The 115343-nt window shown below is 60.1% G+C and carries 107 protein-coding genes and 3 tRNA genes (2 of these 110 cut by a window edge); 61 read left to right on the forward strand and 49 right to left on the reverse strand.

Annotated elements, in window-relative coordinates; genetic code table 11:
* A protein-coding gene (locus MB02_RS01460) for a hypothetical protein (RefSeq protein ID WP_067531539.1) crosses the window boundary here: on the forward strand, positions 1–652 show its 3' portion. It extends 164 nt beyond the left edge of the window; 652 of the gene's 816 nt are visible here — the last part of the coding sequence; its start codon lies off the left edge, out of view; it ends in the stop codon at positions 650–652.
* A 27-nt stretch (positions 653–679) separates the two neighbouring features.
* On the opposite strand, the gene MB02_RS01465 is transcribed toward MB02_RS01460, so the two are convergent.
* The 4 genes from MB02_RS01465 to MB02_RS01480 form a co-directional block, all read right to left on the reverse strand.
* On the reverse strand, positions 680–1315 hold the full coding sequence (locus MB02_RS01465; RefSeq protein ID WP_067531541.1) for a class I SAM-dependent methyltransferase: 636 nt from the start codon (positions 1313–1315) through the stop codon (positions 680–682).
* Between the two features lie 126 nt (positions 1316–1441).
* The gene (gene arsC / locus MB02_RS01470) at positions 1442–1786 is read right to left on the reverse strand and encodes an arsenate reductase (glutaredoxin) (RefSeq protein WP_067531543.1); all 345 of its coding nucleotides are present in this window, start codon (positions 1784–1786) and stop codon (positions 1442–1444) included.
* A 68-nt stretch (positions 1787–1854) separates the two neighbouring features.
* Complete coding sequence (locus tag MB02_RS01475) at positions 1855–2409, reverse strand: (2Fe-2S)-binding protein (RefSeq protein ID WP_067531545.1); 555 nt, start codon at positions 2407–2409, stop codon at positions 1855–1857.
* A gap of 73 nt (positions 2410–2482) precedes the next feature.
* The gene (locus MB02_RS01480) at positions 2483–2992 is read right to left on the reverse strand and encodes a low molecular weight protein-tyrosine-phosphatase (RefSeq protein WP_235829383.1); all 510 of its coding nucleotides are present in this window, start codon (positions 2990–2992) and stop codon (positions 2483–2485) included.
* Between the two features lie 34 nt (positions 2993–3026).
* Between MB02_RS01480 and MB02_RS01485 the strand changes: the two genes are divergently transcribed.
* Both MB02_RS01485 and MB02_RS01490 read left to right on the forward strand, forming a co-directional pair.
* The gene (locus MB02_RS01485) at positions 3027–3725 is read left to right on the forward strand and encodes a Crp/Fnr family transcriptional regulator (protein ID WP_067531547.1); all 699 of its coding nucleotides are present in this window, start codon (positions 3027–3029) and stop codon (positions 3723–3725) included.
* A gap of 152 nt (positions 3726–3877) precedes the next feature.
* Complete coding sequence (locus MB02_RS01490; protein WP_235829384.1) at positions 3878–5131, forward strand: sulfotransferase family protein; 1254 nt, start codon at positions 3878–3880, stop codon at positions 5129–5131.
* Here MB02_RS01490 and cobA read toward each other — a convergent pair.
* From cobA to MB02_RS01560, 14 genes are all read right to left on the reverse strand, one after another.
* Positions 5128–5913, reverse strand: coding sequence for a uroporphyrinogen-III C-methyltransferase (cobA, locus tag MB02_RS01495; RefSeq protein ID WP_067531551.1), 786 nt, complete (start codon positions 5911–5913; stop codon positions 5128–5130). The two genes, MB02_RS01490 and cobA, sit on opposite strands and share 4 nt — an antisense overlap.
* Positions 5910–8483, reverse strand: a complete 2574-nt coding sequence (locus MB02_RS01500; RefSeq protein ID WP_067531553.1) for a nitrate reductase — start codon at positions 8481–8483, stop codon at positions 5910–5912. Before MB02_RS01500 ends, cobA begins: the two co-directional genes overlap by 4 nt.
* Before the next feature lie 5 nt (positions 8484–8488).
* Positions 8489–8851 carry a nitrite reductase small subunit NirD gene (nirD, locus tag MB02_RS01505; RefSeq protein WP_067531555.1) on the reverse strand — a complete coding sequence of 121 codons (363 nt, stop codon included), beginning with the start codon at positions 8849–8851 and terminating at the stop codon, positions 8489–8491.
* The gene (gene nirB / locus MB02_RS01510; protein ID WP_082825893.1) at positions 8848–11370 is read right to left on the reverse strand and encodes a nitrite reductase large subunit NirB; all 2523 of its coding nucleotides are present in this window, start codon (positions 11368–11370) and stop codon (positions 8848–8850) included. The genes nirD and nirB overlap by 4 nt, the downstream gene beginning before the upstream one ends.
* 242 nt (positions 11371–11612) lie before the next feature.
* Positions 11613–12056: a cyanase gene (cynS, locus tag MB02_RS01515; RefSeq protein WP_206598556.1), complete on the reverse strand. Its 444-nt coding sequence runs from the start codon at positions 12054–12056 to the stop codon at positions 11613–11615.
* The gene (locus MB02_RS01520) at positions 12053–13861 is read right to left on the reverse strand and encodes a bifunctional protein-serine/threonine kinase/phosphatase (protein WP_235829408.1); all 1809 of its coding nucleotides are present in this window, start codon (positions 13859–13861) and stop codon (positions 12053–12055) included. Before MB02_RS01520 ends, cynS begins: the two co-directional genes overlap by 4 nt.
* 32 nt (positions 13862–13893) lie before the next feature.
* Positions 13894–14724, reverse strand: a complete 831-nt coding sequence (locus MB02_RS01525; RefSeq protein ID WP_067531557.1) for a formate/nitrite transporter family protein — start codon at positions 14722–14724, stop codon at positions 13894–13896.
* Between the two features lie 21 nt (positions 14725–14745).
* Entirely contained in the window at positions 14746–15978 is a 1233-nt protein-coding gene (locus tag MB02_RS01530; protein ID WP_067531559.1) for an alginate export family protein, read from the reverse strand.
* A 60-nt stretch (positions 15979–16038) separates the two neighbouring features.
* Complete coding sequence (locus tag MB02_RS01535) at positions 16039–17724, reverse strand: ABC transporter ATP-binding protein (protein WP_067531560.1); 1686 nt, start codon at positions 17722–17724, stop codon at positions 16039–16041.
* 12 nt (positions 17725–17736) lie between these two features.
* Positions 17737–18798, reverse strand: coding sequence for an ABC transporter permease (locus tag MB02_RS01540; RefSeq protein ID WP_082825894.1), 1062 nt, complete (start codon positions 18796–18798; stop codon positions 17737–17739).
* A gap of 45 nt (positions 18799–18843) precedes the next feature.
* Entirely contained in the window at positions 18844–20271 is a 1428-nt protein-coding gene (locus MB02_RS01545; protein WP_067532253.1) for a CmpA/NrtA family ABC transporter substrate-binding protein, read from the reverse strand.
* Positions 20272–20490: 219 nt separating this feature from the next.
* On the reverse strand, positions 20491–21699 hold the full coding sequence (locus tag MB02_RS01550; protein WP_067531562.1) for an ABC transporter substrate-binding protein: 1209 nt from the start codon (positions 21697–21699) through the stop codon (positions 20491–20493).
* Entirely contained in the window at positions 21696–22277 is a 582-nt protein-coding gene (locus MB02_RS01555) for an ANTAR domain-containing response regulator (protein WP_067531564.1), read from the reverse strand. The genes MB02_RS01550 and MB02_RS01555 overlap by 4 nt, the downstream gene beginning before the upstream one ends.
* 80 nt (positions 22278–22357) lie before the next feature.
* On the reverse strand, positions 22358–23338 hold the full coding sequence (locus MB02_RS01560) for an NAD(P)H-dependent flavin oxidoreductase (protein ID WP_067532256.1): 981 nt from the start codon (positions 23336–23338) through the stop codon (positions 22358–22360).
* Positions 23339–23574: 236 nt separating this feature from the next.
* Between MB02_RS01560 and MB02_RS01565 the strand changes: the two genes are divergently transcribed.
* Genes MB02_RS01565 through MB02_RS01575 form a run of 3 tightly spaced genes read left to right on the forward strand, consistent with a single transcriptional unit; the run spans position 23575 to position 25493 of the window.
* Positions 23575–24069 (forward strand): hypothetical protein, encoded by a 495-nt coding sequence (locus tag MB02_RS01565; RefSeq protein WP_067531566.1) that lies wholly within the window; start codon positions 23575–23577, stop codon positions 24067–24069.
* A gap of 14 nt (positions 24070–24083) precedes the next feature.
* Complete coding sequence (locus MB02_RS01570; protein ID WP_067531569.1) at positions 24084–24389, forward strand: I78 family peptidase inhibitor; 306 nt, start codon at positions 24084–24086, stop codon at positions 24387–24389.
* A 57-nt stretch (positions 24390–24446) separates the two neighbouring features.
* A complete protein-coding gene (locus MB02_RS01575) occupies positions 24447–25493 on the forward strand; it encodes an enoyl-CoA hydratase/isomerase family protein (protein WP_067531571.1) in 1047 nt (348 codons plus the stop codon).
* A gap of 52 nt (positions 25494–25545) precedes the next feature.
* Here the strand turns inward: MB02_RS01575 and MB02_RS01580 are convergent, their stop codons facing one another.
* The 3 genes from MB02_RS01580 to MB02_RS01590 all read right to left on the reverse strand — a co-directional run bounded on the left by MB02_RS01580 (position 25546) and on the right by MB02_RS01590 (position 30256).
* Positions 25546–26652, reverse strand: a complete 1107-nt coding sequence (locus MB02_RS01580) for an NADH:flavin oxidoreductase/NADH oxidase (RefSeq protein ID WP_067532259.1) — start codon at positions 26650–26652, stop codon at positions 25546–25548.
* Between the two features lie 280 nt (positions 26653–26932).
* Positions 26933–27907: a DUF6607 family protein gene (locus MB02_RS01585; RefSeq protein ID WP_067531573.1), complete on the reverse strand. Its 975-nt coding sequence runs from the start codon at positions 27905–27907 to the stop codon at positions 26933–26935.
* Positions 27908–27925: 18 nt separating this feature from the next.
* Complete coding sequence (locus tag MB02_RS01590) at positions 27926–30256, reverse strand: TonB-dependent hemoglobin/transferrin/lactoferrin family receptor (protein ID WP_235829385.1); 2331 nt, start codon at positions 30254–30256, stop codon at positions 27926–27928.
* 258 nt (positions 30257–30514) lie between these two features.
* Here MB02_RS01590 and MB02_RS01595 point away from each other — a divergent pair, with 258 nt between their 5' ends.
* Both MB02_RS01595 and MB02_RS01600 read left to right on the forward strand, forming a co-directional pair.
* On the forward strand, positions 30515–32824 hold the full coding sequence (locus MB02_RS01595; RefSeq protein WP_067531576.1) for a TonB-dependent receptor: 2310 nt from the start codon (positions 30515–30517) through the stop codon (positions 32822–32824).
* Positions 32825–33179: 355 nt separating this feature from the next.
* Complete coding sequence (locus MB02_RS01600) at positions 33180–35399, forward strand: EAL domain-containing protein (RefSeq protein ID WP_170304600.1); 2220 nt, start codon at positions 33180–33182, stop codon at positions 35397–35399.
* On the opposite strand, the gene MB02_RS01605 is transcribed toward MB02_RS01600, so the two are convergent.
* Complete coding sequence (locus tag MB02_RS01605; RefSeq protein WP_082825895.1) at positions 35347–36093, reverse strand: helix-turn-helix domain-containing protein; 747 nt, start codon at positions 36091–36093, stop codon at positions 35347–35349. The genes MB02_RS01600 and MB02_RS01605 overlap by 53 nt on opposite strands.
* Before the next feature lie 119 nt (positions 36094–36212).
* Here MB02_RS01605 and MB02_RS01610 point away from each other — a divergent pair, with 119 nt between their 5' ends.
* Positions 36213–37283: a Rieske 2Fe-2S domain-containing protein gene (locus tag MB02_RS01610; protein ID WP_067531583.1), complete on the forward strand. Its 1071-nt coding sequence runs from the start codon at positions 36213–36215 to the stop codon at positions 37281–37283.
* Between the two features lie 47 nt (positions 37284–37330).
* Positions 37331–38101: an SDR family NAD(P)-dependent oxidoreductase gene (locus MB02_RS01615; RefSeq protein WP_067531585.1), complete on the forward strand. Its 771-nt coding sequence runs from the start codon at positions 37331–37333 to the stop codon at positions 38099–38101.
* Positions 38102–38206: 105 nt separating this feature from the next.
* Here the strand turns inward: MB02_RS01615 and trxC are convergent, their stop codons facing one another.
* The 3 genes from trxC to MB02_RS01630 form a co-directional block, all read right to left on the reverse strand.
* Positions 38207–38653, reverse strand: coding sequence for a thioredoxin TrxC (gene trxC, locus MB02_RS01620; RefSeq protein ID WP_067531588.1), 447 nt, complete (start codon positions 38651–38653; stop codon positions 38207–38209).
* A 66-nt stretch (positions 38654–38719) separates the two neighbouring features.
* Positions 38720–39931: a mechanosensitive ion channel family protein gene (locus tag MB02_RS01625; RefSeq protein WP_407919323.1), complete on the reverse strand. Its 1212-nt coding sequence runs from the start codon at positions 39929–39931 to the stop codon at positions 38720–38722.
* Positions 39932–40300: 369 nt separating this feature from the next.
* Positions 40301–42037, reverse strand: coding sequence for an N-acyl-D-amino-acid deacylase family protein (locus tag MB02_RS01630; RefSeq protein ID WP_067532276.1), 1737 nt, complete (start codon positions 42035–42037; stop codon positions 40301–40303).
* Between the two features lie 147 nt (positions 42038–42184).
* On the opposite strand from MB02_RS01630, the gene MB02_RS01635 reads away from it, so the two are divergent.
* Complete coding sequence (locus tag MB02_RS01635) at positions 42185–42964, forward strand: helix-turn-helix domain-containing protein (RefSeq protein ID WP_067531590.1); 780 nt, start codon at positions 42185–42187, stop codon at positions 42962–42964.
* A 43-nt stretch (positions 42965–43007) separates the two neighbouring features.
* Here the strand turns inward: MB02_RS01635 and MB02_RS01640 are convergent, their stop codons facing one another.
* A complete protein-coding gene (locus tag MB02_RS01640; RefSeq protein ID WP_067531593.1) occupies positions 43008–43358 on the reverse strand; it encodes a winged helix-turn-helix transcriptional regulator in 351 nt (116 codons plus the stop codon).
* Positions 43359–43471: 113 nt separating this feature from the next.
* Between MB02_RS01640 and MB02_RS01645 the strand changes: the two genes are divergently transcribed.
* Together MB02_RS01645 and MB02_RS01650 are read left to right on the forward strand one after the other, a co-directional pair.
* A complete protein-coding gene (locus MB02_RS01645) occupies positions 43472–44377 on the forward strand; it encodes an NAD-dependent epimerase/dehydratase family protein (RefSeq protein WP_067531595.1) in 906 nt (301 codons plus the stop codon).
* A 23-nt stretch (positions 44378–44400) separates the two neighbouring features.
* Positions 44401–45156 carry an SDR family NAD(P)-dependent oxidoreductase gene (locus MB02_RS01650; protein ID WP_067531600.1) on the forward strand — a complete coding sequence of 252 codons (756 nt, stop codon included), beginning with the start codon at positions 44401–44403 and terminating at the stop codon, positions 45154–45156.
* Between the two features lie 111 nt (positions 45157–45267).
* Here MB02_RS01650 and MB02_RS01655 read toward each other — a convergent pair whose 3' ends face one another.
* Complete coding sequence (locus MB02_RS01655) at positions 45268–47280, reverse strand: TonB-dependent receptor (RefSeq protein WP_067531602.1); 2013 nt, start codon at positions 47278–47280, stop codon at positions 45268–45270.
* Positions 47281–47379: 99 nt separating this feature from the next.
* Positions 47380–47739, reverse strand: a complete 360-nt coding sequence (locus MB02_RS01660; protein ID WP_235829386.1) for a hypothetical protein — start codon at positions 47737–47739, stop codon at positions 47380–47382.
* 141 nt (positions 47740–47880) lie between these two features.
* On the opposite strand from MB02_RS01660, the gene MB02_RS01665 reads away from it, so the two are divergent.
* The 4 genes from MB02_RS01665 to MB02_RS01680 all read left to right on the forward strand — a co-directional run bounded on the left by MB02_RS01665 (position 47881) and on the right by MB02_RS01680 (position 51473).
* The gene (locus tag MB02_RS01665; protein WP_067532281.1) at positions 47881–48321 is read left to right on the forward strand and encodes a DUF983 domain-containing protein; all 441 of its coding nucleotides are present in this window, start codon (positions 47881–47883) and stop codon (positions 48319–48321) included.
* A 6-nt stretch (positions 48322–48327) separates the two neighbouring features.
* The gene (locus tag MB02_RS01670; RefSeq protein ID WP_235829387.1) at positions 48328–49695 is read left to right on the forward strand and encodes an aminotransferase-like domain-containing protein; all 1368 of its coding nucleotides are present in this window, start codon (positions 48328–48330) and stop codon (positions 49693–49695) included.
* A gap of 90 nt (positions 49696–49785) precedes the next feature.
* Positions 49786–50343, forward strand: a complete 558-nt coding sequence (locus tag MB02_RS01675) for a pseudouridine synthase (protein ID WP_067531604.1) — start codon at positions 49786–49788, stop codon at positions 50341–50343.
* Positions 50344–50588: 245 nt separating this feature from the next.
* Positions 50589–51473, forward strand: a complete 885-nt coding sequence (locus tag MB02_RS01680; protein WP_067531606.1) for a hypothetical protein — start codon at positions 50589–50591, stop codon at positions 51471–51473.
* Between the two features lie 74 nt (positions 51474–51547).
* Here MB02_RS01680 and MB02_RS01685 read toward each other — a convergent pair whose 3' ends face one another.
* Positions 51548–52621 carry a calcium:proton antiporter gene (locus MB02_RS01685; protein WP_067531608.1) on the reverse strand — a complete coding sequence of 358 codons (1074 nt, stop codon included), beginning with the start codon at positions 52619–52621 and terminating at the stop codon, positions 51548–51550.
* Positions 52622–52766: 145 nt separating this feature from the next.
* Here MB02_RS01685 and trhO point away from each other — a divergent pair, with 145 nt between their 5' ends.
* Together trhO and MB02_RS01695 are read left to right on the forward strand one after the other, a co-directional pair.
* Positions 52767–53744, forward strand: coding sequence for an oxygen-dependent tRNA uridine(34) hydroxylase TrhO (trhO, locus tag MB02_RS01690; protein ID WP_067532287.1), 978 nt, complete (start codon positions 52767–52769; stop codon positions 53742–53744).
* Positions 53728–54384, forward strand: coding sequence for a glutathione S-transferase (locus MB02_RS01695; protein WP_067531610.1), 657 nt, complete (start codon positions 53728–53730; stop codon positions 54382–54384). The genes trhO and MB02_RS01695 overlap by 17 nt, the downstream gene beginning before the upstream one ends.
* Positions 54385–54534: 150 nt before the next feature.
* Here MB02_RS01695 and MB02_RS01700 read toward each other — a convergent pair.
* Positions 54535–54610 (reverse strand) — tRNA-Thr (locus MB02_RS01700).
* A gap of 185 nt (positions 54611–54795) precedes the next feature.
* On the opposite strand from MB02_RS01700, the gene MB02_RS01705 reads away from it, so the two are divergent.
* Genes MB02_RS01705 through MB02_RS01715 form a run of 3 tightly spaced genes read left to right on the forward strand, consistent with a single transcriptional unit; the run spans position 54796 to position 58774 of the window.
* Positions 54796–56280, forward strand: coding sequence for a thymidine phosphorylase family protein (locus tag MB02_RS01705; protein WP_067532290.1), 1485 nt, complete (start codon positions 54796–54798; stop codon positions 56278–56280).
* The gene (locus MB02_RS01710) at positions 56280–57167 is read left to right on the forward strand and encodes a ribose-phosphate diphosphokinase (RefSeq protein WP_067531614.1); all 888 of its coding nucleotides are present in this window, start codon (positions 56280–56282) and stop codon (positions 57165–57167) included. The genes MB02_RS01705 and MB02_RS01710 overlap by 1 nt, the downstream gene beginning before the upstream one ends.
* On the forward strand, positions 57164–58774 hold the full coding sequence (locus MB02_RS01715; RefSeq protein WP_067531616.1) for an MBL fold metallo-hydrolase: 1611 nt from the start codon (positions 57164–57166) through the stop codon (positions 58772–58774). Before MB02_RS01710 ends, MB02_RS01715 begins: the two co-directional genes overlap by 4 nt.
* A 72-nt stretch (positions 58775–58846) precedes the next feature.
* On the opposite strand, the gene MB02_RS01720 is transcribed toward MB02_RS01715, so the two are convergent.
* Positions 58847–59446, reverse strand: a complete 600-nt coding sequence (locus MB02_RS01720) for a murein L,D-transpeptidase catalytic domain family protein (protein WP_067531618.1) — start codon at positions 59444–59446, stop codon at positions 58847–58849.
* Positions 59447–59525: 79 nt separating this feature from the next.
* Between MB02_RS01720 and MB02_RS01725 the strand changes: the two genes are divergently transcribed.
* The gene (locus tag MB02_RS01725; RefSeq protein ID WP_067531620.1) at positions 59526–60683 is read left to right on the forward strand and encodes a L,D-transpeptidase family protein; all 1158 of its coding nucleotides are present in this window, start codon (positions 59526–59528) and stop codon (positions 60681–60683) included.
* A gap of 56 nt (positions 60684–60739) precedes the next feature.
* A complete protein-coding gene (locus MB02_RS01730) occupies positions 60740–61669 on the forward strand; it encodes a 1-phosphofructokinase family hexose kinase (RefSeq protein WP_067531622.1) in 930 nt (309 codons plus the stop codon).
* Between the two features lie 119 nt (positions 61670–61788).
* On the opposite strand, the gene MB02_RS01735 is transcribed toward MB02_RS01730, so the two are convergent.
* Positions 61789–61862, reverse strand: a tRNA-Cys gene (locus tag MB02_RS01735).
* Positions 61863–61988: 126 nt separating this feature from the next.
* Positions 61989–63188, reverse strand: coding sequence for an LL-diaminopimelate aminotransferase (locus MB02_RS01740; protein ID WP_067531624.1), 1200 nt, complete (start codon positions 63186–63188; stop codon positions 61989–61991).
* 162 nt (positions 63189–63350) lie between these two features.
* Between MB02_RS01740 and MB02_RS01745 the strand changes: the two genes are divergently transcribed.
* From MB02_RS01745 to MB02_RS01770, 6 genes are all read left to right on the forward strand, one after another.
* Positions 63351–65228, forward strand: a complete 1878-nt coding sequence (locus MB02_RS01745; RefSeq protein WP_067531626.1) for a PHA/PHB synthase family protein — start codon at positions 63351–63353, stop codon at positions 65226–65228.
* 118 nt (positions 65229–65346) lie between these two features.
* Positions 65347–66192: a phasin family protein gene (locus MB02_RS01750; protein ID WP_067531628.1), complete on the forward strand. Its 846-nt coding sequence runs from the start codon at positions 65347–65349 to the stop codon at positions 66190–66192.
* Between the two features lie 156 nt (positions 66193–66348).
* Positions 66349–66726, forward strand: a complete 378-nt coding sequence (gene clpS, locus MB02_RS01755) for an ATP-dependent Clp protease adapter ClpS (RefSeq protein ID WP_235829388.1) — start codon at positions 66349–66351, stop codon at positions 66724–66726.
* A 169-nt stretch (positions 66727–66895) separates the two neighbouring features.
* Positions 66896–68122 (forward strand): LptF/LptG family permease, encoded by a 1227-nt coding sequence (locus tag MB02_RS01760; protein WP_067531630.1) that lies wholly within the window; start codon positions 66896–66898, stop codon positions 68120–68122.
* Entirely contained in the window at positions 68112–69209 is a 1098-nt protein-coding gene (gene lptG, locus MB02_RS01765; protein WP_067531632.1) for an LPS export ABC transporter permease LptG, read from the forward strand. The genes MB02_RS01760 and lptG overlap by 11 nt, the downstream gene beginning before the upstream one ends.
* A gap of 67 nt (positions 69210–69276) precedes the next feature.
* The gene (locus tag MB02_RS01770; RefSeq protein WP_067531634.1) at positions 69277–69504 is read left to right on the forward strand and encodes a hypothetical protein; all 228 of its coding nucleotides are present in this window, start codon (positions 69277–69279) and stop codon (positions 69502–69504) included.
* An 83-nt stretch (positions 69505–69587) separates the two neighbouring features.
* On the opposite strand, the gene MB02_RS01775 is transcribed toward MB02_RS01770, so the two are convergent.
* Positions 69588–70679 (reverse strand): fatty acid desaturase family protein, encoded by a 1092-nt coding sequence (locus tag MB02_RS01775; RefSeq protein WP_067531637.1) that lies wholly within the window; start codon positions 70677–70679, stop codon positions 69588–69590.
* A gap of 189 nt (positions 70680–70868) precedes the next feature.
* Between MB02_RS01775 and MB02_RS01780 the strand changes: the two genes are divergently transcribed.
* Positions 70869–72026 (forward strand): hypothetical protein, encoded by a 1158-nt coding sequence (locus MB02_RS01780; RefSeq protein ID WP_067532296.1) that lies wholly within the window; start codon positions 70869–70871, stop codon positions 72024–72026.
* Positions 72027–72388: 362 nt separating this feature from the next.
* The gene (locus MB02_RS01785; protein ID WP_067531639.1) at positions 72389–73195 is read left to right on the forward strand and encodes a response regulator; all 807 of its coding nucleotides are present in this window, start codon (positions 72389–72391) and stop codon (positions 73193–73195) included.
* Positions 73196–73253: 58 nt separating this feature from the next.
* Here MB02_RS01785 and MB02_RS01790 read toward each other — a convergent pair whose 3' ends face one another.
* A complete protein-coding gene (locus tag MB02_RS01790; RefSeq protein ID WP_067531641.1) occupies positions 73254–74918 on the reverse strand; it encodes a CHASE domain-containing protein in 1665 nt (554 codons plus the stop codon).
* Positions 74919–75153: 235 nt separating this feature from the next.
* On the opposite strand from MB02_RS01790, the gene MB02_RS01795 reads away from it, so the two are divergent.
* From MB02_RS01795 to MB02_RS01805, 3 genes are all read left to right on the forward strand, one after another.
* Positions 75154–75336 carry a NepR family anti-sigma factor gene (locus MB02_RS01795; RefSeq protein ID WP_067531643.1) on the forward strand — a complete coding sequence of 61 codons (183 nt, stop codon included), beginning with the start codon at positions 75154–75156 and terminating at the stop codon, positions 75334–75336.
* Positions 75333–75926 (forward strand): sigma-70 family RNA polymerase sigma factor, encoded by a 594-nt coding sequence (locus tag MB02_RS01800; protein WP_067531645.1) that lies wholly within the window; start codon positions 75333–75335, stop codon positions 75924–75926. Before MB02_RS01795 ends, MB02_RS01800 begins: the two co-directional genes overlap by 4 nt.
* Before the next feature lie 137 nt (positions 75927–76063).
* Complete coding sequence (locus MB02_RS01805; RefSeq protein ID WP_082825899.1) at positions 76064–77242, forward strand: AI-2E family transporter; 1179 nt, start codon at positions 76064–76066, stop codon at positions 77240–77242.
* Positions 77243–77336: 94 nt separating this feature from the next.
* Here MB02_RS01805 and MB02_RS01810 read toward each other — a convergent pair whose 3' ends face one another.
* Positions 77337–77948: a superoxide dismutase gene (locus MB02_RS01810; protein WP_067531649.1), complete on the reverse strand. Its 612-nt coding sequence runs from the start codon at positions 77946–77948 to the stop codon at positions 77337–77339.
* Between the two features lie 176 nt (positions 77949–78124).
* On the opposite strand from MB02_RS01810, the gene glmM reads away from it, so the two are divergent.
* From glmM to thiD, 3 genes are read left to right on the forward strand one after another with little or no spacing between them, the layout of a single operon-like run.
* Positions 78125–79462 (forward strand): phosphoglucosamine mutase, encoded by a 1338-nt coding sequence (gene glmM / locus MB02_RS01815; protein ID WP_067531651.1) that lies wholly within the window; start codon positions 78125–78127, stop codon positions 79460–79462.
* Positions 79462–79686 carry a DUF1272 domain-containing protein gene (locus MB02_RS17325; protein WP_082825900.1) on the forward strand — a complete coding sequence of 75 codons (225 nt, stop codon included), beginning with the start codon at positions 79462–79464 and terminating at the stop codon, positions 79684–79686. The genes glmM and MB02_RS17325 overlap by 1 nt, the downstream gene beginning before the upstream one ends.
* Positions 79683–80432 carry a bifunctional hydroxymethylpyrimidine kinase/phosphomethylpyrimidine kinase gene (gene thiD / locus MB02_RS01820; protein ID WP_067531653.1) on the forward strand — a complete coding sequence of 250 codons (750 nt, stop codon included), beginning with the start codon at positions 79683–79685 and terminating at the stop codon, positions 80430–80432. The genes MB02_RS17325 and thiD overlap by 4 nt, the downstream gene beginning before the upstream one ends.
* Position 80433: 1 nt before the next feature.
* Here the strand turns inward: thiD and MB02_RS01825 are convergent, their stop codons facing one another.
* Positions 80434–81315 (reverse strand): LOG family protein, encoded by an 882-nt coding sequence (locus MB02_RS01825; protein WP_067531655.1) that lies wholly within the window; start codon positions 81313–81315, stop codon positions 80434–80436.
* A gap of 140 nt (positions 81316–81455) precedes the next feature.
* Positions 81456–81529, reverse strand: a tRNA-Gln gene (locus MB02_RS01830).
* A 188-nt stretch (positions 81530–81717) separates the two neighbouring features.
* Between MB02_RS01830 and MB02_RS01835 the strand changes: the two genes are divergently transcribed.
* Together MB02_RS01835 and MB02_RS01840 are read left to right on the forward strand one after the other, a co-directional pair.
* Positions 81718–82923, forward strand: a complete 1206-nt coding sequence (locus MB02_RS01835; RefSeq protein WP_067531657.1) for a Ppx/GppA phosphatase family protein — start codon at positions 81718–81720, stop codon at positions 82921–82923.
* Complete coding sequence (locus tag MB02_RS01840) at positions 82920–83585, forward strand: RlmE family RNA methyltransferase (RefSeq protein WP_067531659.1); 666 nt, start codon at positions 82920–82922, stop codon at positions 83583–83585. The genes MB02_RS01835 and MB02_RS01840 overlap by 4 nt, the downstream gene beginning before the upstream one ends.
* A gap of 97 nt (positions 83586–83682) precedes the next feature.
* On the opposite strand, the gene MB02_RS01845 is transcribed toward MB02_RS01840, so the two are convergent.
* A complete protein-coding gene (locus MB02_RS01845) occupies positions 83683–84312 on the reverse strand; it encodes a c-type cytochrome (RefSeq protein WP_067531662.1) in 630 nt (209 codons plus the stop codon).
* Positions 84313–84417: 105 nt separating this feature from the next.
* Here MB02_RS01845 and MB02_RS01850 point away from each other — a divergent pair, with 105 nt between their 5' ends.
* The 7 genes from MB02_RS01850 to MB02_RS01880 are packed head-to-tail and all read left to right on the forward strand — an operon-like array spanning position 84418 to position 91558.
* On the forward strand, positions 84418–85311 hold the full coding sequence (locus MB02_RS01850; protein ID WP_067531664.1) for a prephenate dehydratase: 894 nt from the start codon (positions 84418–84420) through the stop codon (positions 85309–85311).
* Positions 85312–85368: 57 nt separating this feature from the next.
* Positions 85369–86016, forward strand: a complete 648-nt coding sequence (locus MB02_RS01855) for a hypothetical protein (RefSeq protein WP_067532298.1) — start codon at positions 85369–85371, stop codon at positions 86014–86016.
* Entirely contained in the window at positions 86013–87293 is a 1281-nt protein-coding gene (locus MB02_RS01860) for a DUF4350 domain-containing protein (protein WP_067531666.1), read from the forward strand. The genes MB02_RS01855 and MB02_RS01860 overlap by 4 nt, the downstream gene beginning before the upstream one ends.
* A complete protein-coding gene (locus MB02_RS01865; protein ID WP_235829389.1) occupies positions 87290–88252 on the forward strand; it encodes an AAA family ATPase in 963 nt (320 codons plus the stop codon). The genes MB02_RS01860 and MB02_RS01865 overlap by 4 nt, the downstream gene beginning before the upstream one ends.
* Before the next feature lie 5 nt (positions 88253–88257).
* A complete protein-coding gene (locus MB02_RS01870) occupies positions 88258–89577 on the forward strand; it encodes a DUF58 domain-containing protein (protein WP_067531668.1) in 1320 nt (439 codons plus the stop codon).
* Entirely contained in the window at positions 89574–90641 is a 1068-nt protein-coding gene (locus MB02_RS01875) for a stage II sporulation protein M (RefSeq protein WP_082825901.1), read from the forward strand. Before MB02_RS01870 ends, MB02_RS01875 begins: the two co-directional genes overlap by 4 nt.
* 2 nt (positions 90642–90643) lie before the next feature.
* The gene (locus MB02_RS01880; protein ID WP_067531670.1) at positions 90644–91558 is read left to right on the forward strand and encodes an RDD family protein; all 915 of its coding nucleotides are present in this window, start codon (positions 90644–90646) and stop codon (positions 91556–91558) included.
* A gap of 76 nt (positions 91559–91634) precedes the next feature.
* Here the strand turns inward: MB02_RS01880 and MB02_RS01885 are convergent, their stop codons facing one another.
* Positions 91635–91976, reverse strand: a complete 342-nt coding sequence (locus MB02_RS01885) for a winged helix-turn-helix transcriptional regulator (RefSeq protein ID WP_067531672.1) — start codon at positions 91974–91976, stop codon at positions 91635–91637.
* Positions 91977–92102: 126 nt separating this feature from the next.
* On the opposite strand from MB02_RS01885, the gene MB02_RS01890 reads away from it, so the two are divergent.
* Positions 92103–92426, forward strand: a complete 324-nt coding sequence (locus MB02_RS01890; RefSeq protein WP_067531674.1) for a nuclear transport factor 2 family protein — start codon at positions 92103–92105, stop codon at positions 92424–92426.
* A 17-nt stretch (positions 92427–92443) separates the two neighbouring features.
* Here MB02_RS01890 and MB02_RS01895 read toward each other — a convergent pair whose 3' ends face one another.
* Positions 92444–93019 carry an NAD(P)H-dependent oxidoreductase gene (locus MB02_RS01895; RefSeq protein ID WP_067531676.1) on the reverse strand — a complete coding sequence of 192 codons (576 nt, stop codon included), beginning with the start codon at positions 93017–93019 and terminating at the stop codon, positions 92444–92446.
* A 47-nt stretch (positions 93020–93066) separates the two neighbouring features.
* On the reverse strand, positions 93067–94074 hold the full coding sequence (locus MB02_RS01900) for a zinc transporter ZntB (RefSeq protein ID WP_067531678.1): 1008 nt from the start codon (positions 94072–94074) through the stop codon (positions 93067–93069).
* A 73-nt stretch (positions 94075–94147) separates the two neighbouring features.
* Here MB02_RS01900 and ispG point away from each other — a divergent pair, with 73 nt between their 5' ends.
* The 5 genes from ispG to MB02_RS01925 all read left to right on the forward strand — a co-directional run bounded on the left by ispG (position 94148) and on the right by MB02_RS01925 (position 98395).
* Positions 94148–95284: a flavodoxin-dependent (E)-4-hydroxy-3-methylbut-2-enyl-diphosphate synthase gene (gene ispG / locus MB02_RS01905; RefSeq protein ID WP_067531680.1), complete on the forward strand. Its 1137-nt coding sequence runs from the start codon at positions 94148–94150 to the stop codon at positions 95282–95284.
* A gap of 9 nt (positions 95285–95293) precedes the next feature.
* Positions 95294–96187, forward strand: a complete 894-nt coding sequence (locus MB02_RS01910) for an EamA family transporter (protein ID WP_067531682.1) — start codon at positions 95294–95296, stop codon at positions 96185–96187.
* Positions 96184–96681 (forward strand): GNAT family N-acetyltransferase, encoded by a 498-nt coding sequence (locus MB02_RS01915; RefSeq protein ID WP_067531684.1) that lies wholly within the window; start codon positions 96184–96186, stop codon positions 96679–96681. Before MB02_RS01910 ends, MB02_RS01915 begins: the two co-directional genes overlap by 4 nt.
* 80 nt (positions 96682–96761) lie before the next feature.
* The gene (locus MB02_RS01920) at positions 96762–97718 is read left to right on the forward strand and encodes a hypothetical protein (RefSeq protein WP_067531686.1); all 957 of its coding nucleotides are present in this window, start codon (positions 96762–96764) and stop codon (positions 97716–97718) included.
* Positions 97719–97771: 53 nt separating this feature from the next.
* Entirely contained in the window at positions 97772–98395 is a 624-nt protein-coding gene (locus tag MB02_RS01925; protein WP_067531687.1) for a murein L,D-transpeptidase catalytic domain-containing protein, read from the forward strand.
* A gap of 51 nt (positions 98396–98446) precedes the next feature.
* On the opposite strand, the gene MB02_RS01930 is transcribed toward MB02_RS01925, so the two are convergent.
* A complete protein-coding gene (locus tag MB02_RS01930; protein ID WP_067532308.1) occupies positions 98447–99808 on the reverse strand; it encodes a L,D-transpeptidase family protein in 1362 nt (453 codons plus the stop codon).
* 148 nt (positions 99809–99956) lie between these two features.
* Here MB02_RS01930 and MB02_RS01935 point away from each other — a divergent pair, with 148 nt between their 5' ends.
* Positions 99957–100868, forward strand: coding sequence for a DMT family transporter (locus tag MB02_RS01935; RefSeq protein ID WP_235829390.1), 912 nt, complete (start codon positions 99957–99959; stop codon positions 100866–100868).
* Here MB02_RS01935 and MB02_RS17575 read toward each other — a convergent pair.
* Positions 100865–101026 (reverse strand): hypothetical protein, encoded by a 162-nt coding sequence (locus MB02_RS17575; protein ID WP_156495379.1) that lies wholly within the window; start codon positions 101024–101026, stop codon positions 100865–100867. The two genes, MB02_RS01935 and MB02_RS17575, sit on opposite strands and share 4 nt — an antisense overlap.
* A gap of 237 nt (positions 101027–101263) precedes the next feature.
* Between MB02_RS17575 and acnA the strand changes: the two genes are divergently transcribed.
* Positions 101264–103939, forward strand: coding sequence for an aconitate hydratase AcnA (gene acnA, locus MB02_RS01945; RefSeq protein ID WP_067531693.1), 2676 nt, complete (start codon positions 101264–101266; stop codon positions 103937–103939).
* 194 nt (positions 103940–104133) lie between these two features.
* Complete coding sequence (locus tag MB02_RS17580; RefSeq protein WP_067531695.1) at positions 104134–104733, forward strand: hypothetical protein; 600 nt, start codon at positions 104134–104136, stop codon at positions 104731–104733.
* A 572-nt stretch (positions 104734–105305) separates the two neighbouring features.
* On the opposite strand, the gene ruvB is transcribed toward MB02_RS17580, so the two are convergent.
* Positions 105306–106325, reverse strand: coding sequence for a Holliday junction branch migration DNA helicase RuvB (gene ruvB, locus MB02_RS01955; protein WP_067531697.1), 1020 nt, complete (start codon positions 106323–106325; stop codon positions 105306–105308).
* Positions 106326–106388: 63 nt separating this feature from the next.
* Positions 106389–107006 (reverse strand): Holliday junction branch migration protein RuvA, encoded by a 618-nt coding sequence (gene ruvA / locus MB02_RS01960; protein ID WP_067531698.1) that lies wholly within the window; start codon positions 107004–107006, stop codon positions 106389–106391.
* An 80-nt stretch (positions 107007–107086) separates the two neighbouring features.
* Between ruvA and aroC the strand changes: the two genes are divergently transcribed.
* The 3 genes from aroC to ahpF all read left to right on the forward strand — a co-directional run bounded on the left by aroC (position 107087) and on the right by ahpF (position 110623).
* Positions 107087–108157 (forward strand): chorismate synthase, encoded by a 1071-nt coding sequence (aroC, locus tag MB02_RS01965; protein ID WP_067531700.1) that lies wholly within the window; start codon positions 107087–107089, stop codon positions 108155–108157.
* A 196-nt stretch (positions 108158–108353) separates the two neighbouring features.
* Positions 108354–108920 (forward strand): alkyl hydroperoxide reductase subunit C, encoded by a 567-nt coding sequence (gene ahpC / locus MB02_RS01970; protein WP_067531702.1) that lies wholly within the window; start codon positions 108354–108356, stop codon positions 108918–108920.
* A gap of 110 nt (positions 108921–109030) precedes the next feature.
* Complete coding sequence (gene ahpF / locus MB02_RS01975) at positions 109031–110623, forward strand: alkyl hydroperoxide reductase subunit F (RefSeq protein ID WP_067531704.1); 1593 nt, start codon at positions 109031–109033, stop codon at positions 110621–110623.
* A 251-nt stretch (positions 110624–110874) separates the two neighbouring features.
* On the opposite strand, the gene MB02_RS01980 is transcribed toward ahpF, so the two are convergent.
* Genes MB02_RS01980 through MB02_RS01990 form a run of 3 tightly spaced genes read right to left on the reverse strand, consistent with a single transcriptional unit; the run spans position 110875 to position 113319 of the window.
* Positions 110875–111453 (reverse strand): Smr/MutS family protein, encoded by a 579-nt coding sequence (locus MB02_RS01980; RefSeq protein ID WP_067531706.1) that lies wholly within the window; start codon positions 111451–111453, stop codon positions 110875–110877.
* Positions 111450–112634 carry a murein transglycosylase A gene (mltA, locus tag MB02_RS01985; protein WP_067532310.1) on the reverse strand — a complete coding sequence of 395 codons (1185 nt, stop codon included), beginning with the start codon at positions 112632–112634 and terminating at the stop codon, positions 111450–111452. Before mltA ends, MB02_RS01980 begins: the two co-directional genes overlap by 4 nt.
* Before the next feature lie 22 nt (positions 112635–112656).
* Positions 112657–113319 (reverse strand): Tim44/TimA family putative adaptor protein, encoded by a 663-nt coding sequence (locus MB02_RS01990; protein ID WP_156495381.1) that lies wholly within the window; start codon positions 113317–113319, stop codon positions 112657–112659.
* A 290-nt stretch (positions 113320–113609) separates the two neighbouring features.
* Here MB02_RS01990 and secB point away from each other — a divergent pair, with 290 nt between their 5' ends.
* Entirely contained in the window at positions 113610–114134 is a 525-nt protein-coding gene (secB, locus tag MB02_RS01995) for a protein-export chaperone SecB (RefSeq protein ID WP_067531709.1), read from the forward strand.
* Positions 114135–114159: 25 nt separating this feature from the next.
* A protein-coding gene (murJ, locus tag MB02_RS02000) for a murein biosynthesis integral membrane protein MurJ (RefSeq protein ID WP_067531711.1) crosses the window boundary here: on the forward strand, positions 114160–115343 show its 5' portion. 409 nt of this gene lie beyond the right edge of the window; the window shows 1184 of its 1593 coding nt (coding positions 1–1184); the start codon lies at positions 114160–114162; the stop codon falls past the right edge of the window.

Consider the following 115343-nt stretch of genomic DNA (forward strand, 5'->3'; position numbering starts at 1 on the left):
AGCAATCGCCTTCATGACCCAGTTCTATACCGACAACGCATTGTGGATCATCCTGCTGGCAGTGGTCCAGACAGTCGGTGTACTGACCCTCCTTGGCCTGTTGCGGGGCCATGCCAAGCCCACTGTCGGTGATGCGCTGAAAGCCGGGATCGTGGGCATCCTGCCCTATCTCGGGGCACAGATCCTGTTTTCGCTCGGTGTCGCCGCCATTCTCGGCCTGCTGATCGGCGTCGCTATGGCCACCGGCCTGAAATTGTTGATCGCAGTTGCTGCGATCGCGACTTTCATTCTGCTGGTCTATGCCCTCATCAAGATATCGCTGGTTCCGGCCGTGATCGCAATCGAACGCGTGACGAACCCCGTCACCGTGCTGCTCCGTTCATGGTCCCTGACCAAGGGCAACAGTTTCCGACTGCTTCTGTTCTATGCGCTGCTGCTGATCGTATTCATCGTGATAACGGCAGTGATTGGCGCAATTTCGGGCCTGCTGCTTGCTCTCGTCGGGACAGGCGCTGCTTCGACCATTGGCGAAGCCATCGTCTCAGGCCTGCTTGGCGCAATCGTCACTGTCTATTTCGTGGCGATCCTGGCCTCGATACACCGCCAGTTGGCCGGGCCTTCGGCCGAGATGATCGGCCGGACATTCGAATAGCTTAAGGCGCAGTTGGGAGGGAGGCTTTCAGCCTTCCTCGTCCTTCCAGCCCCAGAACAGCTGGCAAGGCAGAATGTTGAACAGCTCGAAACCCTTGTCGATCCGCTGAAAATGCCGGGCCATGAAATCCCGTGCCTTGGCGGAGAACTGATAAACCAGAAAAGCACCACCCGGCCTCAGAACCCGGTGCGTCGCGGCGGCAATGGCCGGGCCCACACCATCGGGCAGGGTAGAGAACGGCAAACCGGACAGAACATAGTCCGCATGGTCGTGCCCGTGTGCGCGGACGATTTCCTCCACATCAGCCGCAGAACCATTCACGGCAGAAAACCGGCTGTCGCCAATCGTGCGCTTCAGATAGTCGATATAGAGCGGGTTCGTGTCGATCACGATCAGTTGCGCGTCCCGCCGCATCCGCTCCAGAACCGGGCGGCAGAAAGTGCCGACACCGGGGCCATATTCCACAAACAGCTTGCATTCGTCCCAGTTCACCGGAGCGAGCATCTTCGCAATCGTGAACCGCGAGGACGGGATGATCGAACCGACCATCACCGGATGCTGAATGAAGCCTTCGAAAAAAACACCCCACGGGCCGAGCGCGCGGAACAGCGAATCTTTCCAACCCGCGCGGCGGCGTTCGCGCGAAAGCTCGGAACCGGTCATGCGTGAGGCAACCTCTCTTGCGGCGGCCCCTTGCCGACCGGGACCCGATATACTGCCCCGCGTTGGCAAATTCGTGCAGGCATTGCAACCCGGACTGCGGTGTTCACCACACCAATCATCGGCAAATCAGAGGATTTCCCGGACCTTTTCCGGCGGACGGCAGAGCCTGACCCCTTTTTCCGTTTCGACCAGCGGCCGTTCTATCAGCTTGGGTTCTTCCGCCATGGCCGCGACCACAGTCGCATCATCGGCTTCGGTAAGCCCACGTTCCTTCGCGTCGGTGCCGCTGAGACGAAGGCCTTCACGCGCAGGCATGCCTGCATCGCTGTAAAGCTGGGCGAGCTTGTCCGCGTTCGGCGGGTTCTTGAGGTATTGCACCACAGTCAGCTCCACGTCCGGCTGTTCCTCCAGCAAGGCCAAGGTCTGACGCGACTTGCTGCAATTCGGATTGTGCCAGATGGTAGCTTTCATCAGTGGATCCTCTTTCTTTCAATGGGGAGCGGCCTAGCGCCGGAGCAGCGCCAAGCCAAGGGCGAGGATCAGTTATCTTCGTCCGGTTGCGGTGCCTGCATGGCCGGCACTGCCTTTGCCGCGTCCTGCTCGCTGATGCCCGGTGCCGGGGCCGCGCTGATCGTTTCCTGACGCCGGGCGACCCGGCCGGCCCGTTCGATCGCCCGCACCAGTCGGGGATAGACCCCGCAACGGCAAAAGTTGGGAATGGCCGCCTTGATTTCCGCATCATTCGGGGCCGGATTACCCTGCAACAGCGCAGCCGCGCTCATCACGATACCGGGAGTGCAAAAGCCGCACTGAATCGCCTGTTCGGCCACCATCGCCTGCTGAACGGGGTGCGACCGATCACGCGACAACCCCTCGATGGTGGTGATAAAACGCCCTTCCGCCTCGGCAATGGTAATCAGGCAGGAGCGCAGGGCCTGGCCATCGACAAGCACCATACAGGCACCGCAATCGCCCACCCCGCAGCCATATTTCGTGCCGGTAAGATTGGCCGCATCGCGCAGCGCCCACAACAAAGGCGTGTCCGGGTCCATCGCGAACTGGACCGGCCGGCCATTGACGGTCATGCGCGACATTGCAGTTCCACGATCCTTCGACCCTCGTCAGACGCCGCGGGCTTCGCATGTGCCGGGGCAGACGTGCAACAGTTCACTGCGAAAACCGCCGGGTCAATGCTTCGGCTGCTTCCACGACGTCTCGCCAAGTTGTTTCAAAGCCTGCCTCATCGCCGAAGTAAGGATCGGCCACGGCCTGCCCTTCCCGCCCCGGCACCATGTCCAGCAGCAAGGAAATGTGCGCTTCGCTGTCTTCGGGTGCGCGCTCGCGAATATCGGCCAGATTGGCATGGTCGAGCGCGAAGATATGCGTAAAGCGGTGAAAATCCTCATCAGCCAACTGACGTGCCCGATAGGCGGCGATATCCGTACCATAGCGGGCGGCAGTGGCCATGGCCCGGCTGTCTGGCGATTTGCCGACATGCCAGTCGCCCGTGCCAGCGGAGTCCACGGCCACAGCCAAACCCGCGTTTGCCGCAGCCATGCGGAAGGCGGCCTCAGCCAATGGTGAGCGGCAGATATTGCCAAGACACACGAACAAGATTGCGGGTTTTTCAGGAGTGGCCATAGTCGTTTGATAAACTGCAATTTCAGCGATTGCCATTGCTGCATCGCGCCTCTGCTGATAACCGGTAGAAATGGGTTTTTGCGAAACTTGTCTTGTACGTAACCGGGCGATCTGCGCCGCGCTTGATTCCACGGAAATCGAGGCGCTTAACGCGATCGGCCGACGCCGCAAGCTGGACCCCGGACAGTCTCTCCTCTGGGAAGGAGAAGAATCGGTTCTCGTCGCAAATGTGATCGATGGCGTGCTCAAGCTGTCCACCGGGACTGCCGACGGACGCGAACAGATCGTCGGCGTGGTCTATCCGTCGGATTTCATCGGTCGTCCATTCGGCCAGCAAACGGCACACAGCGTGACCGCGCTGACCGATGCGACGGTGTGCGTCTTCTCTCGCACCGATTTCGATACGTTCGCGCGTGAACACCCCGCGCTCGAACACAAGCTTCTGCAGCGCACGTTGTCGGAGCTTGATCGCACGCGCAAATGGATGCTTCTGCTCGGCCGCAAAAGCGCCAGCGAACGTATCGCCGCATTTCTGCTGGATATATCGGAACGGATGGTTGAGCCTGGTTGTGAAGGCTCGCTTGGCGAAGCCCATCAGCAATTCGACCTTCCCTTTTCACGCCAGCAGGTCGCAGATGTGCTGGGCCTGACAATCGAAACGGTCAGCCGCCAATTTACCAAGCTCAAGAATGACGGGTTGATCGATCTGCCCTCACGGCGAACTGTCACGATTCTCGACCGCGAAGCATTGGAAGATCGCGCGGGCTAAGGCCCGACCAACCAGCAGACGACCTGTCCCAATCCGGGGAAAGTACGCCGCAGGGGGTGGCTCCTCGGCCAAAATTTGTCTCTATTGGCGGCATGTTGTCTCATCCAATGCCACCGGGACGGTCGTGGCTGGTCGGATTAGCCAATCGCGTCTTGTCGTCGCTTTGGTCCTCAGGTGCGATGCCGCACCCGGAACTCGACCCTGATCGTATCGCCGAAAAGACTTCCATTGAAACCGGACTGGACCATTTCGGTGATCCGTGGTTCCATCGCCCACTCGACAAATTGGCCCATGCATTGCGCGAAGAGGCCCATCTCAACCCGTTGGGACAGTTCGTGGCAGAGGGCCAGATCCGCAAAGTCCTGCGCGACCGGCTATGGGCTCAGCAATGGTTCTCCCGGCATCCGGAAATTCTCGAGCGGCCCCTTCCGCACCCCGTGATTGTCGTGGGAGCCATGCGTTCGGGAACGACCCGGCTCCACCGTTTGCTCGCGGCCGACAATCGTTTTGCCCACTTGCGCTTCTTCGAAACGGTCAGCCCGGTTCCCAAACCGGACGTGCCGGCCAGCAACAGCGACCGCCGCCGGATTGCCATGGCCCGGCACCTCCTGCGGGCGGTCCGCATCGCGAGCCCCCGCACGCAGGCAATTCATCCGACCGGCCCCATGCAACCGGAGGAAGAACTGGGCCTGCTCGTTTCTTCCGCATGGGGCATGAAGCACGAGGCACAATGGTCCATCCCTGGCTATGGCCGCTGGTCGGAACAGGAAGACCCCCGGCCAGCCTATGAATATATGGCCAGATTGCTCAAGCTGGTGAGTTGGGTTCGCGGGGATTCGAGCCTCAAACCCTGGATTCTCAAAACGCCGCAACACATGCTCGACCTCGATGCCCTGATGCAGGTTTTTCCCGATGCCCGGCTGATCTTCATTCATCGCGACCCCGTACGCGTAGTGGGCAGCGCCTGTTCGCTGGTATGGAATCAAACCAACATTCACACCGATCATGCAGACCCGCACCGCATCGGGCGCGAATGGCTGCGCAAGACCAGTTTGCAGGTCAAACGCATGCAGGATGCCCGCATGAGCATTCCGGAACGCCAGATGATCGATGTCCACTATGCCGATATGGATCACGACTGGCGCCATGTGATGGGCCGCATATACCGGTTCCTGAACATGGACATAAAGCCCGCCTTGCCCGCCATGCGCCGCTATCTCGAAACCGCCAGTGCAGAGGTGGCCGGGCCCCATCGTTACACTCTTGAATCGTTCGGGATCGAGCGTGAGGATGTGATCGACGAACTCTCGGACTATATTCAGGCCTTCGAAATTCCCATGCCTCACCAGCGAACCGCCCAGATTTATGCGGCAAGCACGAAACAGGCAGCTGCCATCCCAGCCTAGTTGCCACGCGCTGCGATGCTTTCCTGTGTGGTCAACGTCCCTGAGAATTCTCGCGAGACCTCGATTGCCTCGCCAACCAAAATCAGGGCCGGTCCATCCCCCAGCGCAGTGCGCGCCGCAATCGGCAGCAGATCCAGCCGCGTATAGAACAAGCGTTGGGTTGCAAGGCTGGCATTTTCGACCAACGCCACCGGCGTATCACCGGGCAGTCCAGCGGCGATCAATCCCACCGAAACCTCCCCTGCCGCAGCCTTGCCCATGTAGACGGCAAGCGTAGCCTGCGGATCGGCCAGCTTTTCCCAATTCAGGTCAAGCGTCTCTCCCGCACGGGCGTGCGCTGTCACGAAAGTGAGCCTGCGGGCGAGCCCACGCAAAGTCAGGGAAGCCCCGATGCCTGCCGCAGCCGCGCTTGCCGCCGTAACGCCCGGGCATATGCGGACCGGAACACCCGCCGCACGGCAAACCTCCATTTCTTCAGCCGCACGGCCGAATATCGAAGGGTCCCCACCCTTGAGCCGCACGACCCGATCACCGGCCCGCGCCGCTTCGACGATCAGTTTGCCAATCGTCTTCTGATCCCTGGAATGCCGGCCAGAACGCTTGCCGACTGGCACCAGCCGGATATGTCGCGGCACCAGGTCCAGCACACCCGCGCCAACCAATGCATCGTAAAACACCAGGGTAGCGGTCTGGATCAGCCTTTCCGCCTTGCGGGTCAACAGATCGGGATCGCCTGGTCCTGCCCCGACCAGCCATACCGAACCGGGTTCGAATTCAGTCATTCAGCGGCCTCCTTCGCACTGGTCAGTGTATTCTCGATCAGACGCGCGATGATCGGGCGACAGGACCCGCAATTGGCCCCGGCGGCAGTCGCTGCACCCACCGCCCCTACGCTGTCGGCACCGGCAGAAACGGCAGCCAGAACCTGCTGCTCCCCCACGTCGTTACAAACGCAGACGATAGCCCCCCGATCCGCTTGCGGTGCTGCCGGGCGTCCTGCGAGCAATTCGACGGAATTTGCGTCCGACTGCGAAAATTGCCGTACGATCCAGTCGCGCGGCGGCAGCTCACCGGAGCGGGTCAGATACAGGGCACCCATCAGACTGCCCTCCCCATCACACACAACGATGCGGCGCATTCCCCGCACTAGGTCTGCCACCTCGCTGCGATGTCCGGCGGGAACCAGAGCATCGAGATCTATCGCACCTTCTCCAGCCAGTTCGGTGAGCCAGCCACCTTCCACTTTCGCCCGTGTCCAATATGCGACATCGGGTGCGGCAGGCTCCCGCGTGAGCAGGAACGCCCGCCAGTCCGGCGACACGGGGGCAACCCTGGCCGGTGTGTCCTTGAAAGCAGGCTGACCGGACACCGGGTCAGTCAAAGGCTGCGCCAGTCTGCCAGTCCGGCCATTGCTGCCCATCGCATCGGTCCAATGCATCGGAACGAAGATCTCTCCGGGGCGCTGGCCGTCGGTTATGGCGACACGGTAGATTGCCTCTCCCCAGGCCGTCGTCACTCGGGCGAGCGCACCGTCCTTCAGCCCGAATTGAGCGGCGTCGTTCCCGTGAATTTCAAGCAAGGGCTCCCGCCGGTGTGTCGATAGCTTCGCACTCAGACCAGTCCGGGTCATCGTATGCCATTGGTCGCGATAGCGGCCAGTGTTGAGCCGCAGGGGCAAGCCGGGGTCTCGCACTTTCCGCGCAGGCGGCGTGACAGACACCAGTCGTGCCTTGCCATCGGGTGTGGGAAAGCCATCGCCCAGCGGATACGCGCCGCCCCACCGAAATGGTTGCATCGTCTCATAATCGTGGGCTGTGCACGCCCCCCACGATGTCAGATCCAGCATTTTCCCCCGATCAGCGGCCAGTTGTGTCATCGCAGCATATTCGCGAAAAACATCCGCCGGAGTGCGCCAGCCGAAGGCTTCCCCCCAACCCATCCGTCCCGCGACATCACACACTATCTCCCAGTCAGCCCGAGCCTGCCCCGGTTCGGCAAAGAGCGGGCGCTGACGACTGATCCGCCGTTCGGAATTGGTCACCGTCCCGTCTTTTTCGCCCCATGCGAGAGCAGGCAGGCGCACATGGGCAAAGCGGGCCGTATCGGTGTCCGCCGCCACATCGGAGACCACGACAGTCGGGCAACGGGCCAGCGCCTCGCGCACAATGCCGGCGTCGGGCATGGATGCCGCCGGATTGGTGGCCATGATCCAAAGAAACCGAATCCTTCCGTCATGGACGGCGCGAAACATATCGACCGCCTTCAGGCCCGGCCCTTGGCACATATTGGGCGCATTCCAGAATGCCTCGGCATCAGCCAGTTCATCTGGTTCAAAACCAAGATGACAGGCCAGCATGCTGGCCAGCCCGCCCACCTCGCGCCCGCCCATGGCATTGGGTTGCCCGGTCATGCTGAACGGCCCCGCTCCCGGACGGTTGATCCGCCCCATCGCGAGATGCAAATTGATAATGGCATTGCCCTTGTCAGTGCCGCCGATTGACTGGTTTGCCCCCTGGCTGAACAGCGTGACTGTGTGCGGATGGGCCGCGACCAGATCCGCAAACGCCGCGAACTGATCCTCTGGAATGCCGGACTCATCCGGGAGGTCGGCCCAGAAACCGTCCGGCACCAGGCATCGTTCCGCAAGGAACCCCTCATCCACCAGCCCACGGCGCAGCATCTCGGCCAGCAACGCATTGAACAGCGCCACATCGCCATCCGGAGCCACTGCGATATGAAGATCGGCCCGCTCCGCCGTTTCCGTTCGGCGGGGGTCGATCACGACCAGCTTCGTGCCCCTGCGTTTGCGGGCCTGCTCGATCCTCTGCCATGTCACCGGGTGACACCATGCGGTGTTGGAGCCGACCAGAACGATCAGGTCCGCCGTATCGATATCCTCATATGAACATGGCACCACGTCTTCACCGAATGCGCGAATGTGAGCAGCTACGGCGCTTGCCATGCAGAGACGGGAATTGGTGTCGATATTGCCGCTGCCAATATAGCCCTTCATCAGCTTGTTCGCGGCGTAATAATCCTCCGTCAGTAACTGGCCCGACACGTAGAAGGCGACACTGTCCGGCCCATGCTCGGCAATGCAGGCCCGCATTCGCCCGGCGACCAGATCGAGCGCATCGTCCCAATCCGCCTGCTCGCTCCCAATCATGGGATGAAGCAGGCGCCCTTCCAGACTGACCGTCTGGCCAAGATGCGTGCCCTTGGAACAGAGCCTTCCTTCATTGGCCGGATGGTCCCGATCGCCCGCAATCTTTACCGATCGCGCGCCGGTAACGGTTGCGTTCACGCCGCAGCCCACACCGCAATAGGGACAGGTAGTGCGGACCGCCTGCATCGCTGTCAGGCAGCCTTGTCTGCCAGGACCGAGGCAGCCGATGGGACCACCGCTTCGCGCAACAGGAATATCCGTCCGCCATCCACTTTCAACGGGATGGTCGGCACACAGCCCTGATCATCGCCGATCGCTTCGCCGGTCCGGAGAGAGATATTCCAGTTGTGCAACGGACAGGTGACGACGTTGCCATGCACGATACCCTGGCTGAGCGGCCCCTGCTTATGCGGGCACTTGTTCACCAGCGCATGACATTCGCCGGTCATCGTGCGGAATACCGCGATTTCTTCTCCACCATCGACGGGGAGAGTGCGGGCCGTACCCGGTTCGATCTGGGTAACAGGCCCGATATCCAGCCACTTGCCGATCATATTACGTTCTCCAGGTGAAGCGGGCGGACTTCCGCAATGTGCTGATGCAGGTCGGCGCGCTCACCACCGGCACGTTGGGCCCACGGGTCCACCTGCGAATGTTTCTGCGAAATGTGGAAACGGGCAGCCAGTTCGCGCACTTCCTCGGGATTGCCGAGCAGACGGCCCTTGATCCACTCAAGGCCTTTGCGCTCAACCCACGGAGCCGTGCGTTCGAGATAGTGGGCATCCTCCCGATAGAGCTGGATAAACGCCGCACACATTTCCAGGGCCTGTTCTTCCGTCTCGACCTTGCACAGCAGGTCGGTCGCGCGGACATGAATCCCCCCATTGCCGCCGATATGCAGCTCGTAGCCGGAATCGACACAAACCACGCCAAAGTCCTTGATAGTGGCTTCGGCACAATTGCGCGGGCAGCCGCTGACCGCGATCTTGAACTTGTGTGGCATCCAGCTGCCCCAGGTCATCCGTTCGATCGTGACCCCGAGGCCGGTCGAATCCTGCGTGCCGAAACGGCACCATTCGGACCCGACGCAGGTCTTTACGGTACGCAGCGCCTTGCCATAGGCATGGCCGGAAACCATTCCCGCCGCGTTGAGATCCGCCCAGATGGCAGGCAGGTCTTCCTTGTGGATGCCAAACAGGTCGATGCGCTGGCCACCAGTAACTTTTACCGTGCGGGCTCCATACTTTTCAGCCGCATCGGCAATCGCCCGCAGTTCGTTTGGCGTAGTGAGCCCGCCCCACATGCGCGGAACGACGGAATAAGTCCCATCCTTCTGGATATTGGCGTGCAGGCGCTCGTTGACGAAGCGGCTCTTCTGGTCATCCACGTACTCACCAGGCCAGGCACAGAGCAGATAGTAGTTGAGCGCAGGCCGGCACGACGCGCATCCTTCCGGTGTCGTCCAATGCAGTTCCTGCATTGTTTCCGGAATTGATTTCAGCCCCTTTTCCAGGATCAGGCGGCGAACATCATCATGCGTAAAGCTGGTACATTTGCAGAGGGTCTTCGGGCCGGATTCGACCTCCCCACCAAGCCTGATCGCCAACAGACTCTCGACCAGTCCGGTACAGGACCCGCAACTGGCAGAGGCCTTGCAAGTGGATCGAACGGCATCGAGGCTGTGTGCCCCGCCGTCGATGCAGGCGACGACCTGACCTTTGGATACACCGTTGCAGCCGCAGATTTCTGCATCGTCCGAAAGAGCGGCAACGGCGGCATTAGGGTCCGCGAGAGCACCCCCGGATGCGAAAGCCTGACCGAAGATCAGCGCCTCCCGGATATCGGAGATATCGTCCCCCTTCCGCAACAGATCGAAATACCAGTTGCCGTCGGCCGTATCGCCATACAACACCGCCCCGATGACCTTGTTTTCCTGCACCACCACACGTTTGTAGATACCGCGTGCGGCATCGCGCATGACGATATCCTCAGCGCCATCGCTGCCGGAGAAGTCCCCTGCCGAAAACAGGTCGATGCCGGAAACCTTCAGCTTGGTGGACGTGACCGACCCCTCGTAGCCATTGGGGCTGCCCGTCAGGCCATCGGCCAACGAACGGCACATGTCCCACAACGGCGCGACAAGGCCGTAGCAGCTACCACGATGCTGAACGCATTCACCCACTGCCAGGATCGCCGGATCGGACGTGACCATATGATCGTCGACCACGACCCCGCGTTCCACTGCGAGCCCGCTCGCCTTTGCAAGGGTAACCGACGGCCTGATCCCGACCGCCATCACCACGATGTCGGCGGGAATTTCGCGACCGTCCTTCAACCGCACGCCAGCGATGCATTTTCCTTCGGGGCCCTGTTTTTCCAGCAGGCATTCTGTGTCCGCCCCTGTCAGGATCGTCTGGCCGCGCCGTTCGAGTTCGGCCTTGAGCAACCAGCCCGCTGCCTCGTCCAGTTGCCGTTCCATCAGGGTCGGCATCAGGTGAATGACGGTGACGTTCATGCCCCTGAGCGAAAGGCCGTGCGCCGCCTCCAGCCCAAGCAGCCCGCCACCGATCACAACCGCATCGCCACCCTGTTCAGCAGCAGCCAGCATCTTGTCCACATCATCCAGATCGCGGAATGTCACGACACCGGGCAAGTCCTTGCCAGGAACCGGAATGATGAAGGGATCGGACCCGGTCGCGATCAGCAGCCGATCATAAGGCTCTACCCGCCCCAAAGCCGAAACGACCGTCTTGTTAGCCCGGTCGATATAAGTGACCGGATCGCCGGAGATCAGCGATATGCCGTTGCTGTCGTACCATTCCTGGGTGTTGATGACGATTTCATCGAAGCTTTTCTCCCCAGCCAGAACCGGGGAAAGCATGATCCGGTTGTAGTTCACCCGGGGTTCCGCGCCGAATATGGTGATCTCGAAGCGCTCGGGATCGCGCGCCAGTATCTCTTCGACCGCACGGCAACCAGCCATGCCATTGCCGATTACGACCAGTTTCTCTGGCAATCCCTCGCCTGTGCGCTTGGCTCCTTCAAAGCTCGCAGGTGCGTTCACTTTACCCATTCCTCCTCGGGCAGATCCGGCCCGGAAAGCGCACGCAAAAAAGCCGCCAAGTCCATTCCCGAAGGAGAGACTGGCGGCACCATTGCCACGCTATGTTGCTGTTTGAGCGGATGCGCTGTTTCGACCTACCCTGGCCGGCGCGATTCCGTTCACTTGTTTAATAACCGATTCCGTGGCCGCGCGGCAAGGCAATTTTTGCGGTGCAGCAAAACGAGCTGCACCGCCCTGCCGCGCGGCAGAGCTTACCAGCTCTTGTAAGGCAGAAACTTGCCGGACATCGTAACCTGAATGCGATCCCCTTTTTCATTGGGGATCTTCTCCACCGTCATGTCGAAATCAATTGCACTCATGATGCCGTCGCCGCCCTTTTCCTGGATCAGTTCCTTCAAGGTCTCGCCATAGACGCCCACGATTTCGTAAAAGCGATAAATGCATGGGTCGGTCGGGACGGCCTGTTCGAACATCTTCTTCGGAAATTCCGCCAGAACCACGGCTGCCTCTTGCGGCAGGCCAAGCCCACTGGCGATCTTGTCGGCAGATTCACGCGGCAGGCTGTTCATTCCGAGGCAGGCAGACGTCACGAAAACCTCACCAAGCCCCGCCATATCGGCGATCTCCGCCCAGGTAGTGCCTCCGGCCCGCTTCTTTTCCATGATCATCTCTGTCACGTCGGCTTTGGTCATCATGGGATAATCTCCTGTTCTGGGGTGGGAGAGGGCCCGGCCACATCCGGCCGGGTAAGAAGTGAGGCCAAGAGAGCCGCGGCAAGTATGCCGCTGACGATTTTCCAGGCGCGGACCGAACCGCGCTGAAACAATGGCATGAGGCCAGCCGGAGCAAGGCTCGCATTGGGCTTGGTCAGATCGACTACAAATTCGGACAATTCGCCATAACGCCGCGCGGGATCGAGATTCACCGCCTTGCGGATCGCTGCATCCATCCAGTCGGGCACGTCAGGGTTGTAATGCATGACGGGCGTGTAAGTCAGCTTTCGCTGCGCCGCGCGGGTGCCGGCTGCGGCAACGCGTGGGCCGTAAGGCAAATGGCCGGTCAGCATCTGGTATGCCACCACTCCCAGGGAATAGAGATCGCTTTGCCGGGTGGCGGGATAGCCAAGGTACAGTTCCGGCGCAGAATATTGAATGGTTCCGGCGAAGGCTGCCTCCAGCGGTCGCTGTGCCAGTTCATCCAGCCCGGCGACCTGCACCGAACCGAAATCTATGATGATTGCCCGGCCATCTCTGTCCAGCAGGACATTGTGCGGCCTGATGTCCCGATGGACCATTTCGCGCCTGTGCAGGGCCTGAAGCCCGCTCGCCAATTGCTTCACTACCTCACGCACAGTCGCAAGGTCCGGCATGGGGTGATCCAGCATCCAGGCATGGAGACTCTGACCCGCCACATATTGGCTCACGGAAAAGGCGAACCGGCGCGCGCGATAGTGCGTGGCGGCACGGAGCAGGTTCGGATGATCCAGCCGCCGCAGGATCCACTCCTCCAGCAACAGCGAGGAAAGCGCCGCAGGATCCTCAGCCAGTTCAGTCGACAGGATTTTGAGAGCGACTTCCGCTCCGCTTGCATCATCACAGGCGAGATAGACGTGGCTGCGGCTACCGGAGTGAATTTGCCGGAGGATCGTATAACCTTCGAAACCCTGCCCTTCAGCCAAGACGGAGGCCGGCGGCAGCGAGGTTTCCGCCCCGACCAGATCTTCTATCCCGCCATCGGGCAGGCTCTCTATCCGCACGAGCTGGACAGTCAGATTATCACCGCTGCCTCCCGCCTGCGCCGTCGCGGCAATGATCCTGGCCGCCACGTCCAACGTGGCCGCCGCTTCGATGATGTCGACGATCATTCTTGCCGACAGGTATTCGTGAACTCCGTCGGTCGAGAGCATGAACAGATCGCCGGGCACTAGAGGCACCTGGCGGTAATCGATCTCGACGGCCCGGTTCACCCCCATCGCCCTGCCGAGATAACTTTCGCCCCCGCCGAGATCGACACGATGAAGTTCCGTCAACGGCTCCACCGACTGGCCGGAAATCCGGGCGACCTGCGCATCTCCGATATGGAACACATGCGCGCTGCGCGATTTCAGAATCAGCGCGGAAAACGTGCAGACCAGCCCCCGCTCGCGTTCGCTGTCGCTTGGCACGGGCCCCAGAACGCGACGGTTCTGGGCATGCATCCAGCTGTTAGTGGCGGCAATCACCCGTTCGGCCGACGTCCGCACAGACCAGGCGGGCGAGGTGCAATAGTAATCGCTGAGGAAAGTCTTGACCGCCGTTTCAGCCGCCGTCGCGCCCAAGGCGCTGGTGCTGATCCCGTCGGCCAGGCACAGGACAATCCCCTTTGCCGCCAGGTCGGCCCCCTCCGGTTGGAGAGCGCCGTGAAAATCCTGGTTCTCGAGCTTCGCGCCCGCGCTCGAATAGTGTCCGAGCGTTATGGCAAGCCGGTTTTTCACACCAGCATGTGATGCGGGAGGAAGCACGTCCGTCAAGCCACTTCCTCCCGCCTGCGGCATTAAGCCGCAACCTTGAGGCCAGCGGCCTGCCGCTTCGGCGAAGTCCGGATGTGAGTGCTGTAAAGCATCAGGCCCGTGAACGTGACGCCACCGACAAGATTGCCGAGTACGGTCGGGACTTCATTCCACCAGAAATAATCCCCCAGCGTAAAGGCTCCGCCCATCATCAAGGCGGTCGGGAACAGGAACATGTTCACTATCGAGTGTTCAAACGTCATGTAGAAGAACAGCATGATCGGCATCCACATGGCGATCACCTTGCCCGAAACGCTGGTCGAAACCTGCGCCCCGACTACTCCGGTCGAAACCATCCAGTTGCACAGCATGCCGCGTACGAAAATCGTCAGCCAGCCGGCTGCGCCGTACTGCTCATAACCCAACGTCCGCGCGACACCGATTCCCGCGAGTTTCTGCCCTACCTCGCTCGGATCGGTGGAGAAGCCATAAGTAAAATAGACCGCCATCATCACTGCGGTGGTCAGGGCCCCGGCAAAATTGCCGACGAATACCAGTCCCCAATTCCGCAAGACGCCGTTCCACGTACAGCCGGGCCGCTTGTCCCAGACGGCTAGCGGGGCCAGCACGAATACGCCGGTGAGCAGGTCATAGCCGAGCAGGTAAAGGATGCAGAATCCGACGGGGAAGAGCACAGCCCCAGCCAGTGGCTGCCCGGTCTGGACATTGATGGTCACGGCAAAGGCTGCGGCAAGCGCCAGGGTTGCGCCCGCCATATATGCGCGGATCAAGGTATCCTTGGTCGACATGAGAATCTTGGATTCCCCAGCATCGACCAGCTTGGTCACGAATTCACTAGGTGCGAGATAGGACATGGGTACCCCCTTTCGTCTTCATCAGAAGCTGTAAGCGGCCTGGAGCCAGAACTTGTCGGTATCGACGGAAAAGCCATCGGCATCGTACTTCGCGTACTTGGCGAGCATGCCGACCGGGCCGAGCTTGAAGCCCAGCGAGGCGTCCCACTCGCTGCCGTAATCCAGCCCGCTCTTGTCGCTGTCGAATTCGTGGTAGGTCACACTGGCCTTGAGACCGGGAATGACCTGCATCGTGGGAAAGCCATAGGCGATGCCCACATAGACATCTTCCAGCCCGGCGGCGGGCGTGTTGAGAAACACATCGGCCCAGCCGTTGAACTTGTGAAGCGTTGCCATCGGCGTCGCCAGACCCACGCCATTGTCGCTGCCAAGCAATTCGTACCCGCCTGTCAGCGTGAAGCCCTGCACCGAAAGCGAGCCTTCCAATGCCACGTGATCGGCGCTGTAGTTCCTGGCCGAAGTTTTCCAGTCGGCCTGGTTTGCGTAGCTGGCCTTGAGGTCCAGCTTCACCTTGGAGCCAAGAGGAAGCGAAGTCGTTGCGAGCATGCCCAAGGTCTTGCTGGAATGCGCAGCCATCAACGGATCATCGTAATCCAGCAGGTACGCGAAGCCTTTTAGATTGACCGGACCTGCCTTCACCCCGGCGCCAAGGAAGATGAAATCTCCATCGTAGGCCTGCCGCCCGCCCGCATCGATGCCGAACACGGTGCGTTGTCCTATGGCATAAGTGGCGTCGAGACTGACCGGCCCGAACTTCGCCGTGCCCCGCACAGCGTCGAAAGTCTGCTCGTTCTGGCGCCAGCCCACCGAACCAACCCAGCGCTGATCGTCAATATTGATCCGCTGGCGACCGACAGTCACGCCGTTGCCGCCTTTCGCCCAGGCGATCTGGGCACGATTGAGCTCTATGTTTTCCGGGTCGGCCACAACCGAGTAGGGTCGATTCTGGTCTTCGGCAGGGAATGGGAAGGCGTTGTAATCGTTGCCGATGGCCAGGGTTCCCTCTCCCTCCACCAGCACCGAAAATTCGCCTGCCTTCAGTTCCGCGCCAGCCCGCAGCCGCAATGTCACGGCATCGGCATCGTCAACCGGATTGTCCTGATCGACGTTCTCGTAACGCAGTCGCAGATCCACAATCGGATCAAGCGTAACGCCATCCCCGATCGCGGTTGGCCCACCCCAATTCTGGGCGAGCGCCGGGGTTGCGACGCTCGCCATCAATATGGCGAGGCCGCTCGAAACGACAGTCCTCATACTTCAAAGCCTCCCTACAACTTGCGACCCTCGGGCGGCCTCTCCCTCGCTGTCACGGCATCAGGCGGCTTTCGCCTCCGGCCCGTGATCGTATTCGGCAAGGAAGTGGAGCACTTCCTGGCGGTATTGGTAGAACTTGGGATGATCGAGCAGCGCCTTGCGATCGCGCGGGCGCGGCAGATCGACATCCAGAATCTTGCCGATGGTGGCGTTGGGGCCATTGGTCATCATGACCACCCGGTCAGCCAGCAGGATTGCCTCATCCACATCATGCGTGACCATGATCGCCGTCACCTTCGTGCGGTTCCACGTTTCGACCAGAACGTCCTGCAAATCCCAGCGGGTGAGGCTGTCGAGCATACCGAACGGCTCGTCCAGAAGGAGCAGCCTCGGACTAAGAGCGAAAGCACGAGCGATACCGACACGCTGGCGCATGCCGTTGGACATTTCGGCAGCCAGTTTCTCCTTCGCATCGGCCAGCCCGACGCGATCCAGATAGTAATCGACAATATCGCGCCGCTCGCTCTTGCCGGCGTGGGGATAAACCCGTTCCACACCAAGTGCGACATTCTCTCGCGCGGTCAGCCAGGGCATCAGGCTGGGCGCCTGAAACACCACTGCCTTGTCCGGCCCGGCGACGTCTATTTCCCGATTGTCGAGCACGATGCCTCCGCCCGATATACCATTCAGACCGGCGGCCATTGTCAGCACAGTTGACTTGCCGCAGCCCGAATGCCCGATCAGCGAAACGAATTCGCCCCGATCCATTAGCAGGTTGAAGTCCTCCACTACGGTCAGAGGTCCTTTTGGCGTCGGATAGACTTTCCGCAGCTTGTAGAATTCGAGATAGCGCTGCTCGACCGCGCTGCGGGCCGCTTCGCGATAGGCCTGGGGCGGAGGGGCAAGGTCGAGCGGGCTGACATCGGGCAAATCAACCGCACTTTCGCCCATGCTGCCGTTTCCAGCATTCAAACTGCCAAGAAAGTCGACAATCCGCTTGCGCAGCGCCTGGAAGGCCGGATCGTCGTTCATCGCTTCACGCCCGCGCGGACGCGGCACATCAACATCGAATATGCGGCCGATCCGCGCCGCAGGCGCAGGGGTCAACACCGCGACGCGGTCGGCCAGCAAAAGGGCCTCGTCGACATCGTTGGTCACGAGGATAATCGTCCGCTTCTCTTCCTCGCGGATACGTTCGATCTCGTCCTGCAATTTCGCCCGCGTCAACGCGTCGAGCGCCGACAAAGGTTCGTCCAGCAAGAGGATTTCCGGCTCCATGGCCAATGCGCGGGCCACCGCCACACGCTGCCGCATACCGCCGGAAAGCTGGGCCGGCATGCGTTCCATCGCATGCCCCAGCCCGACGAGTTCAACTTTTTGGCGGACCAGAGCCGCCCGCTCCGCAGCGCTGCGATCCTTGTGTACCGCATCCACCGCCAGCGCGACATTCTGCTTCACTGTCAGCCAGGGGAACAGGGAATAGGACTGGAATACCAGGCCCCGATCCTTGCCCGGCCCGTCAACCGGCTCCCCATGCAACAGGATTTCGCCGGAATCCGGAGCCAGCAGGCCCGCAATCGCGGAAATCAGCGTGGTCTTGCCCGCTCCGGAGAAACCGAGCACCGCAATGAATTCCCCCTCACGCACATCGAGGTCGATCCCGTCAAGGACAGGCGTGGTTCCTCCCGTCTTGCCCCTATAGGATTTGCTGACGTTCCGCAGAGACAGGATCGGCTGAAAAGTCATGTTCCCGGCCCCTCAGATCTGGTGGTTCTTGGAGGCGAACGACTGGAATGCCATCATGATGCGATCGAGCGCAAAGCCGATGAAGCCGATGACAATCACCGCGAACATGATCCGTGCGAGGCTTTGCGAACTGCCGTTCTGGAACTCATCCCACACGAACTTGCCGAGGCCCGGATTCTGCGCGAGCATTTCAGCCGCAATCAGCACCATCCAGCCCACACCGAGCGACAGTCGCATCCCGGTGAAAATAAAGGGCAGCGAACTGGGCAGGACCAGCTTGGTCAGCTTGGCAAACCAGCCAAGTTTGAGCACTCGCCCGACATTCAGCAGGTCCCGGTCGATGCTGGCCGTCCCCACGGCCGTGTTGATGAGCGTCGGCCACAGAGAGCACAGCATCACCACGATGGCGGAAATCACGAAGCTCTTGGGCAACATCGGATCCGGCCCACTCATCGTGGCAGAAATGACCATGGTCACGATCGGCAGCCAGGCCAGCGGACTGACCGGCTTCATGATCTGGACGAGGGGGTTGATCGCGGCGTTGACCAGCGGCGACAGGCCGCAGACGAGGCCGATCGGCACAGCAACCAGCGTCGCAAGGACAAACCCCAGCGCTACCGTCTTGAGTGAGGTCGCAATCTGGTCGAGAAAAGTCGGAGGACCGGCATAATCGAAGTGCCGAACTGCCTGCGGATTTCCTGCCGCGATTGCTGCTTCGTTGCGCGCGTCCTGTTCGGCATAGAACTGCGCTTCCGAAGCCTTGGCCGCGCTCCATTCTTCATAAAGGGCCCCACCTTGCCCAACCACCTCGACCGGCCCCGGCAATGCGCCCAGTGAAGTATTGACCTGCGGAGCGAGAACGGCCCACAGGGCCAGAAAGGCCAGTATCCCAATGACCGGGGCCACCAGTGCCTTACCCAGCGCCGTCAGCTTGCCCGCCAGCAAACGCTCACTGCGTTCCCGCACCTGGCGCCGGGAACTGGCAGTGGATGGAGGCTGAACCAGGTCAGCCCCCGCTTGCAGATTTTCCGCTTCCGGAATCGGGGCTGCGCTGTCTGCGAAAGCGGTAGCCATGGGAACGATTCTCCTGTTCTTGTCCTGAGGCGGCGCGCGGCGCGTCTATTGCACGCCCGCAGCAGTCACTGTCTGGCCGTTCTTCAGGCCGATTTTGAATTTGGCGAGATAAGCATTGGGTTGCTTCCCATCATACGTAACACCGTCGATGAAGCCGCCCTGTTCGCCCCGGAAGCCATCCGTTTCGGGCACGCTTGCGGCAGGAATCTCGCCATCCTTGACCAGCTTGCTGGCCGCCGCGAGATAGAGGTCCGGGCGATAGACAGCCTTTGCCGTATCGAAATACCACTGGTCGGTCTTGTCGTCGGCAATCTGCCCCCACCGCCGCATCTGCGTGAGATACCAGATCGCATCGGAGTAATATGGGTAGCCTGCGAACTTGTCGAAGAAGATGTTGAAGCCCGGGGCTGGCCGCGTATCGCCGGGTTCGAAAGTGAACTTTCCGGTCATCGAAGCGGCGATCACGTCATAGTCTGCGCCAACGTAATTGGGCTGCGACAGGATTTTGACCGCTTCCGGGCGGTTCTTGCCGCCGCCTTCATCCAGCCACTGTTGCGCCTTGATAATTGCACGCAGCACCGCTGCGGTGGTCGCGGGATATTTCTCCGCGAAATCCTTGCGCAGGCCGAAAACCTTCTCAGGATTGTCGTGCCAGATCTCGTCGTCCGTAATCACCGGCACGCCGATCTTCTTGAAGACCGCCGCCTGGTTCCATGGCTCCCCGACGCAGTAGCCTTCGATCGTTCCGGCCTCGAGCGTCGCCGGCATCTGCGGCGGCGGCGTCACGGAAAGCTGCACATCAGCGGCGACCGTGCCGCCAACATCACCCGGCGTGTAGTAGCCGGGATTAAGCCCCCCGGCCGCCAGCCAATAACGCAGTTCATAATTGTGCGTGCTGACCGGGAAGACCATACCCATCTTGAAAGTCTTGCCCTGTTGGCCAAAGGTTTCGACCACGGGTTTGAGCACACTTGCAGAGATCGGGTGCTTGGGCTTTCCGTCCGCATTCTTCGGCAGGGTCGGAGCGATCATGGACCAGACCTTGTTCGACAAGGTGATGGCATTGCCATTAAGATCGAGGCTGAGCGGCGCAATCAGGTCCGCCTTCGTGCCGTAACCGATCGTTGCGGCCAATGGCTGTCCGGCAAGCATATGCGCACCGTCGAGTTGGCCGCCAATCACGCCGTCGAGCAGGACTTTCCAGTTTGCCTGCGGTTCGAGCGTGACGTTCAATCCTTCATCCGCGAAGAAGCCCTTCTCCTTCGCAATGGCGAGTGGCGCCATATCGGTCAGCTTGATGAAACCGAGCTTGAGATTGGGCTTCTCGATCGCACCGTCGAGCTTGGCCGCAGAGACCGTCTGACCACCGGAGGCATCGCCATTGCCCGATCCGCAACCCGCCAGAGCCAAGCTCGCGGCCAAGGCCGCCAGCACACCGCGTCGATCGAATTGGAACCCTTTACACCCGACCATATTGCTCCGTCCGTCATCCGGCGCACAACGCAAAAAAGCCGCCTCGATTCGGTTTGACCAGCAAACCAGATCGGGCGGCACCGTTGCCACGCGTTTGATAAATTCAACCAGAGGCCGAAACTTCGCCCGACCTTGGGCGGCGTCCTCCGGTGAGGCAAGTACTAAACGATTCGCCTCCGCCTCGTAAAGCGATTTTTGCGGTGCAGCATAATTTACCCCTCAAGGAAGGCTCGCAAGATAGCCCTGCAAATCATCCGGGTCGAAACTACGCCCATCGAAGAAACTGTTTTCCGACAAGGTGATATCACCTTGCTGCGTGGTTACCGCGGTTGGCCCCGCGAGACTGCCTTCGACTTTCGAACTGGCACCGGGCAGTGCATCGCCTGTTCCTTTCAACGCACTGCGATAAACGTCGGGCCGAAACACCCGAGCGGCTGAAACGGCATCGTCTTTTCCGTATGCCAGCCCATCCCAGCGCACCATCTGGCTGTAAAGCCATTCCGCCTGGCTGACCCAGGGAAAGTTTGCCGCCTCGCGATGCTGAAACATGAAATCCGAATAGTGCACTGGCGCACCACCCTGTTTCAACACCAGTCGATCGGAGAGAGACCGCAGGATAATCTTCGGATCGCCCCCGACATATTTCGGCCGGGAGAGAATCTCGGCATTGATTTCCCAATTGGCAGGATCGACGAAATGACGGCCTGCCGCACGCAGCGCACGGATCAATGCCTCGAATTCAGGCCGCCGCGCTTCCAGCACGGGCTCACGCACGGCCAGTACCTTTTCAACCCCCCGGCGCCATATCTGTGCCGTGGCGAGCACGATCGTGCCCACCCCCCGCTCTACCGCTACGCTGTTGTAGGGTTCCCCAACACAGATTCCATCGACTTCGCCGCTGGCAAGGGCATCGGCCACGAAGGGCGGCGCAACCGTCATGATCTCGATATCGCGATCCGGCCGGATACCGCATGCCGCAAGCCAGTATCGCAGTTTGTAATTATGACTGGAATAGCGGTGCACGACACCGAACCGCAGGGGATTACCCTGCCCAAGGCGCTCCGCCGCAACTTTGGCAAGCAGCCCGCCAACCTGAACGGGATCGCCCAATCCACCCGCAGGATTTACCCTGTCCGCCAGATCGCTCCGCAAAGTAATGGCATTGCCATTGAGACCGAGCACGAACGGAACCGAAAGCGGTTGCGCAGGCCTGCCCCGCCCCAGCGTCGTGGCGATTGCCAGAGGCGCAACCATATGCGCCGCGTCACTATGGCCATAAAGCAGCCGGTCCAGCACAGTGGCCCAGCTCATATCCTTCACCAGCCGCAGCGAGAGCCCTTCTTCCTCCGCAAACCCATGTTCGCTGGCGAGGATCGGCAGGCAGGCATCCACCAGAGGCAGGAATCCGATGGTTAGTTCATTGCTCATCCGATCCCTCCCAAAAGTTCTTCGGCCGTAATCACTGCCTCGGCAATATCGGCGATGCGACGGCCCTGATTCATCGCGGTGCGCCGCAACTCCGCATAAGCATCGGGTTCAGACAAACCCCTGCTGTTCATCAGGATACGCTTGGCCTTGTCGATGGCTTCCCGTTCCGCCAGCTTCCCCTTGGCTTCCGCCAGATCAGCCTGAAGCCGTGAGAACGCGTTGAAGCGGCGCACCGCAAGGTCCAGCAACGAACGGATGCGATTGGATGCCAGCCCATCGACCACATAGGCGGATACCCCGGCATCGATCGACGCGGCGATGGCGTCATCATCCGATTCATCGACGAACATCGCGATCGGGCGATCCAGCACTCTGCTGACCGCAAAATACTCTTCCAACACGTCGCGCGACGGGTTGCCGAGATCAATCAGGACGACATCCGGCCCGATCTCTTCGATCCGGGCCAGCAATGCCTTACGCTCGGTAAGAATGAATATCTCGCAATCGTCGAGCGTGGCGAGCCCTTCCTCGATAATCGAGGCGCGAGCAGCACTTTCGTCGACAATCGCGATCCGCATGGCGCGAGGTCTACCGGTATTGCTGCAACGCAACAATACCTTCCCTGCTCAATTCTGCGACGAGGCAGGCCATCACTCCATCAGGCAAGCATACCGGCAAGGCGGCGCTGAATTACCTGCTCGGCTTCCGCGACTATTCGGCTCACGAGTTCCGCGCAGCTTGGAATATCGTGGATCAGGCCCTGAACTTGCCCGGCCCAGAAGATGCCTTGAGACAAGTCTCCCGTTTCGAGCAGCTCAGCGCCCTTCACCCCCGAAACAAGATGCCGGATGTCCTCGAAGGTCGCATCCGGCCGAGCCGAAATTTCAACAACCTCATCGGAAACCTCGCTTTTGGCGACGCGTGCGGTGTTCTTGAATTTGCGGAAGATCAGGTTGGTCCCGCGTTCGTCATTCTCGACGTACCTGGCCTTCACATTCTCGTGTATCGGCGCTTCCCTGGTCGCGCAGAAACGGGTTCCCATGTTGATGCCATCGGCCCCCAGGGCCAGCGCAGCCGCCAGCCCCCGCCCATCACCGAACCCGCCGCTGGCCAGCAACGGGATCTTCACCTTGTCGGCAGCAGCGGGGATCAGGATCAGGCCGGGAATGTCATCTTCCCCCGGATGCCCAGCGCATTCGAACCCGTCGATCGAAATCACGTCGACCCCGTGCCTTTCAGCGGAAAGTGCGTGGCGAACAGCGGTGCATTTATGAAGGATCTTGATTCCATGAGGCTTGAGCATCGCCCAAATCTCTCGCACGGCGGGGGAACCCGCCGTTTCCACAACGCCCACGCCACCGTCAATTATGGCTTGTGCATAGGCACCGTAATCAGGCGCATTGATTGTCGGCAATACCGTCAGGTTCACGCCGAACGGTTTGTCCGTCATTGTGCGACAGCGCGCAATTTCGTTGCGCAAAGCCTCTGGATCAGGCTGCGTGAGCCCCGTCAGCATCCCCAGTCCACCGGCATTGGAGACCGCGCTCGCCAGTTCCGCGATACCGACGTTCTGCATGCCTCCCTGAACGATGGGATGTTCAATGCCAAGCAGTTCGGTAATGCGGGTCTTGAACGCCATTCTCATACATCCTTTGCGCCGGATTATCGGGCCAGCTTGCAACACGGCAGGCGGCGGCGATGTCCTTGCCGCCTATATGGTCGAAATTCAATTGTACGAATTCCGACATGCAAGTGGCACCGCGTCGTCCCCAATTTCCCACCTGGGGCACATCCGGCAGCAGTGTTTTCCCACACCGCGGGATAACTCAAACGCGCCATGCGTTATCTCGCTGGAAGGAAAGAGGAGTTCGATCCATGCGCAAGACAATCGTTCCAGCGACTCTGGCCCTGCTGGCCCTCTCCGCCTGTGGCGAGGACAAAAGCAACGAACCGGAACCGACCGGTTCAACCACAACACAACAATCGACCGAAACGGAACGCAATTCCGGTATTGCGGATGCGTCGAATCCCCCGCCGCTATCTGACAGTGACAGCAAGAGCATACCCCTGGCCGCACAAGGCCGCTGGGGCCTGGTTCCCGCCGACTGCACGAGCACACGCGGAGATGCCAAGGGATTGCTGAAAATCGACGGAACAACTCTGCAATTCTATGAATCGGTGGGCACGCTGGACGAAATTCAGGAAATTTCCGGCACCCGGCTCCGCGCGTCCTTCGACTTCACTGGTGAAGGCATGAGCTGGTCCCGCGAAGAAGTGCTGGACGTGCAGGATGGCGGCAAAACGCTGATCCGTCGCGAGTATGGAAAGGATGCATTGCCCGGGCCATTCGAGTATAGCAAGTGTACGTGAAGGAGCGAAAAACCATGAAAAGCAAATCCTTGGCCTATGCCATGCCCGCCCTTCTCCTTGCCGGTTGCGCGGCGAGTGAGCCACCTGCCGAGACCCCACCACCCGTAGCATCGCCGGGTGTCTGCAACGCGGCTCCCGCCCAATCTCTGGTCGGCACCGCCGCATCCACAGCGATCGGCGCCCAATTGCTGGAGCTGACGGGCGCACGGCAACTTCGTTGGGGCCCACCGCGCACGTCCATGACAATGGATTTCAGACAGGATCGGCTGACTGTCGCTTATGACGACGACATGATAATCGAACGCATCACCTGCGGGTGAGCACCCGCGTGACCTGCTCCGGAATAACGGGCAGGAAAATGGCAAAAAGACGGACAGATGACTGACGAAGTGCATATCCATGCCCACGGACCCGCTGGGCATATCTCTCTCAATCGCCCTCGCGCAATCCATTCCCTGACGCTCGCCATGTGCAAGGCAATGACCGAAGCCCTGCAAACATGGCGCAGCGACGATGCTGCCCGCTTTGTCCTGCTCGACCATGCTGAAGGGCGTGGCTTTTGCGCCGGAGGCGATGTGACCCTGATACGCCAGTCTGCTCTGGAAGATGGAGGGGCTGCTGCGCGGCAGTTCTTCGACACCGAATACAAGCTGAACCATCTGATGTTCACCTATCCCAAGCCGATCATCGCTTTCATGGACGGCATCACCATGGGCGGCGGGGTCGGCATTTCGTTGCCGGCGAAATATCGCATCGCAACGGAAAATACGCGTTTTGCCATGCCGGAGACCGGCATTGGCCTGATCTGCGATGTCGGTGGCGGATGGTATCTGTCCCGCCTCCCCGGGCGGACAGGCCAGTTTCTCGGCCTGACCGGCGCCCGGCTGGATGGTGCGGAATGCCTGTGGGCAGGCCTGGCAACACATTACCTGCCAAGCGACGCCCTGCCAGAAGCCAAGGCTCGCATCATTGCCGCCCCTGATACGATCGAAGCGATATTGGAAGAGTTGTCCGTCACGCCGCCAACGCCACGCCTGGCAGCCAACCGCGAGAGGATCGACCGGCTGTTCGCGTCAGACAATTACGAAGACAATCTCGCCGCTCTCAAGGCCGATGGCGGAGAGTGGGCTGCGAAGGAACTGAAAACGCTCGGCACCAAAAGCCCGATGACCTGCAAGCTGGTCCTGCGCCAGTTGCAACTGGGCAGCAAGGCCAAGACATTCGCTCAAAACATGGCGATGGAATATCGGGCAGCCACACGCACTGTGCTCTTGCCGGATTTTGCCGAGGGGGTTCGCGCGTTGCTGATTGACAAGACCAACGATCCTCAGTGGCAACCAGCCGCCGCTCACGAGGTCAGCGAAGCGATGATCGACGCCGTCTTCGCCCCTCTGCCCCCGCAGGAGGAATGGCAACCTCTGTGATTTGTGGAAGCTGGCCAACGCGCTTCGCCGCCAGCCTCCAGACGCGAAGTTCTCAATCCATGTCGAACAGATTGCGATACTGCCTAGGTTGGGAACGCTTGTACTGATCCGGTGCCTTGACACTGGCCCCGAAATGCGCGGCCGCGTGCCAGGGCCAGCGCGGATCATACAGCATTGCACGCGCCAGCCCGACTGCATCGGCATCGCCCGTACCGACGATAGCCTCGGCCTGTTCGAATTCGGTGATGAGTCCCACCGCGATCACCGGCATGTTGACGGCCTGCCGAACTTCGCGGGCGAGCGGCACCTGGTAATTCGGCCCTACAGGGATTTTCTGCCCTGCGTGGAGGCCCCCGCTCGACACATCAATGGCTGCACAGCCTGACGCCTCCAACGCTTGTGCATAGCGCGCGGTCTGTTCGACATCCCAGCCGCCATCCATCCAATCGCTGCCCGAAACACGCAGCATGACCGGCTTTTCCGCGGGAAATGCAGTCCGCACCGCTTCGAATACCTCCAGCGGGAAACGCATCCGGTTTTCCAGGCTGCCGCCGAATTCATCCTCTCTCAGATTTGAAAGCGGCGAGAGGAACTGGTGCATCAGATAACCGTGGGCAGAGTGAACCTGCACCGCATCGAAGCCGATACGGGCGGCCCGGCTGGCGGCATCGGCAAACGCCTGACGAATGCGTGCCATCTCCTGCTTGTCCAGGGCATCCGGCGCGTTTTCCCCCTCCGCAAAAGGCACGGCACTGGGCGCCAGTGTTTGCCAGCCATTCGGACGATCCGGAGCGATCTGGGCCCCGCCATCCCAAGGCTTCGCACAGGACGCCTTTCGCCCGGCGTGGGCCAACTGGATCGCTACCGGCATGTCGCTATAGCGGCGCACACTTTCCAAAACGCGCGCCATCGCAGCCTCCGTCGCATCATCCCACAGGCCGAGATCGCCATAGCTGATGCGGCCTTCCGGCGACACCGCAGTTGCCTCCACAATCAGCATTCCCGCTCCGGACAAAGCCAGATGGCCAAGGTGCATCCGGTGCCAGTCGGTCATGCAGCCTTCTTCGGCCGAATACTGGCACATCGGTTCGATGATGATGCGGTTGCGCAATTCCAGGGGACCGATCCGGACAGGTTGGAACAGCTTGGCTCCACTCATTTTCATTGCCTCAAGAATGGTTGGCAGGAAGGAGAGCGCCTTGTGCACCTGCGAATGGATTCTTGTCCATCGCCCAAAATCGAAAAGGCCATCGGTTGGACAGCACCCCCGATCCACATCTTCTATGGCCGAATTTTCCTACAAAAAGTCCCCGGCCCCGGCCTCTGTTACAAGGCAAGGGTCCGGGGTAGTGCCATGGACTATCACCCAGTCGGGAGAGGTTTGGGGCGCAGTCCAGTTTGCCCGGGCCACCGCAGGTCACGGCCCAGGCAAGGGAAATCTAGCTGTTTGCGCGGATCAGCCTCCGCGCCTCTTCAATGGCTTGCGGTACCGTCATCGTTCCGTCCGAAATTGCCGTGCCCATTTCCAGCAAACGAGCTGAAATAACTGTGCCGGTATCGGCTTGCTCCCGGACATGAATGCCACCCTTCGAAGCAGCCGCTTGGTCCCATTCGGCGCGAACCACTGCCCAGTAATCCTTGGTTGCAGCCCAATAGGCATCCGCCGCCACCACGGGATAATCATCGGAACGGGTGTAGGTGTTGAGCACGTATTCCTGCACCACCGGCTTCAACCCGCCATCGACGGATTCCATCTTGATGTTGTCCTGCCAATGGATCCAGCCGTCCGGCGTGGGCTGATGACGATTGATGGCGTAATAACGATCATAGACGGGATTGCGCACCGCATCGCGGCGGGCCAGCGGGCGCCAGGTCCAGTTTGAGCGCCAGCGGCGGACCCCGCCTTGCGTTTCCCATTGCCCCCAACCCGCATAGCGCGGGCTGTCGTCGACCTGCCAGACAGTTTGAGACCAACGTCCATGGCGCATGGCGACGGGAACATCCTCCCACTCCCAGCTATCGGGTCCTGCATAGACAAGGATCTTTTCCGGTTCGTATTCCCAATCCTGACGCCAGTGCTTGATGACATGAGTTTGCCCGTCGTGTTCCACCACCAACAGGTGCTGCAACATGATCTTGCGCCCGGTGTCCTCGATCACACGCACGGACTCGTATCCGCCAGAAATCTTTCGCTCCAGCGGCGTGTAGCCCGCCATCCAGGGGGTCGATTCCTGCATGTCGAAGCGAACCCTGAAATTGCCCGCCATGGCGAGAATGTCAGCCCGGTCCGCGGCAAACGCATCGCTTTCCTCGTGCGCCGTGCGTTCCGCGACTGGCCCATGCGCCATGGCGGGCGAAACGGCCATGGCCATGGCCAACAGACCGCCCCCAAGTAATGTCTTGATGATTTTCATGCGATAATTTCCCCCAGATCAGAAACGGTAGCTAAGCGACGCGCTCGCATTGCGGCCCGGCCGCGTGTAGGCATCGGTGATGGAAGAGCTTGCGGCGAGGCCGCGCACATCGCTCCAGTAAGCGTATTTTTCGTTGAGCAGATTGAACACGCCCGCGCGCAGCGTCAGGGCGTCTGCCAGCCGGACAAACGCCGTGGCATCGAGGATCGTGAAACTCCCGGGCCGGTAGCAGTCGGTCACAGCACCTGAACTGTCCGTACATTCGCCTGTCCGGCCCGCGCCCTTGCGCGCGTGGTGCGTAACGATCAGTTCGCCCCCATATGCCCCGGCCGGATCGCGATAGCCGAGCCCTGCGACAAGATTGAGCGGATCGACCGAAGCCAGCGGCTGCTTGCCACCGCCCGGCAGTTTTTCATCCCCCTTGGCGTAGGCAATGGCAAAGCGGCCGGTCAGGCCGTTTTCCATTTGAAAATCGGCTTTACCCTCTATCCCTTTCACCACGACCCGGTCGACGTTGACGAATTGATAGATTGCCGGATCACTGGGAGTGAACGAGCCGGATACGACCTGCTGGTCGATGAAGTCGTCATAGTCGCCATGGAAAGCGGTCACCGACAGGGAGACATGCTTGCCCGCATAACGGACGCCGCCTTCGAAGCTCTCGCTCCGTTCAGGCCCAAGGTCGGGATTGGGGGCGGAAGTGTAACCGTAGGCCAGGTTTTCGAAGAAGTTGTTCACCTGGCTGGGTGTCGGCGCGCGGAAGCCCTGTGCGTAGTTGGCGAACAGTCGTACACCGCCGCCTAGTTTGGCCACCGCCCCGATCTTGGGCGACAGACGGGAATCCTTTTGTCCCGAGCCGGTAAATGTCGGCAGCAGCGGGTCATTTTGCGGGTCGAGATCATAGAAATCGAACCGCAGCGCCGGATACAACATCAGCCGCTCGCCCATCAGCGCAATCTCGTCGCCAATGAACACACCCCCCAGCATGAAGTCCGTGGCCGGAAAGGCACGAGTGGGGAATGTTTCCCCGGCAGGCGGCTCCACGCCGTCCCGCAAGCCTTTCTGCCGCGTCCAGCTCACATCTCCGCCAAAAGAGAGCCGATGCCCGATAGCTCCTGTGACAAAGTCACTGCGTGCTTCGGCCATCGCGCCATAGACGCGGTTCTCGAACGTATTCAAACGCTCCCGATCAGGGCGCGGGGTGGCGCTGGCAGGGGAGCGGTCTTCATCCGTGAACTGGATGTCCTTGCCATCCTGCCAATAGATTGCAGCATGGGCATAATCGACGGCGCCTTCACCACTCCACGTCCAGTCGAGAGACAGCCGTTTACGCTCGGTGGTGTCCCGTGCGCTCAGGCTGTCCACATTCCAGAGCGACATGCCGTACATTTTGTAAGGCCCCTCGCCGGTCAGGACATCGGTCCGGACCCGCGTCTTGAGGTATTCGCCTGTCAGCCGGATCTTGTGCCCGCCATCAGTCCATACGAGCTTGCCAAGCAGCGCATTGGACCAGCCATCCTGCGGATTGGGCTTGGTGCGGCTTTCGCCCGTACCACCGACAGACCCCTTGTTCTCCAGCTCCTGAAAATCGCGCCGGGTATATGCCAGCATTGCGGAAAGGTTCCCGGATCGTCCGGCCAATGCCGCCGTTTCGGCAAACTCGTTGTCATCCGAGCTGTATTGCGCCCGCGCGAAACCCCCGATGTCAGCCCCCGGCTGTATCAGGTCTTCAGGGTCGGAGGTGGTGAAGCTGACGACCCCCGAAAGCCCGTCGCTGCCGTACAATGCGGAGCCCGGCCCGCGGAGTATCTCCACCGATTTAACCAGCCCGACATCGGTATAGCCACCGCGTCCGGCATCCTGCGCACCGAATGAGAACCCTTGAGGAGAACGAATTCCATCCACCTGGATCAGGACGCGATTGCCCCCGATCCCCCGGATATTGAAATCCTCATTTCCCGCCCGCCCGGTGGTGCCAAGTGCCGCCCCGAAGCGTGTCGGGGCACGGCGCACGGTCACGCCCGGCTCGAACCGCACGAGATCCTTGATATCCGTCACCATCTGGTCCGCGATTTCCTGATCGCTTATCACTGTCACGGTTGCAGGCGCATCGACAACCTCGATGGGCGTGCGCGTCGCCGTCACAGTGATCGAGCTGAGTCGATCCACCCAATAGAGACCGTCGTTGCCTTGCGCATGGGCCGATCCCGCACAGGCCGCGAATGCCAATGCCACGCTCGCACAGGCAGGCCTGGTATGACGCATCGCGCAAAGAGTGCCCGCAGGGCGGCCTTGCGATTTCCCCATTTCCGCCCTCGCCTTGGGATCATGACCATTCGAACGATTCATAGCTTCCCCTGCTAATGATAGTGATTCTCATTAGTGTTCTAATCGAGAACGAAGGGGCACTTTGTCAACCCTTTACCGACCGATGATTGGGTGATGCCGGGGACCGAAACCTGAAAGCCGCAGGAAACCGGGGATTTGCGCATTTCCGACAGTTCGGAATCGTCTCTAATAGGTTCGTCTTCCCCTACACCGGCCTCTAATGCGCCCCGACACAGGGCCGAATTTTACGGCTCGACCATCTCAGGGGAGATAATTTTCATGCATGGGAAAATAATTTTACTGCTGTCCGTTGCAGCCACGGCACTGGCCACCCCGGCCGTTGCCCAGGAGGCTCCATCAGCCACCAGCAGCGAGTATGACAATGCCGGCGTCGGCGACATCATCGTGACTGCGCGCAAGAAGGCAGAGAACCTTCAGAACGTGCCTCTCTCGATCACCGGGATCGGGGCACAGGAAATCGCGGAACGCGATATCAGCTCGATCGGAAACATCGACAACCTTGCGCCTGCTGTGTTCATCGAAACAGCGGCAGGCCCGACGACCAGTGGCGTTGTCGCCAATATCCGCGGCATCGGCGGATCGGATGCCACGGGCGTTTCGGACTATCCCATCGCGATGTATATTGATGGTGTGTTGATGTCGCGCCCTAACGCGCTGCTGTTCGACATGGTCGATCTCGAACGGATCGAAGTCCTTCGTGGCCCGCAGGGCACTCTCTTCGGGCGCAACACCACCGGCGGCGCGATCAATATTTTCACCAAGGCACCAGCGGACGAATTCGGCCTCGAAGAAAAGGTCACTGTCGGTACCGACAACCTGTTCAAGAGCCGCACCACGCTCAACACCGGGATACTGGGTGACAGCGGGATCAGCGCCAAGGTTGCCTACTCCCACGAGGAGCAGGATGGTTACGTAAAGAACACGCTGAGCCAGGGCACCGCCGATCCCGGCGCACGCAACAGCGAATCCGGGTTCCTCGCCATTCACGGCGACGTCAGCCCGTCATTCACTTTCGACCTGCGTGCAGACGTGACTTCCGCGCGCAACGCTCCGATCTGGCAGCAGCTTGCCTACATGAACGACCTTCAGCGGGCATACTTCTCGCAATCGGAATCGCTGGGTGGTTCTCCCCTGATCGTCAGCCAGAACTATCGTGACAAGGTAACCGTGGCCAACCAGCCGCGCGGGAAACAGACCATCTGGGGCACGTCAATGACGATGCAACTGGATGTCAGCCCGGCGCTTACCCTGAAGTCGATCACCGGCTATCGCCGTTTCAAGGAAAATCAGGCGGTCAACAACTTCGGCCAGGGTGAATTGATGGGTCGTCTGACCGACGGTTCTGTCGGGCGTGTCTACATGTTCGATTATCCCGATCCCGCCCGCGCGCGCGACCGGCAGTTCTCCAGCGAGTTGCAGGCGACCGGCACTGTTTCCGATTTCGACTACGTGGTTGGGCTGTATTATCTCGACCAGAGGTACACCAGCGCCACGACGCAGCGCTTCACGCTCGTATCCGAAGTCGCGCCCGGCGACTTGCGCGGCGCCAACACGGTATTCTTCCGCGACTACGTGGCGCGCGCAAAATCCTACGCCGCTTTCACGCAGGTATCATGGAAACCGGCCTCCATCGACGGATTGGAAGTCACCGGCGGCCTGCGTTATACGCATGACAAGAAGAAGCTGTCGCAAGCCAACGTATATAACGGCTATGCACTGGCACCGGGAGAAGGCACCAACAGCTGGGACAACGTCAGCTGGCTGGCGTCAGTCACTTACCGCTTCTCGCCGGAAATCCTCGCCTATGCCCGTGCATCCACGGCCTATCGTGCGGGCGGGTTCGATGCCGGTGGCTCGGGCAACCCCAACGGCTACGATCCGGAAAAGGTGATATCGTATGAGGCTGGCCTCAAGACAGACCTGCTCGACCGCCGCCTGCGCATCAACCTGTCAGCCTACATCACTGACTACAAGGATCTGCAGATCAGCCAGTTCGTTGCGGGCAGCAGCGGCGGCAGCACCAAGACTGTAAACGCCGGCAAGGTCACTTTCAGCGGATTTGAAGCCGAGGCAACCGCCGTTCTATCCGACTTCCTGACCGTCGACGGTTCGGTCGGCTACGTTCATCCGAACTACAAGACCTACCTCTATCTCGATCCGGCTACCGATACGTTGATCAATGTGGCCGACGAGGTCCATCTGGCGCACGTCCCGACGAAAACGGCCCGGATCGGCGCGGCCTGGGATATTGCGCAGTGGGATGATACGGCGCTGTCGCTGCGGGTGGACTATTCCTACAAGAACGGTTCCTACACCTTCCCGCTCGACCGGGTGAACCCATACAATCCGTACATCAAGCACACGGCCAAGAACGAGTTGAGTGCACGCTTGACGCTGAAGGATGTGAATGTCGGCCCGAGCATGAACCTGACAATCCAAGCCTATGGGGAAAACCTGCTGAACGAGAAGCGTAGGATCGGCGCAGTAGATTTCGGTTCACTCGGTCTTGCCACGCAAACCTGGGGACCGGATCGCCGCATGGGTCTGACGGTTATCGCTTCCTATTGATCTTACCGTTCGGGATGGAGGGTTTACGTCTTCGTCCCCGCCCTGTCCCTTTCGGGTAACGATGGGCCCGCCGTCAAACGGCGGGCCCATTTCATATCTGCGCTTGCCTGACCCCACTCCCGCAGCTCACCGTTAACTCGTCGTATACACAGTAGCGTACATATAGATTTGTGCTTGTTGAGTTTTCTTGCGTGAAACCGAAATGGCCACCGGTTCGTTTCTCGCAAGGCAGCATTAATCGGCAAATTGTCGCGCGAATATTACGCCGCAACCTCTATGAGGACAGCGAGGTATATCGATGGGAGTCCGGGAGAAGTTTCTTGACGTAGAAACAGCCTCCTCTGCGGATGAGATCTTGCAGGACCTCATCACTCATTCGGCGACCGGCATCAGTCTTGGCGCATACAAGAAGGCGCTTGATCGCATTGCCAATGTCGTATGTACCGATCTTCAGGGATACATCGTCTACGCAAACGAGAATTTCTGCCAACTGAACAAATGTTCAATCTCCGATGCCGTCGGGAAAAACAACAACATCTTCAATTCCGGACTGCACGGCCCCGAATTCTTCAAGCAATTGTGGAAGACCATCAGCGCGGGCGACATCTGGCATGGTGAAGTCTGCAACAAGGCTCTGGATGGCACCCCATACTGGGTGGATATGCAGATCACCCCAAGATACGATCCCCTAGGGAAAATAATCGGCTATCTCGCCCTCTGTCTGGACATTACCGCACGCAAGGATGCCGAAGCCCGCGCGGCCGAAGAAAACCGCAAACGCCAGGAAATGGAGACACTGCTCCACGATATCGTCGAAACCCTGCCCAACGGCGTCATCGCTTTCGACAAGGACGGCAAAGCCATATTTGTCAACAGCGCGCATGAGGAAATATCTTCCGATAACACCGAACTGATAGATCTCTGCCGCCGTGCAAGTGACTGTGACCATTCCGCCTCCACCATTGATGAAAAGCGATGCAACGCCCACCTGAGCAGGGGTGAAAATCAGCATTGCAAGTGTTTCATTCAGCATTTGCCCGATGACCGGTGGGTACAGATTCAACACCGTCGTTCAACGACGGGCACACTCGTTTCGGTACAGACGGACGTTACCGATCTGAAGCATGCCGAACGGAAGATCGCCTACCAGGCAAAGCGCGACCCCCTCACCGGCATTTTCAACCGGAATACTTTCGTCGAACGCCTGAGCAAAGCCGTGACTCACAATCGCCAGACACATCAGCCCTGCGCTCTTGTCCGGATCGACCTTGACGATTTCAAGGCCATTAACGACGGCCTGGGCCACGATGCAGGGGATATTCTGCTGCGCCATATTGCCGGTTGTCTGGAGGCTTCCGTCCGGAAAACCGATACAGTGGCCCGCATCGGAGGCGATGAATTCGCGATCCTTCTGACAGGATGCTGCACAACCGCCGAAATCAGGCGCGTCATGGGCAAACTCAGCGCCGCACTGGCCGTACCCGCAGAGATCGGCCAACAAACGGTAGTGCAGACGGCCAGCATGGGCATTGCCACCTTCCCCCACGACGCCGAAAATCCCGATGAACTGATGAAGTGTGCCGACATGGCCTTGTTCCAGTGCAAGCGTGAGGGACACGGCACCTACCGGATCTATAACATGTCGATGCGGCGTCAGCGCATGCGCCGCATCAAGCTGGCCGAAGAACTGAAAAAATCACTGACAAATGACGGCTTCAAGGTCGTTCTCCAGCCTCAGCTCGATATGGCGACCGGGAAACACACCGGGTTCGAAGCACTGGTCCGGTGGAAGGTCGGCCGCAAGTGGATTCCGCCTGAGGATCTGATTTCAGTCGCGGAAGAGGCCGGGCTCATTTCGCAGCTAAGCCAAAAGATCACGGACAAGGCACTGGCCATGTTCGCACGCCTGAAACTGCGGAACCTGAATCCCGGCACGCTGGGCATCAACATCGTTGCGGCGCAATTGCACGAGCCCAACTTCGTCCGTTCACTGATCGCCGCGCTCAAGAGACACAGCATCCGCCCTGCGGAAATCGAGATCGAGGTCACTGAAAACGTTATTCTGGATCGTTCGGCAGACAGTATCGCACGAGTTTTGCAGAAGCTGCATGCCGAAGGCATTGCCATTGCGCTTGACGATTTCGGCATGGGCTATGCCTCACTGACCCACCTGAAACGGTTTCCACTCAGCCGGATCAAGATCGACCGCTCCTTCATCAATGGCATGCTGAAGGCCCAGGACGACCATGTCATCGTTCGCACGATCATCTCCCTCGCGCATAATCTCGGCCTTCAGGTCGTCGCCGAAGGCATCGAAACACACGATCAATACGTCGAACTGGAAAAACTGGGGTGTGATGCCGCACAAGGCTATCTGCTTGGTCGCCCACTGGACGAACAGGGCGCCTCCCGGCATCTGCTGCATCCCAAACTACCGTACAGAAAATCCGCAGACGTCAGCCACGGCATGAATGCCATTGGGCACAGCCGCCCCGGCGGCTCCAACCGGCCCTACCGGCGACCTAATTTAGGTCTTTTGTCACTTCTGCCACGTCGAGGGGACGAACAAGCATGAACAGGGCCGACCAGTCGTAGCGGTCCAGCCCCGCCACAGCGTCCTGTTCGGCAACCATGTGGATATCGGACCGCAGCTTCTCGAACAGGGCATGGACTCTCTTCCTGCCGAAATCGCTCAACCGGATCATGTCCGACACGTAGAGCGCGTCCTCCGCTCCAAAATCCATCGACAGGAAAAAGCCTTTGACTGTCCTTTCGAAGGCAACCGCCAAGGGGCCACCCCTGCGCCAACGTGCGGTGCGGGAAATCAGGGGGCGAAGTCTCCCTCTTGGACCAACGCTGATCAGGCCAAGCCGCCGCAATCGCTCTATATGCTGGTCCACCCGGACGGCATCAAGGCCGAACTCGTCGATCAACGACTGTCTTTGCTCACCATTCAGAACGACAAAGAAAATCAGGGCCAATTCACGATCCGCAGCCAGAAACCTCTCCTGACGCAAACTGAACCGATCCGTTTCGGGTCCCTGTGATCGTTCGACCAGGTCGCGGAAATCCAGGCCGATCGCATCACAGATTCTACTTAGCCCCACAAGCGTCAGGCCCTGTCCCCTTAACCAGCGCCACAAGGTAGGCTCCGCAACGTCGAGTTGTTTGGCCAATTCAGCCACAGTGACTCCGCTCGCCCTCAGTGTCCGACGCAATTCGAGCAGCAAATTCGCAACGGCGGGGCTTTCCGATGGGAGGTTGGCCATCTTCTATCTCTCCATGATTGTATTCTATCATTATATGATAGCATGTTTCGAAGCGCCATTGATTCATGCCCCGTGACACCACAGACATGGGCCAACGAAAACTGCTTGGGAGAAGACGCATGGCAACCACCAAGGAATATGGGCTTGGCGAATTCACCTTTCCAAGAGGGTGGTTCATGGTGGCCCGGGCAAGCGACGTCGGGGCCTCACCGATTCCCATCCGCCTCTTCGGACGTGAACTGGTGGCCTATCGCGGTGAATCCGGACGCGTCGTCGTGCTGGACGCCTATTGCCCCCATATGCAGGCGCATCTCGCCGCCGACCAGAGCTCCAGCGCCGGGGCAAACAGGATCGAGGGAGATTCAATCCGCTGCCCTTATCACAGCTGGCGCTTCGGCCCGGATGGCCGTTGCGATCACGTACCCTATTTCGATGGACGCATTCCCGAAGCGGCGAAAGTTCGCGCCTATCCCGCGGAAGAACGGTTCGGCTGCATCTTCGCCTGGCATGATCCGGAAGAAGGCGCGCCGGACTTCGCATTGCCGGAGCTTCCCGAATGGGATGATGCGGCCTGGGTCCGCTGCGAATACGACGATCTCGGCACCTTGCCAGTCCACCCTCAGGAAATCGTCGACAATCTGGTGGACACACGCCATTTCGGACCGATTCATGGTCAGCGTATGGCCTATTTCCGTTCCGTCTTCGATGGTGTCGTCGGCACGCAAATTTCCGGTGGTGGGCATGAGACCATGGCCAGCGAGGACGGTGTGATGAACGTCGATGCCAGTTATGTTGGTCCAGGCATTCTGGTTGCCCGCTATTCCGGTGAAACCGATGCAGTGCAAATCATCCTGCATACGCCGAAGGAAGACGGCGAAACGCAGATCTGGCATGGGATCATCACGCGCGGGAAAAGCGCCCCGCCTTCGGCAGAAGATCGTGCGATGCACGCGCAATATCACAAGACGGGTCTTGCGGCATTTTCACAGGATTTCGCCATCTGGAAAACCAAGGGCCCCGCGCTCAGTATCCTGCAGCTACCGACCGATGGGCCATTCCATCGCAGCCGGACATGGTATCGCCAGTTCTATAACCCCCGCTCACGCGCGATTGATTTCCAGCGTCGCGTCAACGGCGACCATGCGACACCCGGCGTAGCTCCGGCCCTGGGTCTGGCCGCGGCTGAATAAGCTTCTAATGTCTACCAACCAGCAACACACAAACGAATAGGGTGAGAATGAGCAACAAATTCCCGGAAGGCGCCGTCATCGTATTTGGCGGCAGTGGCGGCATCGGCAAGGGCGTGGCAATGGAATATGCCAAGGCCGGAACGAATGTCGCCATCGGCTACCGCTCCAAGAAGGACGTGGCCGAAGCCACCGCCGAAGCCATTCGCGCGCTGGGCGTAAATGCCAGTATCCATCAGGCCGATGTACGCAATCGTGAGGAAGTGGCAGCCGCGTTTGATGCCGCTGTTGCCGAACATGGCCGCGTGCACACCGTGCTTTGGGGCGCGGGCCCGATTGTAGCGCAAGTGAACATCGCCGACTGGACCGACGAACAGTTCCGCAACTCGATCGAGATCGAGGTCTTCGGGTTTTACAACGCCGTCAAAACCGCGATCCCGCACTTTCGCGCCAAGGGCGGCGGCTCGTTCGTTCATCTCGGCTCCGGCGGGCATGACTGGTGGCCGCATCTCGATGGGCTGTCCGTCGCGCCCAAGGCTTGCAACGAAGCTCTGATCAAGGGCATCGCCAAGGAAGAAGGCGTCCACGAAATCCGCGCCAATTCCATCCTCGTCGGGGTTATCGACGCCGGCCAGTTCAAGGTCGGTCAGGAAGAAGGCTACTTTGACGAGAATTGGGAACGTGAGGTCAAGCAGATGCTCCCGCTCAAGCGGTGGGGCAAGGCAGAGGACATCGGTAAAGCCGCTGTGTTCCTCTCCTCCGACGATGGTAATTACGTAACCGGGCAAACCATTTCGGTTGCAGGCGGCTTCGGCGTCTGAAATCCGGGCGGCCAGAGAGGCCTGAACGCTGCCGGGGGTGGACGCGCACCACCCCCGGCGGTTGTTTTATCTGCTGATGATGGATCGCTGCCGCCCGCTCGCCGATTAACGACCGGCTGCTTGCCGGGCCCAGTTAACGATTGCGCCCGTCGGCATCGCGCCAGACTGCCGAGCGACTTCCCGTCCCTTCGAAATCAGAATCAGCGTCGGGATCGAGCGAATGCCGTAACGGGCGGCAATCGCCTGTTCCGCTTCGGTATCGATCTTTCCCAGGCGGATGTGAGGTTCCAGTTGCCCCGCCGCAGCCGCGAACGCCGGGGCCATCTGTCGGCATGGTCCGCACCATGAGGCCCAGAAATCGACTAGCAAGGGCAGATCGCTCTTTACGGCATGGGCATCGAAACTGGCTGATGTAAGAGTAATGGGCTGCCCCTGAAACAGCGGCAGGCCGCATCGGCCACACTTCCCGCCAGCCCCGAGCTTGTCCACCGGGACACGGTTGGACGTCGCGCATGCTGGGCAGACAACAATCCTCGTATTCTGGGACGCCATGAATTTACCTCCTGCCCCTATTTTAGGAATGGGGAAGAGATAGTTTAAGCGGTCGACGGAAGACTTCTAGATGCTGGCCAGACGTTCGTGCAGATCAAGCCCGCTCGGCTCCTGGAATATGCGCAGGCCGAACTCGGGCATAATCGCCAGCAGGTGGTCGAATATATCGGCCTGGATAGCCTCATATTCGTCCCATGCGACCGTACTGGTAAAACAATAGATCTCCAGCGGCAGCCCTTGCGATGTCGGGGTAAGCTGGCGCACCAGCAAAGTCATATCGTCCCTGATCTGATCATGTGCCTGGAGATAGGCAAAAACATAGGCCCGGAAAGTCCCCACGTTGGTGAGCCGGCGCGCGTTCACCGGATCGCCTTCGTCGCCCAGCGCATTGTCGTTCCAGCGCCGGATTTCTTCGTCCTTGCGGGCGACATAATCATCAAGCAGCCGAAAGCGCCGCACACGCTGGATTTCATCGGGTTGGAGGAAGCGAACACTGTTCTGGTCGATCAGCAACGACCGCTTAATCCTGCGGCCGCCAGATTCCTGCATACCCCGCCAGTTCTTGTAACTCTCCGCAATCAGCCGATGCGTCGGAATCGTCGTGATCGTCTTGTCCCAGTTCTGGACCTTGACTGTATGCAGGGCGATATCGACCACATCCCCATCGGCGTTGAGTTGTGGCATCTCAATCCAATCCCCCACGCGCAGCATGTCGTTGGATCCCAACTGCACCGACGCGACCAGTGACAGAATGGTGTCCTTGAACACCAGCATCAACACCGCGGCCATTGCCCCCAAACCCGACAGCAGCAGCAGGGGGGACTGTTCCATCAACGTCGCGATAATCAGAATCGTCGCGCCACCGAACAGAACGATTTTGAGAACCTGAATATAGCCCTTGATGGGCCGGCTGCGCGCCTCGGGGCGTCGCTGGTACAATTCATTGACGTAATTGAGGCCACCACTGAGGGCGAAAGCCACGCTGAGGACTATGCAGGCGCGGGCGACGTTACGGATGACCGCAATCGCCCCCTCGGGCAGATAAGGCACGAACACGATGCCATGCGCGACAATGAGTGCCGGAATAACATTGGCAAGGCGGGCGGCCGCCTTGTCGACCGTAAGGCTGCGACGATCCAGAAATGGCGCGGCAGCGCGCAGGATCACCTTCTTGATGATGAAATTCGCCGCCGCAGCGACAAGAGCCAGTTCCACCAATCCCGTCAGGGTTTGAACCCAGAGGGGCTGGTTCGCGATATATGTCTGTATTGCTTCCATCATCCCGGCGGCAGTGCCGCTGCTCTCTCCCTTGCCAGTAGTCATCAATCCGCAGACGTGTTCCCGCCGATGTCAAATTTCGACGGCGCATACAACCCGTTCCTTGCTTGATGCGGCCGGGAACCGGTCTTGAAATCGGCATCGCCCCGGATCGAACCCATGGCTTTAGCTGGCCCCCTGGCGGAATATCCATCACCGACAGATGGGCCCTCGGCCAGGCAGATATGCAAGTGTGCCGAAAGCCTTTCGGCCTCGGCACACATCATGGCTTCGAAGCAACTGCGCGAAAAATTCGGAAGCGTATCAGTCGCTCAAATTCCACACGCGATGCAATCCAAATGGGCCGCGCTGCTGCGCGGCCCACCCGATTTATTCGGCTGCCTGCGCCAATTCGACGTCGGCAACGGGCGCCAGGAATTCACCCGGCATAGCCCCTGTGAAACGGCCATCCATAAAAGTCGGCATGCCATTGACGAGAGTCAGGCGCATGGGGGCCGCATCGCGCGTGTAACGCCAGCTGATGCCATAGTTGCCGGTCGGCACATCGAAACGCTTGTATTCTTCACGCCGTTCCACCTCGTCGAGATTAAACACCGCAATGTCGGCGCGCATGCCAGGACGAACGGCGCCGCACTCCGCCAGTCCGAAGTGGCTGGCGAGCTTGCCGGTCAGGGCATGGATCGCCTCTTCCAACGTAACCGAACCTTCGCGGACATACTTCGTCAGCATGAGGATGTTTTCGCCACCCCCGCAAAACATCTGCAGATGCGCGCCCGCATCCGAAATATTCCCGACGGACATCGGATCGCGGATCAGCTTTGCAGTCAGCTCTTCGTCCTTGGGGAACGGCGCCATGTGCACGGTCGAGGCCAACCCGTTGGAAAGCAGCCATTCAGCCATGGCATCCGAATGATGCACGCCAAGCGAATCCGCATATTCCTTGAGCGTCACATTGATTGGCCCGAAGCCGTTTTCCGAATTGCGCAGGTAAAGCGTGTCGGGATTGGCCATGGGGGCATGCTTCCACACCTTGTTGTCCCAGCTTTCGCGGGCGCGGGCGCGCCAATCGGGATCCCGCAACAAGGCAGCCTTTGCCTCCTCCGTCTCGGCCAATACGACTTCGTGCCAGACGTAGTCATTGGATTGCGCAAAGATCAGCGAGCGTTCGATCGACAAGGTGTTGGTCGGCGAAACATGCGCGAAACCAGTCCAGAAATCGTACCCTTCTGCCTGAAGGCGGGCCATCTGCGGTTCCATGACCTCACGCATGTCCTGCTGGAAATCCAGCGTGGGAATGCCGCCCGCGACCTGAACCCTGACCTTCTTGCCCTTGAGCAGCCTTGCGAGACGGTCCAGCGAAGCTGGCGCGGTCTTGCGCATGAAAGTGTCGAGAATGACCTGATAGGTACACCCCGGATGCCGCTCCAGCACATCGAACAATGCGGAAAATTCGGCGTCGTCGGCAACCAGTGTCGGAACCGGGCGATCCTGGCCATCGTGGTCGAGCAAGTTGTCGGACAGGCCCAGGGCACCGGCCTGCAATGCATTCTCGAGATGCTCCGCCATTGCCTCGATTTCTTCAGGCGTTGCGACCCGCGTCCAGGCGTCCAGCCCCATCACCGCAAGGCGAATGGCGATATGACCGACAAACGCACTGTAATTGGTGGGAACGCGCAGCCGCTTGGTCAGCGATTCCTTGTATTCCGACCACTTGCGCCAATCCCACGGCAAGTTCGCCACAAACGGAGCCTCCGGGATATCCTCGAAGAACGAGAATATCTTGACCATTTCCAACCGGGCGGCCTCATCATCGGAAACCGGCGCAGGGGAAAAGCCGCAGTTCCCCAGAATAACGGTGGTGGTGCCGTAGCCGGGCAGCGGATCAAGATCCGGCTGCCACCACATCGTGCCGTCATAGTGGGTGTGACTTTCGATAAAGCCCGGCGTGACCAAGCAACCTTCCGCGTCAAACACCCTCTCGCCACGCGCCTCAAGGCCGGGAGCAACTTCTACGATCCGATCCCCATCGATGCGCACGTCGGCGGCAAAAGCCTTCGCCCCGGTGCCATCGACTACAGTTCCGTTCTTGATCAGAATACCACTCAATTCATCATCTCCTGCGATATGAAATTCCGCTGAGATCACTATGAGCGCCGCCTTGCCGGCACAAACATCCAGCCAAGAAAAGGCTAGCCAAACGAGCCATCATAGCTTTTCATATGACCCGAATGCAATCAAGGAACCAAGCGCACCATGCCGGCCAATCACGAACGTCAACAGTCGCGGATAATCGCAACGTTGAGGAAGATCCTCCGCGGGAACGGGCTGAGCATTCGGGAAATTGGTCTGCGGCTGAATGTGAGCCCTGCAACGGTAAAACGGTGGCTGGGCGGCAAGGGCCTGACCGTGGACCGCCTGGAAGACCTCTGCGCGCTGGCCGGGGTTACACTGGCCGAACTCGCAGAAATAGCGACCGAACCACCCCGCGAACTGGCCCGCGAATTGACGCTGGCTCAGGAACTGGCGCTGACGGAAAACTCGCTTCTGTCATTCCTGTTCTTCATGATCATGAGCGGGTGGCCGCCCCGGGATCTCCACGACGAATTCGGAGTCCCGATGGAGCGGCTCGATTCATTCCTGCAGCGCCTTGAGCGGCTCGCACTTATCGACCGGTTGCCCGATGGGCGAGCACGAAGCCGTATAGATCGCCGGGTCGCGTGGCGCCGAGGGCCAATGCGCAGCCACTTCCAGAAACATATGAGAGAGCAAATCCTGAAGATCGATTTCAGCGATCCAGACACGATCTACTCGGCCGAAACTGCCAAGCTCTCTCACCTTGGCCTTGCCCGGCTCGAAGAGTTGTTCGAACAGTTCCGCCTCGATGTGCAGAAGCTTGCGGACGATGATCGACGCCATTCGCTATTGCCGCGCGAATGGTATTCCGTCCTCGTCTCTGCCTGGCCCATGGATATGAAACCGCTCAGAGAGTTGGGAGCCCCGGCACTGGCAGATTCTGCAAACGTCAGAGATTAGCCACAATGCACAACCTCATGTCCGCCATGGGCACAGCGTTCTCTCAGGCTTCTTCAGCGTAACTCACACGAGCGATTTCCAGTTCATCATGGTTGGCTCTGATCCAGCCACAAATCGTACTGACCGCACCCAGAAACGATCGTCCTGTCTCTGTCAGGCTATATTCCACACTCGGCGGTGTCGACGGAAACACCCTTCGTGAGACGAGGCCGAAGCGCTCCAGTTCGCGCAAGGTCTGCGTCAGCATCTTGGAGCTGATCGGCGCAGCATCCCGCTTCAGGTCCGAGAAGCGCATGGCCGCTTCTCCCAGCCGGTAAGTTACCAGCATCGTCCACTTGTTGCCCACCAGTTCGAGGATTTCCATGGCGATGTCGCGATTGAGGTCAGTTCCCATAGTATACCTAATATACTTTCGGTGCCTTGTTGCAAATGGAAACCATATTGAATAGCCATCGCCCACTGCCGCACAAGCAGCACACAACAGAAATGACGTAGAGGAATTCCAGCATGAAAATTCTCGTTGTCGGTGGGACCGGCATGATCGGTGGCCACGCTGCCCTGCACCTCAAGGCTGAGGGCCACGATGTAACGATTTCCGGGCGTAATCCGGCCCAGGCCACAACCGAACTCGCGAAGTTGCCGTTCCTCAAAGGCGACTATGTTGCCGGGACATTCACGACTGACGATCTCGCCGGATTTGATGCCATCGTGTTCGCCGCAGGCAACGACATCCGCCACTTGCCGGAAGGTGGCGATTTCGATGCCCACGTCCTGCGCGCGAATGGTGAAGCGGTGCCAGCATTTGCCGCACTGGCAAAGAAGGCAGGCGTGAAGCACTTCATTCACGTCGGCAGCTTCTATCCGCACATCGCGCCGGAACAGCTCGAAACCAACGCCTATATCCGTTCGCGCAAGATGGCGACCGATGGCATCACCGCTCTTGCCGACGACACGTTCCACGTCGTCAGCCTCGACGCGCCGTTCGTGGTCGGAACCGTTCCGGGAATGAGCCTGCCGATGTTTGAAGCTTACACGCAATATGCGGAAGGCAAGCTCGGCATGCCTGCATTCGGCCCGGCTGGCGGAACGAACTTCATTTCCACGCAGTCCATTTCCGAAGCGATCGTTGGCGCTCTGGCAAACGGCGAAAACGGGAAGGCCTATCTGATCGGTGACGAGAATCTGAGCTTCGCCGATTACTTCAAGCTGTTCTTCCGCGCAGCAGGCAACGACGCCGATGTTCCGTCTCTCGATCAGGAACATCCGATGCTGCCCGATGGCGCCATCTATACCGGGCGCGGCAACACCGTGAGCTACGAGCCGGATGAGAAGACGATGGCCGAACTGGGTTATCGCCGTAACGATATCACGCGCGCTGTGAACGAAATCGTAGCGCAATTCCGGTCAGCATGATGAGCGGCCGTCCCCTAGAGGAAATGACGGCCTTGGTCACGGGCGGCAGCGGTGGAATCGGTTCCGCCTGCGCCCGTGCACTGGCCGCGGACGGCGCCAGGGTGGTAATCATGGGACGCCGGGCGGAGCCGCTCGAAGCGGTGCGTTCGCAAGTCCTCGCTGAAGTCGCCGGAGCCCAGATCGAAATCGCGGTTGGCGATGGGGGTAGCGAGGAAGACGTCAAACAGGCTCTTTCGAAGGCCCATGGGCTAGCCGGGCGCCTCGACATCGTGGTTCCGACCGTTGGCGGCAGCGGTTTCAATCCGTTTCTGACGACCAGCGTCGAAGATTTGCGGCGCGACCTCGATCTCAACATCACCACTGCGTTCATTGCGATGCAGCAAGCCGCACCGCTAATGACCTCAGGTGGATCGATCGTCTGCATTTCATCGACAGCGGCAACGATGCCCTTCCCCGCACTGGCAACTTATTGCGCGGGCAAGGCAGGGCTGGAAGCGCTGATACGCACTGTTGCGGACGAACTCGCCGCCCTCAACATTCGCGTCAATGCGGTTCGGCCAGGCCTCACCCGTTCCAATGCAACGACCGACATGTTTGCCAATCCGGCGATCATTGAGCGGTTTCTTGAACAGACGCCGCTCAAGCGGACGGGCGAACCAGAGGATATTGCGGAAGCCGTGCGTTATCTTGCCAGCCCGGCGTCGTCATGGGTCACCGGTCAGTCCTTTGCAGTCGATGGCGGCCAGGAACTGCGCCGCAACCCCGACCTGCTCGGTTAATTCGACAGGACAAGACATTACCGGGGCGACGATCGGAAATGCGATCGGCGCCCCGGTTCTTTTTCAGATGCACTTGCGCACGCGTTTCACGCGGCAATCCCGAAAATCGTATCAGCCGGTCCATCTCACGCCGGCCCAGAGCGTACGCGGCGCCCCAAGATCGATCGAGCCACCCGAATTGCGCGTGACGATAGTCTCGTCGAAGAGATTTTCCGCGCGGAGGATTACCGAGAAGTGATCGGCAAGCGGAACCTGCGCAAAGGCGTCGAAAGTCGTCGCGGCGGGTAGGACGTCCGTCTCCAGATCGCTCTCGTACTGCTTGCCCACATGGCGCAATGTGGCTGACAGCAGCCAGCCTTCGGACGGCGCGTAGGACACTGTCCCGCTCATCGCCCATTCCGGGGTTTGAGCCGGACGCTTTCCATCCAACTCTTCCGAAGCATTTCGTCCCCGAACTTTCGCATTCGTCCAAGCCAAGCTGCCATCGAAACGGACCTTGCCTCGCTCGATACTGGCCCCCAATTCAACACCCCGGGCCTTGATTGCGGGGAGATTCCGGCGCTGACGCAAGTTTTCGCCGATGGTGACATTGGCGATGGCATTCTTGACCCGATTATCGAAGGCGGTTGCGGAAAATGTCATTCCTTCGGCAGGTGTAAAGGCAATGCCTGCCTCATAGCCTTCCAGCTTTTCGTTCTCCAATGCGGCATTCGCTTCGGTCGTCACTGGAAAGACCACGAAGGGCCGATACAGCTCATTCAGTGTAGGAAGCCTGATGCCGCTATACCCCGCACCGCGCAGCGTAACGGAAGGTGATAAATGGAAGAGCGCCCCTCCACGCCAGGTCACGTCCCAGCTTGATCGGTCGTCGAACCGGGAATCGCTTACGAGTAAGCCGTCCGGGGTGCGTTCTGTATAATAGCCGCCCTTGATGCTGGTCCTGTCCGCCCGCACGCCTCCGGTCAGAATCAGGTGCCCCAGTGTCCAGTCATCTTCGACAAACAGGCCGAGATCGCTGTTCCGGCCCCCTGCCTTCCTGCGCGCCGTCTTGGCACCGGTGAACGCGCTATATGCGTCTTCGTACATGGTACCGGACGCACGACGGAAATCCGCGCCAATCTTGAAAACATGGTTTTCGCCCAGTGGCGGGCGCAGTTCGAACTTTCCTCCAATCCCGGTGGAAGGTGTCTTGCGTTGATCGAGGACAGGAACGAACCGGGTGGAACTAACGACGACGTTGGAAAAGTTGCGCGACTGTACGAAGGCAAGCGCATCGAATTGCCAATCGCCCCGACCAACCAGCCGCAGACTCGCATCCTGCCCACTGCTGGTGCTGTCCGCTCCATCGAAGCGCAAGGTGCGATGATCGTCGAAACCCAGTGCCCGCGCCTGTAACTCCACGGTTCCCGACAGTGGCAGAACGACCCGGCCACCGATGGACCAGTTATCGTATCCCGCACGAACGGAAGCGGGCACACGCTGATTTTGCGGCGTGGTGTAAAACCCTTCCCCGCGATCCCACCGGCCCGAGAGAACCGCAAAGCCCGAGCCAAGCTGTGGAGCAATGGTCCCGCTGAGTTCTGTTTCTCCACGCTGGCTGACCAGCGCGCTGCCATTCAACAGGCCCAATGTCGCGGCATCGGCGCTTTCAAGCTCGATCACGCCCGCCAACGCGCCAGTCCCGAACGGACCAGATCCGCCTCCTCGCGTCACAGCGATACGGCTCAACCGTTCGGGCGCGAGAGCCGACAACGGAATGTAGCCGAAGAAAGGATCCGCCATCGGCACCCCGTCGAGCAGGACAAGCGCCCGGCTGGTGGCATTTCCCCCCAGCGAACGCAGCGTCACCCCTTGAGCGGAGGGATTAGAGGAACGGCTGTCCGAGCGGCGAAACTGCTGAAAGCCCGCTACGGACGTCAGCACATCCTCAATCCGCCCCGATGCAGAGGATACAATTGCCTTACGTTCCAGAACGGTGACGTCGTAGGCAGGGGCAGCCGGCGCGTCTTCCAGGCCCCGCCCGGTTACCACGATCATTCCGCCATCGCCCGGTGCGTCCGCCGCCAAAGCCGGAGCCGCAGCCATTGCAGCAGTTGCGAACAGGAACATACGATACACAGTCATGGGCGCCCTCAAACCATTTCCGGGCCCGTTCCGCCCGGCAATTTTTCTTGCTCTGTCCCCCACAAGCCCATTTGCACTGCGCAGGCAATAGCCTGAGCATCAATCGCGATGATAGAAAGCTGGCCGCCCTGAGAGAACGTTTCGCGCCATTTCGCCGAGATCGAGCAGCGCAAGCGAGGCGGTTCCTTGTCCGTCTTCCCAGAAATCGGGATCAGCATAGATCCTCAGCGCCTCTTCCATGCGGGACAGCTTCGATGCAAACGCTTCGACAAGCGTATAGGAGGCTTCTACTTCGGGAAAATCGTCCCCTCCGCCATCCATGACGATCTGCGAGAGATCGGGCCTCCCATTCGAACGCAGTACTGAGGCAGCGAATTTTCTCGCTTCCAGCATAATGCCAGAAGCAGCGGGCCCGCCAGTCCGCGCGGCATCGTTTGCGTCATGCACGCCGTGTGTCATTTTCCGCCTGCCTCATACCATCGCCAAACATCTGCCTTCCTGCCTCGCACCACATTCCAGGTGCCGGAAGAGCTAATGCTGGACTCTTTGTTACAACAATATATATGGATTTATGTATGTATATATGCATGGAGTAATGCTTTGAAGCAAGAACTCGACGATGGCGAGAAATTGCGCTGGATCATCAAGGCAGGCTGGCATGGCCTGTGCCCCAAATGCGGCAAAGCCAGCATGTTCCGGAAATGGCTGAAGCTTAATGATCAGTGCCCGTCCTGCGGCCTGGATTACAAGTTCGCCTCTCCGGATGATGGCCCGGCCTTCTTTTCCCTCTGCATCATCGCCTTTCCGCTGACTTTCTTCGTCGTCTGGTTGCAGGTCGCGTTCGAGCCGCCGTTTTGGGTGCATCTGATCGTATCCGTCCCCTTAATGGTGGTTGGCTGCATCCTCCCGCTACAATGGATCAAGGGCTGGCTTGTCGCATCGCAATATGTGAACAATGCGCAAGAGGCTGGCACGGAGCGGCTCTGGGCTCAGCTCCACGCTCGCGGGCAGGAAAAGGCCGACAAGCGACGCAATGGTTGAAACTTGATGATTGAGGCATGGCGTCCCGACATCGCCGGACTGCGCGGCCCCAAATACCGGGCTATTGCAGACGCTTTGGCAGATGCCGTCGAACGCGGCACTCTGCGTGATGGCGACCGCCTGCCACCACAGCGCGAACTGGCACTGCAACTGGGAATCGACCTGACGACAGTAACCCGGGCATACGAACTTGCCCGGCAACGTGGACTGATAGAGGCACGCGGCAGGGCGGGCAGCTTCATCCGCACGAACCAAACCCAGACAGCGCCCCTTCCGGCACAGTTCGACGTCACAATGAACAGCCCGCCGGCGCGGCTTGCAGGTCTCCTGCAGGATGCCATCGCCAAGGGATATGAAAACCTCGCCCGATCCGGTGCGCATTCCCGGTTGCAATATCAGCGTCCCGGTGGCGACCTCGCCGACCGCTCGGCCGGCGCGACAATACTTTCCAGAGTCGGTCTGAGCGCAAACATCGAACAGGTCGTGGTCACGGCAGGGGGGCAGAACGCGCTGCACGGCATCGCCGCCACGATCCTGCGGCCTGGCGACCGCGTGGCATGCGGCCGCTTCATCTATCCCGGCTTCCGGGCCATTGCCCGACAGCTCGGCATCACGCTGATCCCCCTTCCGGAGATTACCGCAACGACACTGGCCAATGCGCATCGCGACGCCCCTTTGCGCGCGCTTTACGTCGTGCCCAGCAATGACAATCCGACGGCCACCACCCTCGACAGCAAACAGCGTGAAGCGATCGCCGCATTCGCGGATCGAGCCGATATCCGGATAATAGAGGATGACGCATACGGGCTGCTGGCGGCAAGCCCGCTTCCCGCAATCGCCAGCTTTGCTCCATCCCGGTCATGGTACATTGCCAGCACCTCGAAAATCATCTCGCCCGCGCTGAGAGTCGGCTTCGTCCGCACGCCCGATATCGCAGATGCCCTGCACCTGACTGCCAGATTGCACGAAACCGGCGTGATGGCACCTCCGCTCAACGCCGCAATGGTATCCGCCTGGATAGCGGATGGTACATTCGACCGCCTCGTCACCGCCACCCGGGAAGAAGCTTCATGGCGGCAACAACAGGCAGGCAGGTTTTTGAAAACGGCGGATTATTCCGCTCATCCCCAAGGGTATCACCTCTGGTTGCGACTGCCGGATGAGACGCGTCTGCACGATCTGGCCGAAGCGTTGGGGCAGGTCGGCCTATCGGTCATCCCATCGGACCGGTTCGCTGTCGAACCCGACGACAACGAAAAGGCGCTGAGAATATCATTGGGCGGCACGATCGACCGCGAAGCCTTGTTGCAGGCGCTTGGTGTCTTGCAGGGTTATGTCGCGACCTCCGCCTCCCCTGCCGAGCTCATCATCTGACACCCGAACGCGAGCGCGGATCAGGGCAAGCAATCATGACCAGACGGCGCGGACATTTGCGTGCCCTCCGAAAATAAAGGATGAGAGGCCATGTCGCGACTGATCCTGTTCAACAAACCCTATGGCGTCCTGTCCCAGTTCACCGATCGCGGGACGGAAGGAACCAAACGCGCCACCCTGTCGGACTTCATCGACATCCCCGGCGTCTATCCCGCGGGAAGACTGGATCGCGACAGCGAGGGCCTGCTCCTGCTGACGGATGACGGGCGGCTTCAGGCGCGCATTGCCGACCCCAGGTTCAAGATGCCCAAGACCTATCTCGTGCAGGTCGAAGGCGACGTTTCCCAGGCCAGTCTTGATCAACTGCGGCGAGGCGTGCAGCTGAAAGACGGCATGGCGCACGCGGAACAGGTCGAACGCATTCCGGAGCCCCGGTTACCCCCGCGCATCCCGCCTGTACGGTTCCGCAAGACCGTCCCCGACTGCTGGCTCAAGCTGACCATCCGTGAAGGCCGGAACCGGCAGGTGCGGCGCATGACCGCCGCAGTGAACCACCCGACTCTCCGGCTGGTAAGATGGCGTATCGGGAACTGGACACTCGAAGGTATAGAACCGGGAGAATGGGTGGAAGCCCAGCCCGCGACCTAGTCAGGTTCGCCTACTACCTTTGGCCATTCGCCCCTCTTGTGACGCTCACCCGCTGGCCGCATCGGCCTCGCTGACCCGTCACCGACGGCCATGACCAATTTCGGCTATTGAAATACCGGCCAAAAATTGCTCATTTTCCGAGCGTAAAAATGATGTCGTCTTCTGGGGAAGGCGGCATCGCAGCAATTGCATGGGGCAATAATCAGTAAATGATTTGAAATTCTGCTGGATTGGAGTTGAATGTGATGGGGGCAGGAAAATTCTCGATCATTTTGTTTTCTCTCGCACTCTTGGTGTCATGTGGAAAATCGTTTGACGGGCCGAATGAGGATAAAATCGAAGAATTCCTCAAACTCAATCTTCCCGAAGGACTCGCTGCCGAAGACGTAGAAATACAGGCCGCGCAAAACATCGGCGATGAAATAGAACCCAAATACCGTACCCGTACCAAGCTCACTTTGGTCACAACGGAAGATTTCGCGCGGAGGACGGGTGCCATCGGTGAACGCCCCATCGTCAAGATTGTGAAGGAAAAGGGCGAAGAAATACCGGCAATTCTTTTCACTCGCAGCGAACCGATCGGCGACGATGACTGGAATGTTGAACAGGAGCGGCTCGAATACAAGGCGTTCTCGGGCGGTGCCGCCATGCGCTTGAGCATGTTCGACAACTACGTGATCGAGGGGTCCGATCAGGAGAAGAAGGCCATTTCCGAAGAAAAGGCCAAGGAAGCGGAAGAGAAGAAGCGCCGCGATGCCGAGCTGGCCGAAGCGAGAAAAGCATTCGTCGGCAACTGGAAGACCAGCAAGCCATTGATGCGTTATGGCTCCATCTATGCCCGCAATGGCGTTCAGGTCGGGCTGAGCTTCCAGCTCGATCCTGGCACCGATGGCTTCGGCACGGGTGTGGGGCGCGTCTATGACTTCAACAACCCGTCCACCTCGGCGCAGAGCAAGATCAGCTATACGGTTGACGACAGCGGCGGCTTTGCGACGGTCAACTTCATCAACCGGACACAGAATGACGCCGTGCCCTTCTACGTTTCGGAAGGAACGAATTGGCGGCTTTCGAAAAACGGCGACGTGTCCATTCCCGGCAACCGGCAGTGGACGACCCACATGGCCAGGTGATGCCGGCAATCTGACCGTTTGAGCTCAGGAGAGGACCATTCCTCTCCTGAGCCGACGCTCTCCCATATACCGGGCTACGGGACAGCCGTAGTGAACAGATAAACTCCGAATATGACGAGGTGAACCACTCCCTGCAGGATCGTGGTACGCCCGTTGGCGAGCGACAGGGTCGCCACCAGCAAGGTCAGAGCCAAAAGAACGATACCCTTGTCGCTCAGCCCAAGCGCAATAGGCAGACCAGAGAATACAGACAACGCGGCAACGGCAGGGATGGTAAGCCCGATCGTTGCAAGAGCGGAGCCCAGCGCGAGATTGAGGCTCGTCTGAATGCGATTGGCCAATGCCGCCCGCGTCGCAGCCACACTTTCCGGCAATAGAACCAGCGCGGCAATCGCCACACCGATAATCGCGCGCGGTGCCCCTGTCGCCTCAACGATTTGGCCCAGCGGCTCCGACAGTTTCTTCGCGAGCAGCACGACCGCCCCCAGGGCAACCAGCAACAGTACTGCCGAAATCGTGGTTGCGCGATGCGTGGGAGGCGCAGCATGTGCTTCCTCATCATGCACCGCATGCTTCGGCGGCAGGAAATATTCCCGATGACGGACTGTCTGGACAGTAACGAAAGTGCCGTAGAGCAGCAGGGACACAACGGCTACGAACGCCAATTGGGCCGTAGAATAGACCGGCCCGGGCTCGCTGACCGTAAAGTTGGGCAGGACAAGGCTGAGGATAGTCAACGCAGACAATGTCGCCAGCGCTGCACTGACCCCCGATTGTTGAAAGGACTGCTCGCGGTGCCGCAATCCGCCGATCAGCAGACATGTACCGACCAGGCCGTTGAGAATGATCATCACTGCGGCAATCACAGTGTCTCTTGCAAGAGTAGCCGCGCCATCGCCCGCCCCGGCCATCAGCGACAGGATCAACCCCACTTCAATAACCGTTACCGCCAGTGCCAATACGAGAGTGCCGAACGGTTCACCCAATTTATGCGCGATGATCTCGGCATGATGCACGGCGGAGATGACGCTGGCCGCAAGGACAGCAACGATGATCGGCAATGGAACGTCCATGCCGCTTCCGAGAACGAGGACCAGCCAGGCAATGATGGGACCCACCCAGGTCCAGTGGTTGAGATGACGAAGCATTGCACCACCCTAGATTTGTTACCGTGGAGATCAACTCATGCCCCGACCTTATTCGAAGCTCGGCAGGAGGCATCCGCAAGCGCCGCTGGATAAGGAACTGACGCATGATGCTGACGCGCCGGCTGCTTGGCGCTATGGGCAGGCCATGCACACTCCCTTACGCGAATCCGGCAAGCCGCTGTCCGTTGCCGCCCTTTACCGCTTCACTCGCTTCGACAATTGCGCGGATTTGCGCGCACCGCTCCTGCGCCTGTGCCGCGAACATGGCATACGCGGCACTCTGCTGCTGGCGTCAGAAGGTATCAACGGCACGATTGCGGGCCCGCGCGAAGGTATCGCCAGAGTGCTGGACCACATCCGCACCCTGCCCGACTGCGCAGATCTCGACGTCAAGCTGTCGACGGCATCCACCATGCCTTTCCACCGCATGAAAGTTCGCCTCAAACGAGAAATCGTCACGATGGGGGAGCCCGGCATCGACCCCAGAGCCAGTGTCGGGACGTATGTCGAGCCGCCGGCCTGGAACGCTCTGATTTCCGACCCGGATACCATCGTGATCGACACGCGAAACGACTACGAAGTCGCCGTCGGCACATTCGCAGGAGCGATCGACCCGAAAACAGCGACTTTTCGGGATTTTCCCGAATGGTTCCGTCGCGAACGCGACAAGCTGCTCGGTTCGGGCAAGCCGGTGAAAGTCGCGATGTTCTGTACTGGCGGCATTCGTTGCGAAAAATCCACGGCCTTCCTTAAACAGGAAGGTGTTGAGGACGTCTATCACCTCAAGGGCGGAATACTGAAGTATCTGGAAACAGTGCCGGAAGAACAAAGCCTGTGGCGCGGCGAATGCTTTGTGTTCGACCAACGCGTAACGATCGGCCACGGACTTGCCGAAGGGACTCACACCCTGTGCCATGCCTGTCGCCGCCCGGTCAGCATGGAGGACTGCCAATCACCGCTCTATGAAGCCGGTGTGAGCTGCCCTGCATGTCATGCGGAACGGACTGATGAACAACGCGCCTCTTATCGGGAACGGCACCGCCAGGAAATGCTCGCCGCTGCGCAAGGCCGCAGTCATGTGGGCGACGCAGAAATCGAGCAGGCTCATGACTGCTCAAACTGATCCCGTTCTCTACAGTTTTCGCCGCTGTCCTTACGCGATGCGCGCGCGGCTGGCTCTGGCGATAAGCGAAACGCGCTGCGAACTGCGCGAGGTCAAACTCTCCGCAAAACCCGAGGCCATGCTTGCCGCATCGCCGAAAGGAACCGTACCCGTCCTGGTCCTGCCCAATGGTGAAGTAATCGACGAGAGTCTCGACATCATGCGATGGGCTTTGTCGAACCGTGACCCGGAGGGCTGGCTGGAACGCGACGACACGGCGCTGCTTGCCACTAACGACGGCCCGTTCAAACACGATCTCGACCGCTACAAATATCCCGAACGTCATGACAGTGACGCGCTTGCCTATCGTGAGAAGGGATTGGCGTTCCTGCGCGACCTCGATGCCCGTCTGGACCAGTCACCTCAACTGTCCGGGCCGGCACGCGGGCTGACCGATGCAGCGATCATGCCGTTCGTACGACAGTTTGCAGCGGTGGACCGGGAATGGTTTGCCACACAACCACTGCCGCATCTGCAGGCCTGGCTTGCCAATCACCTTGCTTCCGACCTGTTCAGCGCAATCATGCTCCGCGTCCAGCCATGGTCGCCGGGCGATCCGCCAATGCCATTCCCGTCGCCAGAACACACCAGCGGCACGTAAACCTGGCGCCGGTCGACCGATGGCCGACCGCGAAACACCATTGGCTCTCTGGCACGCGCCCAAAATGCTGAACCTCCTGCAAAGGCATCAGCCAGTAAAGGGCGCCAGTTCCCATGCGGAAGCATGGATCTGCACGAAAGAAGGAAAACGTGGTGCCGCTTAGGTGACTCGAACACCTGACCCCATCATTACGAATGATGTGCTCTACCAACTGAGCTAAAGCGGCACGCGGTGGCGCACTTATCGGCCTTCGCCTGTGATCGCAATCGCTTTTCTTGCAGATTGTGGAGACTCTGGAAAAATTATTCCCGTTTCCCTTCCCATGTGGGTCACGAACCTGTGGAACGCCCGACCAAAGGCCGCTAGAGCGGAGGCAGAGGATGACATGTTCCTGTCATGAAGGCGAAAACAATGCCGAAAATCCGGCGTATTCCGATTGATACCTATCCTGAAAACACCGCTTTTCTGCTCCGCCACGGCAATGGCTATTCCGCGGAACAATTCCAGGCCCTGAAGAAACTGCGTATCACTGCGCATTGCGGCGAAATCCTTGCCACGCTGGCCTTGGTGGATGACGAAAACATTCTCAAACCCGGAGAAATCGGGCTCGGCGAACAGGCTTTCCGCAGACTCGGCCTGCCCGAAGGGGAAGATGTGCAAATCGCACAGGCCCTCCCCCCGGCCAGCCTGGAATACGTCCGGCGCAAAATCGACGGCAACACGCTGAGCGACAGCGAAATCTCCGCCATCATCCATGACGTTGCCGGACACCTTTATTCCCCGATGGAGATCGGGGCGTTTCTGGTCGCTTGCGCCGGGTTCATGAGCACCCCCGAAACGCTTTCCATGACCAGAGCGATGGTCAATGTCGGTGCGCGGCTGCACTGGGATTCGCCGCTGGTGGTCGACAAGCACTGCATCGGGGGCGTGCCGGGCAACCGGACGTCAATGATCGTCGTGCCGATCGTGGCAGCGCACGGGCTGGTCATTCCCAAGACTTCGTCGCGTGCGATCACGTCACCATCCGGGACGGCGGACACGATGGAAGTCCTGGCCGAAGTCGATCTGACCGCAGAACGAATGAAGGAAATTGTCGCTACGGAGAAAGCGGTTCTGGCCTGGGGTGGCCGGGTCAATCTGTCACCGGCGGACGATGTCCTGATCTCCGTCGAGCGCCCGCTCCGGATCGATACCTACGAACAGATGGTCGCCTCGATCCTTTCGAAGAAGGCTTCTGCCGGATCTACCCACCTGGTTATCGACATTCCTGTGGGGCCGACTGCCAAAGTCCATTCGCAGGCCGAAGCCGTCCGGTTGCGCAAACTGTTCGAATATGTCGCCGACCACATGGGGATTGTCACTGACATCGTTCTGACTGACGGATCCCAGCCGATCGGGCGCGGCATCGGCCCGGTACTGGAAGCGCGCGACGTGATGTCGGTGCTCCGTAACGAAGAGGAAGCGCCCGAGGATTTGCGCGACCGCGCATTGCTGCTCGCCGGGCATGTGCTGGATTTCGATCCCGCCCTGAAAGGCGGGAGAGGCTATGCCCGTGCATTGGAGCTATTGGCATCAGGCGCCGCGCTGGAAGCAATGGAACGTCTGATCGAGGCACAGGGCCGGCAGACGAAGGCCTATGAACCCGGAGCCTATCAGTTCGAAGTCACGACGCAGCAGGCCGGGCGCATCACGGCGATAGACTGCCACCGCATCGCGCGCATTGCCCGCCTTGCCGGAGCTCCGATGGACAAGAGCGCTGGGATTGACCTGTTCCACAAGATCGGGGCGACAGTCCGCCTGGGTGAGCCGCTCTATCGCATCCACGCAGGGAGCGAGACAGGCCTGCGCTTCGCGCGGGAAATGGCCGAAGCACATTCGGGGTATGAGTTCGGTTGATGGACATTTCCGTCTTCGGTTTTCCGGAATGCACCGAATCCTCCACCCGGCTGGCGGAAGCGCTGTCGGTTCCGTTCAGTGAGGTAGCGGTCCGACGCTTCCCCGATGGGGAGAGCCTTGTGCGAGTAACCGACGTTACGCCGACGGCCATCCTCTATCGTTCGCTGGACAATCCCAATGCGAAATTGATTGAACTGTTGCTTGCCGCATCAGCCCTCAGGGAAAATGGTGCGGGCAAGGTTATCCTTGTCGCGCCTTATCTCTCTTATATGCGGCAGGACATTGCCTTCCATCCGGGTGAAGCTGTCAGCCAACGGGTAATTGGCGCATTGCTCGCGCAACACTTCGACGCGGTGGTGACGATGGACCCGCACCTGCACCGGATTCACGATCTCGGTGAGGTCATGCCCGGCATCGCCGCGTTCTCCCTGTCGGCCGCTCCCGCGCTATCCGCCGCGCTGGAAGGGAGCGAGGAAACGATTCTGGTTGGGCCAGACAGTGAATCGCGCCAGTGGGTTGAAGCGATCGCCGCACCGTTGGGACTGGATGTCCTGGTCGGCGAGAAGGAGCGCCACGGTGATCGCAACGTTTCGATTTCCATTCCCGGAATAGAACGGGCGGCCGGACGCAAGGCGATATTGGTCGACGACGTTATCGCGAGCGGCGCCACACTAGTGGAAGCCGCGCATCTGCTGCGCCAAGCCGGAGCATCGGGCGTGGAAGCACTCGCAACCCATTGCCTGGCTCAACCGGACGATCTCGCGCGGATGGAAGCAGCAGGCATCACCCGTATCCGTTCCACTGACAGTGTTGCCGGGCCGACCGCCTCCATTCCGACCGCATCCCTGCTGGCTGACGCAATTCGCACCGAAGGATTGATTGCATGACCCAGAACCCCACGTTGACCTTTCACGGCGCGGCACACACCGTCACCGGGTCGTGCATGGAAGTCTCCTTCGATGGACATTCGATTCTCGTCGATTGCGGCATGTTCCAGGGCTCACGCTCACTGGAAGCATTGAACGCCGCCAACTTCACGTTCGATCCCCGCAAAATTGCCGCTGTGCTGCTGACCCACGCCCATATCGACCATAGCGGGCTTCTGCCGAAGCTCGTCGCGCAAGGGTACAAGGGACCGATTTACTGCACACAACCAACGGCAGATCTTCTGGAGTACATGCTCGCCGATTCCGGACGGATCCAGGAGGCCGACATCGCACGGCGAAACCGCCGCCGCGACCGCGCGGGAGAAGAACCGTTCGAACCTGTCTATACGGAACAGGACGCGCTGGCCGCATGGCGTAAATGCAGCCCGGTAGCTATGGAGGAGTGGTTTCAGCCCGCCCCCGGCTTCCGCGCCCGGCTGTGGAACGCAGGCCATATCCTCGGTTCGGCCTCGATCGAACTGGAAGTCGACGGCGTCCGCAGCATGTTTTCGGGCGATCTCGGCCCGGACAACAAGGCCTTTCACGAAGATCCGACCGGCCCCTCAGGCTTCGACTATGTGATCTGCGAAAGCACTTATGGCGACCGCCAGCGCGACAAGGTAACCATTGCCGAACGGCGCAAGATGCTGGAAGCCGAAGTCCGCGCCGCCATCACGCGCGGCGGCAATCTGGTGATACCCACGTTCGCGCTGGAACGAACGCAGGAATTGCTGCTCGATCTCGATTATCTGCTCTGTTCGGGAGACATCCCGAATGTCCCGGTGTTCATCGATTCCCCACTCGCCAACCGGACGACAGGCGTGTTCGCCCGCTATGCCACGGAACTGGAAGACACTGGCGGCCGAAACGTCTTCAAGCATCCTTCCTTCCACTTCGTGAATGACGTGCAGGAATCGATCCGCCTCAATTCCATGTCCGGCGCGATTATCATGGCCGCTTCGGGGATGTGCGAAGGCGGCCGCATCCGTCATCATCTGGCGCACAATCTCTATCGAAGGGATTCAACCGTCCTGTTCGTGGGCTATCAGGCGCAAGGCTCGCTCGGCAGAGTGATCCTTGAAGGAGCCAAGACAGTGCGGATTTCAGGCACCGACGTGCGTGTCAGGGCACAGATCCGGCGGATCGACAGCTATTCAGCCCATGCCGACCAGAGTGAATTGCTCGACTGGATCGAGGAGCGTGGCCCGATCGCAGGCAGCCTGTTACTCGACCATGGGGAAGAAACGGGCCTGGAGGCACTACGCCGTGAAATGCAGCGGCGCCAACCGGAGTTGAATGTCCGCGTGCCGGAAATCGGGGAAACCTACACTCTCACACCCGGAAAACCGGCAAAACGTTCCGCCACCGGCAATGTGGAAATCAAGCAGGCCTTGGGCCGCGACTGGCAGAACAGCTATGCTGAATTCGTCACCGGGTTGCGCTCTGAACTTGCCCACATTCGCAGTGAAAAACAGCGGCAGAAAGCAATCGAGGATATGCGGCGCGTGCTGGAATCCTATACGGAGCACCGCAACAATCGCCGGCAAGAACATCACGGAGCGCATTAAGCCGCGTGCAAGTACCTCGTCACGCTGCGGACTGATGCCGCGATATAAACAGGTTCGATACCGGCCACCGCCTCATTTCGCGGCAAACAGCAAATGCCCAGGCCCCAGCCGGTCGAGCACTTCGCCAATGTCGCTCCGGCTTACTGCGAAACAGCCTTGGCTACGACCGACGCGCCCCTGCGTATGAGCCATGTCGCGGCTGACATAGGAAGCGCCATGGATTACGATAGCGCGTTGAAAGGCGTTGTTGTTTTCCGGATCGAGCCCTTCCAGCCTGCGCGACCGGCCGTGTTTGCCGTAATAGGTGTTGCCAGTCAGGTAGCTGCCGTTTGAAGAGGCATTCGAACCTGGCCGATTGGAAAACTGCTGCACCCAACCGCTGTTTTGCGGATCGGATCCGCGACCGTGGGAAACGAACAAGGAAGTGGCCACGCGACCATTGGCGACGTCGACAAAATGGAACCGCGGTTCGCCGGAGCGGGCGGAAAAGTCGACAATCCCGATCAAGTCACGGCTGGCGATTTTTGCACGATGGCTATCGAGGGCTGCCATTGCGCGGGGCAACAGATCCGGCCGTTCAGCGGACTTGACCGCCGCGAAGGCTCGCGGCGATACCAGACCTGCGGTTCCCGCAGCAAAGGCGCCAAGAAACAAGCGCCGATTAAGCTTCATAAAATGCGATCCCGAAATTAACTTGATCAGTATATGGAACACAGTGTCCTTTTTGCAACACCAAGGAGTGCTACGCGCCGTGAAACGAGGCTTGCTTGCGATAATCGCCCTCTTGAGTTGCACTGCGGCGGCGGCGGCCGCTGAATCTCCGAACCACTGGTCCTATTCCAACATATCCGCCTTGCGCCGCTGGGCTGCCATGGCGCCTGCGGACGCCCTGCCTCCCCTGCCCAGCACGCAGTTGGATACGGCCGTTGCGAGCGGAGACCAGGACGCCATTGACCGGGAAGCTGACGCACTCGCTTTCAAGCTTGCGAAGATGCACTTGCTCGGTGCCGCGAGCAGCACCGAGCGAGCGGGATGGAATATCGTCGATACCGACAAGGAAATCGACCTCGTGCCACTGCTGAACAAGGCATTGGCAGGAAACACCCTCGACACGTTTTATGCAAGTTTGCGACCACGCCACCCCGATTACGCCACACTGCGAGCAGCCTATGCATCGGAAGCCGATCCCGACAGGCGGGCCACCATCGCACGGAACATGGAGCGCTGGCGCTGGATGCCGCAGTCGCTCGGTCCGGACTACGTCCTCGTAAACACCGCTCTGTTTGAGGCCAGCCTGTGGCACGGCAACCAACGCACTGGCACCTGGAAAGTCATCGTTGGCAAGAAGAGCACGCCGACCCCGGTGTTTCAGGCCACCATTACAGGCGTAATTCTCAATCCATGGTGGGAAATCCCGGCCAGTATCGTGCGCGAAAGCGTCGGCGCCCTTGCGCGCCGCAATCCTTCGTTGGCACACGCCCGCGGTTATGTCTGGAGCAATGGGCGCTACCGGCAGAAACCGGGGCCGAACAATGCGCTGGGCCAGATGAAACTGGTCATGCCCAATCGCTTCAGCGTCTATATGCACGACACCCCGAGCAAGCAGTTATTCGAACGCGATGTCCGCGCCTTCAGCCATGGCTGCATTCGCACCGGCGATGCGATCGGCTATGCCGCCACTTTGCTTCAGGGGGTCATGACACTTGCCGAAGTGGATGCCATCGTCGCCTCCGGCAAGACAACCACGATCCCCTTGGCGCAAAGTCTGCCAGTCTATATCACCTACTTCACCGCAGCGACGAATGCAGACGGAGAACTGGTTATCCAGCCGGACATTTATGGCCGCGACCGACGCATCCGGTTATCGCATGGAAACGCGGAAGAGCCTTTGCACGGTTGCGCGGCATGATCGCCTCACCACCGCCCCTCTTGCTTGATCTCGCATGATCGGGAGTACGGGACCACATGCCCAACATCGCCACACTGACACTTAATCCCACGATCGACACCGCCTACGAAGTCGATCACGTCGTGCCCACGCACAAGATGCGCACGCTGAAGGAACACTATGACCCAGGCGGCGGCGGCATCAATGTCGCCAGAGTGTTTGTCCGGCTCGGCGGTAATGCCCGCTGCTACTATCTGTCTGGTGGAGCGACAGGCGTCGCGCTGGACGGGCTGTTGGACCTGCATCAACTTGTCCGCTGCAAGATCCCAATCGCAGGCGAAACCCGCGTGAGTTCCTCGGTCTACGAACGATCGACAGGCAAGGAATACCGTGTCGTTCCTTCCGGCCCGACTATTGCCCCCGATGAATGGCAGGCCTGCCTGGACCAGTTGACCGAAGCCCAGTGCGAGTATCTCGTTGCCAGCGGGTCGCTTCCCCCTGGGGTACCGGACGATTTCTATGCCAAGGTCTCAGCTATCACAGCGAAACGGGGCATCAAGTTCGTACTCGACAGCTCGGGACGAGGCTTGAAGGAGGGGCTTGCGGGCGGGAACATCTATCTTGCCAAGCCGAGCCTGGGCGAATTACGCCAATTGACCGGCCTCCCGTTGACTGACGATGCAGCCGTCGTGGACGTGACGATGGACATGATCGAACGAAAACAGGCTGAACTGATCGCCGTGACGATGGGGCACGAGGGCGCCTTGCTGGTCACCCGCGCGGGCACAACACGACTGCCAGCGCTGCCGATCGAGGCACAAAGCGCAGTCGGCGCAGGTGACAGCTTCGTGGCAGGCATGGTATTCGCACTGGCCAGCGGACACGATCCGAAGGAAGCATTCCGCTATGGCATCGCCGCTGGTTCTGCTGCTGTGCTGACTCCGGGAACGGACCTTGCCCGCCCCGCAGACATCGAACGCCTCCTGCTGCAAGTCAGTTCTGTTTAAGGGGCATCCAGTCCCGGTGAAAGTGCTGAACGCCTCCACACCCCTTCCGCCTTGTGGACAGCCCTCATCGCTCCCGACAATCGGGGCGAGAGCATCTTCCGCATAGTATCCTGAAAGGTTGGAGGCCCGAGCCGGAATCGAACCGGCGTATACGGATTTGCAGTCCGCTGCGTCACCACTCCGCCATCGGGCCTCATCCCAATGTCTGTGGGTTGGCGGCCACTAGCGAAGCCTGAGCGTCAAGGCAATCGCTTTGAACATTCAAATGCAGGAACGGCAGGGGCGTGCCCAGATTTGGGCACGCCCCTGCCGGATATTATCAAGCCGCAGAGCTGTTGACGCCCATTGACTGAAGGTAACGCTTCACATTGCGCGCCGCCTGGCGCAACCGCTGTTCGTTTTCGACCATGGCGATGCGAACGAAACCTTCGCCGTCTTCGCCATAACCCACGCCAGGGGCGACAGCCACTTCCGCATGGGTCAGCAGTTGCTTGGAAAACTCCAGGCTACCCATTTCCATAAGCTGCGGCGGCAATGGCGCCCAACAGAACATCGACGCCTTGGCCGGCGGGATATCCCAGCCAGCGCGGCCGAAGCTTTCCACGAGCACGTCACGGCGCTTCTGATAGAGCCGCCGGTTCTTTTCCACGATGTCCTGTGGACCATTGATGGCAGCGCAAGCGGCTGCCTGAATCGGGGTAAACGCGCCATAGTCGATATAGCTCTTTACCCGCGTCAGCGCGGAAATCAGTTTCTGGTTGCCAACCGCAAAACCCATGCGCCAGCCAGCCATGGAGTAGGTCTTGCTCATCGATGTGAATTCGACCGCAACATCCTTGGCGCCCGGCACCTGCAGAATCGAAGGCGTCGGATTACCGTCGTAATAGAGTTCGGAATAGGCAAGGTCGGACAGGATCCAGACCTTGTTTTCCTTCGCCCAGGCAACCAGCTTTTCGTAGAAAGCCAGATCGACCACTTCGGCCGTCGGATTCGACGGATAGTTGACGATCAGAACGCTAGGGCGCGGGACAGTGAAGGCCATCGCCTTTTCCAGCGACTCCCAATAACGCTCGTCCGGAGTCGTCGGGATCGAACGAATGGTCGCCCCGGCAATGATGAAGCCGAACGTATGGATCGGATAACTGGGGTTGGGCGCCAGCACTACGTCGCCGGGTGCTGTAATCGCGGTCGCAAGGCTGGCCAGCCCTTCCTTCGAGCCAAGCGTAACCACCACTTCGCGTTCGGGATCGAGATCGACTCCGAAACGGCGGGCATAATAATTGGCCTGGGCCCGGCGAAGGCCGGGAATGCCCTTGGACTGGGAATAGCCGTGGGCATCCGGTTTCTGCGCGACTTCACACAGCTTGTCGATCACATGCGCAGGTGGCGGAAGGTCAGGATTGCCCATACCGAGGTCGATGATGTCGCGTCCCGCCTGGCGTGCTGCTGCTCGCATCGCATTGACTTCGGCAATGACATAGGGCGGCAGGCGCTTGATGCGGTAAAACTCGTCTTCCATGACCTCTTGAATCCATTTGCGCCGGCTGGATTGCCGGACGTCCCCGACTCTAGGCGATAAATGCCGTCACGCAAATGGCGTTTCGCCTTGCATCGTGATGCGATCCACTGCCACATGTCCTTAACAACCACATCGTAATTCCAGCTCAGGCAGAGATATCCGATGGCTGAAAACCAAACCGACATTGGCACACTGGTCAGCCAGATGCTTGCGATCCAGGGGGATGCGGCACAGCGCTGGTTCAATCAGATGCTGCCTGAAACGGCACGCAAGCTGCCCGATCCGGGTGACATGGCGGAATGGCTGGACGTTGCCAGACGGCTGCAGAACATGTGGCTGGAGTTTCAGGAGCAACGCGCGGCGGCAGGCCTGCCCCCCAATCCCTTTGCCGATCCGGGCAAGTGGATGCAGATCGCGAGCAAGTTCTATCGCCAATCGCCGCTTGCCGATCCGCAGCAACAGGAAAAGCTGTGGGCCGACGGACTCACACTGTGGGAAAATGTACTCGGCCAATACGGCTTGGGATCTGAAACAGAGGGAGAGGGCAACAGGGCGGAGCCCAAGCTGCCACGCGAAGATCGCCGCTTTTCCGATCCCAAATGGCGCAGCCAGCCCTTCTTCGCCGTTGTCCATCAGACCTATCTGATGATCGCCGAACAAGTCGAAGCGATGGTGGAATCCATCGATGGCCTGTCAGACGAACGCCGTGAGCAATTGCGGTTCACCACTCGCGTTCTGGTGGAAGCGTTAAGCCCGGCGAATTTCCCGGTGACCAATCCCATGGTTCTCGAACGGACTCTGGAAACCAAGGGAGAGAACCTAGTCAAGGGAATGGAGCACCTGCTTGCCGACCTCAAGCGAGGCCAGCTGACACATACGGAAGCCAGTGCGTTCAAATTGGGCGAGAACATCGCAGCTACGCCTGGTGAAGTGGTTTACCAGACTCCCCTGTTCCAGCTCATCCAGTACAAGCCCACGACAACGGAAGTGCTGCGAACCCCGCTGGTAATCTTTCCTCCCTGGATCAACCGGTACTACATTCTCGACCTCGCGCCGAAAAAGAGCTTTATCCGCTGGGCCGTCGAGCAAGGGCTGACAGTGTTCATCGTGTCCTGGAAATCGGCAGATTCCACTATGGGGGATCTGACGCAGGATGATTACATTCGTGCCCAGATCGAAGCGATCGACTTCGTGCGCAAACGCCTCAAGGTCCCGTCAGTCCACGCACTCGGCTATTGCGTGGCAGGCACTACTCTGGCTGCGACGCTCGCGGTTCTCGCCCGCCGGGGCCAAGACGACAAGGTGGCCAGCGCCACTTTCTTCACCGCACAGGTCGATTTCGAGCATGCCGGTGATCTCAAACTCTTCGTCGATGATTTGCAGATCAAGTTCGTCGAGCAACTCAGCGAGGACGGGTATCTCGATGGCCGCTATCTCGCAGCGGCATTCAACCTGCTGCGCGGACGGGAGCTGATCTGGAACTATGTGGTCAACAACTATCTGCTGGGCGAAGACTATCCCGCATTCGATCTGCTGTTCTGGAATGGTGATACCACCAATCTGCCCGCACGCTGGCACCAGGAATATCTGCGCGACCTCTATCGCGACAACAAGCTGGTCATTCCTGACGCGCTAAGCGCCGACGGAACACCCATCGACCTGACCCGGATACACACTCCGGCCTATGTTCAGGCAGGCCGCGAGGATCATATCTCGCCAGCCGAAAGCGTGTTCCGCATGACCCGGCACTTGCGCGGACCGATCCGGTTTCTGCTCGCAGGTTCCGGACATATCGCCGGTGTGATCAACCCGCCGTCGGCAAAGAAGTACCAGCACTGGACGAATGAAAAGCCATGCGGAACGCTGGAGCAATTCATCGCGGGCGCCACGGAACATCCCGGAAGCTGGTGGCCGGACTGGATCCAGTGGATCCGCGCGCACGGGGAAGAAACCGTGGCTGCAAAAGGCAAGCGTAACCCCGGCGGCAAAAGCGACAATGTCATCGAACCGGCCCCCGGCCGGTACGTGATGACGCGCTGACGGGGCATATATTACACTTTTGTGCACTGCACAAAAAATGCTTGACTTGGCACCTGCAGCGCTTACTTTGTGCGATGCAACATAAGTCCTTACGGGGGCGAAAGTGCAAGGAGCAAGTATGCCCGACAACAGCGAAAGCAAAGCCGCCGCCGCCGCGGAAAAAGCCTATGCCGAAGCCGCCGCGGGCGTGAAGGCCACCGAGGCGGCTAAACCGGAAACTGCCGAACCCGAAGCGGTTTCCGCTCCGGCGCCAGCGAGTCCGGTTGCCGACGAGAAGCCTGCTCCGGTCAAGGCAACTGCTCCGGCGACGAAAAAACCGGCTGCAGCCAAGAAGGCTCCAACCCGGAAGGCCAGCCCGGCCAAAAAGCCGGCGCCAAAGGCGGCCCCTGCCAAGCCCGCGGCGAAAGCACCGGTTAAAAAGCCTGCTCCGGCGGCCCGCAAAGCCAAGCCCACCGCACCCAAGACCGCTGTCAAAGCAGCTGAACCCGTACTGACCATCCCCCAACTCAAGGAAAAGATCATGTCCACCGCCAGCAAGAAGAAAGACTTCCCGAAAATGTTCGAAAGCGCTGTGACCTCCGTAAAGGCGAAAGCCAAGGAAGCCTATGACAAGGGCACTGCAGTGGCCGGTGAAATGGGCACCCTGTCCAAGGGCAACATCGAAGCCGTCGTGGAATCGAGCAAGATTTTTGCTTCGGGCATGAAAGACATCGGTGCCGATTGCGTGACCGAGACCAAGGGCGCTTACGAAACCGCCACCGGCGATTTCAAGAAGCTGGCGTCGATCAAGTCGCCGACCGAGCTGTTCCAGCTGCAAGGCGAACTTATGCGCCGCAACTTCGACAGCGCGGTGGCTTTCGGCTCCAAGGAAACCGAAAAACTGGTGAAGCTCACCAATGATACATTCGCGCCGATTTCGACTCGCGTCAGCCTGATGGTCGACAAGATCTCCAAGGCTGCCTGAAACTGATTTCATACCGCGCCGGGTCTCCTCTCCTCTCCCCCGGTGCTCAAGCGACGGGCCGGACAGCAACTGCTGCCCGGCCCGTTCTCTATCCAATTTGCCTTTTTGGCTCTTCCGAGCTTGCGACGAGCCACTCCGATACGATATTCTGCGGCGATGACAATCAAGCATGCCTTGCCCCACACCGATCCCCGCCTGCGCATTCGCGCTGGCGAAAACGATGATTCCCAGGAAGGGGATGGTCAGGTCGGCATCGCCACAAAGACACGCGCCAAGCCAAAAAAGCCAAGCCAATTCAAAGTTTTACTTCTAAACGACGATTACACTCCAATGGAATTTGTCGTCATGGTGCTCAAACGCTTCTTCCACATGGATCTGGAGCAGGCGACCAGAGTGATGCTCCATGTGCATCAGAGAGGCGTTGGCGTCTGCGGCATATTTCCATACGAAATTGCCGAGACCAAAGTGAACCAGGTGATGGATTTCGCACGTCAGAACCAGCATCCGTTGCAATGCACATTGGAAAAAGCCTGACAGGGGAGACAGAAAATCCCCGTGCGGTCGCATGCCTCCTTTACCAAGTCCACTGCCCCGCCAGCATGGAAGTTCCGATGTGCTGTAAAACGCACATGACCTTGGCCGGATCCCGCGCTATAGGCCGGACGAACAAGACTTTCCCGTCAGCGCAATCACGGCCAACCGCTTGAAATCCCTGACCGCCATTGATCGTTACATCCTGAAGGCGACGCTCGTGCCGATGATTTCGGTCTTCGTCATCGCCGCATCCCTTCTGGTGCTCGACAAGATGTTGCGGCTGTTCGATTTCGTGGCAGTCGAAGGCGGTCCGGTCAGTGTGGTGTTCAAAATGCTGGCGAACCTGCTGCCGGAATATGCCAGCCTGGCTATTCCGCTCGGCCTGATGCTCGGCATTCTGCTCGCCTTTCGGAAGCTGGCTGTCAGCAGCGAACTCGACGTGCTCCGCGCAGTGGGTCTGGGCTACAATCGCCTGCTCCGCGTGCCTTACATGCTGACATTTGCCCTGGCATTCGTGAACCTTCTGATTGTCGGCTTTGTCCAACCTTATTCACGCTATTATTACGAGCAAATGCAGTTCCAGTTGCGATCGGGCGCGTTGGGTGCGTCGATCAAGGTCGGTGAATTCACGACCCTGAAGGATCGCATGGCCCTGCGGATAGAGCGAAGCGAGGACAACGGCACCAGGCTGATCGGAGTTTTCGCGCGGATCGCCAACAAGAAAGGACAGGTGCTGTCCATTTCGGCACGTGAGGGACGCTTCCTCGCCACGGAGGACAGCCGCGATACCATTATCCTGCGCCTGATTGACGGCACGATCATACAGGACACGCCCAGTTCTCCGCCACGCGTGCTCAGCTTCACTGCTCACGATCTGCCGATCGACTTGCCCAAGATCGAGGAATTTCGCGCCCGCGGGCAAAAGGAGCGCGAATATATCCTGCCCGAACTGCTCAGGATGGGCTGGAATGACGAGCTGCCGCAGGAAAAGCGCAACCAGAGTCTGGCCAGCCTCAATTACCGCATGGTGGAAGTGGTAATGATGCTGCTGTTGCCCTTGCTCGCCCTCGCCCTGGCGATACCCCCGAAACGATCGACATCGGCGCTCGGGGTCTTTGTTTCGATCGTGATGGTGGTCGCCTATCATAAGGTGAACCAATACGGAGAGGATGTCGCCGGTCTGGGCCTTGTCCATCCCTTCGTCGCCCTTTGGGGGCCGTTCTTCATCTTCGCTGCCCTGATTCTATGGATGTACTACCGCGTTGCCTTCGTCCCCGGCGGGCAGGCGATCGGGGCTCTGGAAACTGTTTATGCCAAGCTGGCCAGCAAGCTGAAACGCTTCTCACGTCAGCATCGGCGAGCCATGCAGGCACGAAAGGCGGCGCATGCGCCTTGATTTCTTCCCATCCCGTTCGCTGACGACTTACCTGGCGCGGACCTTCATTGTCCGTATTCTGGCTGTGCTCGTCATGCTCGTACTGGTGCTCCAGATGCTCGACCTTTTGAGCGAGAGCGGGAAAATCCTCGAATACCCGGGCAATGGCGAGGCGCAGTTGTGGACTTATGTCACACTGCGCATTCCCCAGCTCATCGCGCGCTTCCTGCCCTATTCGGTTTTGCTGGCCACAATCATCACACTCGCCACGCTTAACCAGAACAGCGAAGTCATCGCGATGAAGGCCGCGGGGATGTCTGCCCATCAGATTCTCGCGCCGCTCGTATTGACAGCAATGATCGTGTCCGTCCTGAGCTTCGCTTTCAACGAGCGGGTCGTCACCCGGTCCACCTCGACACTCGATGCGTGGGAGAAACAGGATTACGGGCCGGTGCCAAAAGATTCCGGTGTCCGCGCCAATGTCTATTTTCGCGATGGCGACAATATCCTCACCGCTGCCCGTTTGACCGGACAGGATAGCGAGATGCGGATGGACGAAGTCACCTGGTACCGCCGTAATGCACAAGGCATCATACTACAGCAAGTCCGAGCGCCTTACGCGACTTACTCCACGCCCGGCTGGCGGCTGGCCGACCCTGTCAGCTTCGATGTCCAAACCGCAGAGCAGAAGTCCATCGAGCCGCTGGTAATTGCCCCCGAACTCACCCCAAAGCGAATATCACTCACAGGGGTTGATGCGGATGGTGAAAGCATCGTCACCCTGTTCAAGTCCATACGCAGGCTCGACGCCGCCGGGCGGCATACTACGGAATTGCGTGGTGCATGGTGGCACAAGATTTCCGGCCCGCTGTCTGCGGCTCTCATGCCCTTGCTTGGCGCAGTAGCCGCCTTCGGCCTCGCCCGGTCGGGCCAGCTATTCGTCCGTGCGGTAATCGGCATGGCGTTAGGCTTCGCCTATTTCGTGGTTGACAACGCCGCCATGGCCATGGGCAATTTCGGGGGCTATCCTCCCCTGCTGGCCGCATGGGCCCCATTCATGCTGTTCCTGCTCGTCGGTGAAACCGTACTGATCCGCACGGAGGAATAGGGATCTGGGAACAGGTGGATGGCAGAAACGTAAAATTGCGGAAACACCTTACCAAGGAGAGTTCTCGATGAAGAAACTTGCCATTTGCGCCCTCACCGCTTCAGGCTTGCTCGCTCTCGCTGCATGCGGAAGCCAGGATGCGCCAAGCGCACCTGAAGGTACGACTGTCGAACAGGGTGAAGACTGGACGGCCAAACCGGATGAAGGCGTGGATGTCACGCTGCCGGAAACGCCTGTGACTGACGAAAATGTGCCTGCCACAGAGGAAAGCAGCGAAACCGCTCCGGCCGAATAATCCGACGTCCTGATGCGGCGGGGGCTTATACCCCCCGCCGGATTGGCAGGCATCAAGTCCGCAGGCACACCTTGACGTTGTGGCTAGCGAGTTCCTGAGTGCATAGTGTTACGTGCAAGTCGGCCAATCAGGATGAACAGGCCTGAATGGCTTGCCTGACCATAAGTCGAGCCGGCCCCCAGATGTGCCTGCAGCCGCCGGTGCGCTTCACCCAGCGCATGATAAGGGACGCTCGGCAGCAAGTGGTGCAAGGCGTGATAGCGCAGGCCCACCGGCGCCCAGAGCGGAGTAAGCACGGCCGGTGGCGGAACGTTCACGGAATCCAAGTACTGCGCCGTCACCGTCATCGCCTCCCCTTCATTCTCCCACAAGTGCGCCACCAGCGTGCGCAGCTGATTAAGAACCGCTGTTCCCGCCACAACTGCAAGAGCGATCGCCAATGGGCGCCAGCCGATGAAGGCCACACTTCCCAACAGCGCAATGGCCCAAACGCTAGCCCCGAGCTCCTGCCAGAAAACCATCCGCTTGAACGCACCTTCCGGCGCACGCCGACGGAAATCCGGGTTGATCGAAAGGGCCGAGAAACGTTGCCAGACATAGCGCCTTAACGGCGGGATGACCGCACCCAGCGGCGTCAGGATCGCGAAGCGGAACAACAAGGCTGGCGGAGCGAGAACCGCCAGAAACAGGAACACCGGAAGCGACCAGGGCTTCATCAGAGCCAAGGGCAGATATTCCGGATCATCGGCAGTCCCATAGCGCGTCCTCGCGTGATGCAACGTATGCACGCCTTCATACATGAATGACGGCGTCAGCAGCGGAATCCCGACCATCAGATTCCAGACGAACCTGAAACCCGGCAATGCGTCACGGTGAATGTGGGTCAGTTCATGGATGAAAAGCAGCGCACGATAGAGAGCGACGGCAGCCAGAACCCCCAACCCCACGGCCAATGCCGTGTTGCCCGTCAGGATCGCACCTGCCAAGGCGGCATAGCCCACAATCGCCGACAGCAGCATGTCAGGCCAATATATTTCGGGCCGGGCAGCCGAAATGTCGCGAGTCAGTTCAACGGCGGCGCGCAACATTTCCATATCGTCCGGAATCGCAACGCGCTTTGCCCCTGCGGAGACAGGCGCTGACACAGGAACATCAATGGTTTCATGGGCTGTCATGAGATCGTCCCGATATGACCTTCTTACAGGGCTCTTCACGAAGCCCCCTGCCTCAAAATCGTGGCAGCAACATGTCCGCACACCAGACATGATGCGCCACACCCGGCTTGACAAGTCACCAGCACCATACGCAGTGCTGCTTCATTCCCCGATCAGCCAAGCTGATTTCCGTTGAACAAAGGCACATTCGTGACAACAGCCGAGCTAGTCATCACCCCGGTCAAGGGCAAGCGCGATTTCAACGCATTTGTCGATTGCGCCTATCGGTTGAATGCAGGGGATCCCAATTGGGTGCCTCCCCTGCGTGCAGAAGTGGTGGAATTGCTGACTCCGGGGAAGAACCCCTTTCATGAACATGCCGACATGCAATTGTTCCTCGCCCGCAGGGGCAGGGAAATCGTCGGCCGAATATCCGCCCATATCGACCATCTGGCGCTGAAACAGCCGCCGGCACAAGGCATGGGGCCGGGAACCGGAAACTGGGGCATGTTCGAAGCGGCTGACGAAGAAACTGCCCGGGCACTGATCGCCACGGCAGAAGATTGGCTGCGGACCCAAGGCATGACTCGCGTGCTTGCACCGATAAGCCTCTCGGTATGGGAAGAACCAGGACTGCTGGTAAAGGGTTTCGACCATCCACCCACAGTCATGATGGGCCATAACTCCCCACTCTATCGGGGATGGATCGAAGGCGACGGTTACGAACGAGCCAAGAGCCTGATGACCTACGAACTGGACATTACCAAGGAATTCCCGCCCCTTGTCCAGCGGATCGTGGCATCGGGTGAACGCAACAAGCGCATCAATGTCCGAGAAGTGGAATTGAAGGAATTCAAGCGCGAGGCCGGTATCGTGATCGATCTGGTCAACGATGCCTGGTCGAACAACTGGGGTTTCGTGCCGTTCACACAGGACGAGGCGAAATATGCCGGCAAGAAGATGAAACCGCTGATCCGCGAAGACCTGAACATGGTTGCAGAACTCGACGGCGAACCGGTGGCGTTCATGCTTACCTGGTCGAACATCAACGAAGTGATACGCCCGTTCAATGGCAAGCTGTTCCCTTTCAACTGGATCAAATTGCTGAAATGGCTACGCAATCCGCAAACAAACACAATGCGGGTGCCCTTGATGGGTGTGCGGAAGGACTTGCAGAATTCCCGCCTCGCCAGCCAGCTGGCTTTCATGATGATCGAATTCATCCGGCGCAACTCAGTGGCCCGATATGGTGCCACGCGCGGCGAGATTGGCTGGATATTGGAAGACAATCAGGGAATGGTCGCCATTGCCGACGCGATCGACAGCACCATCAACAAGGAATACCGGGTCTACGAAAAGACCCTTTGATCCCCATTCGCCGAGACCGAGCTTCCCAAAACCGTCAGGCACAATAAAAAGGCCTCCGCCCATCTCTGGGAGGAGGCCTTTCGGGATCGTATCACCAGCCGCTTGGACGGGAGGGGGGGTGTCTCGGCGGTGACATAAGTGAAATGCGCGGCATGGCGACCGGTTCCCGCCCCACGAAAAAATTTCGCGAAAAAATTCGCATGCGATTCGCTTATCGCCCGGCTGACCAGGGTCTATCCGTCCCCCAGGAAACCCGTTCGTCGAAATTATCTTCCTTCCCACCAGATTTTCCGGAACCCGATCTTGTTCCGGACGTTCCCGTCTGCGTTACCTGTCAGTAACTACGATCGGGAAGGGGTACCATGTCGCTTGGCGCCGAAATCGCATCAAATCTGCCTTATCTTCGCCGCTATGCCCGCGCGCTCAGTGGTTCTCAAACCACGGGCGATGCATTCGTCCAGGCCACTCTGGAAGCCATCCTTGCAGACAATGCGTTGCGAGAGTCGCTTTCAGGTGGAAGAGTCCCGCTGTACCACGCCTTCAACAAGGTCTGGAACAGCGCCGCCATGGACATTCCCCCCAACGATCCGGCCGGCATTCCTGCGACTGGAGAACATGAAGTCGCCGTGCGCGAACGGTTGGGAGCGATTACGCCACTCGACCGTCAGGCCCTGCTCCTGACCACGCTTGAAGATTTCAGCATTGCGGAAACCGCGCAGGTGCTCGGATTGGAAGAGAACAAGGTCGAACAACTGGTGCGCGACGCGATTGCGGAAATCGAACGCGAATCCACGACCAGCGTCCTTATCATTGAGGACGAACCCCTCATCTCGATGCAGCTTGAGGAAATTGTCACCGGCCTTGGCCATGACATTTGCGGCACAGCTGCAACCCGAGGCCAAGCACAGAAAGTAGTCGCTGAACAGACCCCCGGCCTCGTGCTGGCCGACATCCAGTTGGCCGACGGCAGTTCAGGCCTTGACGCGGTCGACGATATTCTGTCGATCGCAAGTGTTCCCGTGATTTTCATCACAGCCTACCCTGAAAGGCTTCTGACCGGCGATCGCCCGGAACCCACTTATCTGGTGACAAAGCCGTTCCAGGAAGCAACCGTGAGAGCGGCCATCAGCCAGGCTCTGTTCTTCGGTTCCAGCCGCCCCCTTCCCTAGAGGTTGCCCCTGCCGGGTAGGGACGACGTCACGTGCCGGTATCGTCGTCTCTACCCGGCTAATCCCCCAGTTTGCGCCGGGCACGCATGGCAAATTCAGCAGGTTCCCGCACAGGCACGGTCAGGCTGCATTCCACACCATGTTCTTCAAACCGCAGATCCACCGGATTGCCCAGTTCATGGGCCACGATCTTCTCGATCAGATCTGTCCCGAACCCCCGTGTGCGGCCCGTCAGGACCTTCGGGCCGCCCGCCTCAATCCATTCGATTCTGGCAAGGGTATCCGACAGGCGATACCATGATACGGCAACTTTGCCGCCTGGCGCACTGAGCGCCCCATATTTCGCGGCATTGGTGGCCAGTTCATGAACCGCAAGACCCAGCGACAGAGCATCGTTCGGGGCCAGTTCAACATCCGGTCCCGACAGGTTGAGCTGATGCTCCCCGGCCTTGGCGTAAGGCGCGAGTTCCACTTCAATCACCAAACGGATCGGAGTGGTGCCCCAGTCCGACTGGGTCAAAAGGTCATGAGTGGCGGAAAGCGCCCTGATCCGCCCGTCCAGTCCTTCGGCAAAACTGTCGATGTCTTTCGACCTGCGCCGGGTCAACGCGACGATGGACAGCACATTGGCAAGGGTATTCTTCACACGGTGATTGAGTTCGCGAGTCAGCGAATTTCGGATCGAATTCTGTTGTTCGAGCCAGGCCAACGCTTCCTGATCTTCCACTGCCTGCTGGGTGAGCAAGCGGGCAACCACCATCAGCAGGCTGGCGATGAGCAATCCGAAAATCAGCGTCAACAACGACAATGGGGACAAGGTGTCGGGATTGGATGCCCTGACTTCTAGGACCCAGGGATGATTGGCAATCGAAAGCCGCTTTTCAACGGTCATTTTGCCCGGTGCTGAAATGGGCAATTCGGCCAGCACGCTGCCTGGCTTCTTTTCGGCATCATACAGCCGAATGCCGAAGGCGCCCGGAGATTCCAGCCGCAGCGCAGCGCCAAGGAAATTCATCGCGTTGAATGGACTATAGATATAGCCTCTCAGCCGCGGGGTTCCTCCGCCACGTTCATAGACAGGCATATAAATGAGGAAACCCGGTTCCTCGTCCTGGCCTTCCTGTTCCAGCACCAGCTTGCCGCTGGCCACGGGGCGGGCGGATTTTGCCGCCTCCAGCATTGCTTCCCGTCGCACCGGCTCGGAAGACATGTCAAAACCGATCGCACGGCGATTGCGCACGCTGTCGGGATGCAGGAATGTCACCGGAACGGCGTATTTCTGGCCCGGTGCCAACGCAGGATGCACCTGCAACCCACCGGGAATTTCCTCCGCCATGGACTGTTCGAAAGCAGCAATCCGGTTGCGACTGACCCGCGGCGCCCATCCGATGCCGTCAGCCCCCCGATAGTCGCTGTCCAGCCGCAATTCGGCCACGAACCGGGTGAACCCTTCCGCACCAATCGTATCCTGAGAGGCCAGCAAGGCAGCACCAGCGCGCAAATAAGCCGAATTGGCATCTGCACGCCGCTCCAGCGCGGAGGCGATACCTTGGGCCGTCTGGTGCAATTGAGCTCGTTCCCGCTGCGCCTCCGATCGCTCGATGGCGTAAACGCTCACCCCCGTTACGGCGGAAGTCAGCAGGAAAATCAGCAACGGCACAGCGCGCGGGTAGCGTACCAGCCACCTGCGGGATCCCCTTCTTGCCGGCTTGATCTTACTCAAGAGACGTCCTGCCCCATTGCCCTCCGACCCCCGTATAGTGGGCGACCGGTTCATGGCTAGCATCAATCTCGGCGCCTGAACGCCCAAGGGTTGCGCCTGCTCCATCCTGGCCCTTCCCTTTTTCCTGTCCGATGGAACAAGTTGCCCGGACTTTCGTTCCTGATAATGCAACACTATGGGATGCCAGCATCCACCGACCATATGCAGGACCGAAACAGGACTTTGCCGCAAGCGCATGACCAATAAAGGAAACAAAACGGAGCAGGCCGGACACAAAAAGCAGGATAGTTGCAAGAGTCCGGCAGACAAGCCGGATTGGGCAACAGGTCTTCGCCGCTTGTATGATTCGGTGGTGGAAGAACCCCTGCCGGACAGCTTCAAGGATCTGCTGTCCAAGCTGGACGATACCGCCCGATGAGTGGCGATGGCTCTGCCGATGCAGATGAATTCAAGCGCGAACTGACAGCAGTCATTCCCCACCTGCGTGCCTTTGCGCGCGGCCTCTGCGGCCGTCCCGACATGGCTGACGATCTGGTGCAAGAAACCATGCTCAAGGCTTGGCGTGCCCGTGATCGCTTCCAGCCCGGCACCAGCATGAGGGCGTGGACGTTCGTCATTCTTCGCAATGCCTACCTTACGGAGATGCGGCGCAACCGCTTCCGCGGCGAATATGACGAAAATGTCGCGGAGCGCATCTTAACCGCCCCAGCCGGGCAGGAAGAACCGCTGCACCTTGCCGACATGCACCGCGCGTTGCTGCAACTCCCGCCGGAGCGGCGTGAGGCCCTGCTGCTCGTCGGCGCCGGCGGTTTTAGCTATGAGGAAGCAGCCGAGATCTGCGACTGCGCCGTCGGGACTATCAAGAGCCGTGTGGGCCGCGCGCGCGCCGCGCTCAGCTCAATGCTCGAAGAAGGCAGCATCCCGCGCCGGGACAGCGACGACGATGAAGCGCACGGAGCGATTCTCGACGAGCTCGGGGTCATCGCGTCCAACGGGAGCAAGCCGTAGAATGGCGCCGAGCCGTAGCCCGGCAGGGCGGAGCGGGATGATGCTCCCGCAGGAGTGGGGGCATATCAATTCCTGTTTACCTGCCGGGGTCCGGCGTGGCACCATTGGCTTGGGAGCCTGAAAGACAGCGCCGTGCCATGAACCGCACACCGGACCAGCAAAGACAGGGATCGCCGCCCCCGCTTTCGGAGCCTGGCCCACCATGGGCCGCGCAGGAAGTGAGGTTGACTTCAGCGCTCGTGCTCCTGTTGGGCATTGGCCTGTTCCTCGCCCTGCCCTTTATTCTTTCGATCGGGGCCGTGGTATTCCTCCCGCTGGTTGCCGCGATCATTCTGACTATCGTCCTGTCCCCCCTTGCCGACCGCCTGGCAGGTGCGGGGCTACCCAATCTGCTCGCTTCTGCCCTAGCCGTATCCAGTTTCATCATCCTCATCGCCCTGGCGCTGGGCTTGATTCTCCAGCCGGCGATCAACATGGTCGATGAAATTCCGACTATGGTGGCACGGCTGGGAGAGCAATTTTCCCAGTTGCGCGGAACTTTCCGCTGGCTGGGAGACCTCAACGAACAGCTCGCCAGCGTGTTGGGCCGGGAACAGGCTCCGGAAGTGATGCTCGCTACGCCTTCGATGCTGGAGGAAGTGGCACTGGCCACGCCCAGCCTGGTGCTGGAAATATTCCTGACCTTGCTGCTCGCCTTTTTCATGATCGAAAGCAGAGTCCGGCTTCGCCGGCGGCTTCTGCTGGAACGCGCGACATACGACACCAGCGTGAAAGCTGCCCGAGCGCTGCGTGACATACAGGACCGCGTGGCGGCTTATATCCTGACCGTCAGTCTCATCAATCTGTGCGTGGGGATACTGGTTGCATTTGGGGCATGGGCCATGGGTATCGATGCCCCGATCATGTGGGGTGGCCTGGCCGCAATCCTGAACTTTCTGCCTTATGTCGGTCCGCTGACTATGGTCGCGTTGCTTGGTCTGTTCGGCCTGGGCACCTCCACGACCTTTCTGGTCGGCCTGATTCCCGCCGCCACGTACCTGACACTTCACCTGGTGGAGTCGAATATCCTCACACCCGCCATTCTCGGCGCGCGCTTCACCATGAATCCGGTGCTGATCTTGCTGGCGTTAAGCTATTTTTCCTGGATCTGGGGCTTTGCAGGGGCACTGCTGTCAGTGCCGATCCTCCTGACCCTGACTGCCCTGTTCGATCACGTCGGGCATCCCAACCTCATTGGATTCCTGTTTGGAGAACCGTTGTTCGGCTTTAGCGCCCGGCAGGCACCACTGGACGACCCGCCGACAGAAGATACCTGACCAATATACGGCGCCGACCCGACCGTATGTATGGCAGACGCAAAAGCGCCCGCCGCGCACTTGGCGGGCGGGCGCTGTCCTAGCGTAATTGCTATCAGGCCGGGTATGTCCAGGCCGAACCCCGGGCGAGATTCTCGGCCGCGAAGTCCCAATTGAGATTACCTTCGATCACCGCCTTGAGATAGGCCGGGCGGGCGTTCTGGTGGTCAAGATAATAGGCATGTTCCCAAACATCGAGCACCAGCAGCGGATTGAAACCGCTGTCCGCCAGTGTGTCGGCATCATGGGTTTCCTCAAGCGAAAGCTTGCCGCCCTTTTCAGCCAGCCAGACCCAGCCGCTTGCGAAGTGACCAGCCCCGGCATCAGCCAGCTTTTCCTTCAACGCGTCGAGCGAACCGAAAGCTTCGTCGATTTTCGCGGCGAGATCGCCCGACGGAGCCGTCTTGGCGCCGGTCAGCGAATGCCAATAGAAACCGTGGTTCCAGGACTGAGCAGCATTGTTGAACAGGCCCTGGTTCTTGCCGCGCGCTGCGGCGACGATGTCTTCCATCGGTTTGTCGGCGAGATCGGTGCCGTCGATCGCTGCGTTCGTCTTGTCGATATAGGCCTGGTGGTGCTTGCCATGGTGGAACGAAAGCGTCTCGGCCGAAATCGCCGGGGCGAGAGCGTCGGAAGCGAAGGGGAGTTCGATCAGTTTAAAGGGCATGATATCTCCATGGATTGCATTTTGTTGTTGTTCCTCTCCCAAACGGACCAGTCCGTCTCACGTTGCATGAGCTTTTTCGATTACGGTTTATCGACTTGACCGGGCAAGCGTGACATTGCCCGTGAACAACGCCATGTGCGCAGAAAGATGCGCTTGCAAGGGGATGGACCGAATCCATGGGTCGCAAGTATTTTGGAACCGACGGGATCAGAGGCCGCGCCAATGATGGTGTGATGACAGCCGAAACCGCCCTGAAAGTGGGGCAGGCGGCAGGTCGGCATTTCCTCCGCGGCGATCATCGGCACCGCGTCGTCATCGGCAAGGACACCCGCCTTTCCGGCTACATGATGGAAAACGCGCTGGTCGCCGGTTTCACCAGCGTGGGGATGGATGTGGTCATGACCGGTCCCCTGCCGACTCCGGCCGTCGCTCTGCTCACGCGGGAAATGCGCGCCGATTTGGGCGTGATGATTTCAGCCAGCCACAATCCGTTCGAGGATAACGGAATCAAGCTGTTCGGCCCGGACGGTTTCAAACTGTCCGACACGGATGAACTCGCGATCGAGCAGGCAATGGGCCAGACGCAGCAACTTGCCCAGGGCGAGGATATCGGCCGCGCCCGGCGGATCGACGATGCCCGCGGGCGCTACATTCACGCAATCAAACAATCGCTCGCCGACGAAATCAGGCTCGATGGACTGAAAGTGGTAGTCGATTGCGCCAATGGTGCGGCCTACCACGTGGCGCCTTCGGCGATCTGGGAACTGGGTGCGGAAGTCACCACGATCGGCGTCACCCCGAATGGCACCAATATCAATGCCGGTGTGGGTTCCACCGCGTTGGATGCCGTAAAGGAACGAGTCATTGCCGAAGGCGCTGATATCGGAATCGCGTTGGATGGCGATGCGGACAGATTGATCGTGGTCGATGAGAAGGGCCAGACTGTCGATGGCGACCAGATCATGGCCCTGATCGGACGGGATTATGCATCGAAAGGCATTCTCAAGGGCGGCGGCGTTGTCGCCACCGTCATGTCCAATCTCGGGCTGGAACGGTTCCTGTCCGGCGAAGGCTTGGATCTGCTCCGGACGAAAGTCGGCGACCGTTACGTGCTGGAAGCAATGCGGGCCGGTGGATACAATGTCGGCGGCGAACAGTCCGGCCACATGATCCTGCTCGACCATGCGACCACTGGTGATGGTTGCATTGCCGCGCTCCAGGTGCTGGGCGCGTTGGTTCGATCAGGCAAACGGGCAAGCGAACTGCTCCACCTGTTCGATCCCGTGCCGCAATTGCTGAAAAACGTCCGCTACGCCGGTGGCGCGCCTCTGGAAAACGCGGCGGTAAAACAAGCCATTGCCGAAGCCGAAGGCGCCCTTTCCGGCAAGGGCAGGCTCGTCATACGCCCGTCAGGGACAGAGCCTGTCATCCGCGTGATGGCGGAAGGCGACAATCAGGCGCAAGTCGAACAGGTTGTGGACGATATCTGTTCGGCAGTGGTCGCGGCCGGCTGATGCTGGAGATGCGCCCTGACTGCGCACGATGCGGTGCCGACCTGCCCGCAGAAATGCCGGGGGCTTTCATCTGCAGCCTCGAATGCACCTTTTGCGCCCCCTGCGCGGAAGATCTCGACGACCACTGCCCCAACTGCGGCGGTGAATTGATGGACCGCCCGACCCGAATGAAGAAACTCCACGAACAGTTCCCCCCTTCCGTGGAGCGGGCGTTCAGGGGATGAGTCGCCCTCCCCGCATCCTTGCCATCGCCGGATCAGACAGTTCAGGCGGTGCGGGCATTCAGGCTGACATAAAGACCGTAACCATGCTTGGCGGTTACGCGATGACTGCAATTACTGCCATCACCGCGCAGGATACAACCGGCGTGCACGCAGTCGAGGCGCTCCCTGCCGCCATGGTAGGCGCGCAGATCGACGCCTGCGTACATGACATAGGCATAGACGCGGTCAAAATCGGCATGCTCGGTTCCGCGGAGGTGGCCGCTACTGTGGCCGAGCGACTGGAACAAATCGACGCCCCGGTGGTCTTCGATCCCGTCATGGTCGCGACCAGCGGTTCGGTGCTGGCAGATCAGGCCACTGTCGCTGCTTTCACGCGGCTGATGAAACTGGCAACCTTGACCACACCGAACGTCCCGGAATTGATGGCCCTGGGCGGTCCCCGGGAAATGGCCGCGCAGCAAATAGCGTACCTGGCCAAGGGGGGCGACGCGGAAGGCCCAATGGTTGAAGATCGGCTATCCCGCCCCGGGCACGAAGATGTCGTCTGGCGCGCGCCCAGGATAGAGACCCGCCACACGCATGGCACCGGCTGCACTCTCTCCAGCGCGATCGCGACCCTGCTCGGCAAGGGGACCACCATGGAGGAGGCGATTTCCGGCGCGCGGGACTTCGTGCGGGAAGCCCTGCTCTCTGCGCCCGGCTTCGGTGCGGGAGCAGGCCCCATGGGGCATCAGGCGGTACGTTAGCCTAGTCGCAAGGCAAATCGTAGAAGCGAGTGATATGATCCCACGCTTCTTCTGCGGTTTCGCACCAGCGGAACAGGTCGAGATCGCTGTGGTTGATCGTTCCTTCGTCTGCCATCGCTTCGAAGTTGACGATCCGGCTCCAGAATTCCTTGCCGAACAGCAGCACGGGAATGGGTTTCATCTTGCCAGTCTGAATCAGCGTCAGCAGTTCGAGAAATTCATCGAGTGTGCCGAAACCGCCTGGAAAAACCGCCACTGCGCGCGCGCGAATGAGGAAATGCATCTTCCTCAATGCGAAATAGTGGAACTGAAAGGACAGATAAGGCGAGACATACGGGTTGGGCGCCTGTTCATGCGGCAGCACGATATTGAGCCCGATCGACTCTGCTCCCGCTTCGGACGCGCCCTTGTTCGCCGCCTCCATGATGGATGGCCCGCCCCCTGAGCAGACGACGAATTGCCTTTTGCCTTCCTGGACCGGAGCGCATTCGCTGGCGATACGAGCCAGTTTGCGCGCTTCCTCGCAATATTTGGTCTTGGCCGCCAGTTTCTCGGCCACGGCACGTTCCTCGTCAGTCCGTGCCGCAGCCACCAATGCCTCGGCCTGATCCGGCATCGGGATTCGCGCCGAACCGTAGAAGACGAGTGTGGAGCCGACCCCTGCCTCTTCCAGCAACATTTCCGGCTTGAGCAGTTCCAGTTGAAACCGCACTGGCCGCAGTTCCTCACGCAGGAGGAACTCGGTATCCTGAAATGCCAGCCGGTAGGCGGGATGCTGTGTTTGCGGGGTTTGCTTGGCTACTGCCTCGGAAAAGGCAGCTTCCTGCTGCGCCTTGTAGAATTTCCGGTCGGTCAGTTCCCGATCGTCCTGGCGCTCGCTCATAACTCTCCCTTGCGGCAATGTCCTGTCGGCCTCCCCCGTACGAGCCGATTCAGGGCGGGGCAAGCAGAGTGAGGGAGAAAATGGCGATCACACCCGCCCCTAAGTCTGACATGGGGAAGGTGTATCTTTATGGTGGATTTTGGATGCCCCGTGAGGATTCGAACCTCAATTGACGGAGTCAGAGTCCGTAGTCTTACCATTAGACGACGGGGCAATTCGGGGCGAGCCTCTAGGCGGGGGATCGCCTGCGGTCAAGAGGGCCCGACACTGTTTCGGGCCAAGGCGCACCGCGACACGCCATTTGCCGTCGTGGCACCCTCTTGCCGGATTCGTCCGTGACCTGTAGCATCGGCGGCAAGTACCCGTGTCATGCGGGCATAAGCATAAGAAAGACTGACGATTATGGCGGATTATTCTCCGCCGGAGCGGCACCAGGAAATGGTGACGGATAAGGAAAATGGCTCGACGCAAGGGGAATCGCGAGCGCCAGAGCCTCCCAAGGCCCGTTCCGAATTCCGCCCGCCCGGCAAAAGCAAGCCAAGCCAGACCCGTGCACCGGCAGGCTGGACCGTGGGTGCCAGCGCCAGTTCCTCCCCCCGTCAGGCATATGCAGCGCTTGATCTCGGCACCAACAATTGCCGCCTTTTGATCGCCCGCCCCCAAGGCCAGAATTTCACAGTCATCGATGCATTCAGCCGCGTGGTTCGACTGGGCGAAGGACTTGCCCAGACTGGCCGATTGAGCGAGGCCGCCATGAACCGCACGGTCAATGCCCTCAGGATCTGCGCAGACAAGCTCAAACGCCGCAATGTCCGGTTGGCATGGTCGGTCGCGACCGAAGCATGCCGCAGGGCAGAAAACGGCGCGGAATTCATCGAGCGCGTACATCGGGAAACAGGCATTGTTCTGGATGTGATTTCCGCACAGGACGAAGCTCGACTGGCAGTACTCGGCTGCCATATCCTGCTGGAGGAAGGCACCGGCCCTGCCATGATCTTCGATATCGGCGGCGGATCTACCGAGCTGGTCCTGATCGAAACAGGCGATGGCATCCCGCGGATTCTCGACTGGCAAAGCGTACCATGGGGTGTGGTTTCCCTGACGGAAACCTGCGGTGGCGAAGTGCACAGCACCGATGAACGTGCGGCCCGTTACGCAAAAATGCGTGAACTGGTTTCCGACAGCTTCGCCGGCTTCGCGCAACGAATCGGGGACGTCCAAGTACCAAGCCCACGTCTGCTCGGGACCAGCGGCACGGTCACCACGCTCGCCAGCCTTCATCTCGACCTTCCGCAATATGATCGCAAGGCCGTCGATGGGCTGATCGTACCCGCACATTCGATGCGTGCCATCAGCCAGCGGCTGTCAGTGATGTCTCCGGAAGAACGATATGAATTGCCATGTATCGGGCGGGAACGCTCCGATCTCGTCATAGCCGGGTGTGCGATACTGGAATCGATTCTCGACATCTGGCCCGCCGAACGACTGGGCGTTGCCGATCGAGGCATCCGCGAAGGAATTCTGCGCAGCCTGATTGCATCAGACCGCAGAACAGAGCGCGGCAACAGCAACTCCCACCGCAAGGTGCGGCGAGGCAATCGTACATGAGTCGTTCCAGCAAGAATCCTGACAAGAAACTGCGTACCGGCAAAAAGCGGAGCCAATCATCGGCCCGCTGGCTGACCCGGCAGCTCAATGACCCTTACGTCCGCCAGGCCAAGGCAGACGGCTATCGCAGCCGGGCTGCCTATAAACTGGCCGAGCTTGACGATCGCTTTGGGCTGCTGAAGTCTGCCAGGAGAGTCGTCGACCTGGGCATCGCACCGGGCGGCTGGAGTCAGGTCGTCCGTAAACGGGCGCCGAAGGCGGCGGTCGTCGGAATCGACCTGCTGCCGACAGAAGCAATCGACGGCGTTACCATTCTGCAGATGGACTTCATGGCCGCAGAGGCCCCGGAAGCTCTGGAATCGGCTCTGGACGGGCCTCCTGACCTCGTTCTTTCAGACATGGCGGCCAATACGGTAGGTCATAAGCAAACCGACCATTTGCGCACCATGGGCCTCGTCGAAACAGCTGCCGATTTTGCGATCCAGACGCTGACGGCCGGTGGTGCTTTCGTTGCGAAGGTTCTGGCAGGTGGGACTGACACGGAACTGCTGGCACTGCTCAAGCAGCATTTCACCAGCGTCAAGCATGCCAAACCCCCTGCCAGCCGCAAGGATTCATCCGAATGGTATGTGATCGCTCAGGGTTTCAAAGGACGGGATTGATTCCCTGTATCCTCTGGATAGCAAAATGCCCCGGCACCTCATCTGGCACCGGGGCATTTCTGTAATCTGCCATGGGCATTTCGCCCACTCGCCGGAATTAGTGTGCCGGAGCAGCTTCTGCCGGAGTTTCGGCGGTTGCTTCCTCAGCCGGAGCCTCGCCACCTTCCGCAGCGGCTTCTTCAGCCGGGGGCGCTTCCTCGACCGCCGGAAGCGGGAGATTCGAACCCTGCGTGTTAAGATAGGCAATGAGGTTTGCGCGATCTTCAGCCTTGCTCAAACCGGCGAAGCTCATCTTCGTGCCCGGCGCAAACGCCTTCGGGCTGGCCAGCCATTCGTCCAGCAGGTCGAAAGTCCAGGTGCCACCATGACCCGACAGCGCGCTGGAGAAGGCGAAGCCGCCTACGCCCTTGCCGATCTCTTCACCCACAACGCCATGCAGGTTCGGGCCAATGCCGTTCGGGCCACCAGCATTGATCGTGTGGCACGATACGCACTTGCCAAACAGCTTCTCACCCTTGGCAACGTCAGCCGTAGCGAGCAGCGAGGCGAAAGACGGTCCCTGATCGGCACCACCTTCGGTTTCCACGCCTTCGATTGCATAGCCCATTTCATGCGGGGCATGATGCTTGTCAGCCTGAAAATACTTGGCACTGACGCTGGAGAGGCCAAGTGCGACGACACCGGCGAAAAGCGTCCAGCCGGCAGTAGTATTAAAACGGTCGTTCATCCGGAAGAACCTGCGGGTTAGAAATTTCTGGCGCCGCTCTAGTGTCGACTTGCGTTATTCGCAAGGCCCATTGCGGATTTGCTGTACAAGGCTTAGCGCAAAGCCATGCAGAGCTTCCCCGATCCCGCTGTGGCACTGGTTGAAAAGATGGTCGCCGCAGCCGCTGAAAATCCCGCGCAGGCAATCGCCTTTCAAGGCGCACCTGGCGCCAATTCGCACCGTGCGGCCCTGGAATTCGACCCGGATTGCCTGCCCCTGCCGTGTTTCGCCTTCGAAGACGCTCTGGAAGCGGTAAAGAGCGGACAGGCTGGGTCCGCCATCATCCCGATTGAAAATTCGCAGCATGGGCGCGTTGCCGACATCCATTTTCTGTTGCCTGAGAGCGGCTTGTCGATTGTCGCCGAACACTTCATGGCTATCCACCACGCCTTGATGGGTCTGGGGTCCGGCCCTTTCGAGGCCGCCTATAGCCACCCCCAGGCGCTCGGCCAGTCGCGTCATTTCCTGCGCAAACGAGGCATAGTGCCGATGTCCTACGCCGATACCGCGGGCGCGGCAGCCTATATCAAGGAACTCGGCGACCCTTCGCTGGCGGCCATCGCGCCCGCACTGGCGGCCGACCTTTACGGGCTGAAGCTGGTCGAGGACCGGGTGGAAGATTCCTCCGACAACATGACTCGATTCGTCGTGCTGGCCCGTCAGCCGCTCGACCCGGCAAGCCTTGCCGGGCAAGACGCCATGACCACTTTCATATTCGAAGTGAAGAACGTGCCCGCCGCACTATACAAGGCGCTTGGCGGATTCGCGACCAACGGCGTCAACATGACCAAGCTGGAAAGCTATCAGAAGGGCGCAAGCTTCGCGGCGACGATGTTCTATGCCGATATTATCGGCGCTCCGGGGAATCCCGCCATCGACCGCGCGCTGGAGGAACTGGCATTCCATAGCAAGGAACTGCGCATTCTCGGTTCCTATCCGCAGGCGCGGGAGCGGCCCTGACAAGGTGCCTTGCGCCGGCTTGCCAGCCATGTCACGGACAACGGCGTGGCAATAGGAATGACGGCTGGCGCAGCGGCGCAGGATTGGGAGGCGATACGCGCCGACCCTTCAATCCAGTATGCGCCAGTGGCGCCCGTCGAACCGCCGAAACCGCCCGAGTGGCTGGAAAAGCTGCAACAATGGCTCGCCGATTTGTTGAAGCCGGTTGGCGAAGCCCTGGGGCTGTCATGGCCCACCCTGAAATGGATACTGATCGGACTGGCTGTGATCGGTGTCGCGATTCTGGCCTGGCGCCTGATCTCGCCGGTTCTAGGCGGAATGCGCAAGGGACGGAATACAGACCCGGACTGGTCGCCGGATCGGGAGGAAGCGCTGGCATTGCTTGAGGATGCGGACGCGCTTGCCGCCGCTGGCCAGTTCGACCAGGCGACACACTTGCTGCTGGTCCGCAGTGTCGGGCAAATCCGCGCTGCCCGCCCCGACTGGCTGGAACCTTCCAGTACGGCGCGTGAAATCGCCATGTTGCCTGCCTTGCCCGATGCCGCCCGCAATGCCTTTGCCATTATTGCCGAGCGAGTGGAGCGAAGCCTGTTCGCGCTGCGCAGCCTCAGCGCGGAAGATTGGCAGGCCGCGCGCACGGCATACGCCGATTTCGCCCTGACCCGCTTCGAAGGGTTACCGCATGATCAAGGCGGTACGCGATGAGCACACGCACGACCACGCCCTTTTCGCCGCGGATCGTGCTGGGCATGTTGCTGTTCGGAGCCATGGCATTTCTGCTTACGCTGTATTTTATCGGCGCAGATGAAACGGGCGGCGGCACGAATGACGGTGGCGGTCATGCCGGAGGCAAAGGGCTGAATGGCTATGCCGCAATGGCCAGCCTGCTGGGTAAAGGCGGGTACCATGTAACGCTTAGCCGCAACGAAGGCGATCTTTCGAGTTACGGTTTGCTAGTCCTGACCCCTCCACATGGCGCCGATGGCCAGGAACTGGCAGAGATCGTCGCCAGACGGCGCCATGCCGGACCGACACTGGTGATATTGCCCAAGTGGTACGCCAGCAGCCTCCCCGCCGAGCAGAAGAATGCAAAGAAAGGCTGGGTTGCGCTTTACGGATCCGGTTCGCCTGAATGGAAAGGCTTTGCCGACGATATCGCCGTCACAATCAGCCGGGCAAAGGGTTGGCAGGGCGGTGGTCTGACCGGCCCTCTTCCAGACGCGAAACAGAACCAGTCAGGTACCGGCTCACGGATTATCCCGCTGGTTCGCACCAGCGACGGCAGCAGGGTTCTGGCTGGCTATGTCGCCGATGAAGGAACTTATCCCGCCCTCAACGCCATGGCCGGAATCGATCCGGGTTACGGTGGACAGAACGATAACATCCATCCGCTGATTTTCGTGTTCGAACCCGATCTGCTCGACAATTTCGGCATGGCGGACAGAGCCAATGCCCTGCTGGCGTCGAAGCTGATTCGGGCGGCTTCGGAAACGGCCGAAGGCGACGTCGTTTTCGATCTCACGCAGAACGGCCTCGGGCGATCGATGAATTTGCTGACACTGGCCTTTACCCCGCCTTTCCTGGCCGCGACGCTCTGTCTGGTGATTGCGGCCATAGTCGTCACCTGGCGCGCCTTCCGCCGCTTTGGCCCGCCTTTGACGGAAAGCCGCGCCATCGCGTTCGGGAAACGCCAGTTGGTCGAGAATTCCGCAGGCTTCATTCGCCGTACACGGCGGCTCCACCTGCTTGGCCCGCCATACGCCGCATTGATGCGAAAACGGATCGCCCATGCACTGGGCCTGCGATGGCGCGATGATGGGCATGCGATGGACGAGGACATCGGCCGCGCACTTGCCGCGCGCCATCACACTGGTACCCCCTTCCATGCCCTGACCGAAAAGCTCGGCCATGCGCGCAGCCAGCACGAGTTGCTGCGCACCGCCGAAGAGCTCAAACAAATCGAAAGGATGCTCGGCAAATGACCATGACCCTCGACGAGTTGCGAGGCCTGACGCAAGCTATCCGCGCGGAAGTGGGCAAGGCTGTGATCGGACAGCAGGACACGTTGGACCACCTGCTGATTGCGCTGGTGAGCCATGGCCACGTCCTTCTCGAAGGGCCACCCGGTGTCGCCAAGACATTTATCGCCCAATGCTTCGCCCGCGCCCTCGGGCTGGATTATGGCCGTATCCAGTTTACGCCCGATCTGCTCCCTGGCGACATTCTCGGTTCCAATCTGTTCAACTTCCAGACCAGTCAGTTCACGCTGACGCGGGGCCCGATTTTCTGCGAACTGTTGCTGGCGGACGAAATCAACCGCACGCCGCCCAAAACCCAGGCCGCCCTGCTCGAAGCGATGCAGGAACGCAGCGTAACGCTGGATGGGGAACATCACGCGCTGCCGGAGCGCTTCCTGGTCGTGGCGACTGAAAATCCAATCGAAAATCAGGGCGTCTATCCCCTGCCCGAGGCGCAACTCGACCGTTTCCTGTTCAAGCTGCTGGTCCCTTATCCCAGCGCCGAGGAAGAGGCGGAAATCGTCGCGCGTTTCGGTGAACATGGCGGACCGGCCAGGCCTGAGGATTTCGGAATACGTGCAGTAACCGATGCGTCCACGCTGGCCAAAGCCGTGCAGGCCGTCAAAAGCGTGACCATCTCCCCCCAGATTATCGATTATGTCGTACGGCTGGTGCGCGCGACACGCGAAACCACGGATCTTGCCACTGGCGCCAGTCCGCGTGCGGCCGTCATGCTGGCCAATGCCGCGCGCAGCCGCGCCGCTCTGCAAGGGCGCGATTATGTGTTGCCCGACGATGTGAAAGCACTGGCAACCGCTGTCCTGCGCCATCGTCTGCTGCTGTCGCCGGCAGCGGAGATCGAAGGTCGCCAGATAGAAGCCCTCGTAACCGAACTGATCGAGCAGACGGAGGCCCCACGGTAGGCCCCATGATCGTCCCGACTGCCCGCACTGCGACACTTGCCGCTCTCGCCGCGCCTATCGCGCTGGTCGTCGCAGCACTCGCGCCCGGTGCATGGGTTCTGGTTCCTGCAGCCGGGGCGGCTTTGCTTGTTCTTGTCCTGCTGGACGGGCTGGCAGCAGGCAGACTTGAAGATATCCGGCTTGCCTTTCCTCCCGACACAGAAGTGGGTGAGCCACTGGCAATCACGCTGCTGGCAGACATTGCCGGACGGCGTGGCGGCGGTGCCCCTCAGGGCGCGCTGCAATTCGATCCACGGCTGGCCGAGGGCGGCAGGGCGGAATTGGCTCTTGCCGCCGACACGGTGGGCGGTGTGTGGCGCGGCAGCGTAACGCTACGCCCCAACCGACGGGGTACCGGTACGCTCGAACAACTCTGGTTGCGCTGGCCCGGTCCCCTGGGTCTCGCCCATCGGCAAGTCTCCCGCACATTGGACGATAGCGTGAGAGTATGGCCCGATCTGTCTCCGGTGCGTTCGCCCGCACTCCAGACTTTTCTCCGCGATGCGCAATTCGGGCTGATCGCGCGGCGCATCCGCGGCGAAGGCAGCCAGTTCGAATCGCTCGCGGAGTATGAGCCCGGCATGGACCGGCGCAGAATCGACTGGAAGACGAGCGCCCGCCAGACCCGCCTGTTCGCCCGAGAATTCGAAAGCGAGCGGAACAACCCGATAATATTCGCATTCGATTGCGGCCAGGCGATGTGCGAACCCATTGATGGCCTGCCCCGCATCGACCGCGCGGTTTCCGCCGCACTTACCGCTGCCTATGTTGCCCTGAAGGGGGGCGACCGTGTGGCCTTGTTCGGCTTCGCGCGCCACGTCGAACTGGCGACACCGTTCGTTACGGATGCGCGCGCCTTCCACCGCCTGCAAAGTGCGGCTGCCGGACTGGATTACCATGCGGAGGAACCCAACTTCACGCTGGCGCTCGCGACATTGGCAGCACGCCTCCAGCGGCGATCCATGATCGTGCTGTTTTCCGATTTCTCGGACCCGACCAGTGCCGAACTGATGATCGAAAGCGTCGGGCGCCTGGTACAACGCCATGTCGTGTTGTTCGTGACCATGGAAGATGCCGAACTCAACGCCATGGCCGCAGGCGATCCGGAAGATCTTGGCAAGCTGGCAATCGCCGTCACGGCCGATACGCTGGCCCGCCAGCGCGCGCTGGTCCTGCAGCGATTGAGGCAGTTGGGCGTGGACGTCATCGAAGCGCCGTGGGACCGGATCGGATACCGGTTGATCGACCGCTATCTCGATATCAAACGGGCGGGAGCCATCGGATGAAGGCCCCGACCCTGTCCTCCCTGTTCGGCCGCCGCGAAGTGGCGCCACCACCGGACATCGCCGCCGCAGCCCTCCGTTCCGACCGGTTCCGGCTGGAACGTGAGAACGAATGGAGACGATTGGAAGAGATCGTTTCCCGCATGGAATCCGGCCGCCTGCGCAAGCTGTCGGACGAAGACGTACTGGCCCTGCCCGCCCTGTACCGCACTGCCGCGTCCAGCCTTTCAATCGCCCGCGAGACGACGCTGGATGCCGCCACGCTGGCCTACCTGGAAGGACTGGTGCAGCGTGCATGGTTCCAGGTCTATGGCCCGCGCACATCGTTTGTCGGCTGGCTGCGCGGCTTTCTGGGCGGGGAATGGAGCGCCAGCGTGCGCGCCATGGGGCCTGATGTGCTGATCGCGCTCGCGGCCATGATAGCGGGCACGATCGTCGGCTGGCTGCTCGTTTCCAGCGACAGCCAGTGGTATCACGCCCTCGTTCCGCCCGGCATGGCGGGCGATCGCAGCCCTGGCGCATCACCGGAGGCATTGCGCGCCACCTTGTTCGGCGAACAGCAGGGCACCACTGGGTTATCCGCCTTCGCAGCGTACCTCTTCAGTAATAACGCGCAGGTTTCCATCCTTGCCTTTGCGCTCGGTTTCGCTTTCGGCGTGCCTTCGATCCTGCTGTTGATTCACAACATGGCACTGCTGGGGGCAATGCTATGGCTCTATCACGATGCCGGGCTGACGCTGGACCTGATTGCGTGGTTGAGCGTCCATGGCACGACCGAGTTATTCGCCATCCTGCTCGCGGGTGGCGCTGGCATCCACATTGGGCGGGCGATGGCCTTTCCCGGCAATCGCTCGATCATGACTGCCGCGGCAGAGAGCGGCCGGCGAGCTGCGCAGGTAATGACCGGCGTGGTCCTGATGTTGATTGTCGCCGCCTTCCTCGAAGGTTTCGCCCGGCAGCTCATCAATGAAACACCGGGCCGGCTGATCGTCGGATCATTCATGCTGGTTCTGTGGCTGACCTACTTCTACGCATTCGGCAGACGCACGAAGGACAGCGGGGACTGACCATGGCAAGCTCCTCCTACATTGCCCAGCAGGTGAAACGGCGTCGTGAACTGCTGACGCCGGAAGGGCTGAGCCTGCCGCTCACCGTGGCCGGGCGCGGGTCTCGGGCCGCGGCGCTGATCGTCGATTACATCATTATCAACTTCATCCTGTTCGCCACTACGATCCTGCTGCTCTATCTCGCATTCGGCGTACTGGGCATGAAGGAGGGCGCGGGGCCGGGGCAGTTATTCGGCACGTTGGAATTCCTCGCGGTGATCTGGCTGATCGCGATGTTCCTGTTCCGCTATGGCTACTTTCTCTATTTCGAATTGGGTCCACGCGGCGCCACTCCCGGCAAGCGGCTGTCGGGAATCCGCATTGCCGCGCGCGATGGCGGGCGGCTGACGGCAGAGGCCGTGATTGCACGCAATCTCTTGCGCGACATCGAACTGTTCATGCCGATCGTGTTCATCGCGGGCGCACAGGAAGGCGAAGGAGGGTTGGCCGGCCTTGCCGCCGCAGCCTGGTTCGCGGTGTTCCTCCTCTTCCCATTTTTCAACAAGGATGCCATGCGCGCGGGCGACCTGATCGCCGGAACATGGGTGGTCGAAGCACCGAAACGAAAGCTGGCCGAAACGCTATCCCTGTCTGCCGGGGCCCGTGGCCCATCTCAGGAAACCGGTGCCACATACCGGTTCAGCGATGCGGAACTGGCGGTTTACGGCGAATACGAGTTGCAGACGTTGGAGCGCGTTCTGCGTGAAGGAAAATCCGAAGCATTGGTGGCCGTGGCAGAAACGATCTGCGCCAAAATTGGCTGGACCGGCGGCCAGGGCGACGAACGCGCTTTCCTCGAAGCCTATTACACCCAGCTCAGGGCAAGGCTGGAACGCGACATGCGCTTCGGCAAGCGGAAAGCCGACAAGCATTCCTGATAGCCCGACCGATTTCCGAGGATACTGGATAGCGAGGTATCGGGAAGCTATTCCTTTAATGGAACCCTGACGGGATTCACCCCTGGCTTTCATCCTTGGCTGGATCCCGCCGTTCCGCCCATTGGAGCAATGCATCGAGAGCGGGACAAAGCGACTGGCCCCAGTTCGTCAATCCATATTCCACCTTGGGCGGCACCTGATGGTGGACGATGCGCGTCACGATGCCGTCTTTTTCCATCTGACGTAGCTGTTGAATGAGCATTTTCTGGGAAATTGCCGGAATGGCTCGTTCAAGTTCCGAAAAACGCAGCAATTTTCCGCCAAAAAGATGAAACAGGATTACGAGTTTCCAACGGCCTTCCAACATGCGGATCGCCTCTTCCACACCTTCAGCGGCAGAAAGCGGTGTATGCTCCATCAGCGCGTCACCTTACCTGTAGGTAAGTACCCAACTGTTTCGTGCGTTCTTGTCATCCAGGGGAGTTAGGCCGATGTGGATTTCCACGCAACACGCCGCATCCCTTTGCGTTTGAGGAGATACCCGATGCCAGACCTTCCTCCGGCAATCGCCGCATATTATGCCGCCGACCACAGTGCATCCCCGGAAGCATTGGGCGCTTTCTTTGCCGCCGACGCACATGTCCATGATGAGCGGCACGATCATGTCGGGCTCGACGCGATCAGTACTTGGCGGCGGGATACCTATGCCCGAACCCCTTATACCGCCCGTCCGCTGGAAATGTTCGAACGCGATGGCGCGATCGTCGTTCGCGCAGAAGTGTCGGGGTCATTCCCGAACAGCCCCATCATTCTCGACCACACGTTCACACTCATCGATGGCCTTATCGCGTCGCTCGATATTCGCTGAGAAGTGGCCCCGAAAGTTCAGGCCCCTTTAGTCCCGAGATTGCGCATACGCTCCAACCAGCGCAAACGCCGGCGGGCACTGGCGTCTATCGATCCGATGATCGAATGCCGTACGGGTTTGAAGCCCACGAATTGCAGGAAATTGCGTTCCAGGCTTTTGACGCTGTGGGCCCGGTAAACGAACCGATACAAAGGCGACGGCATACCCATTGTCACCACGACACGGGCGGATCTGCCCTTCAACAGCTTCTTGGGAAAACCTTTATCCGTATAACTGAAGGCAAAGCCGGGTCGGGCGACCTGCTCGAAAAAGCCTTTGAGCAAGGCGGGCAGATCGCCCAGCCACAACGGATAGAAAATCACGACATGGTCTGCCCAACGCAGCGCCTCCTGCGCCTCGGCTATATCCGGCGGAACCTCGCCTTTCTGCCATTCCTCAGGTGATCGCAGAATGGGGAAATTCAACTTCGCGACCGCAATGCGTTTCAATTCGTAGGCGGTTGCCGCCCCCTCCGCGTAGGCATCGGCCGCAGCATGAATGAAATGCCCTCCATCTGGATCGGGATGCCCGTCAATAATCAGGATTCTGGTCATCGAAACCCCCAGGCGAACGCCGGGCCGCAACTATCGCCAGCGTCAATTCACAACCATTTCCACCTGCGGAAGAGGTATAGCTGGAAGAGCAAAATTCCGCCACACAGACCCACCACGATCCAGAATGCCCGTTCGTCACTGACACCGGGTATTCCACCGACATTTATACCCAGCAGACCGGTCACGAACCCCAGCGGGAGAAAGATCGCCGCGACGATAGTCAACAGGTAACTGGTCTGTTCCGATCGGGCGAGCGCCTTGCCCCGCAACTCATCCATCAGGACGACAGCGCTCTCCTTGCTGATGTCGAGATCGTCGAGATAACGGCGCAAACGGTCGATCGTTTCGGCGATCTCTCTCCGATCGTGTTCCTCGAACCAGTCCGGCGCGTCGCGCGAAATGCGCTCCAACGCCTCATGCTGCGGGGACATATGCCGCTTCAGGGCAAGGCAATTCCGCCGGATGGTGCCGATCTTTGCCAGCATGTCTTCCGCGTTGCCGTCGTCGTCATCCTCTTCAAGCTGGTCGATATGATCGTTCATGTCGACGATGGAACGGTTCATGTGCGCAATCATGTGTTCAATCAGCGCGGTGATCAGCGCCCCTGCATCGCCAGGTCCACGGCCTGCATCGATGTCGGCCAGCACGATGCGGGGAGTCTGTAACGGATGCCGCCGCAGAGTGACGACGCGCCGCCCATCCGACCACAACTGCATGGAAACCATGTCTTCCGGTTCGGCTTCCGGGTTGAAATTGATGCCCCGTAACGTAGCGACAAGCGCTTCTTGCTCTCGAAAGGCACGTGGGCGTGTATCGTCGCTGGTCAGCAATTCTGCTGTCGGTTCGGGAACCTCAAGGCCCTGCTCAAGCCATTCGGCAACACCAGGATGGAAACGGACGAGGTGCACCCACAGGATTTCGTTCGGCCCCTGCGGCTGCCATCCGCGTGCCTCCTCCCAATCGACGGCACGGCCGCCACCTCGGCCGTCGAGCACCCGTCCAAACAACAGGAATCCGTCTTCCGTTCCAGTATCAAGGCCAGTGGCATCCCGCATTACACCCCTCTCATGCCGCAATTCACCCACGCTGTCATTGCTCCTTCGCACAGGCCGGACTATATGCGCGACCATGTCTCCCATAAGACCTTGGCGCACTATCGAGCGGCGGACCTGCCGCCAGATCATGGTCGGCTCCGTACCGGTGGGCGGCGATGCGCCGATCACGGTCCAGACGATGACCAATACCCCGACATCCGATGCTGGCGCGACCATCGATCAGATCCGCCGTTGCGAAGATGCGGGTGCGGACCTGATCCGCGTTTCCTGCCCTGACGAGGATAGCACGTCCGCTTTCCGTGAAATCGCCAGAGCAGCGCAGGTTCCGCTGATCGCCGACATCCATTTCCACTACAAGCGCGCGCTGGAAGCTGCGGATGCTGGCGCGGCCTGCCTGCGCATCAATCCCGGCAATATCGGCTCGTCGGCTCGCGTGGCCGAAGTGGTCCGCGCAGCCAAGGCCAATGGCTGCGCGATCCGTATCGGCGTCAATGCGGGCAGCCTGGAAAAGGATTTGCTGGAAAAATACGGCGAGCCTTGCCCCGAAGCGTTGGTCGAAAGTGCGCTTGATCATATCAAGCTGCTGCAGGACCACGATTTCCACGAATACAAAGTAGCCGTGAAGGCAAGCGACGTGTTCCTCGCGGTCGCCGCGTATCAGGGGCTGGCCGACGCGGTGGATTGCCCTCTCCACCTCGGCATTACCGAAGCTGGCGGCCTGATCGGCGGGACCGTTAAAAGCGCCATCGGCATCGGCAATCTGCTGTGGGCCGGAATCGGGGATACGATCCGCGTTTCGCTCTCCGCCGAACCGGAAGAAGAAGTGCGTGTCGGCTTCGAAATCCTGAAATCGCTCGGCCTGCGGACACGCGGTGTGAGAGTGGTGAGTTGTCCGTCCTGCGCCCGACAGGGCTTTGACGTGATCCGCACCGTCTCCGCACTGGAAGAACGGTTGCAGCATATCAAAACCCCGCTGTCCCTGTCCGTTCTGGGCTGCGTCGTGAACGGTCCGGGCGAAGCGCGTGAGACCGACATCGGCATCACCGGAGGGGGCAACGGCAAGCATATGGTCTACCTGTCCGGGGTGACCGATCACCACGTGCAAAGCGACGCCATGCTGGATCACATCGTGGCTCTCGTGGAACGAAAAGCCGCAGAAATCGAAGCAGAAACCACCGACGCAGGAAAGGTGACCGAGGCGGCGGGTTAGGCTCGGAGCATGCCAACGCGCCACGGCTTGCCGCCGACTCATCTCCTGCTTGCCATCGCCATCATGGCGGTGTGGGGCACCAATTTCGTCGTCATCAAGCTGGCGTTGGCGCATCTCGCACCGTTGACTTTCGCCCTGTTGCGCTTCTTTTTCGTCTTCGTCCCGCTCGCATTCTTCATACCGCGCCCGCAAGTCGCCTGGAGCGACCTTGCCGCTTACGGCATTCTGATCGGCGCAGGCCAGTTCGGCATATTGTTCACCGCCATGCGGAGCGACATTACACCGGGGCTCGCCTCCTTGGTGATACAGACCCAGGTATTCTTCACCATAGGCCTTTCAATGTGGCTGAACGGCGAAAAGGTGGCGCCATATCAAATTGGCGCTCTGTTGCTGGCCACTGCGGGCTTGCTGACGATCATGGCCCACACGGATGGCAGCGCCACGCCACTGGGTCTCGGTCTCGTGCTTGTCGCCGCCTTGAGCTGGGCATTGGGCAATATCGCAGTGCGCAGGGCCCAGCCCGAGAACATGCTTTCCTATGTCGTCTGGTCCGCTCTGTTCTCCGTACCGCCTCTCGCCGGTTTCGCTCTCGTGATCGAAGGGCCGGAACGCATGGCCAGCGGAATCGCCGCAGCCGATAGCTGGACCTGGGCCGCAGTGGCGTGGCAATCCATCGGCAACACCATGTTCGGTTATGTCGCCTGGGGATGGCTGCTCAACCGCCACCCGTCCGCCACAGTCGCACCCCTGGCATTGCTGGTACCGGTCTTTGGCCTCGGGGCATCGGCCCTGTTCCTCAATGAGCCGCTCCAGCTTTGGAAGCTCGTTGCTTTCCTGCTGGTCATGGCTGGCCTTTCACTCGGCATGTTCTGGCCGCGCATTCGCCAAGGGTGGATTCGATGACCATCCATGTCCGGCCCGCGACGCGCGAAGACATGCCCATGATTGCATCGTTCATTCGCGAACTGGCGGAGTACGAACGCTTGTCTCATGCCGTTCGTTTCGACGAACAGGTGATGGCGCTGCACTTGTTCGGCCCTAACCCCGCAGCCGAAGTCCTGATCGGTGAATATCGCGATGAGGCCCAGGGCTTTGCCCTGTTTTTTCCCACTTTCTCGACTTTCGAAGGCAAGCCCGGAATCTGGCTGGAGGATCTCTATGTCAGGCCCTCGGCCCGCGGAGCCGGGCTCGGCAAGGCATTGCTGCACCAGATCGCGAAAACCGCACTGAAACGCGGCTGCGCCCGGTTTGAATGGTCGGTATTGGAATGGAACGAACCGGCACTGGGTTTCTACCGTTCGCTTGGTACGGTCATGCAGGACGATTGGCGATTCATGCGGCTCGAGGGTGAAGCGCTTTCGCAGCTTGGCGCGTCGGTGCCTGACCGGAACGCATAGCGATGAGCGTGGGACTGAAGCAGAACGCAACCCCTGCTTAACCAATCGGCTTAACGGAGAAAGGGGCACAAGCGATTACCATGTTGGCCATGCTGACCCGACATCTGCCCTATCGCTTGCGCAACCGCATCGACATGGGCCGCCATGACCGCGCGATACGGTCGATTCTCGACACGCCCCCGATTCATCCATCGGATGACGGCGTAGTGTTGTTTTCGATGATTGGCACCGCAGTGGTCTTGCCTTACCTGGTCGCAGTCAAATCGCTGTGGCGGCAGTTGCAGCGGGGCCGGGTTGTCCTGCTTGACGATGGAACACTGACGCCAAGCGACAAAGCCGTCCTGGCCCGGCATTGCGGCGATCCGGAAATCATTCCCATCGGTTCGATCGAAACGGGAGAATTCCCTCAAGGCGGTTGCTGGGAACGCTTTCTCACCATCCTTGATCGGCGTCAGGGCGAGTATTGGATACAGCTTGATAGCGATACGGTTACGCTGGGGCCCGTACCCGAAGTCATGCAAGCGATCGCCATGAATCGCAGCTTCACAATGCTGGGCGGTGAAGATGGCTCCATTGGGGCATTGCCATTGGCGGAATTTGCCGAACGGCTCTATCCCGCCGGGCCGGAAAGCGGCCATATCCAGGCACGAATAGAATCCCGCATGGGCGAAATGCGACAAGACACCGATTGGCGCTATATCCGGGGTTGCGCCGGTTTTACGGGCTTTGCCGCAGGTGGTACAGGCCGCCCGCTGGCGGCTGCCTTCCTTGCCGAAATGACGCGACTGGTCGGCGAGAGGGAGGCGGTCACATGGGGAACGGAGCAGATCGCATCCAATTTTCACATCGCCAATGAACCAGCACCCATTCTGTTACCCGCGGATCGCTACCTCAACTATTGGGGCGAACCCTGGAGCGGAGATGCCTGTTTCGTGCATTTTGTTGGCACTCACCGCTACGACAACAATGCCTATGCCGAGGAAAGCGGCAAAGCCATTGCCACACTTCAGGCACCTGCCACGAACATCGCCGCCTGAAGGGTTGCCAGCCTCTGGAAAAGGGGCGCCAAACCGGCTATATTGATTACGTTATGCCAGTCAGAACAAACCGGCGAACGTTCCTCAAATCAGCCACCGCCGTGGCAGGCGGGATGCTGTTGCCTGGCAAGGTGTTCGCTCAAGCCTTCTCGATCAGTGAACGTGATCGCGCTCTGCTGGCTATCGCGAAACGTGAGACAGAGCGGGCAGGCAGTATCCTGTGGCGTACGGATATTGCGGGTATTGCCGACTACGGCCTGGAATCGTCCCTGCCCCGCTTCCACTTCGCCAATCTTGAAAATGGAACCGTGCGCAGCTTCCTTGTCGCCCACGGCAAGGGTTCGGATCCGGATCATACCGGTTATCTTGAACATTTTTCCAACGTGGTTGGTTCCAATGCCACGAGCCGTGGCGCCTACGTCACCTGGGAATGGTACACAGGGAAATATGGCACTTCGATCCGGCTGGGTGGCCTGGATTCCGACAATTCAAACGCGCTCGACCGGGCCATCGTCATGCATTCGGCCGAATATGCCAGCCCGGAACATGTCGAAAAATGGGGCAAGCTGGGCCGTTCCAACGGCTGCTTCGCCATGTCTCCGCAGAATTTCAATGAAGCCCTGTGGCATCTTTCGGGCGGACGCCTGCTCTATGCCGACAAGCTCGGGCTGGCCTGATCTTTCCGACAGTGTAGCGCCGAAATAGTGCCTAATTCGGCGCCAGTCCCATCACGTCTGTAAATCATCGACGATTTCAACCACTTCCTCGTCCGTGCGGCGCGCCCGGTTTGCCTTTCGTGGTTGTTCAAAGCTCTTCAACACCGGGGCATCGCGATCATAGAGATCAGCGAACGTCGACAACTTTCCGTCGATATCCTGCGCCATGGTGAAATAGGTAATATAAACCGGAACCTGCTTGGTCATCGGCACACGTGTGTATTCACGCGACTTGGAAATCGCCACCGCTTCGTCCGCCGACGCACCGCCACCGATAATTGCCATGGTGATAGCCATTTCAAGCGCTCGTTCGGTCCGGATGCAGCCGTGGCTGAGTGCCCGGTTATCCTGCTGGAACAGGTTGCGGCTAGGCGTGTCGTGCAGGAAAATGGCATGTGGATTCGGCATGTCGAGTTTCACCAGACCCAACGAATTGTTCGGGCCCGGCTGCTGTACAACGCTGACATAACCATCCGCGCCACGCGTAACCTTGTATCCCTTGGCCCGGGCCGAGGCCGGGTTGGCCAGCAACCGCGCGCCCAACCCTTCGCCTTTCACAATCGACTGCGGCACCGTCCAGGTAGGATTGAAAATCACCCCTTCGACCATCTCCGCCAATTGTGGTGTGGCAGTCCTGCCCGGCTTGCCGACAATAGTGCGATATGTACGCACGATCTTGTCGTTTACGGTCAACCGCAACTGCATTTCCGGCACATTTGTGATGAGGTACTGATTACCCAGATCGCGCGCGAGCCACCGCCAGCGGTCCATATTGGCGCGGATCAGAGCGCGGCGCTCCTTATCCGTCTCCGGCGTTACCGCAAGTTCCTGCTTAAGGCGGGCATAATCGGGATGAGTCGGATTCAGTCCGGCGAGCACACCGGCCACATCATGCGTTTCCAGTGCATTGGCCATCAAGGTGCCGGTTGGCATACGATCGGCATCCGGATCTTCGACAAACCACTGACGGCGCGCGTCCATGGGTGTACGCCCATCGCGCAGATCCTCTGCCAGCCACGCGAAGGTCTTGCTGGCTGCCTGATCGAGTGCCTCCCCCTTCCCTTGGGCGATGGCGTCTCGCAACGCAGGCAGGGCATAATCGGACGGGCTCAGCCCCTCTTCCCCGATTTTCTCTGCCACCGCCAGTAACGCCTGCGCGTCAGCCACAGTCCATTGCTGCACCAGCGGCTGCCGTACCGGCAATGGTTGGACAACCGGGCCCACTGTCGGGGATGCCTGAGGAGCAGGGTTTGGAACCGGCTCAGAAGAAGCGGGCTCGGGCAGGATACTCTCCGGCCCGGGAGATTCCTGCGCATTCAGGGCCATGGGAACTGCGAGCAGAAGCCCGCCAAGCAGAATGGACCGCTTAGTCATCGTCATCCTTAATAAAGCCCCGATTGTGCATGGTTACGCACGAACCGCCGGGAGGTTCCGCGTTGGTGTCATACGATTGCCCATTTCTCCCCCCATCATCAAGCATCGGGAATGACTGGTCGCTGAATGTTGGGGATGACGAAGGTTCATGACAGGCTTAAGCCACCCATTCCTTATGCAACGCCATCATCCCCATATGCCGTTTCTGGTCACTGCCGCGGCCGTAGCGCTCTTTTCGTTGATGGATGCGTTGATGAAACATGCCTCCATCGCAATCGGCGCCTACAGCGCGTTGTTGCTCCGTTCGATCATCGGCACTGCGATCATGGTCCCGTTGTGGCGTATGCGAGGGGGTAACTGGCCAGCCCCCGGCCATTTGCGCATTCATATTCTTCGCGCATTGGTCAGCGGTGGCATGGCACTGCTGTTCTTCCACGCGCTCACCCTCCTGCCCATGGCCGAAGCTGTCGCGCTGTCATTCATTTCCCCGTTGTTCGCTCTCTATCTGGCAGCAGTCATGCTGGGTGAACGAATCAGCGGCAAGGCGGTAATGGCGTCGGCGCTCGGTCTTGGCGGCGTCATCCTGATCAGCATGGTCCGGTTCCAGAGCGATGTCCCAAGTGGCCAGTCGCTGGAAGGGATCGCCGCAGTACTCGTTTCCGCCGGTCTCTATGCGTGGAATCTCGTACTTCAGCGCCAGATCGCCCAAATTGCCCCTCCGGCTGATATCGCCCTTTCCCAGCACGCGATCACGGCGCTCGTCCTGCTGCTGTTCGCGCCCTGGCTGGCAGTCGCACCTGCAACGAGCGAACTGACCATACTCTTTCTCGCAGCGATCCTTGCCACCATATCGCTCCTGCTGATGGCTTGGTCGTACGCACGGGCAGAGGCGCAAGCCCTGGTACCTGTCGAATACAGCGGCTTTCTGTGGGCAGCACTGTTTGGGTGGCTGTTTTTTGCCGAAAACGTAGAGATTCCCACTCTGGTCGGCGGCGCTTTGATCGTGGTCGGCTGCTGGATCGCCGCGCCGCGCAGCGAGCCCGAACAGATGGCAGCCTAACGCGCGGCCACAGCCGCGCTATCGGCTGCCTGCGCGGTTCCATTGCCTGCGAAGCCGATAGCAGCGCCGAAGCAGGCAATGGTGGCGAAAACAGCCGCCATCACGCCAGCCCGCAAGCCGCGCGACGAAGGCGGAGCAGACAGTTCTCGATTTTGCATGGATGCGATCTCCTCACCGATCTTTCCGGAATATGCTGGTCAGGTGCCTGCCGACCCCGTTTATCCAACCCCCTTCTACGACCAAGGTTCCACGCCTGAGCCCTTGATTTTCACGGCCAGAACGCGCAAGCGCGCTGCATTGCAATATCGGGCAATACTCCGCCCTCCAGCAACAATCGCGCAACACGCCGGTGCTTGGGGGTGGCAGCTGTAGATCTGGAAAGGGCAACAAGAGATATGACGCAGGTCGGCAAGGACACACTTGGCACCCGCAGCACCATGAATGTCGGGGGCAAGGAATACGCCTACTACTCGCTCGCCAAGGCGGCTGAGAAGATCGGTGACGTTTCGCGGCTCCCTTTCTCCATGAAAGTGCTGCTCGAAAACCTCCTCCGGTTCGAGGATGGCGGTTTCACCGTTTCGACGGATGACATTCAGGCAATTGCCGACTGGCAGAAAAATCCCACAACCGGCGCGGAAATCCAGTACCGTCCTGCTCGCGTGCTGTTGCAGGACTTCACCGGCGTTCCTTGCGTCGTCGATCTTGCCGCGATGCGCGACGCGATCGCCAAACTTGGCGGCGACACCAGCAAGATCAATCCCCAGGTTCCGGTCAACCTCGTCATCGACCACTCGGTAATGGTGGATGAATTCGGTCACCCCAAGGCGTTCGAACATAACGTCGAGATCGAATATCACCGTAACGCCGAACGGTACGACTTCCTCAAATGGGGGTCGAAGTCGCTCGACAATTTCTACGCCGTGCCCCCGGGGACCGGCATCTGCCACCAGGTGAACCTCGAAAACATCGCGCAGACCGTTTGGACAAGCACGGACGGCAGCGGTGCAAACGTCGCCTATCCCGATACTTGCGTCGGCACTGACAGCCACACCACCATGGTCAACGGCCTCGGCGTGCTTGGCTGGGGCGTGGGCGGCATCGAAGCAGAAGCGGCGATGCTCGGCCAGCCAGTCTCGATGCTGATCCCCGAAGTCGTCGGCTTCAAGCTGACCGGCAAACTGGCCGAAGGCGTGACCGCCACCGACCTCGTCTTGACCGCAACGCAAATGCTGCGTGCGCATGGCGTGGTTGGCCGCTTCGTCGAATATTATGGCCCGGGCCTTGCAACGCTGAGCCTTGCCGACCGCGCGACGCTCGCCAACATGGCACCGGAATATGGCGCCACCTGCGGCTTCTTCGGCATCGATGAAAAGACGCTTGACTATCTCAGCCTGACCGGCCGCGACGAAGACCAGATCGCTCTGGTCGAAGCCTATGCCAAGCAGCAGGGTTTCTGGCTCGACCCGAACGGGCCCGATCCGGTCTTCTCCAGCACGCTGGAACTCGACATGGGAACGGTTACGCCGTCGCTTGCCGGCCCCAAGCGCCCGCAGGACAAGGTCGTGCTCGAAAACGTCGATGACGTGTTCAACAAGGATCTGGCCGATCTCTACAAGCACGAAGGCTTCAAACGCGTGCCGGTAGAAGGCAAGAGCCACGACATCGGCGACGGCGACGTCGTGATTGCGGCGATCACGAGTTGCACGAACACGTCGAACCCGGGCGTGATGGTTGCCGCCGGTCTGGTCGCCAAGAAGGCGAACGCGCTCGGCCTCAAGCCGAAGCCCTGGGTCAAGACCAGTCTTGCCCCCGGATCGCAGGTCGTGACCGACTATCTCAAGAAAGCGGGTCTGCAGGACGATCTCGACGCTATCGGCTTCGATCTGGTGGGTTACGGTTGCACCACCTGCATCGGCAACTCCGGCCCGCTGGCGGAACCGATCAGCAAGGCTATCAACGGTAATGACATCGTCGCTGCCTCCGTCCTCTCCGGCAATCGCAATTTCGAAGGCCGCGTCAGCCCCGATGTGCGCGCGAATTTCCTCGCAAGCCCGCCGCTGGTCGTCGCCTACGCATTGAAGGGCACGGTGACGGAAGATTTCACCACCACCCCGATCGGGCAGGGCAAGGACGGCAAGGATGTGTTCCTGAAGGATATCTGGCCCACCAACGAGGAAGTTTCCTCGACGATGGCCAGTTGCATCGACCGGGATATGTTCAAGGCCCGTTATGCCGACGTCTACAAGGGCGATGAGCATTGGCAGGCAATCGACGTGACCGGTTCGGAAACGTACAGCTGGCGCGCCGGCTCCACTTACGTCGCCAATCCGCCCTACTTCGAAGGCATGGAAATGACTCCGGCTCCAGTCAGCGACATCGTCGATGCCAAGCCGCTGGCAATTCTGGGCGATTCGATCACGACCGACCACATTTCACCCGCCGGTTCGATCAAGGCGGACAGCCCCGCCGGCCAGTGGCTGATGGAACATCAGGTCGCCAAGGAAGACTTCAACTCCTACGGTTCGCGCCGGGGCCATCATGAAGTCATGATGCGCGGCACGTTCGCCAATATCCGCATCAAGAACGAAATGGTGCCGGGTATCGAAGGCGGCATGAGCCGCTATGGCGAGGAAGTCCTGCCGATCTACGACGTCGCCATGAAGCACAAGGCCAATGGCACCCCGCTGGTTGTCGTGGCCGGCAAGGAATACGGCACCGGTTCCAGCCGCGACTGGGCAGCCAAGGGCACCAACCTTCTGGGCGTACGTGCCGTGATCGTCGAAAGCTTCGAGCGTATTCACCGCTCGAACCTGGTTGGCATGGGCGTTCTGCCATTGCAGTTCAAGGGAGGCGACACGCGCCAGAGCCTGGGCCTCACCGGTGACGACAGCTTCACTATCAAGGGCGTAGCGACACTTCAGCCGCGTCAGGACGTAGAAGTGGAAGTGACCCGTCAGGACAGGTCCAGCTTCACTTTCACCGCCCTCTGCCGCATCGATACCGCCAATGAAGTCGAATACTTCATGAATGGCGGCATCCTGCAATACGTGCTTCGCAAGCTGGCTGCATAAGCAGAAAGCCTGGTCTGAAAACGGAAAGGCCCCGCCAATGTGCGGGGCCTTTTCTTTATTGGCGTGCCACGGGCATGCAAACACTTCGGCAATGCTGGCAGCAGCATTGCCTCTCTGAATAAAGAAAAGGGCGACTCAAAGCCGCCCCATCCCCCTGCAATTTGTCAGGACTTGCCTATGCGGCCTAGGCCTGCTTGAGGCCCTTCACCCGGCGACGGCCAGCGATCGTCGCAACTGCGGCGCCGAACAGGAGCAGCATTGGCGGGGCAGGCACTTCATTGCCCGAACTGGTGGTTGTCGTGGTCGTCGTAGCGCCGCTCGACGTCGAAGTACTTGTCGAACTCGATGTACTGGTGCTGGACGAGGTCGAACTTGAACTCGAAGAGCTTGTCGATGTGGAGGTTGAACTCGACGTACTGGTCGAGACATTGCCCGAACTCGACGTGCTGGTCGACGTACTCGTGGACACGTTGCCCGAACTCGTGGTCGAGGTAATTCCTCCCGTCGTGGTCGTCGTCGTTGTCGTCGATGTAATGCCCCCGGTGCTGGTGGACGTAGACGTGCTCGTGCTGCCGCCAGAGGTCGAACTGCTTCCGGACGTGGAACTGCTGCCAGAGGTCGAGCTGCTGCCCGTCGACGTGATGTTGATATCACCGCCGCCGGTGCTGCCGCCGAAGAAGCCCCCGAAGAAGCCGCCACCGAAGCCGCCCCAGCCTCCCGAACCGCCAATCACCGTGACTCCGCCAGAAGTCCCGCCGGAGATCGGCGGCTGCGGCGGAAGAGGGGGCAGATAGGGCACAGGCGCCAACGCCATCGCGTAACAGGTCTTGCCATCCGGGCCCATCTGTTCGCCTGGGCCGCATTCGAGCGGCCGCTCGATCACGCGGCGTATCCGCTTGACCTTCTTGGGCACTCGACGCTGTTGCTTGACCAGCTTCAGGCGCTTGTCGCCCTCCGTGGACTTCACGGACTTGTAACTGGTGGTGGCCGATTGCGGTTCAGCGACGTGTACCGCGCCGCCGACCAACAGCGTACCGCCTGCTGCAATGGCAGACAGTTTCGCAAGGGCCATCCTTACCGACATTGGCTTCTCACCTTCCTTGCGGGCGCTTGCCAGTGCGGCTGATTCCACAGCCGGCGTGCCCCTCATCACGGATCAACACAGACCGCTCCTCTTACCGCAATCGTGTTAACCGTGATTCCACCCAGCAATTGCCACTTTTTGGGCTCCTGCGGGGCATCGGAAAACGAGCTGTCCCGAATTGAAACCATTCGTCACGGATGTGCGAACGATCCGCCAGGACGACAGGCTAGGATCGCTTACCTAGCAACCGCCCGATACAGCGCTGAATCAGAGAATCAGGCTCTAATCAAACAGGCCCGACTGATCGGCTACCGGCGGAACCAGGCCGAGATGTTTCCAGCCCCTGTCGTTAAGCATCCTGCCACGCGCCGTACGGGCAACGAGGCCAAGCTGGATCAAATAGGGCTCGACCACTTCCTCAACCGTATCACGGGGCTCAGCCAAGCCTGCGGCCAGCGTTTCAACACCGACCGGCCCGCCCTTATAAATGTCGGCAATCATCGTGAGATAGCGCCGATCCATCGCATCGAGCCCCAGCGAATCGACTTCCAGCCGAGTCAGTGCATCGTCCGCTATTGCGGCTGTAACAGTGCCGTCTCCGGCAACATGGGCGAAGTCCCGAACCCGGCGGAGCAAACGCCCCGCAACGCGCGGTGTACCACGTGCACGGCGGGCGATCTCCTGCGCTCCACCGCCGTCGATACCCATTCCCAGCAGCCGCGCACCACGCGTAACCACACTTTCCAGTTCCGGCACGGTATAGAAATTGAGCCGGACGGGGATGCCGAAACGATCCCGCAAAGGCGTAGTCAGCAAGCCCTGGCGAGTGGTGGCACCAATCAATGTGAACGGAGCGAGATCGATTCTGACTGAGCGGGCCGACGGCCCTTCCCCGATTATAAGGTCCAGCGCACGATCCTCCATCGCAGGATAGAGGACTTCTTCGACCACCGGATTGAGGCGATGGATTTCGTCTATGAACAGCACGTCGTGCGGTTCAAGATTGGTCAGCAGTGCGGCAAGATCGCCAGCCTTGGCGATAACCGGGCCGCTGGTAGCGCGAAAGCCGACACCCAGTTCCTTGGCGACAATCTGCGCCAGTGTCGTTTTACCCAGACCAGGGGGGCCGAAAAACAATACGTGATCCATCGCCTCTCCGCGCGAACGCGCCGATTCGATAAACACGCGCAAGTTGTCCCGCGCCGCAGCCTGTCCGACGAATTCAGCCAGTGACTTTGGCCGCAGCGCAGCATCGGCATCGTCCGGCTGCCGTTCGGAGGAGAGGATCGGATTATCGGCCATCGAGCAGCCAATGCGATCCGATGGCGTCCGAAACAAGCAGGCCGGGGCAATTCGCGTATTTCATCAGCCCGCTGCCTTCTTCAAGGCCACACGAACAAGATCGTTGAGCGATACGTTCTCACCCAATTCCCCTTGGGCATGAGCAACCGCACTGGCCGCGATAGCGGGTTTGAAGCCAAGGTTTTCGAGTGCGGAAACGGCATCGGCGCTGGCCGATCCGGCCTGATGGATCGTCGGAGCGCCTGAAAGGCCACTACCCCCGCTGCCCCCACCGGGCATGCCGCCAGCCTTGTCCTTCAATTCGTTGACGATCCGTCCCGCCAGTTTCGGCCCCACCCCGTTCGCCCGTGCGACCATGGCCGCATCCCCAGCCGCGCAGGCCGCGCGAAGTTCATCCGCGGAGAGAGCGGAAAGGATCGCCAATGCAACCTTGCTGCCGACGCCCTGCACCTGTGTCAAAAGGCGAAACCAGTCACGTTCCGCGGACGTCGCGAAACCGAGCAGGCGCATGTCATTCTCACTGACCTGAAGGTCGGTAAAGACAGTGCATGCCTCCCCCACCTCGCCCAGAACGGCGAGCGTGCGCGCCGAACACTGAACGAGGTAACCGACGCCCTGCACGTCGATCACTGCCCAGTCCGTACCGGTTTCATCCAACAGGCCCTTAAGCTTCGCGATCATGGTTTGTTCCTGCCTGAAAGCACTCGCCTTGGCTAGTGCAATATGGACAGATGCCCCCAGTTGCGACATGGAGCCCCACCATGAGCGTCAACACTTTCGGCCGCGTACTTCGTTTTACGACCTGGGGGGAAAGCCACGGCCCCGCGCTGGGCGCGGTCGTCGATGGGTGCCCGCCGGGGCTCTCAATCGACGAAGGGGCAATTCAGCCCTTTCTCGACGCACGGCGGCCCGGCCAATCGCGTTTCACCACACAAAGGCAGGAACCAGACCAGGTTCGCATTCTGTCCGGCACGTTCGAGGGGAAGACTACCGGCACCCCGATCAGCCTGATGATCGAGAATGTCGATCAGCGTTCGAAAGACTATTCTGAAGTCGCCAAGGCTTATCGCCCTGGCCATGCCGATTATGCCTATGATGCGAAGTACGGCTTGCGCGATTATCGCGGCGGCGGGCGATCCAGCGCCCGCGAGACCGCTGCACGTGTGGCGGCAGGCGGCGTCGCGCGCCTGATCATTCCGGAAGTGGCGATTGTCGCCTATGTCGCGGAAATCGGGGGCGATGCCATCGACCGGTCTGCCATGCGCCTTGGCGAGGTGGGCAACAACCCGTTCTTCTGTCCCGATCCCGCCGCCGCGTCACGGTGGGAAATACTGGTCGACGATGCACGCAAATCCGGTTCTTCTCTGGGCGCGGTAATCGAATGCGTCGCCACCGGAGTGCCTGCAGGCTGGGGTGCGCCGCTTTATGGCAAGCTCGATGCCGATCTCGCCGCCGCCATGATGGGCATCAACGCCGTAAAGGGCGTGGAAATCGGTGACGGGTTCGAAGCTGCGCGCCTGACGGGTGAACAGAACGCGGACCGCATGCGCCCCGGCCCGGACGGCAAGCCGCAGTTCCTCGACAATCATGCCGGCGGCATCGCGGGCGGCATTTCGACCGGCCAGCCGGTGGTTGTCCGAGTCGCATTCAAGCCTACCAGTTCGATCCTCACCCCTGTGGAAACCGTCACGCGGGAAGGCGAGGCGTCGGAGATATTCACGAAAGGCCGACACGATCCGTGCGTCGGCATTCGCGGTGCGCCCGTGGTGGAGGCCATGATGGCGCTGGTCCTGGCCGATCACAAGTTGCTGCACCGCGCCCAATGCGGGTGATTTGCGGTTGATTCGAGTCCGGTAGCGGCACCCTTCGGCAGAGTTGCCTGCGACGCATTGATTCATCGCAAAAAGCGATCACTTGAACCTGATTGATTTACTCAATCAAACTTATCGGCATTTACCGTTTGGGTTTGGCGGATGCTTTCCCTATTTGGCTGTCATCAGTTTTCAACCCAACAAATGGAGCTGCCACATGGGTATTATCGGAAGTGAGATCAAACCGTTCACCGCAACCGCTTTTCAGGCGGGCAAGGATTTCTTCGAAGTCAACGATGCCGATGTGAAAGGCAAGTGGGCAGTGTTCTTCTTCTATCCGGCCGACTTTACCTTCGTCTGCCCGACAGAACTTGAAGACATGGCCAATCAGTATGACGAGCTTCAGTCGATGGACGTGGAAGTTTATGGCGTGTCGACCGACACCCATTTCAGCCACAAGGCCTGGCATGACAGCTCGCCGGCCATTGGCAAGATCAAGTTCCCGATGCTCGGTGACCAGCTTCACACGATCTCGAACAACTTCGGTGTGCTTCGCGAATCGATGGGCCTTTCCGACCGTGCGACTTTCGTTGTCGATCCCGACGGCGTGATCCAGGTCATGGAAATCACCTGCGAAGGCGTTGGCCGCAATGCCTCTGAACTCGTCCGCAAGATCAAGGCCGCACAATACGTCCGCGCCAATCCCGGCCAGGTCTGCCCGGCAAAGTGGGAAGAAGGTTCCGAAACCCTCGCCCCGTCGCTGGACCTCGTCGGCAAGATCTGATCCTCCGGATCATCTGATCCCCCTACCCGCCCACGCGGGTACTTGAGGCGGCCCGGGGCCCCTTCCCTCAGCCCCGGGCCGCTTTGCGTCTGAAAACCAAGGAATCTGCCATGCTCGACGCCAATTTGAAGCAACAGCTCCAGCAATATCTCGCCATGCTGCGCGAGCCGATTGAGCTCGTCGCATCGCTTGGCGACGACCCGAAGTCGGCGGAAACGCGCGAACTGCTGAACGTGATTTCCGGTCTGTCCGACAAGGTCACCGCCAGTTTCGACGGCACTGCCTCCCGCAAGCCCAGTTTTGTCATCCGCCGCGCAAGCGACCATGGCGCCGCCGTGACCTTTGCCGGCCTTCCATTGGGCCACGAATTCACGTCTCTGGTGCTCGCCCTCCTGTGGGCCGGTGGCCATCCGCCGAAGGTCGAACAGGATGTGATCGACCAGATTCGCGAGCTGGACGGTGATTTCGACTTCGAAATGTACTTCTCGCTGTCATGCCACAACTGCCCCGATGTGGTGCAGGCACTGGCTTTGATGGCGCTCAACAACCCGCGCATTTCCGCCACTTTGATTGAAGGTGGCGCGTTCAAGGACGAAGTGGAAGAACGCAAGGTCATGGCCGTGCCAGCCGTGTTCCTCGGCGGCGAACCTTTTGCCAACGGCCGCATGGAAATCGCGGAGATCCTCGCCAAGCTCGACAGCAATGCGGGTGCCAAGGCGGCAGAGAAAATTGCCGGCAAGGAGCCGTTCGAAGTGCTTGTGATCGGCGGTGGTCCTGCCGGAGCTTCTGCGGCAATCTACACTGCGCGCAAAGGCTTCCGCACCGGCATCGCAGCCGAACGTTTCGGAGGGCAAGTGCTGGATACGATGGGGATCGAGAATTTCGTTTCCGTTCCCTACACGGAAGGCCCCAAGCTTGCCGCCCAATTGGAACAGCACGTTGGCGAATACGACATCGACGTGATGAACCTCCAGCAGGCGGCCAAGCTCGTTCCGGCCACGCAACCGGGCGGCTTGCACGAAGTGGTGCTGGAAAACGGTGCCTCGCTCAAGGCGCGCTCCGTGGTCCTGTCCACCGGTGCCCGCTGGCGCAATCTCGGTGTCCCGGGCGAATTTGAATACCGGACTCGGGGTGTGGCCTATTGCCCCCACTGCGATGGCCCGTTGTTCAAGGGCAAGCGCGTGGCCGTGATCGGCGGCGGCAACTCCGGTGTGGAAGCAGCAATCGACCTCGCCAACATCGTCGGCCACGTCACGCTCGTGGAATTCGACAACCAGTTGCGCGCGGACCAGGTTCTGCAGGACAAACTGCGTTCGATGGACAACGTCGATATCTTCGTCTCCGCCCAGACCACCGAAGTCACCGGCGATGGAGAACAGGTCACCGGCCTGACATACAAGGACCGCGAGACAGGCGAAGAGCATCAGATCGAGCTGGAAGGCGTGTTCGTCCAGATCGGCTTGGTCCCCAATACGGAATGGTTGAAGGATTCCAGCCTCGAACTCTCGCCCCGTGGCGAGATCGTCATCGACGAACGGGCAGCGACCTCCATTCCGGGGATATTCGCGGCGGGCGATGCCACGACTGTGCCATACAAGCAGATCATCATCGCCATGGGTGAAGGCGCGAAGGCTGCACTGTCCGCCTTCGACTATATCATCCGCACGCAACCGGCGGACGAAGTGGCCACTGCGGCAGCCTGATAGTCGATCGTCACCGCCAACAACATCAGACGGCAATCCGGGGCAAGGCATATGCCACCCCGGATTGTTCCGTTGGTGACGCCGTAAGGCGGCCTGCGATCAGAGGCATAGGGTGACGCAAAGCGCGCCAAAAATGTCTCGATCCTTGCCGCTTTATATCCCCGCAACGCACCGGATGCAGCCATTGCCAGGAATTGAGCGGCGCTTTCCTGTGTGACCTTCCAGATGCGGCGCCAGTCGCGCACCCAGCCTTAGCGTCTGCGGCGCAGGATCAGATACAGGGCCCCCTCCCCCCCATGGCGACGGTGGGCAGTCCTGATCGCGGCAATGTCAGAGCCATGTGGTCCCGCCGCCAGCCAGTCGAGCACCTTGGCGCGAATGGCCCCCCGTCTTTCCCCGCGATCGGCAGCGGCACCGGCTCTTGGCTTGCCCGTAATCAGCAAGACGACCCGCGCGCCCATCGCCTTCGCCTGCACCAGCCCATGATCGAGCCGCGCATGCGCCTGATCGAGCGATGCGCCATGGAGATCGAGCGTAAAGTCCGGCGATGCGCTTCCGCGAGAGAGCTTGCGCTCCCACGTAGTGTCCAATCCGTGCCGCTCCGGCGGCGGTGGAACCGCAGGAGCTACCCTGGCTTGCTTCTGAGATGGCGCTGGTGACCGGGATGGCATCATTGCCTTTGGCTGCGGCGACTGCTGCTTCTGCTTCGCTGTCGGCGGCGGACTTTCAACTGCGGGTTGCTTGCGCCTGCCATGCAACGGCTCGACGGTTGCGGCCAGTCGTTCCCACAAGGCGCGTTCGTCGGCAGTCAGCCCCCGCGGCGTGCTCATTTTGCGCCGAGCCGGTACAGCACTCCACGTGGCAGAAAGATCAACGCCTGGCCCCGCCCGCTCATGCCTCCGGCGACCTGCCGTGCATCTTCGCCAGCGCCCCAGAAGGTGTCGAACCTGTTGGCCCCCTTGATCGCCCCGCCCGTATCCTGCGCAATCCACATGCCATTGGCCTGTGGCCGGTCCAGTTCGAGCCAGACCGGAGCGCCGAGAGGAACGAATGCAGGGTCGGCGGCAACGGATGATTCGCGCCGGACCGGAACGCCAAGCGCGCCGAGCGGGCCATCGCCATCAAGCTCGCGAAAGAACACCCAGCTCTTGTTCAAGAGCATCAGTTCGTGGCCTTCCACCGGATGGTCGCGCAAGTAAGCCATGATTCCCTGCATCGAGCCGGGATACTGGCCCGGCCCATCGCCGAGCAATCCCCGCTCCCGCATGACCGATCCGATGCCGACATATTCGCGGCCGTTCTGCCCGGCATAACCGATGCGCATTACGCTGCCGTCGGGCGCGCGCAAACGGCCTGATCCCTGAATCTGAAGGAAGAAGAACTCGATGGGGTCTTTCACCCAGGCGATTTCCAGCCCCTTGCCCGCCAGAGCACCATTTTCGATCTCGGCCCGGTCGTAATAGGGAATGAACTTGCCGCTGTCGTCATAACGGCCCAGCGGCGGACGCCCGGTGCGCTCCGCCTCCGGCATGTCGTCCGGCCAGGCACGAACGAGATCGGGCGGCAAGGCATAAACCGGGACGTCGAAGCCGGTTTCATGGGTTTTCGCCCCGGCTATTTCCGGTTCGTAATAGCCGGTCGCGAATGCGGCACCGTCACCGATCTTCGCCGTTTCGAAATAACGTTCGAAGAATGCGGGTGCATCGCCATAACGCCAAGTGGTTGCCGCAAGGCATGGCTGGCGCCAGTCATCGCGACTGGTCAGCCCGCTTGCATCGTCTCGGGCAAGCAGCTTGGGGCAGCTTTCCACGAACGAAGTCAGCGCCGGTCCGGCATCCGCCTCCGAAAGTTTGAGCAAGGCAACGGATGGCCCATGTGCCACACCTGCCAGCAAGGCGCTGTTCGCCACTGGCGGCGGCACCGGGACGGGGCCCGGGATTCCGGTTTCGGGGATTAGCCGGACACAACCAGCCAGCAGCGAAAACGCGAGCAGAGTCGCCAGCCCGCGCATCGCCCCCCGCACCGGCACGTGATCAGCCCTCGTCGGTTTCTTCGAGCAGCCAATCCGGGCCAGGAGCATCAATCCGGCGGGTGAAAGTCCAGATGTCACGGCTTTCGATGGCATCATCCAGCGAGCCGGCCACCACATTGCCATCCTTGTCGCGAGTCACCGCGGCAATATCGGCCGTGAAGCGGACCGCAATCCGGGCCGTGCGACCATCGAGCGATGCGGCGTGAACGACCACTTCCTCCACCCGGACAAGCCGATTGTCGAGCACTTCGCCCGCTGCCTCGCGCGCGTCGATCGCAGAAGCAAAGCTGTCATAGACGTCGGCAGTGCAGAGCAGCTTCAGTTCTTCCCTGTCACCGCGCCAGAACGCTTCCAGAATTGTCTGATAGGCACCGCGCGCGCCCTGCAGGAAAGCCTGCAGGTCGAACCGGCGGTCAGCTGCGGCAATCGCACGAATCGCCTGTTCGACCGAAGCGTTGACACCGGTCAGTTCCGCCGGACGAAGGGGCGTGGCGGCAGGCTGAACCGGAGGAGCGCCTCGTGCACCGGAACCGGCATCCGGCCCCTGATCGAAGCGTGTCGGAATCGGTTCCTCCTCATGCTCCGCCCGGCGCCCGAGCACCGAATAGAGGCGCAGGCCGAGGAAGGCCGCGATCATGGCTAGGATGACGATTTCTACAACCACGAGGTATCCCGTATGAATTGGAGGCCCCAGCGGGCCCATGCATTACCCATAGATTGCCCCAAATAGGTACGGATTACAAATGAACAACCGGTGGACGGCCTACAAATCGTGCCTGAACGTCACCCGCAGGCCACATTCCGTGCGTTCTGCGAGGCTCCTCGAAACACCGTTGGCAGCATGCACCCGGCAAATGCGCGCGGCGTTGCGGCCCGGCTCGGGGGATGCTAGGCGCGGGGCCGACCCATTCGACGGCGTGTTTGCCGTCCCAAGCCAGAAGAAAGTCTATCCACATGGCCGAAGAAGGCGACGTCCTCACCGATCTCAATTCCGCTCCCAACGGGGCCGATAATGAACCCGCAGCCGGGCTCATCACCCAATATGTGAAGGACCTTTCGGTCGAGAACCCCAATGCGCCGGATTCCTTCCAATGGCAGGATCAGGCCCAGCTCGATGTCCAGTTCAACATCGGCGCGGAACGGGTGAACGAGGAAATTCACGAGGTCGAACTGAAGATCGCCGTTTCGAGCAAGAGCGATCGCGGCACCGCATTTCTCGTCGAACTGTCCTATTGCGGGCTGGTCGGCATGCGCAATCTGCCTGAAGAACAGGCCCATGCCTTTCTCTATGCCGAAGCGCCGCGGATCCTGTTTCCTTTCGCCCGCCGGGTGATCGCCGACGTGGTCCGCGATGCCGGTTATCCGCCGCTGATGCTCGAACCGATCGACTTCAACGGGCTCTATATCCAGCAGCTTCAGCAGCGCGCTGCTGAACAGCAGGCCGCGGGAGGCGCTCCGGCGCCAGGCGGCGAGGCCTGAGACAAAAGGCCTAGCGGGCACGGGAATGAGCCTCGTCCGCAATGTCGGCACGATTGGCGGCCTGACGGCCGTCAGTCGTGTGTTCGGTTTTATCCGAGACATGTTGTTGGCGCGGGTGCTGGGGGCCGGCCTTGCGGCCGATGCCTTCCAACTCGCGTTCATCCTGCCCAACACATTCCGGCGCTTGTTTGCCGAGGGCGCCTTTTCCGTCGCTTTCGTGCCGATGTATTCGCGCGCGCTGCATGGAGAAGGCGGCGAAGATGCCGCACGGCGCTTCGCCGACGATGTTCTGGCCGTTTTCATCTGGGTCCTGCTGGCTTTCAGCGCGCTGGCGATGATCGTCATGCCGGGCATCGTCTGGCTGCTTGCCGGCGATTTCCAGCAAGTCCCCGGCAAATTTGAGCTGTCGGTCCTGCTCAGCCGGATCACTTTCCCCTATCTGATGCTGATCAGTCTGGTGGCCATGCTTTCCGGCCTGCTCAACGCACGATCGCATTTCGGCCCAGGCGCATTCGCGCCGGTCCTGCTGAACATCGTGCTGATCGGAGGCATCGTTGCCGGATGGTATCTCCGCGGCGAAGGCGGCGACGATCGAATCGTCGCTATCGCACTGGCCATTTCCGTCACGCTCGCCGGGATCGCGCAACTGGTCTATCTGTGGTGGTCAGCACGTCACACCGGGGTAAGGCTGCACCTCCATATTCCGCGCCTGACGCCGGAGGTGAAGAAGCTGGGCCTGCTGATTCTACCTGCCACTTTCGGCGCGGGAATTTACCAGATCAGCCAGTTCGTCGATACGTTCTTCGCCACTTCGCTCCCCCAGGGTTCGCTCACTCTGCTCAAGTATGCCGACCGACTGAACCAGATGCCGCTGGGCATTGTCGGTATCGCACTTGGGACAGCGATCCTCCCGATGCTCGCCCGTCATATCCAGACGGAAAACAATGCGGAGGCACAGCGACTACAGACCAACGCAGTGGCCATGGGCCTGCTGCTGACCCTTCCCGCCGCCGCCGCGCTGGCTGTGTGCGCCCCGGCATTCGTCACGGCTTTCTTCGTGGGCGGAAAGATGACCATGGACGATGGCGCGATGATGGCGAATATCGTCGTCGCACTGGTCATGGGACTGCCCGCCTACGTGCTGGTCAAAGTGCTCCAGCCCGCATTCTTCAGCCGGGAAGACACGCGAACCCCGGTGTGGATCGCGGC

It is taken from the genome of Croceicoccus estronivorus, from assembly GCF_001625325.1.
Lineage (GTDB): Bacteria > Pseudomonadota > Alphaproteobacteria > Sphingomonadales > Sphingomonadaceae > Caenibius > Caenibius estronivorus.

Coding starts and splice junctions, on each gene's coding strand:
- MB02_RS01465 (WP_067531541.1), bottom strand. CDS start 1,315: ATGACCGGTTCCGAGCTTTCGCGCGAACGCCGCCGCGCGGGTTGGAAA.
- arsC (WP_067531543.1), bottom strand. CDS start 1,786: ATGAAAGCTACCATCTGGCACAATCCGAATTGCAGCAAGTCGCGTCAG.
- MB02_RS01475 (WP_067531545.1), bottom strand. CDS start 2,409: ATGTCGCGCATGACCGTCAATGGCCGGCCGGTCCAGTTCGCGATGGAC.
- MB02_RS01480 (WP_235829383.1), bottom strand. CDS start 2,992: ATGGCAATCGCTGAAATTGCAGTTTATCAAACGACTATGGCCACTCCT.
- MB02_RS01485 (WP_067531547.1), top strand. CDS start 3,027: ATGGGTTTTTGCGAAACTTGTCTTGTACGTAACCGGGCGATCTGCGCC.
- cobA (WP_067531551.1), bottom strand. CDS start 5,913: ATGACTGAATTCGAACCCGGTTCGGTATGGCTGGTCGGGGCAGGACCA.
- MB02_RS01500 (WP_067531553.1), bottom strand. CDS start 8,483: ATGCAGGCGGTCCGCACTACCTGTCCCTATTGCGGTGTGGGCTGCGGC.
- nirD (WP_067531555.1), bottom strand. CDS start 8,851: ATGATCGGCAAGTGGCTGGATATCGGGCCTGTTACCCAGATCGAACCG.
- nirB (WP_082825893.1), bottom strand. CDS start 11,370: ATGGGTAAAGTGAACGCACCTGCGAGCTTTGAAGGAGCCAAGCGCACA.
- cynS (WP_206598556.1), bottom strand. CDS start 12,056: ATGATGACCAAAGCCGACGTGACAGAGATGATCATGGAAAAGAAGCGG.
- MB02_RS01525 (WP_067531557.1), bottom strand. CDS start 14,724: ATGTCCTATCTCGCACCTAGTGAATTCGTGACCAAGCTGGTCGATGCT.
- MB02_RS01530 (WP_067531559.1), bottom strand. CDS start 15,978: ATGAGGACTGTCGTTTCGAGCGGCCTCGCCATATTGATGGCGAGCGTC.
- MB02_RS01535 (WP_067531560.1), bottom strand. CDS start 17,724: ATGACTTTTCAGCCGATCCTGTCTCTGCGGAACGTCAGCAAATCCTAT.
- MB02_RS01540 (WP_082825894.1), bottom strand. CDS start 18,798: ATGGCTACCGCTTTCGCAGACAGCGCAGCCCCGATTCCGGAAGCGGAA.
- MB02_RS01545 (WP_067532253.1), bottom strand. CDS start 20,271: ATGGTCGGGTGTAAAGGGTTCCAATTCGATCGACGCGGTGTGCTGGCG.
- MB02_RS01550 (WP_067531562.1), bottom strand. CDS start 21,699: ATGAGCAATGAACTAACCATCGGATTCCTGCCTCTGGTGGATGCCTGC.
- MB02_RS01555 (WP_067531564.1), bottom strand. CDS start 22,277: ATGCGGATCGCGATTGTCGACGAAAGTGCTGCTCGCGCCTCGATTATC.
- MB02_RS01560 (WP_067532256.1), bottom strand. CDS start 23,338: ATGGCGTTCAAGACCCGCATTACCGAACTGCTTGGCATTGAACATCCC.
- MB02_RS01565 (WP_067531566.1), top strand. CDS start 23,575: ATGCGCAAGACAATCGTTCCAGCGACTCTGGCCCTGCTGGCCCTCTCC.
- MB02_RS01570 (WP_067531569.1), top strand. CDS start 24,084: ATGAAAAGCAAATCCTTGGCCTATGCCATGCCCGCCCTTCTCCTTGCC.
- MB02_RS01575 (WP_067531571.1), top strand. CDS start 24,447: ATGACTGACGAAGTGCATATCCATGCCCACGGACCCGCTGGGCATATC.
- MB02_RS01580 (WP_067532259.1), bottom strand. CDS start 26,652: ATGAGTGGAGCCAAGCTGTTCCAACCTGTCCGGATCGGTCCCCTGGAA.
- MB02_RS01585 (WP_067531573.1), bottom strand. CDS start 27,907: ATGAAAATCATCAAGACATTACTTGGGGGCGGTCTGTTGGCCATGGCC.
- MB02_RS01590 (WP_235829385.1), bottom strand. CDS start 30,256: ATGAATCGTTCGAATGGTCATGATCCCAAGGCGAGGGCGGAAATGGGG.
- MB02_RS01595 (WP_067531576.1), top strand. CDS start 30,515: ATGCATGGGAAAATAATTTTACTGCTGTCCGTTGCAGCCACGGCACTG.
- MB02_RS01605 (WP_082825895.1), bottom strand. CDS start 36,093: ATGGCCAACCTCCCATCGGAAAGCCCCGCCGTTGCGAATTTGCTGCTC.
- MB02_RS01610 (WP_067531583.1), top strand. CDS start 36,213: ATGGCAACCACCAAGGAATATGGGCTTGGCGAATTCACCTTTCCAAGA.
- MB02_RS01615 (WP_067531585.1), top strand. CDS start 37,331: ATGAGCAACAAATTCCCGGAAGGCGCCGTCATCGTATTTGGCGGCAGT.
- trxC (WP_067531588.1), bottom strand. CDS start 38,653: ATGGCGTCCCAGAATACGAGGATTGTTGTCTGCCCAGCATGCGCGACG.
- MB02_RS01625 (WP_407919323.1), bottom strand. CDS start 39,931: ATGGAAGCAATACAGACATATATCGCGAACCAGCCCCTCTGGGTTCAA.
- MB02_RS01635 (WP_067531590.1), top strand. CDS start 42,185: ATGCCGGCCAATCACGAACGTCAACAGTCGCGGATAATCGCAACGTTG.
- MB02_RS01640 (WP_067531593.1), bottom strand. CDS start 43,358: ATGGGAACTGACCTCAATCGCGACATCGCCATGGAAATCCTCGAACTG.
- MB02_RS01645 (WP_067531595.1), top strand. CDS start 43,472: ATGAAAATTCTCGTTGTCGGTGGGACCGGCATGATCGGTGGCCACGCT.
- MB02_RS01650 (WP_067531600.1), top strand. CDS start 44,401: ATGACGGCCTTGGTCACGGGCGGCAGCGGTGGAATCGGTTCCGCCTGC.
- MB02_RS01655 (WP_067531602.1), bottom strand. CDS start 47,280: ATGACTGTGTATCGTATGTTCCTGTTCGCAACTGCTGCAATGGCTGCG.
- MB02_RS01660 (WP_235829386.1), bottom strand. CDS start 47,739: ATGACACACGGCGTGCATGACGCAAACGATGCCGCGCGGACTGGCGGG.
- MB02_RS01670 (WP_235829387.1), top strand. CDS start 48,328: ATGATTGAGGCATGGCGTCCCGACATCGCCGGACTGCGCGGCCCCAAA.
- MB02_RS01675 (WP_067531604.1), top strand. CDS start 49,786: ATGTCGCGACTGATCCTGTTCAACAAACCCTATGGCGTCCTGTCCCAG.
- MB02_RS01680 (WP_067531606.1), top strand. CDS start 50,589: ATGGGGGCAGGAAAATTCTCGATCATTTTGTTTTCTCTCGCACTCTTG.
- MB02_RS01685 (WP_067531608.1), bottom strand. CDS start 52,621: ATGCTTCGTCATCTCAACCACTGGACCTGGGTGGGTCCCATCATTGCC.
- trhO (WP_067532287.1), top strand. CDS start 52,767: ATGCACACTCCCTTACGCGAATCCGGCAAGCCGCTGTCCGTTGCCGCC.
- MB02_RS01695 (WP_067531610.1), top strand. CDS start 53,728: ATGACTGCTCAAACTGATCCCGTTCTCTACAGTTTTCGCCGCTGTCCT.
- MB02_RS01705 (WP_067532290.1), top strand. CDS start 54,796: ATGCCGAAAATCCGGCGTATTCCGATTGATACCTATCCTGAAAACACC.
- MB02_RS01710 (WP_067531614.1), top strand. CDS start 56,280: ATGGACATTTCCGTCTTCGGTTTTCCGGAATGCACCGAATCCTCCACC.
- MB02_RS01715 (WP_067531616.1), top strand. CDS start 57,164: ATGACCCAGAACCCCACGTTGACCTTTCACGGCGCGGCACACACCGTC.
- MB02_RS01720 (WP_067531618.1), bottom strand. CDS start 59,446: ATGAAGCTTAATCGGCGCTTGTTTCTTGGCGCCTTTGCTGCGGGAACC.
- MB02_RS01730 (WP_067531622.1), top strand. CDS start 60,740: ATGCCCAACATCGCCACACTGACACTTAATCCCACGATCGACACCGCC.
- MB02_RS01740 (WP_067531624.1), bottom strand. CDS start 63,188: ATGGAAGACGAGTTTTACCGCATCAAGCGCCTGCCGCCCTATGTCATT.
- MB02_RS01745 (WP_067531626.1), top strand. CDS start 63,351: ATGGCTGAAAACCAAACCGACATTGGCACACTGGTCAGCCAGATGCTT.
- MB02_RS01750 (WP_067531628.1), top strand. CDS start 65,347: ATGCCCGACAACAGCGAAAGCAAAGCCGCCGCCGCCGCGGAAAAAGCC.
- clpS (WP_235829388.1), top strand. CDS start 66,349: ATGACAATCAAGCATGCCTTGCCCCACACCGATCCCCGCCTGCGCATT.
- lptG (WP_067531632.1), top strand. CDS start 68,112: ATGCGCCTTGATTTCTTCCCATCCCGTTCGCTGACGACTTACCTGGCG.
- MB02_RS01770 (WP_067531634.1), top strand. CDS start 69,277: ATGAAGAAACTTGCCATTTGCGCCCTCACCGCTTCAGGCTTGCTCGCT.
- MB02_RS01775 (WP_067531637.1), bottom strand. CDS start 70,679: ATGACAGCCCATGAAACCATTGATGTTCCTGTGTCAGCGCCTGTCTCC.
- MB02_RS01785 (WP_067531639.1), top strand. CDS start 72,389: ATGTCGCTTGGCGCCGAAATCGCATCAAATCTGCCTTATCTTCGCCGC.
- MB02_RS01795 (WP_067531643.1), top strand. CDS start 75,154: ATGACCAATAAAGGAAACAAAACGGAGCAGGCCGGACACAAAAAGCAG.
- MB02_RS01800 (WP_067531645.1), top strand. CDS start 75,333: ATGAGTGGCGATGGCTCTGCCGATGCAGATGAATTCAAGCGCGAACTG.
- MB02_RS01805 (WP_082825899.1), top strand. CDS start 76,064: ATGAACCGCACACCGGACCAGCAAAGACAGGGATCGCCGCCCCCGCTT.
- MB02_RS01810 (WP_067531649.1), bottom strand. CDS start 77,948: ATGCCCTTTAAACTGATCGAACTCCCCTTCGCTTCCGACGCTCTCGCC.
- glmM (WP_067531651.1), top strand. CDS start 78,125: ATGGGTCGCAAGTATTTTGGAACCGACGGGATCAGAGGCCGCGCCAAT.
- MB02_RS17325 (WP_082825900.1), top strand. CDS start 79,462: ATGCTGGAGATGCGCCCTGACTGCGCACGATGCGGTGCCGACCTGCCC.
- thiD (WP_067531653.1), top strand. CDS start 79,683: ATGAGTCGCCCTCCCCGCATCCTTGCCATCGCCGGATCAGACAGTTCA.
- MB02_RS01825 (WP_067531655.1), bottom strand. CDS start 81,315: ATGAGCGAGCGCCAGGACGATCGGGAACTGACCGACCGGAAATTCTAC.
- MB02_RS01835 (WP_067531657.1), top strand. CDS start 81,718: ATGGCGGATTATTCTCCGCCGGAGCGGCACCAGGAAATGGTGACGGAT.
- MB02_RS01840 (WP_067531659.1), top strand. CDS start 82,920: ATGAGTCGTTCCAGCAAGAATCCTGACAAGAAACTGCGTACCGGCAAA.
- MB02_RS01845 (WP_067531662.1), bottom strand. CDS start 84,312: ATGAACGACCGTTTTAATACTACTGCCGGCTGGACGCTTTTCGCCGGT.
- MB02_RS01850 (WP_067531664.1), top strand. CDS start 84,418: ATGCAGAGCTTCCCCGATCCCGCTGTGGCACTGGTTGAAAAGATGGTC.
- MB02_RS01855 (WP_067532298.1), top strand. CDS start 85,369: ATGACGGCTGGCGCAGCGGCGCAGGATTGGGAGGCGATACGCGCCGAC.
- MB02_RS01860 (WP_067531666.1), top strand. CDS start 86,013: ATGAGCACACGCACGACCACGCCCTTTTCGCCGCGGATCGTGCTGGGC.
- MB02_RS01865 (WP_235829389.1), top strand. CDS start 87,290: ATGACCATGACCCTCGACGAGTTGCGAGGCCTGACGCAAGCTATCCGC.
- MB02_RS01870 (WP_067531668.1), top strand. CDS start 88,258: ATGATCGTCCCGACTGCCCGCACTGCGACACTTGCCGCTCTCGCCGCG.
- MB02_RS01875 (WP_082825901.1), top strand. CDS start 89,574: ATGAAGGCCCCGACCCTGTCCTCCCTGTTCGGCCGCCGCGAAGTGGCG.
- MB02_RS01880 (WP_067531670.1), top strand. CDS start 90,644: ATGGCAAGCTCCTCCTACATTGCCCAGCAGGTGAAACGGCGTCGTGAA.
- MB02_RS01885 (WP_067531672.1), bottom strand. CDS start 91,976: ATGGAGCATACACCGCTTTCTGCCGCTGAAGGTGTGGAAGAGGCGATC.
- MB02_RS01890 (WP_067531674.1), top strand. CDS start 92,103: ATGCCAGACCTTCCTCCGGCAATCGCCGCATATTATGCCGCCGACCAC.
- MB02_RS01895 (WP_067531676.1), bottom strand. CDS start 93,019: ATGACCAGAATCCTGATTATTGACGGGCATCCCGATCCAGATGGAGGG.
- MB02_RS01900 (WP_067531678.1), bottom strand. CDS start 94,074: ATGCGGGATGCCACTGGCCTTGATACTGGAACGGAAGACGGATTCCTG.
- ispG (WP_067531680.1), top strand. CDS start 94,148: ATGTCTCCCATAAGACCTTGGCGCACTATCGAGCGGCGGACCTGCCGC.
- MB02_RS01910 (WP_067531682.1), top strand. CDS start 95,294: ATGCCAACGCGCCACGGCTTGCCGCCGACTCATCTCCTGCTTGCCATC.
- MB02_RS01915 (WP_067531684.1), top strand. CDS start 96,184: ATGACCATCCATGTCCGGCCCGCGACGCGCGAAGACATGCCCATGATT.
- MB02_RS01920 (WP_067531686.1), top strand. CDS start 96,762: ATGTTGGCCATGCTGACCCGACATCTGCCCTATCGCTTGCGCAACCGC.
- MB02_RS01925 (WP_067531687.1), top strand. CDS start 97,772: ATGCCAGTCAGAACAAACCGGCGAACGTTCCTCAAATCAGCCACCGCC.
- MB02_RS01930 (WP_067532308.1), bottom strand. CDS start 99,808: ATGACTAAGCGGTCCATTCTGCTTGGCGGGCTTCTGCTCGCAGTTCCC.
- MB02_RS01935 (WP_235829390.1), top strand. CDS start 99,957: ATGACAGGCTTAAGCCACCCATTCCTTATGCAACGCCATCATCCCCAT.
- MB02_RS17575 (WP_156495379.1), bottom strand. CDS start 101,026: ATGCAAAATCGAGAACTGTCTGCTCCGCCTTCGTCGCGCGGCTTGCGG.
- acnA (WP_067531693.1), top strand. CDS start 101,264: ATGACGCAGGTCGGCAAGGACACACTTGGCACCCGCAGCACCATGAAT.
- ruvB (WP_067531697.1), bottom strand. CDS start 106,325: ATGGCCGATAATCCGATCCTCTCCTCCGAACGGCAGCCGGACGATGCC.
- ruvA (WP_067531698.1), bottom strand. CDS start 107,006: ATGATCGCGAAGCTTAAGGGCCTGTTGGATGAAACCGGTACGGACTGG.
- aroC (WP_067531700.1), top strand. CDS start 107,087: ATGAGCGTCAACACTTTCGGCCGCGTACTTCGTTTTACGACCTGGGGG.
- ahpC (WP_067531702.1), top strand. CDS start 108,354: ATGGGTATTATCGGAAGTGAGATCAAACCGTTCACCGCAACCGCTTTT.
- ahpF (WP_067531704.1), top strand. CDS start 109,031: ATGCTCGACGCCAATTTGAAGCAACAGCTCCAGCAATATCTCGCCATG.
- MB02_RS01980 (WP_067531706.1), bottom strand. CDS start 111,453: ATGAGCACGCCGCGGGGGCTGACTGCCGACGAACGCGCCTTGTGGGAA.
- mltA (WP_067532310.1), bottom strand. CDS start 112,634: ATGCGCGGGCTGGCGACTCTGCTCGCGTTTTCGCTGCTGGCTGGTTGT.
- secB (WP_067531709.1), top strand. CDS start 113,610: ATGGCCGAAGAAGGCGACGTCCTCACCGATCTCAATTCCGCTCCCAAC.